Source organism: Aquamicrobium sp. NLF2-7 (assembly GCF_022359935.1).
GTDB classification, from domain to species: domain Bacteria; phylum Pseudomonadota; class Alphaproteobacteria; order Rhizobiales; family Rhizobiaceae; genus Mesorhizobium; species Mesorhizobium lusatiense.
Genome location: NZ_JAKSED010000007.1, coordinates 1 through 114,366, shown reverse-complemented (window position 1 = coordinate 114,366; position 114,366 = coordinate 1). Strand labels below are relative to the sequence as shown.

At 61.9% G+C, this 114,366-nt stretch carries 107 protein-coding genes and 1 pseudogene (1 of these 108 only partly in view); 66 read left to right on the top strand and 42 right to left on the bottom strand.

What is annotated here, in order from left to right; translation table 11 throughout:
* Positions 1–830, top strand: partial view of an IS481 family transposase gene (locus tag MIC97_RS23325; RefSeq protein WP_239800623.1) — the 3' portion only. The gene continues 130 nt to the left of window position 1, outside the view; 830 of the gene's 960 nt are visible here — the last part of the coding sequence; its start codon lies beyond the left edge, outside the window; its stop codon occupies positions 828–830.
* A gap of 111 nt (positions 831–941) precedes the next feature.
* Here the strand turns inward: MIC97_RS23325 and leuA are convergent, their stop codons facing one another.
* Positions 942–2,612 carry a 2-isopropylmalate synthase gene (gene leuA, locus MIC97_RS23320; protein WP_239802288.1) on the bottom strand — a complete coding sequence of 557 codons (1,671 nt, stop codon included), beginning with the start codon at positions 2,610–2,612 and terminating at the stop codon, positions 942–944.
* A 318-nt stretch (positions 2,613–2,930) separates the two neighbouring features.
* Here leuA and MIC97_RS23315 point away from each other — a divergent pair, with 318 nt between their 5' ends.
* Positions 2,931–3,686 (top strand): helix-turn-helix transcriptional regulator, encoded by a 756-nt coding sequence (locus tag MIC97_RS23315; RefSeq protein WP_239802287.1) that lies wholly within the window; start codon positions 2,931–2,933, stop codon positions 3,684–3,686.
* An 87-nt stretch (positions 3,687–3,773) separates the two neighbouring features.
* On the opposite strand, the gene MIC97_RS23310 is transcribed toward MIC97_RS23315, so the two are convergent.
* From MIC97_RS23310 to MIC97_RS23295, 4 genes are all read right to left on the bottom strand, one after another.
* A complete protein-coding gene (locus MIC97_RS23310; protein WP_239802286.1) occupies positions 3,774–4,298 on the bottom strand; it encodes a flavin reductase family protein in 525 nt (174 codons plus the stop codon).
* Positions 4,299–4,331: 33 nt separating this feature from the next.
* Complete coding sequence (locus tag MIC97_RS23305; protein ID WP_239802285.1) at positions 4,332–4,739, bottom strand: cytochrome c family protein; 408 nt, start codon at positions 4,737–4,739, stop codon at positions 4,332–4,334.
* A gap of 308 nt (positions 4,740–5,047) precedes the next feature.
* The gene (ehuB, locus tag MIC97_RS23300) at positions 5,048–5,890 is read right to left on the bottom strand and encodes an ectoine/hydroxyectoine ABC transporter substrate-binding protein EhuB (protein WP_239802284.1); all 843 of its coding nucleotides are present in this window, start codon (positions 5,888–5,890) and stop codon (positions 5,048–5,050) included.
* Between the two features lie 66 nt (positions 5,891–5,956).
* Complete coding sequence (locus MIC97_RS23295; RefSeq protein ID WP_239802283.1) at positions 5,957–7,210, bottom strand: peptidase dimerization domain-containing protein; 1,254 nt, start codon at positions 7,208–7,210, stop codon at positions 5,957–5,959.
* Between the two features lie 187 nt (positions 7,211–7,397).
* Here MIC97_RS23295 and MIC97_RS23290 point away from each other — a divergent pair, with 187 nt between their 5' ends.
* From MIC97_RS23290 to MIC97_RS23170, 25 genes are all read left to right on the top strand, one after another.
* A complete protein-coding gene (locus MIC97_RS23290; RefSeq protein ID WP_239802282.1) occupies positions 7,398–7,775 on the top strand; it encodes a RidA family protein in 378 nt (125 codons plus the stop codon).
* A 9-nt stretch (positions 7,776–7,784) separates the two neighbouring features.
* Positions 7,785–8,657, top strand: a complete 873-nt coding sequence (ehuB, locus tag MIC97_RS23285) for an ectoine/hydroxyectoine ABC transporter substrate-binding protein EhuB (protein WP_239802281.1) — start codon at positions 7,785–7,787, stop codon at positions 8,655–8,657.
* An 18-nt stretch (positions 8,658–8,675) separates the two neighbouring features.
* Entirely contained in the window at positions 8,676–9,542 is an 867-nt protein-coding gene (gene ehuB, locus MIC97_RS23280; RefSeq protein WP_239802280.1) for an ectoine/hydroxyectoine ABC transporter substrate-binding protein EhuB, read from the top strand.
* A 26-nt stretch (positions 9,543–9,568) separates the two neighbouring features.
* Positions 9,569–10,222 (top strand): amino acid ABC transporter permease, encoded by a 654-nt coding sequence (locus MIC97_RS23275; protein WP_239802279.1) that lies wholly within the window; start codon positions 9,569–9,571, stop codon positions 10,220–10,222.
* Positions 10,219–10,866: an ectoine/hydroxyectoine ABC transporter permease subunit EhuD gene (gene ehuD, locus MIC97_RS23270; RefSeq protein ID WP_239802278.1), complete on the top strand. Its 648-nt coding sequence runs from the start codon at positions 10,219–10,221 to the stop codon at positions 10,864–10,866. The genes MIC97_RS23275 and ehuD overlap by 4 nt, the downstream gene beginning before the upstream one ends.
* A 17-nt stretch (positions 10,867–10,883) precedes the next feature.
* On the top strand, positions 10,884–11,651 hold the full coding sequence (gene ehuA, locus MIC97_RS23265; RefSeq protein WP_239802277.1) for an ectoine/hydroxyectoine ABC transporter ATP-binding protein EhuA: 768 nt from the start codon (positions 10,884–10,886) through the stop codon (positions 11,649–11,651).
* Positions 11,652–11,732: 81 nt separating this feature from the next.
* Entirely contained in the window at positions 11,733–12,401 is a 669-nt protein-coding gene (locus MIC97_RS23260; RefSeq protein ID WP_239802276.1) for a GntR family transcriptional regulator, read from the top strand.
* Between the two features lie 82 nt (positions 12,402–12,483).
* Positions 12,484–13,464, top strand: a complete 981-nt coding sequence (locus MIC97_RS23255) for an ornithine cyclodeaminase family protein (protein ID WP_239802275.1) — start codon at positions 12,484–12,486, stop codon at positions 13,462–13,464.
* A 648-nt stretch (positions 13,465–14,112) separates the two neighbouring features.
* Positions 14,113–14,994, top strand: a complete 882-nt coding sequence (locus tag MIC97_RS23250; RefSeq protein WP_239802274.1) for an LLM class flavin-dependent oxidoreductase — start codon at positions 14,113–14,115, stop codon at positions 14,992–14,994.
* A gap of 246 nt (positions 14,995–15,240) precedes the next feature.
* Positions 15,241–16,284 (top strand): ABC transporter substrate-binding protein, encoded by a 1,044-nt coding sequence (locus MIC97_RS23245; protein ID WP_239802273.1) that lies wholly within the window; start codon positions 15,241–15,243, stop codon positions 16,282–16,284.
* A 160-nt stretch (positions 16,285–16,444) separates the two neighbouring features.
* Complete coding sequence (locus tag MIC97_RS23240) at positions 16,445–18,097, top strand: hypothetical protein (RefSeq protein ID WP_239802272.1); 1,653 nt, start codon at positions 16,445–16,447, stop codon at positions 18,095–18,097.
* A gap of 163 nt (positions 18,098–18,260) precedes the next feature.
* A complete protein-coding gene (locus MIC97_RS23235; RefSeq protein WP_239802271.1) occupies positions 18,261–19,163 on the top strand; it encodes an AraC family transcriptional regulator in 903 nt (300 codons plus the stop codon).
* 185 nt (positions 19,164–19,348) lie between these two features.
* Positions 19,349–21,379, top strand: coding sequence for a TonB-dependent receptor (locus tag MIC97_RS23230; RefSeq protein WP_239802270.1), 2,031 nt, complete (start codon positions 19,349–19,351; stop codon positions 21,377–21,379).
* Positions 21,379–22,614, top strand: a complete 1,236-nt coding sequence (locus tag MIC97_RS23225) for an MFS transporter (RefSeq protein ID WP_239802269.1) — start codon at positions 21,379–21,381, stop codon at positions 22,612–22,614. Before MIC97_RS23230 ends, MIC97_RS23225 begins: the two co-directional genes overlap by 1 nt.
* A 17-nt stretch (positions 22,615–22,631) precedes the next feature.
* Positions 22,632–23,018, top strand: a complete 387-nt coding sequence (locus MIC97_RS23220; protein WP_239802268.1) for a nuclear transport factor 2 family protein — start codon at positions 22,632–22,634, stop codon at positions 23,016–23,018.
* Between the two features lie 331 nt (positions 23,019–23,349).
* Complete coding sequence (locus tag MIC97_RS23215) at positions 23,350–24,582, top strand: hypothetical protein (RefSeq protein WP_239802267.1); 1,233 nt, start codon at positions 23,350–23,352, stop codon at positions 24,580–24,582.
* Entirely contained in the window at positions 24,579–25,361 is a 783-nt protein-coding gene (locus MIC97_RS23210) for an RnfABCDGE type electron transport complex subunit D (RefSeq protein ID WP_239802266.1), read from the top strand. The genes MIC97_RS23215 and MIC97_RS23210 overlap by 4 nt, the downstream gene beginning before the upstream one ends.
* Positions 25,354–26,139: a Na+-translocating NADH-quinone reductase subunit C gene (locus MIC97_RS23205; protein WP_239802265.1), complete on the top strand. Its 786-nt coding sequence runs from the start codon at positions 25,354–25,356 to the stop codon at positions 26,137–26,139. The genes MIC97_RS23210 and MIC97_RS23205 overlap by 8 nt, the downstream gene beginning before the upstream one ends.
* A complete protein-coding gene (locus MIC97_RS23200; RefSeq protein ID WP_239802264.1) occupies positions 26,130–26,783 on the top strand; it encodes an NADH:ubiquinone reductase (Na(+)-transporting) subunit D in 654 nt (217 codons plus the stop codon). Before MIC97_RS23205 ends, MIC97_RS23200 begins: the two co-directional genes overlap by 10 nt.
* Positions 26,780–27,382 carry an NADH:ubiquinone reductase (Na(+)-transporting) subunit E gene (gene nqrE / locus MIC97_RS23195; RefSeq protein WP_239802263.1) on the top strand — a complete coding sequence of 201 codons (603 nt, stop codon included), beginning with the start codon at positions 26,780–26,782 and terminating at the stop codon, positions 27,380–27,382. Before MIC97_RS23200 ends, nqrE begins: the two co-directional genes overlap by 4 nt.
* Complete coding sequence (gene nqrF, locus MIC97_RS23190) at positions 27,379–28,599, top strand: NADH:ubiquinone reductase (Na(+)-transporting) subunit F (RefSeq protein WP_239802262.1); 1,221 nt, start codon at positions 27,379–27,381, stop codon at positions 28,597–28,599. Before nqrE ends, nqrF begins: the two co-directional genes overlap by 4 nt.
* Before the next feature lie 4 nt (positions 28,600–28,603).
* The gene (locus MIC97_RS23185; protein WP_239802261.1) at positions 28,604–29,545 is read left to right on the top strand and encodes an FAD:protein FMN transferase; all 942 of its coding nucleotides are present in this window, start codon (positions 28,604–28,606) and stop codon (positions 29,543–29,545) included.
* 11 nt (positions 29,546–29,556) lie between these two features.
* The gene (locus MIC97_RS23180; RefSeq protein ID WP_239802260.1) at positions 29,557–29,724 is read left to right on the top strand and encodes a (Na+)-NQR maturation NqrM; all 168 of its coding nucleotides are present in this window, start codon (positions 29,557–29,559) and stop codon (positions 29,722–29,724) included.
* Positions 29,721–30,122, top strand: a complete 402-nt coding sequence (locus tag MIC97_RS23175; protein WP_239802259.1) for a CBS domain-containing protein — start codon at positions 29,721–29,723, stop codon at positions 30,120–30,122. The genes MIC97_RS23180 and MIC97_RS23175 overlap by 4 nt, the downstream gene beginning before the upstream one ends.
* 28 nt (positions 30,123–30,150) lie before the next feature.
* Complete coding sequence (locus MIC97_RS23170; protein WP_239802258.1) at positions 30,151–30,792, top strand: nitroreductase family protein; 642 nt, start codon at positions 30,151–30,153, stop codon at positions 30,790–30,792.
* A 476-nt stretch (positions 30,793–31,268) separates the two neighbouring features.
* Here the strand turns inward: MIC97_RS23170 and metC are convergent, their stop codons facing one another.
* The 4 genes from metC to MIC97_RS23150 are packed head-to-tail and all read right to left on the bottom strand — an operon-like array spanning position 31,269 to position 35,570.
* The gene (metC, locus tag MIC97_RS23165; RefSeq protein WP_239802257.1) at positions 31,269–32,435 is read right to left on the bottom strand and encodes a cystathionine beta-lyase; all 1,167 of its coding nucleotides are present in this window, start codon (positions 32,433–32,435) and stop codon (positions 31,269–31,271) included.
* Positions 32,436–32,481: 46 nt separating this feature from the next.
* Positions 32,482–33,261, bottom strand: a complete 780-nt coding sequence (locus MIC97_RS23160; protein ID WP_239802256.1) for an enoyl-CoA hydratase/isomerase family protein — start codon at positions 33,259–33,261, stop codon at positions 32,482–32,484.
* 22 nt (positions 33,262–33,283) lie between these two features.
* Entirely contained in the window at positions 33,284–34,003 is a 720-nt protein-coding gene (locus tag MIC97_RS23155) for a GntR family transcriptional regulator (RefSeq protein WP_239802255.1), read from the bottom strand.
* Between the two features lie 43 nt (positions 34,004–34,046).
* Positions 34,047–35,570, bottom strand: coding sequence for an AMP-binding protein (locus MIC97_RS23150; RefSeq protein WP_239802254.1), 1,524 nt, complete (start codon positions 35,568–35,570; stop codon positions 34,047–34,049).
* A 303-nt stretch (positions 35,571–35,873) separates the two neighbouring features.
* Here MIC97_RS23150 and MIC97_RS23145 point away from each other — a divergent pair, with 303 nt between their 5' ends.
* The 6 genes from MIC97_RS23145 (at position 35,874) to pcaF (ending at position 42,297) form a co-directional block, all read left to right on the top strand.
* Entirely contained in the window at positions 35,874–36,707 is an 834-nt protein-coding gene (locus MIC97_RS23145; RefSeq protein ID WP_239802253.1) for a transporter substrate-binding domain-containing protein, read from the top strand.
* Between the two features lie 5 nt (positions 36,708–36,712).
* Positions 36,713–37,405 (top strand): amino acid ABC transporter permease, encoded by a 693-nt coding sequence (locus tag MIC97_RS23140; protein WP_239802252.1) that lies wholly within the window; start codon positions 36,713–36,715, stop codon positions 37,403–37,405.
* Between the two features lie 68 nt (positions 37,406–37,473).
* Positions 37,474–38,127 (top strand): amino acid ABC transporter permease, encoded by a 654-nt coding sequence (locus tag MIC97_RS23135; RefSeq protein ID WP_239802251.1) that lies wholly within the window; start codon positions 37,474–37,476, stop codon positions 38,125–38,127.
* The gene (locus MIC97_RS23130) at positions 38,124–38,873 is read left to right on the top strand and encodes an amino acid ABC transporter ATP-binding protein (protein ID WP_275592574.1); all 750 of its coding nucleotides are present in this window, start codon (positions 38,124–38,126) and stop codon (positions 38,871–38,873) included. Before MIC97_RS23135 ends, MIC97_RS23130 begins: the two co-directional genes overlap by 4 nt.
* Positions 38,874–39,001: 128 nt before the next feature.
* Positions 39,002–41,035, top strand: a complete 2,034-nt coding sequence (locus tag MIC97_RS23125; RefSeq protein WP_239802250.1) for a 3-hydroxyacyl-CoA dehydrogenase NAD-binding domain-containing protein — start codon at positions 39,002–39,004, stop codon at positions 41,033–41,035.
* Positions 41,036–41,088: 53 nt separating this feature from the next.
* On the top strand, positions 41,089–42,297 hold the full coding sequence (gene pcaF / locus MIC97_RS23120; RefSeq protein ID WP_239802249.1) for a 3-oxoadipyl-CoA thiolase: 1,209 nt from the start codon (positions 41,089–41,091) through the stop codon (positions 42,295–42,297).
* A 129-nt stretch (positions 42,298–42,426) separates the two neighbouring features.
* On the opposite strand, the gene MIC97_RS23115 is transcribed toward pcaF, so the two are convergent.
* The 5 genes from MIC97_RS23115 to MIC97_RS23095 all read right to left on the bottom strand — a co-directional run bounded on the left by MIC97_RS23115 (position 42,427) and on the right by MIC97_RS23095 (position 47,004).
* Entirely contained in the window at positions 42,427–43,632 is a 1,206-nt protein-coding gene (locus tag MIC97_RS23115; protein WP_239802248.1) for a M20/M25/M40 family metallo-hydrolase, read from the bottom strand.
* Positions 43,629–44,582 (bottom strand): arginase family protein, encoded by a 954-nt coding sequence (locus MIC97_RS23110; protein ID WP_239802247.1) that lies wholly within the window; start codon positions 44,580–44,582, stop codon positions 43,629–43,631. The genes MIC97_RS23115 and MIC97_RS23110 overlap by 4 nt, the downstream gene beginning before the upstream one ends.
* A gap of 89 nt (positions 44,583–44,671) precedes the next feature.
* Entirely contained in the window at positions 44,672–45,337 is a 666-nt protein-coding gene (locus MIC97_RS23105) for an amino acid ABC transporter permease (protein ID WP_239802246.1), read from the bottom strand.
* A gap of 53 nt (positions 45,338–45,390) precedes the next feature.
* Entirely contained in the window at positions 45,391–46,197 is an 807-nt protein-coding gene (locus tag MIC97_RS23100) for an ABC transporter substrate-binding protein (RefSeq protein WP_239802245.1), read from the bottom strand.
* Between the two features lie 24 nt (positions 46,198–46,221).
* Positions 46,222–47,004 carry an amino acid ABC transporter ATP-binding protein gene (locus MIC97_RS23095; RefSeq protein ID WP_239802244.1) on the bottom strand — a complete coding sequence of 261 codons (783 nt, stop codon included), beginning with the start codon at positions 47,002–47,004 and terminating at the stop codon, positions 46,222–46,224.
* Positions 47,005–47,116: 112 nt separating this feature from the next.
* Here MIC97_RS23095 and MIC97_RS23090 point away from each other — a divergent pair, with 112 nt between their 5' ends.
* Both MIC97_RS23090 and MIC97_RS23085 read left to right on the top strand, forming a co-directional pair.
* Complete coding sequence (locus tag MIC97_RS23090) at positions 47,117–48,028, top strand: LysR family transcriptional regulator (protein WP_239802243.1); 912 nt, start codon at positions 47,117–47,119, stop codon at positions 48,026–48,028.
* Complete coding sequence (locus MIC97_RS23085; RefSeq protein WP_239802242.1) at positions 48,028–49,269, top strand: M28 family peptidase; 1,242 nt, start codon at positions 48,028–48,030, stop codon at positions 49,267–49,269. Before MIC97_RS23090 ends, MIC97_RS23085 begins: the two co-directional genes overlap by 1 nt.
* A gap of 41 nt (positions 49,270–49,310) precedes the next feature.
* Here MIC97_RS23085 and MIC97_RS23080 read toward each other — a convergent pair whose 3' ends face one another.
* From MIC97_RS23080 to MIC97_RS23040, 9 genes are all read right to left on the bottom strand, one after another.
* Positions 49,311–49,922: a cupin domain-containing protein gene (locus MIC97_RS23080; RefSeq protein WP_239802241.1), complete on the bottom strand. Its 612-nt coding sequence runs from the start codon at positions 49,920–49,922 to the stop codon at positions 49,311–49,313.
* Positions 49,923–49,972: 50 nt separating this feature from the next.
* Positions 49,973–50,731, bottom strand: a complete 759-nt coding sequence (locus tag MIC97_RS23075; protein ID WP_239802240.1) for an SDR family NAD(P)-dependent oxidoreductase — start codon at positions 50,729–50,731, stop codon at positions 49,973–49,975.
* Positions 50,732–50,755: 24 nt separating this feature from the next.
* Positions 50,756–51,934, bottom strand: a complete 1,179-nt coding sequence (locus tag MIC97_RS23070; RefSeq protein ID WP_239802239.1) for an amidohydrolase — start codon at positions 51,932–51,934, stop codon at positions 50,756–50,758.
* The gene (locus tag MIC97_RS23065; protein ID WP_239802238.1) at positions 51,931–53,802 is read right to left on the bottom strand and encodes an ABC transporter ATP-binding protein; all 1,872 of its coding nucleotides are present in this window, start codon (positions 53,800–53,802) and stop codon (positions 51,931–51,933) included. Before MIC97_RS23065 ends, MIC97_RS23070 begins: the two co-directional genes overlap by 4 nt.
* Complete coding sequence (locus MIC97_RS23060; protein WP_239802237.1) at positions 53,799–54,713, bottom strand: ABC transporter permease; 915 nt, start codon at positions 54,711–54,713, stop codon at positions 53,799–53,801. The genes MIC97_RS23065 and MIC97_RS23060 overlap by 4 nt, the downstream gene beginning before the upstream one ends.
* 8 nt (positions 54,714–54,721) lie before the next feature.
* On the bottom strand, positions 54,722–55,711 hold the full coding sequence (locus tag MIC97_RS23055) for an ABC transporter permease (RefSeq protein WP_239802236.1): 990 nt from the start codon (positions 55,709–55,711) through the stop codon (positions 54,722–54,724).
* A gap of 67 nt (positions 55,712–55,778) precedes the next feature.
* Positions 55,779–57,338 (bottom strand): ABC transporter substrate-binding protein, encoded by a 1,560-nt coding sequence (locus MIC97_RS23050; protein ID WP_239802419.1) that lies wholly within the window; start codon positions 57,336–57,338, stop codon positions 55,779–55,781.
* Positions 57,339–57,981: 643 nt separating this feature from the next.
* A complete protein-coding gene (locus tag MIC97_RS23045) occupies positions 57,982–58,218 on the bottom strand; it encodes an iron chelate uptake ABC transporter family permease subunit (RefSeq protein ID WP_239802235.1) in 237 nt (78 codons plus the stop codon).
* Between the two features lie 78 nt (positions 58,219–58,296).
* A complete protein-coding gene (locus tag MIC97_RS23040; RefSeq protein WP_239802234.1) occupies positions 58,297–59,589 on the bottom strand; it encodes an amidase in 1,293 nt (430 codons plus the stop codon).
* Positions 59,590–59,856: 267 nt separating this feature from the next.
* On the opposite strand from MIC97_RS23040, the gene MIC97_RS23035 reads away from it, so the two are divergent.
* Genes MIC97_RS23035 through MIC97_RS23020 form a run of 4 tightly spaced genes read left to right on the top strand, consistent with a single transcriptional unit; the run spans position 59,857 to position 63,119 of the window.
* On the top strand, positions 59,857–60,759 hold the full coding sequence (locus MIC97_RS23035) for a branched-chain amino acid ABC transporter permease (RefSeq protein WP_239802233.1): 903 nt from the start codon (positions 59,857–59,859) through the stop codon (positions 60,757–60,759).
* On the top strand, positions 60,756–61,685 hold the full coding sequence (locus tag MIC97_RS23030) for a branched-chain amino acid ABC transporter permease (RefSeq protein WP_239802232.1): 930 nt from the start codon (positions 60,756–60,758) through the stop codon (positions 61,683–61,685). The genes MIC97_RS23035 and MIC97_RS23030 overlap by 4 nt, the downstream gene beginning before the upstream one ends.
* Entirely contained in the window at positions 61,685–62,413 is a 729-nt protein-coding gene (locus MIC97_RS23025; protein ID WP_239802231.1) for an ABC transporter ATP-binding protein, read from the top strand. Before MIC97_RS23030 ends, MIC97_RS23025 begins: the two co-directional genes overlap by 1 nt.
* The gene (locus MIC97_RS23020) at positions 62,403–63,119 is read left to right on the top strand and encodes an ATP-binding cassette domain-containing protein (RefSeq protein ID WP_239802230.1); all 717 of its coding nucleotides are present in this window, start codon (positions 62,403–62,405) and stop codon (positions 63,117–63,119) included. Before MIC97_RS23025 ends, MIC97_RS23020 begins: the two co-directional genes overlap by 11 nt.
* Positions 63,120–63,187: 68 nt before the next feature.
* Here MIC97_RS23020 and MIC97_RS23015 read toward each other — a convergent pair whose 3' ends face one another.
* Positions 63,188–64,027 carry a helix-turn-helix domain-containing protein gene (locus MIC97_RS23015; protein WP_239802229.1) on the bottom strand — a complete coding sequence of 280 codons (840 nt, stop codon included), beginning with the start codon at positions 64,025–64,027 and terminating at the stop codon, positions 63,188–63,190.
* 156 nt (positions 64,028–64,183) lie between these two features.
* Here MIC97_RS23015 and MIC97_RS23010 point away from each other — a divergent pair, with 156 nt between their 5' ends.
* Positions 64,184–65,392 (top strand): ABC transporter substrate-binding protein, encoded by a 1,209-nt coding sequence (locus MIC97_RS23010; RefSeq protein WP_239802228.1) that lies wholly within the window; start codon positions 64,184–64,186, stop codon positions 65,390–65,392.
* A 322-nt stretch (positions 65,393–65,714) separates the two neighbouring features.
* Here the strand turns inward: MIC97_RS23010 and MIC97_RS23005 are convergent, their stop codons facing one another.
* Positions 65,715–67,874: a TonB-dependent receptor gene (locus MIC97_RS23005; protein ID WP_239802227.1), complete on the bottom strand. Its 2,160-nt coding sequence runs from the start codon at positions 67,872–67,874 to the stop codon at positions 65,715–65,717.
* A gap of 355 nt (positions 67,875–68,229) precedes the next feature.
* On the opposite strand from MIC97_RS23005, the gene MIC97_RS23000 reads away from it, so the two are divergent.
* Positions 68,230–69,006 carry an IclR family transcriptional regulator gene (locus MIC97_RS23000; RefSeq protein ID WP_239802226.1) on the top strand — a complete coding sequence of 259 codons (777 nt, stop codon included), beginning with the start codon at positions 68,230–68,232 and terminating at the stop codon, positions 69,004–69,006.
* A gap of 72 nt (positions 69,007–69,078) precedes the next feature.
* Here MIC97_RS23000 and MIC97_RS22995 read toward each other — a convergent pair whose 3' ends face one another.
* Positions 69,079–70,374, bottom strand: a complete 1,296-nt coding sequence (locus tag MIC97_RS22995; protein ID WP_275592573.1) for an NtaA/DmoA family FMN-dependent monooxygenase — start codon at positions 70,372–70,374, stop codon at positions 69,079–69,081.
* Positions 70,374–71,180 carry an ABC transporter ATP-binding protein gene (locus tag MIC97_RS22990; RefSeq protein ID WP_239802225.1) on the bottom strand — a complete coding sequence of 269 codons (807 nt, stop codon included), beginning with the start codon at positions 71,178–71,180 and terminating at the stop codon, positions 70,374–70,376. The genes MIC97_RS22995 and MIC97_RS22990 overlap by 1 nt, the downstream gene beginning before the upstream one ends.
* 276 nt (positions 71,181–71,456) lie before the next feature.
* On the opposite strand from MIC97_RS22990, the gene MIC97_RS22985 reads away from it, so the two are divergent.
* The 4 genes from MIC97_RS22985 to MIC97_RS22970 are packed head-to-tail and all read left to right on the top strand — an operon-like array spanning position 71,457 to position 75,404.
* Positions 71,457–72,323: a siderophore-interacting protein gene (locus MIC97_RS22985; protein WP_239802224.1), complete on the top strand. Its 867-nt coding sequence runs from the start codon at positions 71,457–71,459 to the stop codon at positions 72,321–72,323.
* A 55-nt stretch (positions 72,324–72,378) separates the two neighbouring features.
* The gene (gene fepB / locus MIC97_RS22980; RefSeq protein ID WP_239802223.1) at positions 72,379–73,335 is read left to right on the top strand and encodes a Fe2+-enterobactin ABC transporter substrate-binding protein; all 957 of its coding nucleotides are present in this window, start codon (positions 72,379–72,381) and stop codon (positions 73,333–73,335) included.
* Positions 73,336–74,370, top strand: coding sequence for an iron ABC transporter permease (locus MIC97_RS22975; protein ID WP_239802222.1), 1,035 nt, complete (start codon positions 73,336–73,338; stop codon positions 74,368–74,370). It abuts the gene before it with no gap.
* Positions 74,367–75,404: an iron chelate uptake ABC transporter family permease subunit gene (locus MIC97_RS22970; protein WP_239802221.1), complete on the top strand. Its 1,038-nt coding sequence runs from the start codon at positions 74,367–74,369 to the stop codon at positions 75,402–75,404. Before MIC97_RS22975 ends, MIC97_RS22970 begins: the two co-directional genes overlap by 4 nt.
* A gap of 27 nt (positions 75,405–75,431) precedes the next feature.
* On the opposite strand, the gene MIC97_RS22965 is transcribed toward MIC97_RS22970, so the two are convergent.
* A complete protein-coding gene (locus MIC97_RS22965; protein ID WP_239802220.1) occupies positions 75,432–76,484 on the bottom strand; it encodes a linear amide C-N hydrolase in 1,053 nt (350 codons plus the stop codon).
* A 583-nt stretch (positions 76,485–77,067) separates the two neighbouring features.
* On the opposite strand from MIC97_RS22965, the gene MIC97_RS22960 reads away from it, so the two are divergent.
* Together MIC97_RS22960 and MIC97_RS22955 are read left to right on the top strand one after the other, a co-directional pair.
* Positions 77,068–78,111, top strand: coding sequence for a glycosyltransferase family 1 protein (locus MIC97_RS22960; RefSeq protein WP_239802219.1), 1,044 nt, complete (start codon positions 77,068–77,070; stop codon positions 78,109–78,111).
* Positions 78,112–78,186: 75 nt separating this feature from the next.
* On the top strand, positions 78,187–79,353 hold the full coding sequence (locus tag MIC97_RS22955; RefSeq protein ID WP_239802218.1) for a nucleotide sugar dehydrogenase: 1,167 nt from the start codon (positions 78,187–78,189) through the stop codon (positions 79,351–79,353).
* 32 nt (positions 79,354–79,385) lie between these two features.
* On the opposite strand, the gene MIC97_RS22950 is transcribed toward MIC97_RS22955, so the two are convergent.
* The 9 genes from MIC97_RS22950 to MIC97_RS22910 form a co-directional block, all read right to left on the bottom strand.
* On the bottom strand, positions 79,386–79,967 hold the full coding sequence (locus tag MIC97_RS22950) for an ATP-binding cassette domain-containing protein (RefSeq protein ID WP_239802217.1): 582 nt from the start codon (positions 79,965–79,967) through the stop codon (positions 79,386–79,388).
* Entirely contained in the window at positions 79,964–80,698 is a 735-nt protein-coding gene (locus MIC97_RS22945; protein ID WP_239802216.1) for an ABC transporter permease subunit, read from the bottom strand. The genes MIC97_RS22950 and MIC97_RS22945 overlap by 4 nt, the downstream gene beginning before the upstream one ends.
* Positions 80,695–81,597, bottom strand: coding sequence for a PhnD/SsuA/transferrin family substrate-binding protein (locus MIC97_RS22940; protein ID WP_239802215.1), 903 nt, complete (start codon positions 81,595–81,597; stop codon positions 80,695–80,697). Before MIC97_RS22940 ends, MIC97_RS22945 begins: the two co-directional genes overlap by 4 nt.
* Before the next feature lies 1 nt (position 81,598).
* On the bottom strand, positions 81,599–82,603 hold the full coding sequence (locus MIC97_RS22935) for a class I SAM-dependent methyltransferase (RefSeq protein ID WP_239802214.1): 1,005 nt from the start codon (positions 82,601–82,603) through the stop codon (positions 81,599–81,601).
* Entirely contained in the window at positions 82,597–84,675 is a 2,079-nt protein-coding gene (locus MIC97_RS22930) for a TonB-dependent receptor (RefSeq protein ID WP_239802213.1), read from the bottom strand. Before MIC97_RS22930 ends, MIC97_RS22935 begins: the two co-directional genes overlap by 7 nt.
* A gap of 139 nt (positions 84,676–84,814) precedes the next feature.
* Entirely contained in the window at positions 84,815–85,726 is a 912-nt protein-coding gene (locus MIC97_RS22925) for an AraC family transcriptional regulator (protein ID WP_239802212.1), read from the bottom strand.
* A 209-nt stretch (positions 85,727–85,935) separates the two neighbouring features.
* Positions 85,936–86,691 (bottom strand): enoyl-CoA hydratase/isomerase family protein, encoded by a 756-nt coding sequence (locus MIC97_RS22920; protein WP_239802211.1) that lies wholly within the window; start codon positions 86,689–86,691, stop codon positions 85,936–85,938.
* Positions 86,691–87,929: a CoA transferase gene (locus MIC97_RS22915; RefSeq protein ID WP_239802210.1), complete on the bottom strand. Its 1,239-nt coding sequence runs from the start codon at positions 87,927–87,929 to the stop codon at positions 86,691–86,693. Before MIC97_RS22915 ends, MIC97_RS22920 begins: the two co-directional genes overlap by 1 nt.
* A 92-nt stretch (positions 87,930–88,021) precedes the next feature.
* Positions 88,022–88,936 (bottom strand): hydroxymethylglutaryl-CoA lyase, encoded by a 915-nt coding sequence (locus MIC97_RS22910; protein ID WP_239802209.1) that lies wholly within the window; start codon positions 88,934–88,936, stop codon positions 88,022–88,024.
* A gap of 167 nt (positions 88,937–89,103) precedes the next feature.
* Here MIC97_RS22910 and MIC97_RS22905 point away from each other — a divergent pair, with 167 nt between their 5' ends.
* The 10 genes from MIC97_RS22905 to MIC97_RS22860 all read left to right on the top strand — a co-directional run bounded on the left by MIC97_RS22905 (position 89,104) and on the right by MIC97_RS22860 (position 103,711).
* Positions 89,104–91,053 (top strand): GAF domain-containing protein, encoded by a 1,950-nt coding sequence (locus MIC97_RS22905; protein ID WP_239802208.1) that lies wholly within the window; start codon positions 89,104–89,106, stop codon positions 91,051–91,053.
* A 113-nt stretch (positions 91,054–91,166) separates the two neighbouring features.
* Positions 91,167–92,441, top strand: coding sequence for a hydroxymethylglutaryl-CoA reductase, degradative (locus MIC97_RS22900; RefSeq protein WP_239802207.1), 1,275 nt, complete (start codon positions 91,167–91,169; stop codon positions 92,439–92,441).
* Positions 92,442–93,060: 619 nt separating this feature from the next.
* Positions 93,061–94,635 carry an ABC transporter substrate-binding protein gene (locus MIC97_RS22895; RefSeq protein ID WP_239802206.1) on the top strand — a complete coding sequence of 525 codons (1,575 nt, stop codon included), beginning with the start codon at positions 93,061–93,063 and terminating at the stop codon, positions 94,633–94,635.
* Positions 94,636–94,753: 118 nt separating this feature from the next.
* Complete coding sequence (locus MIC97_RS22890) at positions 94,754–95,935, top strand: amidohydrolase (RefSeq protein WP_239802205.1); 1,182 nt, start codon at positions 94,754–94,756, stop codon at positions 95,933–95,935.
* Between the two features lie 8 nt (positions 95,936–95,943).
* Positions 95,944–96,918 carry an ABC transporter permease gene (locus MIC97_RS22885; protein WP_239802204.1) on the top strand — a complete coding sequence of 325 codons (975 nt, stop codon included), beginning with the start codon at positions 95,944–95,946 and terminating at the stop codon, positions 96,916–96,918.
* 14 nt (positions 96,919–96,932) lie between these two features.
* Positions 96,933–97,763, top strand: a complete 831-nt coding sequence (locus tag MIC97_RS22880) for an ABC transporter permease (protein WP_239802203.1) — start codon at positions 96,933–96,935, stop codon at positions 97,761–97,763.
* Positions 97,760–99,391, top strand: a complete 1,632-nt coding sequence (locus tag MIC97_RS22875; protein WP_239802202.1) for an ABC transporter ATP-binding protein — start codon at positions 97,760–97,762, stop codon at positions 99,389–99,391. The genes MIC97_RS22880 and MIC97_RS22875 overlap by 4 nt, the downstream gene beginning before the upstream one ends.
* 18 nt (positions 99,392–99,409) lie before the next feature.
* Entirely contained in the window at positions 99,410–101,446 is a 2,037-nt protein-coding gene (locus tag MIC97_RS22870) for a pyridoxamine 5'-phosphate oxidase family protein (protein ID WP_345773576.1), read from the top strand.
* A 43-nt stretch (positions 101,447–101,489) separates the two neighbouring features.
* A complete protein-coding gene (argE, locus tag MIC97_RS22865) occupies positions 101,490–102,638 on the top strand; it encodes an acetylornithine deacetylase (protein WP_239802200.1) in 1,149 nt (382 codons plus the stop codon).
* A gap of 665 nt (positions 102,639–103,303) precedes the next feature.
* The gene (locus MIC97_RS22860) at positions 103,304–103,711 is read left to right on the top strand and encodes an ABATE domain-containing protein (RefSeq protein ID WP_239802417.1); all 408 of its coding nucleotides are present in this window, start codon (positions 103,304–103,306) and stop codon (positions 103,709–103,711) included.
* A 339-nt stretch (positions 103,712–104,050) separates the two neighbouring features.
* On the opposite strand, the pseudogene MIC97_RS22855 reads toward MIC97_RS22860, so the two are convergent.
* Positions 104,051–104,847: pseudogene (locus MIC97_RS22855) on the bottom strand (DDE-type integrase/transposase/recombinase); the annotation flags it as partial.
* Between the two features lie 17 nt (positions 104,848–104,864).
* On the opposite strand from MIC97_RS22855, the gene MIC97_RS22850 reads away from it, so the two are divergent.
* Entirely contained in the window at positions 104,865–105,686 is an 822-nt protein-coding gene (locus MIC97_RS22850; protein ID WP_239802199.1) for an ABC transporter substrate-binding protein, read from the top strand.
* A 114-nt stretch (positions 105,687–105,800) separates the two neighbouring features.
* On the opposite strand, the gene MIC97_RS22845 is transcribed toward MIC97_RS22850, so the two are convergent.
* The 3 genes from MIC97_RS22845 to MIC97_RS22835 all read right to left on the bottom strand — a co-directional run bounded on the left by MIC97_RS22845 (position 105,801) and on the right by MIC97_RS22835 (position 108,310).
* Positions 105,801–106,382, bottom strand: coding sequence for a hypothetical protein (locus MIC97_RS22845; protein WP_239802198.1), 582 nt, complete (start codon positions 106,380–106,382; stop codon positions 105,801–105,803).
* Positions 106,372–106,668 (bottom strand): hypothetical protein, encoded by a 297-nt coding sequence (locus MIC97_RS22840; RefSeq protein WP_239802197.1) that lies wholly within the window; start codon positions 106,666–106,668, stop codon positions 106,372–106,374. The genes MIC97_RS22845 and MIC97_RS22840 overlap by 11 nt, the downstream gene beginning before the upstream one ends.
* Before the next feature lie 367 nt (positions 106,669–107,035).
* Positions 107,036–108,310: an extracellular solute-binding protein gene (locus MIC97_RS22835; RefSeq protein WP_239802196.1), complete on the bottom strand. Its 1,275-nt coding sequence runs from the start codon at positions 108,308–108,310 to the stop codon at positions 107,036–107,038.
* A 240-nt stretch (positions 108,311–108,550) separates the two neighbouring features.
* On the opposite strand from MIC97_RS22835, the gene MIC97_RS22830 reads away from it, so the two are divergent.
* On the top strand, positions 108,551–109,228 hold the full coding sequence (locus tag MIC97_RS22830) for a GntR family transcriptional regulator (RefSeq protein WP_239802195.1): 678 nt from the start codon (positions 108,551–108,553) through the stop codon (positions 109,226–109,228).
* A 47-nt stretch (positions 109,229–109,275) separates the two neighbouring features.
* On the opposite strand, the gene MIC97_RS22825 is transcribed toward MIC97_RS22830, so the two are convergent.
* Entirely contained in the window at positions 109,276–110,667 is a 1,392-nt protein-coding gene (locus MIC97_RS22825) for an FAD-dependent oxidoreductase (RefSeq protein WP_239802194.1), read from the bottom strand.
* Between the two features lie 95 nt (positions 110,668–110,762).
* Here MIC97_RS22825 and MIC97_RS22820 point away from each other — a divergent pair, with 95 nt between their 5' ends.
* The 7 genes from MIC97_RS22820 to MIC97_RS22790 all read left to right on the top strand — a co-directional run bounded on the left by MIC97_RS22820 (position 110,763) and on the right by MIC97_RS22790 (position 114,269).
* On the top strand, positions 110,763–111,848 hold the full coding sequence (locus MIC97_RS22820; RefSeq protein WP_239802193.1) for an aldehyde dehydrogenase family protein: 1,086 nt from the start codon (positions 110,763–110,765) through the stop codon (positions 111,846–111,848).
* A complete protein-coding gene (locus tag MIC97_RS22815; RefSeq protein WP_239802192.1) occupies positions 111,769–112,191 on the top strand; it encodes an aldehyde dehydrogenase family protein in 423 nt (140 codons plus the stop codon). Before MIC97_RS22820 ends, MIC97_RS22815 begins: the two co-directional genes overlap by 80 nt.
* Positions 112,192–112,238: 47 nt before the next feature.
* Positions 112,239–113,039, top strand: a complete 801-nt coding sequence (locus MIC97_RS22810) for a sugar ABC transporter permease (protein ID WP_239802191.1) — start codon at positions 112,239–112,241, stop codon at positions 113,037–113,039.
* 70 nt (positions 113,040–113,109) lie between these two features.
* Positions 113,110–113,544 (top strand): hypothetical protein, encoded by a 435-nt coding sequence (locus MIC97_RS22805; protein ID WP_239802190.1) that lies wholly within the window; start codon positions 113,110–113,112, stop codon positions 113,542–113,544.
* Positions 113,538–113,690, top strand: a complete 153-nt coding sequence (locus MIC97_RS22800) for an ABC transporter permease subunit (RefSeq protein ID WP_239802189.1) — start codon at positions 113,538–113,540, stop codon at positions 113,688–113,690. Before MIC97_RS22805 ends, MIC97_RS22800 begins: the two co-directional genes overlap by 7 nt.
* An 11-nt stretch (positions 113,691–113,701) precedes the next feature.
* A complete protein-coding gene (locus MIC97_RS22795) occupies positions 113,702–113,863 on the top strand; it encodes a hypothetical protein (RefSeq protein ID WP_239802188.1) in 162 nt (53 codons plus the stop codon).
* 145 nt (positions 113,864–114,008) lie between these two features.
* The gene (locus MIC97_RS22790; protein ID WP_239802187.1) at positions 114,009–114,269 is read left to right on the top strand and encodes an NAD(P)-binding protein; all 261 of its coding nucleotides are present in this window, start codon (positions 114,009–114,011) and stop codon (positions 114,267–114,269) included.
* The last annotated feature ends 97 nt before the right edge of the window (positions 114,270–114,366 follow it).

Here is a 114,366-nt window from a genome sequence, read left to right as displayed (position 1 = left end):
GCAAGCGCGCGACGGTCGAGGATATGAAGACCGGGCCATCGGTGCCGCGTTCGACGATCCTGACGGAGGCCGAAGAGGCGGCCGTCGTCGCGTTTCGACGCCATACGTTGCTGCCGCTGGACGACTGCCTTTATGCCTTGCAGCCGTCCATCCCGCACCTGACACGCTCGGCGCTGCATCGGTGCCTTCAGCGCCACGGCATCTCTCGACTGCCCGACGTGGGCGGTGACAAACCGAAACGGTCGAAGTTCAAGCGCTATCCTATCGGCTTCTTCCACATCGATATTGCTGAGGTGCAGACCGCTGAAGGAAAGCTCTACCTATTCGTCGGCATCGACCGCACAAGCAAGTTCGCCGTAACCCAGCTCGTCGACAAAGCCGACAGGAAGACGGCCTGGGAGTTCCTTCAGCACATGCTCGAGGCCGTGCCTTATCAGGTCCACACCGTCCTCACGGACAACGGCATCCAGTTCGCAGAACAGCCTCGGAACCGGAACACCATCACCTCCCGTCCGATGCGCTTCGACATGATCTGCGAGGCAAACGGGATCGAGCACAGGCTGACCAAACCCAATCACCCTTGGACCAATGGCCAGGTCGAGCGGATGAACCGCACGATCAAGGAGGCCACCGTCAAACGCTTCCATTACGACAGCCACGACCAGCTACGAACGCACCTCGCCGACTTCATGGCGGCCTATAACTTTGCGCGCAGGCTCAAGACCCTCGGCGGCCTCACTCCCTATGAATACATCTGTAAAATCTGGACTTCAGAGCCAGATCGATTCATCCTAAACCCGATCCACCAGATGCCGGGACTGAACACTTAGAGCCACCGCTGGTGGCTCGGAATGGGGTGAAGCTGCACATGCGCTTGTCCCTGGGCCCGCATGTGCAGCACGTTTTCCTCGTCCCTTGCAGGCAAGAGGCGGGTGATGAAATCAGCTTGCGCTTGCAGCACTCAGCACAGCCTTTACGGCGGCTGTCGCGACATCATTATCAATGCCGACGCCGAAGACCTGGCTGCCATCAGAGCGAAGGCAGTGAAGATAGGCGGCAGCTTTGGCATCTGATCCACGCCGCATCGCGTGCTCATTGTAGTCGACAATTGTAAGCTCGGCGCCAAACGCCTCCGCCAGGCTCGCCAGCACTGCCGAAACCAGACCGTTGCCGTGACCCGCCACAGCGACTTCCCTGCCGTCATGGCGAATTCGGCCCTTGAACCACCTCTCGCCTGCCGCGCCGCGCCGGAAGCCGCTGTCATATTCGACGAGTGCGAAGGTTCGGGTGTCGTCGAGATGATAGGCGCTTACGAACTCGGCCCAGATGTCGTCGGCTGAGATTTCCCGGCTGCTGCTGTCGGCAAGTTGCTGTACGCGCCGGCTGAGGTCAATCTGCAGCGCGCGCGGCAGTTTCAGGCCCCGGTCCTGCTCGATCATCCACGCTATTCCGCCCTTGCCGGACTGGCTGTTGACGCGGATCACAGCCTCGTAGCTTTCGCCGATGTCGGCCGGGTCAATCGGCAGGTAAGGCATCTCCCACACGCCGTCATTGCGCCGCTCATGGGCGGCAAAGCCTTTCCGGATCGCATCCTGATGCGAACCCGAAAAGGCAGTGTGGACCAGTTCACCCGCATAGGGATGGCGCGGATGCACGCCAATGCCGTTGCAATATTCGACGATGTTCACAACCTCGCGGATGTGCGGAAAGCTGAGCCCGGGATCGATGCCCTGCGTGTAGAGGTTGAGCGCGAGCGTGACGAGATCGACATTGCCGGTGCGCTCGCCATTGCCGAACAGGCAGCCCTCGACACGGTCGGCGCCTGCCAGCAACGCCTGCTCGGCAGCAGCGACGGCAGTTCCCCTGTCATTATGCGGATGGACGCTGATGATCACCGAATCGCGGCGGGACACATGTCGGCAGAACCACTCGATCTGGTCGGCATAGACATTGGGCATTGCCACCTCGACCGTTGCCGGCAGATTGAGGATCACCGGGCGCTCCGGGGTGGGCTGCCATACGTCCAGTACACGCTCGCAGATTTCGAGAGCGAAATCCGGCTCGGTGAAGCAGAAGGTTTCCGGTGAATACTCGAACGTCCAGCGCGTCTGCGGTCGTTTCAGGCTTTCCTCCAGCATGGCCGTGACGCCGGCAATTGCGAGATCCACGATCTCATGCCGTTCCATGCCGAACACGACACGCCGGAAGAGAGGCGCTGTCGCATTGTAGAGATGGACGATGGCCCGCTCGCATCCGTCGAGGGAGTCAAACGTGCGGGTGATGAGGTCGGCGCGCGACTGGGTCAGCACCTGAATGGTCACATCATCGGGAATCCGCTCCTGCGTGATCAGGCTGCGCACGAAATCGAAATCTGTCTGCGAGGCGGAAGGAAACGCAACCTCGATCTCCCTGAAGCCGCAGCCGAGCAGCATGTCGTAGAAGCGCAGTTTGCGCTCGACATCCATGGGATTGGCAAGCGCCTGATTGCCGTCGCGCAGGTCGGTGGAAAGCCAGCGCGGTGCCGAGGTGAGCCGCTTCGAGGGCCAGCTGCGGTCAGGAATGTCGACGGGCGAAATGAAGGGGCGATACTTGATATCGGGATTGGTCAGCATGTCAGAATCCGTTGCGTCCGATGCACGAGAGGAAGAACGACGGCCATGTGCGGTCGGCGGGCCCGTCAGTCCCGGCGACCGCCACTAAGTCGACGTGCAACGGTCAGTGTTCCGTGGGCAGATGAAACGGCAGCCCTGAGCGCACAGGCAACGTCCCCGGTGGCTGCGGGAAGCAGCGGACGGGATGCGTTTACGAGCGGCGGCGGCAGGAACACGGGAGCAAGGTTTCCGGTTATCGGGAAGCCTATGCTAGCAATGATCGCTCTGATATTCTCACGCAGAAAGATCAAATGTCGTTGTAAAAGGATCATTATGCGGATGAAAAACGGTGTCCGTGTCACCGATGAAATCGCTGTCATGGCGCATGACGGGCATCGGTTCTCGGGACCAAAGCACAGCCATGCAGAGGGGCAGCTTCTATATGCGATTGCCGGTGTCGTGTCGGTCACGACGGATACCGGCACATGGGTCGTGCCGCCAAGCCGGGCTGTCTGGCTGCCGCCAATGGTGGAGCATGAAACGGCAAGCCGCGCCGGAGTCCAGTTCCGCTCGCTGCTGATCGATACGGCGGAAATGACAGGGCTGCCGGTCGCGTGCATGGTGGTGGAAGTGACGCCGCTTCTCAGGGAACTGATCCTGAAGCTTGCCGAACTTGCTGAGGGGCCGGCAAGCCCGGTCCTGGCGGAGGCTGTCAGCCGCCTGCTGATGCTGGAGCTTTCCTTTCAGCCGGTGCCGGCCCTCAGCCTGCCCATCCCGAAGCATGCCAGGCTGACGCAGCTGTGCAGGCAGATCCGCGCAGACATCGCCGGTGAATTTTCCATCGGGGAGGCCAGCGACCTTCTGCATATGAGCCGCGCCACATTCATGCGGCTGTTCCAGCGGGAAACCGGGATGAGTTTCGGGCGATGGCGTCAGCAGGCGCGCATGCTGCATGCGCTCTCATTGCTTGCGGAGGGAAACAGCATTCTTCAGGTGGCGCTTGAATGCGGCTACGACAGCCCGAGCGCCTTTTCCGCAGCATTTCGACGCTCGCTCGGCCAGCCCCCGAGCACCTATTTCCCATCTTCAGAATAGGATGTTCTCCCGAAAACAGTCAGGCGCAGGCTGGCGGGTTTTGCGGAAGATCTCCCGGAAATCCGGTGCGGGCCTGTGGCGGCCAAGTCAGCGTTGCAGCTTTCCATAGCCGCGCTGGTGCCACAGCAGCGGGGCGCGGAATGCAGCGATGTCGGCAGCAACGACCCGTCCGGCAAACAGCGTGTGATCGGCAATCGGCATGGCGCCTTCCAGCTCGCAATCGAGCGAAACGGCGGAGCCGAAGAGGCGCGGGCGGCCTGAAAGCCACCACTCCCACACACCCATGAGATAGCGCTTGTCCGGTGCCACCTTGCCGGCAAAGGCATCGGCGACCATCTCCTGTCCTTCCGCCAGCATGGCCAGCGAGAACCCCTTGCCGGCCATAATGGTATCGGCCAGCGCACAGCCTGTCTGGATGGAAACCAGTATCAGCGGCGGTTCCGCCGACAAGGACAGCATGGCGGTTACGGTTCGGCCGGGGCAAAAACCGGCGCATTCGGCGGTGACGACGCAGACCGTCGAGGCCATGTTGGCCATCGCCGAGGTGAACACCGGCTTTGCAACCTGGCGATATGGCTGGCCGTTCAGCGGCTCCAGCGTGGCGATGCCCATCAGTTGCCTCCTGTTGCCGGATGCGGGAGCGGCTCAGTCATGATGTTCACGCAGATAGGCGATGAGATCGAGCATGTCCCTGCGATTGCCGATGCCGGCAAAAGCCATCCATGTGCCCCTGACCATGGCCTGCGGCTTTTTCAGGAAGCGGGCAAGATGCTCTTCATCCCAGACCAGACCTTCTGCGCCTGCGGCGCGCATCGCGTCGGAGAAGGGATAGCCGGGTGCCGTTGCAGCGCGCCGGCCGACCACACCTTCCAGAAGAGGGCCGCGCCGGCTTTCGTCGGCATCCTCGCGGTGACAGACAGAACAGCGCTTGAAGATCTTTGCGCCAGCCACCGGATCGCCGGTCTCGCCGGCTTGTGCCGTACCGGAGCCGGAAAGGGCGGATGTGAGAAAAACAAGAACCGCAAGGGCAGGCGCGCGAAAGGAAAGAAACATGGCCGGGCTCCGATGGAAATTGGAAAGGCCACATTCCTATAATTCCTCAACCATAGTTGAGGTCAAGCGCATACGATGCTGTTTTTTGCTGTGCCGTCATTGCGAAAACCATCATGCATGACCAGCGGATTCCGCATGACAGGTGCCGCGATCAGATGCGTTCGGCCGGATCGTCGTGAAAACCAATGGCTTTCACATCCTGTCCGCTGGTTCCCGAACACCCTGCGTTCCGGAATCCTGATACAGGTTGCCTGTCCGCACTGCGGTACCGGAATTCTGGGCCTGTCCCGAATTTTCAGCGACCAGACCTACTGGCTGCACACGTCCTGCGCCGTCAGACCGGGCGGCGGGAGCGTTTCGGCATCGAAGCCGAAAGGTTCGATGAGTTCCGTAACCAGCCCGCTGGCCAGATTTCTGGCGAGCCATGCATTCCAGGCCTCGCGCAGTTCAGTGTCGTCCTGGCGAAACGCCATGGCTCCGTAACGCGTTGCCGGTTTTCCTGACTGCGTTTGCGGCTGCTCGGTCAGTGGCGCATACTCGATCGTCGGCGTAGCAGCGCGGGCGACGGCATTCCTGATCGTGATGGTGGAAGCCACGACTGCATCCACACGGCCAGCCTGCAATCCGGCCATCGCCGTCGTCAGATCCGGAAAAAGAACCTGACGCTCGGTGGGGATTTCGGCATGGGCGGCAAGGGCGATCTCGCCGGAGCCGGAAATCATACCAAGGCGCGCCGACGGAGATTCGGCGACCGAACGATAGCTCGTCAGCCCAAGCGGGTTGCCCTTGCCGACAGCAAAAGCATTGTCCGACCGATATTCGGGATTGCCGAACGCGACCACTTCGCACCGGTCGCGCTGGATCAGCATTCCCGTGCTGACGACGTCGAAATGGCCGGCCCGCAGGCCTCCGATCAGGGACCCGAACTCGGTGACGACAGGCACGACGTCGACATTCTGTTCCTTGAAGAACGCGCGCAGCAACTCCGCGGACTGGCCCGTTACGCGCCCTTCTCCATCGACATAGCCATATGGATTGATATTGGCGATCCCGACTTTGACGGTCCCGGCATTTCGGATCCGTTCAAGCGCCGTTTCAGAGGCAGCGGCCGCAGCCGTGCCGAGCCCCATCATCGTGACGAGCGGCAGCACCCAGAATAGGTTCCTCCCATGCTGCCTCCTGAAACACTCCCTCATTCGATTCCTCCCCGGTTATGTCTAGAGATCTTCGGAATGCATAGTTCTGTTGGCCTGCTCGTAAGCGGTCAATGCCAGCGCTTCAATCGTTGGCAACAGCAGATGCGTGTCGAACACATCATCTTCGGCCTCGACAACGACCTTGTGGTGGCCGATCGCGCCCGGATTGTAGGAGATGGCCTGGCATCCCCAGCTTTCCGTGAAATAGTGCAGGCCAAGATAGTGGGACCAGACGACGGCTTCGGGCTTCCTGTCGCCCGCCTCCTGAAGATTCCGCGAGAATGACTGGTAAAGCTCGCTGTCGGGGGCGGTATAGGAAGGCTCGACGGTGTGCGGGATCGAAAGCGAAACGTCAAAGCCGGTGTGCTTCCTGGCGTCTTCCACGAGCGTCTCAAGCTCCGCCCTGACCTGGGCGACGCTTTCTCCGGGATTGAGCCGCCGGTCGATGAAGAGGGCGCAGTCGGGTGCGACGAAGCTGCTGTCGAGATTGCCGGCTATGCGGCACATGGTGATCGACGGCGCGGAGGCTTCCGCGGGCCGGATGGGAACCGGGCTGAGGCGGGTGGCATAGTCCCGGCTCATCTCTAGGATGCGGTTCTGAACCCACATCATCGCTTCTATGGCGTTGCGGCCTTCATGCGCGCGCGCGCCATGTGCCGCCTTGCCCCGGATCGAGACCTTGGCCCACACCATGCCCTTATACCCGACGGTCACCAGATCGGGTCCGCTCAGCCCGCCCGCGATAACGCGGTCGGACCGGCCGATGCCCGCCGCCGCCACATAGCCGGCGCCCGACTCCCCGCCGATATAGGCGTCGGGCGTGGCAGAGAGAAACACCGATCTTTCGAGGCGGACGCCGCTCATGCGCAGCGCCTTCATGGCCATGATCTGGGCAACCGTGCCGGCGCGTTCCTTCCTGGGTCCCCAGTACAGATCATAATTGTTGGTGAAGTGTAGCCCTATGGAATCCGAATTGCCGTTCATCCGGGCGGCGACGATCCGCCGTGGGGCGAACGCCTCGACATCCAGATAATCCTTCGCATTTTCCAGATTCTCTCCCCAGCACTCGTGAAGATAGGAGGCGGGCACCGCCATCGTATCCACGGTGTCGGCAGTATCGGCGAGTGAGCTGGCAATATAGGCGACCGTCTGGTCGTAACCCTCTGCGTTCTGGGGGTTGGCCTGTATCTCGCTTAGCTCTGAATGGGTCCGGAGGACCTGTTCCTCCAGGCTCCTTACGGCTTTCAGAATGGCGGACTTTTCAGCTTGCGACATGTAATTTGCACCTCTTTTACATAAGACGTAACATATTACCTGTAAGACACAAGTTGGAGCCGACGATTTTTTTGATGCGAAGGCGATGCGCGCCGCCCGCTGAAAAAATCGAGGACGAAGAGAAAATTCGATTGACGCATAATGCGTAATATATTACATGTAACGCTCAACTAAGGGAGGTTACTGCATGCGTGAAACGCTCGTTCACAAAGACCATCCGGTCAAATTCTACTCCGACGTCGTGAAGGCAAAGGGTACGTTCCTGTTTCTTGCGGGGCAGGTGGCCCAGCATCCCGATGGCAGCTGGGCTCAGGGCTTCGAGGCGCAGACCGAACTTGCGCTGGCCAATCTGAAGCGGACGCTCGACCTTGCCGGAGCTACGATCAATGACGTCGTCAAGGTGACCGCGTTCCTGTCGGACACGCGCTATGGCGACGTGTTCAATGAGGTCTATGGCCGGGTGTTCCGCGAAGACCGGCCCGTCCGCACTCGCATCCAGTGCGGCCTGCTGGCGCCGGAGTGCCTTGTCGAGATCGACGTCATCGCCGTTGTCGGCGACGCGTGAGCCGGCGACATGGACAAGAGCATTCGCTGTGTCCTTGCGGCAGCAACCGCTTTGGCTGCCGTTCTCGCCCTGACGCCCGCGCAGGCTGATGCGCTCGATGATATCAGGGCTTCCGGGAAGGTGCGTATCGGCATTCCCAACATCAATCCCTACGGCTATGTCGACGGGGATGGAAAGGTAACGGGGCAGGCGCCTGAGCTCACCCGCGCGTTTTTTGCCGACATGGGCGTGGATCAGGTCGAGCCTGTGGTGACGGAATGGGGCGCGCTGATCGGCGGCCTGATGGCGGGACGCTTTGACATCATCGCCACCGGCATGCTGATCCAGCCCGAACGCTGCCGGCAGATTGCATTCGGCAATCCCGAATACCGCATCGTCAGCGCCTTCGCCGTCAGGAAAGGCAACCCGAAGGCGCTGACGAGCTATCAGGCCGTCGCGGCGAACGGCGAGGCGCGGATCGGCATGCTCACCGGAGCCGGCGATATCCGCTATGCCGAGCTGGCGGGCGTTCCGGCCGGGCGCCGGGTTCTGTTCCCGGACTTCACGGCTGCACTGGCCGGTTTGCAGGCCGGGCGCGTGGACGCGGTCGTGGCCTCCACCGTCACCATCCGCAACGCGCTGGCACGGCTGGGCGATCCGCAGCTTGAATATGCCGAGCTGACCGAGCAGCCGCGGGGCGAGGACGGGAATCCGGTCGTCAGCTATGGCGGCATGGGCTTCCGCAAGCAGGATGAGCCCTTGCGCGAGGCGTGGAACCAGTGGCTGGCTGCGCAACTGCAGTCCGGGCGGGCAACGCAGATAATGGAGCCTTTCGGCTTCGGCAGTGAATCGCTGCCGCCACCGGATGTGACGGCAGATCAGGTCTGCAAAGAAACAAAATAACAACGGGAGCGATCGCACATGACAAGAAGGTTCGCGCGTACCGGAATGATGGCGGTTCCGCTTCTTCTGGCTTTCCTGACCGGCAATGCCGGCGCCGATACCCTGAGCACGATAAAGGAGCAGGGTTTCGCACGGGTCGGCTTTTCCAATCTCACGCCATGGGGTTTCGTTGGCGAGAGCGGCGAGCTGGAAGGCGTCGAGGCGGCGCTGGTGGGCGCCTTCCTGGAATCGCAGGGCGTCAAATCGATGGACGGCGTTCTGACGCAATATGTCTCCCTGATCCCCGCGCTTCAGGCCGGTCGCTTCGATCTGATCGGCGCCGGCATGCAGATAAGGCCGGAGCGCTGCAAGCAGATCGCCTTCGGCGATCCGGAGTGGATCAGCCAGCAGGCCTTCGCAACGCTTGCGGGCAACCCAAAGCAGCTCTCCAGCCTTGACGACATCGTTGCGAAAAAAGCCCGTCTGGGGGTCGTCAGTGGCGGGGCCGAGCGCGAATATGCGGTCCTCAACGGGGTTCCGGACGATCAGATCGTGGTGTTTCCCGATCTGGCGACGGTCGCGTCCGGATTGCGGGCCGACCGCATCGACGCGGTCATGTTCGCGGCCATCTCGATCCGCGGCTTTGTAAAGACGCAGAGCCAGGGCGATCTGGACATGGTTTCGCTCACGAAACAGCCGGTCGGCAAAGATGGGAAGCCGGCCATCGGCTACGGGGCCATCGGTTTCCGAAAAGGGGACGATGCGCTGATCGCGGCATGGAATGGCTGGCTTCGCGAGGCCAGGAGCTCGGGCGAGCTGCTGCGTCTGCTTGAGCCCTACGGGCTGGAGGCCTCCGACATTCCGCCTGCGGACATCACCGCCGAAAGCCTGTGCGCTTCGAGATGAACGATTACAGCCTTGCAGAGTTTCTGATGCGGATCGCACCGGCCCTTGGCCGGGGCGCTCTGGTTTCGATCGAGGTTGCGCTCGTATCGGCGGTGGGTGCCCTGCTCATCGGCTTTGTTACCGGGCTCGCGCGCCTGTCGCCGCACTGGTATGTGCGCCTGCCTTTCGTCGCCTATGTCGAGCTGTTTCGCTCCACCTCTTCGCTGGTGCAGATCTTCTACTTTTTCTACGTGCTGCCTCTGGTCGGCATCAGGCTCGATGCGTTCCTGACCGGAACGCTGGTGCTGTCGCTGAATTTTGGCGCCTATGTCTCCGAGGTGGTGCGATCCGCCGTGCAGTCGGTCAGTCCGGGCCAGTGGCAGGCAGGCGTGGCCCTGAACATGCAGCGCGCGCAGATATTCCGCCGCATCATCCTGCCGCAGGCCTTTCCGGTGATGCTGCCGGCGCTCGGCAACTATGCGCTGGAACTTCTCAAGGCAACGTCGCTGGTGTCGCTCATCACCATCACCGAACTGACTTTCGCCGGATCGCAACTGGTGCAGTTCTATGGCCGGCCGACGACGATCTATCTGGCGGTGTTCATGATCTACCTTGTGATGGCGCTGCCGCTTGTGGCTCTCAACCACCACATCGAACGCCGTGCGGGCGGAGTCTGGCAGGGAAAGGTACGGGACAAGTGAATTTCGACCTGAACAGCATCAACGTCATTCTGCCGCTGCTGTTGCAGGGGCTGAAAGTCACCGTCATCGCCTCGACGGGCGCCGTGATCGTGGCGATCGCGCTCGGGCTGCTGATCGCCATCTTACGCCGCTCTGCGGGCCGGGTGCTTCGCCTCGCCATCGACAGCGTCGTGACGATCGTGCGCAGCACCCCGCTTCTGGTTCAGCTCTATCTGCTGTTTTACGTGCTGCCGCTCTATGGCCCGGCCATGTCGCCCATGACCACCGGCATCCTCGGGCTTGGAATTCACTATTGCGCCTATCTGTCGGAAGTGTTCCGCGCCGGCATAGACGCCGTTCCGAAAGGCCAGTGGGAGGCCGCCATCGCATTGCAGTTCAACCGGTTCCAGACCTGGCGGAGGCTGATCATTCCACAGGTGGTGAGGATCGTCCTGCCTCAGGTCGGGAATTATTTCATCTCAATCTACAAGCACAGCTCGCTGCTTGCGACGATCACCGTGGTGGAAATTCTCGGGACCACGCTGAACTACGCAGGCGAAACGTTCCGTTATTTCGAGGCCTTCACGCTCCTTGGCATAATCTACTTCATTGTCGGGTTCAGCCTGTCGCGAACGGTTGGCTATCTGGAACGGCGTCTGGCGTGAGCGAAGGAATTCTCAGCATGAACACCCAAACCACACCCGCCGCTGAATTCGTCGGCGTGACCAAGAGCTATGGCACGCTGGAGGTTCTGCAAAATCTCAGCTTCTCCATCGCTCCGGCCGAGCGCGTCTCGCTGATCGGACCGAGCGGATCGGGCAAGACGACCATCCTGAGAATGCTCATGACGCTGGAACAGCCCACGTCGGGCGATATCCGGGTGTTCGGCAAACCCCTCAGTTCCGGCACCGGCCCGCGCCTGCGGGAGCAGGATGTGCGCGCCGCCCGCGCCCATATCGGCATGGTGTTTCAGCAGTTCAACCTGTTCCCGCATATGTCTGCCATAGGCAATGTGATGGAGGCGCCGATGCAGGTGCTGGGCATGGCGAAGGAGGAGGCGCGTGCGATGGCGCAGGCCCTGCTGGACCGGGTCGGACTGGGGGCCAAGGCCGATTCCTACCCCTCCCAGCTTTCGGGTGGCCAGCAGCAACGCGTGGCCATCGCCCGCGCGCTGGCGATGAAGCCGCAGATCATGCTCCTCGATGAAATTACGTCAGCGCTGGATCCAGAGCTGATAGGGGAAGTGCTGGACGTCGTCCACTCGCTTGCCAGCGAGACGCGGATGGCCATGCTGGTGGTGACCCATGAGATGGGGTTCGCGCGCGACATTGCCGACCGTGTCATCTTCATGGAGAAGGGCAGAATCGTGGAGGAAGGCCTGCCCGATCAGGTCTTCGAAGACCCCGCGAGCGAGCGGACCCGGTCATTTTTGCGTTCCGTGCGGCGCTGACGCGGCAGCCCGGAGCAAACCTGTTGTGCAATGGTCTTCGCCAATACTCGGTGATAAGAGAAACAGGAATTTTTGAAAGTAATGACGGAACTGATGTTCAAGCCCGGTGCCATTCCCAAGCAGGTCACGCTGCGTGAATCTGCGGCTCAGATCCTTCTGGCGCAGATCATGTCGGGGGAACTGAAGGAGGGCGAGATCTATTCCGTGGCCATGGTCGCATCGAATCTCGGCATCTCGCCGACGCCGGTGCGCGAAGCGGTGCTGGAACTGGCCGATAAGGGACTGCTGACGGTTCACAAGAACCGGGGCTTTACGGTTCCGGTTCTGACCCGCTCCATGATGGAAGAGATCCACCATATCCGCTTTCTGCTTGAAGCGCCGTCGACGGTGCGGGCCGGGATGATGCTTGGCCACGCCGACGTCGCGGAGTTGCGCGAGATCGCGGAGATGACGGTCGAGGCGGCGAGAAGCGGCGAGCTGGTCAGCTATGTCGAGCTCGATCGCGAGTTCCATGGCCGCTTTCTCAGCGTTCTGGAAATGCCGATGCTCGTGCGCCTGATCATGGATTATCGCGACCGCGCGCGGCTGATCGGGCTGCGCGCCCGTCTCGGAAGCGACGAGATCATCGAAGCCGCCCGGGAGCACATCGCGCTTGTCGATGCCGCGGTGGCGCGGGATGAAGCAGCCTTGTCGCGCATCATCGCGAACCATCTGGAGATGACGCGCAGGCGGTCTCTGGAAGGTCTCTGACCTCTTTTCGGGCGCATCGCCACGATTGCTGCCGGGTGACGCCGTCATCCGGGCACCAACACGCACAGAACGGATAGCGGATATGTCTCTTTCGGGTTCACCCGTATCGATCGATACGGCTATGGCTGCACGTCTTCTTCCCATGAAGGAACTGATCGGCGCGCTGCGTGCTGCATTCGTCGACGGCTGTGTCGTGCCCGCCCGCCACCACCATACGATCACGGTGCCGGGCGAGGCGGACGCCACGCTTCTGCTGATGCCGTCCTGGCAGGAAAAGCGCGACGGAGAAAGTTTTCTCGGCGTCAAGCTGGTCAACGTGTTTCCGGGCAACGCCGCCAAAGGGCTTCCCGGCCTGACCTCCAGCTATCTGCTTTTCGACAGCGGCACCGGCGCGCATCTCGCCACCATCGACGGAAACGTCATCACCACCCGCCGCACCGCGGCCGTCTCCGCGCTGGCGGCCTCGTTCCTCTCCCGCGAGAATGCGACCAGGCTCTTCGTCGTGGGAGCGGGGCGGGTGGCTTCGCTGATACCCGATGCCTACCGCACGGTACGCGCCATCGCCGAGGTGCGGGTGTGGGACATCAACCCGGAAAATGCGGCAGGGCTTGCCACCCAACTTTGCCGCGAAGGCCTCGACGCCCGCCCCGAGACGGATCTCGAAGCCGGCACACGCTGGGCGGATATCGTATCCTGCGCGACGCTGGCGACAACGCCTCTGATCAGGGGCAGCTGGTTGCAGCCCGGCGTGCATGTTGACCTGATCGGCGCCTTCACGCCGGACATGCGCGAGTCGGATGGCGAGGCGATCGCCAGGTCCGATGTTTTCGTCGATGCGGACGAAGCGTTTCATGAGGCCGGCGACCTCGTGCAGCCCATCCGCTCCGGCGCCTTCAGGCAGGAAGACTGCAGGGCCAGGCTGCGCGATCTGTGCAGCGGAGCGGCGGCTGGAAGAACGGATCCGGCGCAGGTTACGCTCTTCAAGGCCGTTGGAACCGCACTGTCGGACCTCGCCGCAGGAACGCTGGCCTACAAGCTGTATCGCGACACATCTGCGCAATGATCAGGTAAGGACGCGACGGCAGGAGGCCGTCGCAAGTTCCCGGCTTTGATGGGCGCATGCAGGCAGATCCGGGGAGGGTGCCGGCCGTCTGTACGCCTTCAAGAGGCCAATCTTGAAGGACAGACAACGCATTGGCCAGCCGATTTGCGATCAAAGGCCCCACTTCGCGATCTGGCTGGTTGATCCACGCGCGCAGACAGCCTGTCATCCTTCCGGTGCCCCAGACCGTAATATTCCCGCTTTTCATCGAATCGCGGGACCTTTTCGGCTGCCTGTGTGATCCGCTTCCACGCATCAAATCGCTGCGGATTTTCGCCGGATTTGCTTTGCTGACTATTCGGGGAAACACCTGCAGGGACCGGGAATAAACTTCTCCGGGCGCCCTGAGCCGGGAAAATCCAGTGCCCCAAACCGGCTCGAAAACGCAATAGACAAAGTCTACCATATTTATAGACTATTCGGGTTGGAGGATGACATGAACCATCCATTGAACACTCGCAGGTCCGCAAGGCAGGTCACGCATGTGCTTGCCTATGCAAGTTTTGCACTTTCCTTCCTGTTCACATCCGCAGTCGTTCTCGGTCTTCTGGGCTGAGGGCTGAACATCGCGAAACGGGGGCTCAGCTTCCCGGCCAAGGAGGAGTTCAAATGTCGGTCGACTTTGTATTTGTTCCTCATTCCGACGCGCATTCGTCTTATGCCGTCAGTTCGTTGTTCTTCTTCGATCCTGTCTTTGCCCGGCGGCAACTGGCGGCTGCCGAGGAAGCAGGCTTCAGAACCGTTCTCATAGACGATGCGGCGGGTGCGCTCGCCAATCTCGACATCGTCGCCAGCGTGGCGCGGTGGAACAAGGTTCTCGACATCGCCGTCACACACTGGATCGATGTCACCAGCCCTCTGATCGCGGCATCCGATATTGCCGCTCTGGACCGTCATACGGGCGGACGGCTGGCGCTGCGCATCATCGGCTCCTCCGCAGAAGGGCCGGGCGCGCGGGGCTCTCTTGTGGCATGGCAGAAGACGGATGAATATCTTACGCTGCTGAAACGCCTGTGGTCGAATGATCTGCCGATCGATTACGAAGGCAGGTTCTATTCGCTGGCCGGCTCCGTCGTTCCGGACAAGGGGCCGCAGGGAGCATCCCTGCCGATCCGTATTGCGGGATATTCCGGCAAGGCGGTGGAGGTAGCCGGTCGCCACGCCAGCGTCTTCGAGCTTCCGGCGGTTCCATACAGCGACACGGTGGCGATCATCGACAGGGTTCGCAATGCGGCGAGCAAATTTGGCCGTGCGGAAAAAATCAGCTTTTCCCGCTGGGTTCATATGCAGGACGAATACCTCTCCAGCGACGCGGCGGCCCTGTCCCGGCTTGCCGAAGCGGGCGTGAGCGAATTCATGGTCTCGGGCCTTCATGATGCGGGCGCAATCGAGCGGTTCGGTGAGCGGATCATAAAGGCGCTCGGACCTGAGCAGATACAAACGCTACATCCGGCCTTTGCAGCGCTGATGGCACGAGGGGCACGGAATTGACCCCGCGCATTGGCCTCTACTCTTCTCTGTTCTGGCATTGGCCACGATCAGCGGTCAAAATATTCTGGGAGATAAATCGAACCGCGAGGAAATCAGCAGCTGAAAAATCTTCAGCCGCACAAGTGATTAAATAAATATTTGGAAAATATTTCCATCAATTATTGTAATTTAATCTATAATTTCTTTTGTTTTATGAGTTTTTACTTATGAATGATTCAATAAAATGTCTAGTTCTGAGGAAGTTAAATGAGCAGGTATAAGGTCCGGCCCGCAGCAGGCGAAACCGCAAAAGTGTCGCGCAGGGGAGCCTTGCGCACCTTTGGCGCCGTAGGCGCAGGAATTGCGGCGACCGCTGCCTTGATGAAGCCTGCCAGCTATGCCATCGCCGGTAACTCCACCAGACTGCGCCTTTCCTGGGACGAGATCGCGGCCTGCAATTCACCGGCTGCTTTCGCGGTCCAGACCGGTTTTTATGCCCGGCACAATCTCGATATCGAGCTTTTCTATCAGGGAGCGAGCGGGCAGACCCTCATCCAGTCCATCGCCACCGACAAGACGGATGCCGGCATCGGCCTGCTCTTCGACTGGGTGAAGCCGCTGGAACAGGGGCTTGATGTCAAGCTGTTCGTCGGTTCGCATGGTGGCTGCACCCGTCTGCTGGCCCCGAAGGATTCAGGCATCAAAACCCTTGCCGACCTGAAGGGCAAGTCGATCGCGTCATACGATGTCGCAAGTCCGCCCAAGCATTCCTTCCAGATTGCACTGGCGAAGGCAGGGCTTGATCCTGAAAACGACGTTGACTGGGTGAACCTGCCGTTTGACATCGTCGGCGAGGCGGTCTTGCGTGGTGACGCGGATGCCGTTGCACATCTCGACCCATGGGCTTTCGCGGCAAAGAAGAAGTTCGATTTCCACGAGGTCGCGAACACCCAGACCGGTTTCTTCGACGGCGCGGTCTGCTGTGTTCTTGGCGTGAATTCATCCTATCTCGCCGCCAACAAGCATGCGGTGCGCCGGCTCGCCGAAGCCAATATCGAGATCCACGAATATGCTGCCCGGCATCCGGGCGAGGTGGCGAAGTGGTTTATCGACAATCTCAACCCCGGAATCCCTGTTGCAGACCTTGAGGAACAGATCGCGTCGTGGACGCTTCATGTTCACCCAGTTGGCGCCGAACTGCGCGATCAGGTGAAATGGGCCGCCGATGATCTGGCGCTGATCAAGGTTCTCGATCCCACCACGGTCACCTCGGAATTCGCGGACAGGGTCACGGTCGATATCCTTGCCTGAAGGCGTATTGCCGGGTTTCATCAGGGCGGGATGGCCTCAGGCTGTCCCGCATCGTGCTGCTTTCAGCAAGCCCGTCTTCAAACTACCATGAGCATGCACCGCAGCAGCCACGGACCCGACAGGGCTGCTGGCCGGCTGCGCAACTGACCGGAGTGCCGTCATGACCTTTGGCTATTACGATCTCGGCCCTTATTCGCGGCCTGTCACCACGTCCTCCCCCGCAGCGCAGCTCTGGTTCGACAGGGGGCTGAACTGGTGTTACGGCTACCATCATGCCGAGGCCGAGACTTGCTTCAGGAATGCTCTTGCACATGATCCGGAATGTGCTCTGGCGTGGTGGGGCCTCGCCTATGTGAATGGCTGCAACTACAACAAGCCATGGGTAGCCTTCGATCCCGACGACGCCCGCAGATCGATCGAAGTCGCTTTCTCCGCCACCCGGTCCGCGCTGGCGCTCCAGGAGCGGGTCACACGCGAGGAAGCTCTTCTGATCGAGGCCCTGCCGCACCGCTACCAGCAAAGCGAACCGGCCGAAGATCTAGAGCGCTGGAACGACGATTTTGCCAGTGCGATGCGCACGGCCTACGAGGCTGCGCCGCACGACCTTGAAATCGCGGCCATCTTCGCCGAAGCGCTGATGAACCGCACGCCATGGCAATTGTGGGACATCGTTGCCGGGGCGCCGGCGCCGGGCGCCGACACCGGGGAGATTGTGGCGGTGCTGGAGGCAGGCCTCCGGTTGCCGGGCGGGCACGCCCATCCCGGTCTCCTGCATCTCTACATCCACGTACTGGAAATGTCGCCCTATCCCGAGCGGGCGCTCGCCGCAGCCAACGCATTGCGCGATCTCGTTCCCGATGCCGGCCACCTGCGCCACATGCCGACCCATATCGATGTCCTTGTTGGCGATTACGACGCCGTCATCCGCTCCAATTCGCGGGCCATCGAGGCTGACCGAAAGTTTCTGGAGCGCGCCGGACCGGCGAATTTCTATTCGCTTTACCGGTGCCATAATTATCACTTCAGGATTTATGGAGCGATGTTTGCCGGCCAGTACCAGACGGCCATCGAAACCGCCGACGAGATGGTGTCGACCTTGCCGGAAGAGGTGCTGCGCATCGAATCGCCCCCTCTGGCCAACTGGCTGGAGGGTTTCGTGTCCGTGCGCCAGCATGTTCTCGTGCGCTTCGGGAAATGGCATGACATCATCCGTCAGGAACTGCCTGCGAACCGAAAGCTCTTTGCCGTCACCACGGCGATGACCTGGTATGCGAAGGCAGTGGCCAATGGCGTGATCGGCGATGTTCGGGCGGCGCGGGAATGCGCCAGCCAGTTCGAGGCCGCCTATGCGGAGGTGCCGCCCAGCCGCTACATCTTCAACAATCGCTGTCTCGACATTCTCGACGTCGGCCGCCAGATGATGCTGGGCGAGATCGCCTATCGCGAGGCCGATTACGAGACTGCCTTCGCGCATCTGCGACGCTCGGTGGAGCTTGACGACAACCTGCCCTATGACGAGCCATGGGGCTGGATGCAGCCGGCGCGCCATGCACTCGGCGCGCTTCTGCTGGAACAGGGGCGCGTGGAAGAGGCTTTCGCCGTCTATCGGGCCGACCTTGGCCTCGATCCCGTGCTGCCGCGTCCGTGCCGGCATCCGGACAATATATGGAGCCTGAAGGGCTATCACGAGTGTCTTGCCCTTCTGGGCAGGCACGACGAGGCCAGCGGGATAGAGGAAAAGATCAAGCGGGTGGAAGGCCTTGCCGATGTCAGCGTCACGGTCTCCTGCTTCTGCCGGAAGTCGGTCGCCTGAATAAGGAGGTATGAGAAAACCTTCTCCTGTCCATCCGCACTGTCGGCGCCGATGCCGGCAAGCTGAATGTGATCGCCTTATAGCCTGTCGGAAACTGCAGACATTGATTGTCGCGCCTTAATATGAGAATATAACTCATGTTTTTGGGCGTTCCCTGATCTCGATGACCACATTCAACGCCTTTCATGTCCACTCGAACGAGCGTGGCGCTCTTCCCGAAGATGCGGATTGCGCGCATGAGATTCTGGCGTCCTCGACCGGAGTGACGTTGTCATCGAGCCTGATCTCCACCCGGGGAGCAGCAAGGTGGAGTGCGAGGGGAGAAGCAGGGCTTTCGATCGGCATTGTGCGCGGGCACATGCAATTTGCGCTCGACAGCCGGCAAGAGACCCGGATCAGCGGGGGCTTCGGCTTCTGTCTTTCGACAGCCGAGCCTCTGGTGACGAACCATATTATCGAGGCAGAAAGCCATTTGCGCGGCGTTTTCCTTCATGTGCCCGATGCCAGTTTCGAGAGGCTGGGAATCCCGGCCGAAGAAAGCGGTACAGGAGCTGCCCGCACGACGCGATTTGACAGCTGGTCTCCGGGCCGCTTTCTGGGCGCCATCGCGCAGCAGATTGCAGACTGCCCCTATGAGGGTGCATTGCGGAGTCTGTTTCTCGAAGCGAAATCACTGGAACTGCTCGTTGCAGTGCTGGCCTCACGCGCAGATGGCCGGCGCCCGTCGAGCCAGACCCGCCCCCTCACCAAAAGCGATACTGATCGTCTCGTGCATGGGCGCGAAATATTGCTGGCATCGCTTTCGTCACCGCCCTCCCTTGACGAGCTTGCCCGACGCATCGGCATGAGTACATCCCGGCTTACCGCCGGGTTTCGGCAATTGTTTTCCATGTCGGTCGTCGAGTTCATTCAGGAACAACGACTGGCTGTGGCAATGGCGGCCATCCGCGAGGGACACAGGTCCATCTCGCAGGCCGCTTTCGATGTCGGATACACGCCGGCGCACTTCTCCACCCTGTTCCGCAAACGATATGGCTATCCGCCGAGCCTGATCGCAAGGCGATAGCTGCGGCCGCTATCCGCACATAACCGGATGTCCGGCAGCGCGTTGCCGGCGCCAGCGAAACTTCTGGCGGATCGCTAAACAGTTCCGGCCGATCGCTAAACTCTGCGTCTGGCATAGCGCCTCCATGACCACTATTCGTCGATCAAAAGATGAATGAGGTATTCATGTTTCGACGGGGGCATTTCATGCGCCGGAAGGCGTTGCTTGCAGGCGGCACTGCCGTGCTGGGTCTGCTGGCGGGTGTGGCACAGGCGCAAACGCTGCTGGAGCCGATTATAGTCAGGGCCGAGAAGATCGATCAGGATGCACAGGAAGTTCCCGCCAGCCTGACGGCGATCCCTCGCAGGCAGATCGAAGACGCCGGCATCGACGACGTGCAGGACCTGTCGCGGTCCTCACCGAACATCGTCCTTTCGGATCAGGGATCGCAGCGTTTTTCGGTCAATGCGATCAGGGGCATCGGCAGCACCGTCCGTGACGACTATTTCAACAGTGCCATTGGCATCTATCTCGATGGTGTGCCCCTCACCAATGCCGAGTTCAACAGGCGCTTCGGCGACGTTGAGCAGATCGAGATCCTGCGCGGACCGCAAGGCACGCTCTATGGGCATAATACGCCTGCCGGCGTCATCAACCTCACCAGCCGGGCACCCACAGATGTGCTCAGGGCCGAGGCGACCGGAACGATTGGCGACAACGGGCGGCGGGAAGGCAGCCTGTGGCTGAGCGGCCCACTTGCCGGACCTGAACTGACGGGTCGTCTGTTCATCGACTACGCACATCGGAACGGGTTTACGGACTACCTCAGTTTCCCCGGCACGATAGACGGGCTGGAATCCCTGACTGCGTCCGGAGCGATCCGTTATGCGCCGGACGATCAGCTGACCGTAACGCTGAGCGGCGCGATCGAGCATGTCGATCAGGGAGCCTATGCCTATCAGCCCTTCGACACCTACAGGAACCGCGTCCTCGACATTGCGCCGCCGAATGAGGAGGTGCGCGACAGCCGCAGCCTTGGAGCAACGGTCACTTATGATTTCGGCGATGTCGAACTGACATCGATCTCCGGCTTCCGCAGCTACGATGTGAAGTCGGAACAGGATCTGAGCTACAATCCGTTCGTCGGCATGTATGGCGGCGGCCGGACGAATTCGGACGAGACCGGCCGCCAGCTCAGCCAGGAATTCCGCCTTGCAGGCAGGCATGGCAGCCTGACCTGGCTGGCCGGGGCGTTCGTGCAGGGCGACAAGGTCGATTTCGACTATGTATTCGATATGCCCGCATTCGGGCCTGCATCCCTGAGCGCGTCAAGCTATTCCCGCAGGGAAATTGCCGGCTTCGGCGAAGTGACATGGAACGTCGCCGAGGGACTGGACCTGACCGCGGGGCTGCGCCTTGCGCATGAGCGTCACGAACTGACCACCAACGCGCCCTTCGACGGGGTCGCCAGCTTCACGCTGCCCACACCGAAATTCCGGGCGGCATATCGTTTCGATGACGACAGGCTGATCTATGTCTCGGCAACGCGCGGAGCGAGGTCGGGAGGGTTCAACAGGCTCTCGGCAAACGATTCCTACAAGTCCGAATATCTGTGGAGCTACGAGGCAGGTTTCAAAAGCGAATGGCTGGACGATGCGCTGACCCTCAACGGCGCCGTCTTCTATATCGACTGGACCAGCCAGCAGATCAAATCGATGACCTCCCCCGGGGTCGTCGAGACGATCAATGCCGGCCGCTCCCACAGTCAGGGTATCGAACTGGAGGCCAGCTGGAGGCCTGTCGAAGGGCTCGACCTGTCGGGATATGTGGGCGCCATGCATGGTACCTATGACAGCTTCATCGGGCAGGAAGGCACCAGCCTTGCCGGAAACCGCCTCGTCAACATGCCGTCGATGACAGCCGGTCTTGCGGCTCAATACCGCTGGCAGCTGGAGGCCCTGCCGTACACCGCCTTCGTTCGCGGCGAATACCACTATGTCGGCGATCACTATTTCGATCCCGAGAACAGGCTGAAGCAGGCAGGTTACGGACTGGTCAATCTCAAGGCCGGGCTGGAGAACGAGAGGTTCTCAGCCACCGTCTTCGTGCGGAACCTGTTTGATCAGGACTATCGCGCCTATGGCTACCGCGACTTTCAGGGCAGCGCACTGGCAACCGACATCGCCGTCGCCGGTGAGCCGCGTATGATCGGGCTGACGCTCAAGGCGCGCTATTGATGGCACCTCCGCGCTCCGTCAGCCCGGCGCTGGCGTTCATCACGATCGGCGCGCTGTACATCACGCAGGGCCTGCCGATGGGCCTTGCTTTCATGGCACTGCCGGCCATGCTGCGCAGCCTCGGCTATTCGACCGAAGCCATCGGCATGGTGGGCGTGGTCATTCTGCCATGGGCGCTGAAGTTCCTATGGGCACCTCTGGTCGATCGGGCGCAAGGCGGGCGTCTCGGCAGGCGCCAGAGCTGGATCGTTCCGGCGCAGATCATCGTCGTGCTGCTCTATGCCCTGATTGCCTTGTCCGCCGCCGCGAACGCCTCCATCCTGATCGTCATCGGGCTTCTCCTGATCGCCAATACGGTGAGCGCGACGCAGGACATCGCGACCGACGGATGGGCGGTCGAACTCATGCGCGGCCCGGAGCTCGCATGGGCGAACGGCCTCCAGGTCGGTGGTTTCGCTCTCGGCATGCTCATCGGCGGTGCGGCAACACTGGCAGTGTTCGAGGAGGGCGGCTGGCTGAGCGCATTTGGCCTGCCGGGCCTTGTTACAGCCGCCAGCATCGTGCCGGTTCTCATGATCCCGCGCGAAGCGGGGCAGAAGGTCGTGGCACGGCCGCTCGCCAGACCGGGCCTGCTCAGAACAGTGCAGCGGCCCGGTGCGATGCTGATGCTGTCCGTCGCGGCCCTGTTTCATTTTGCCGAAAGCATGGCGGGATCGATGCTTGGCCCCTTTCTGATCGACAGTGGATTGTCACTTCGCGACGTCGGAATCGTCACAGGAACCGGCGTGACCTGCACCGCTGTGCTGGGCGCCGGCCTCGGCGGAGCGTTGACGCACAGGTTCGGCGCTGCCCGTACGGCGATCGTTTCGGGTACCCTGACCGCGCTCAGCCTGCTTTTCTGGGTCCTCCTGGCCATGGCGGGAAGCGTCTCGCTGGGCGGCGCCATTTCCGTCATGCTGGTCGGGGGGATTACGGGCGGCGTGGCCTATGTCGCCTTCTTCACGATCTTCATGCAATGGGCTTCGCCTGATCAGGCGGGAACCGACTTCACGGTGCTGCAATGCACGGAGAGCTGGACAAATATCGTGGCGGCCATGCTGGCCGGTCAGATGGCCGCGCTCATCGGCTTTCCGGGGCTGTTCCTTGCCGCATCGCTTGCCGGCATCATCGCCATGGCATGGATAGCCTTCGCGCTTGTGCGCCAGACCGGCACATCAGCCGCCAAACCGATCTGAACGCCACAGGAGAGTGCATGATGCCGGATCGCAAACGCGTCGAGAGCCTTGTTCATCACACGGTCGAGGGCCGGCTGGTCGAAGCGCTGGAGACCTTCTACCATGAAGACGTCGTGATGCAGGAGAACAATCTGCCCCCGCGCATTGGGCTTGCCGCCAGCATCGAGCGCCAGAAGATGGCGAAGGCCGCGGCGATGGAAATCCATGAGATCAAGGCGGCTTCGGTGCTGATTGATGGCGACCGCGCGGCGATCGAATGGCATGCGGAGTGGACGCTGCCCAACGGAACCCGCGTGCGCGTCGAAGAGGTTGCCCTACAGACGTGGAAGGGCGACCGCATCATTCACGAGCGCTTTTTCTACGACATGTCACCGCTCATCGGCGCAGGCATCGAACCGCAATAATGCGGTGACATTCCACACGCTCAACATCATCGGCGCGTTCACGCGGAACCGCCTCGTCGATCGGCATCGCCCGCAACCTTGACTCGGCTCACAGTGCTGATGCCCTGCCGCTATCCCTGCGCGTTGTGGGGTGGTTTCGGGTCCTGCGGCCTCGGCCCGAACGGCAAAAGACGCGGTGTTTGACTCAGATCAACACGTGTTGACCGTGGATGCCTTATCCATCCTGCATAGCGGATCGCCGATGCCTCGCGAAGGCGGCGTCCGCCTTTCGCAAGCATCGGAAACCCGATGTCCGGAAATGCCTGACAGGCGCTGCAGGGACGGAGTTGGCATGCGATTTCCGAAATGGCCGCGAGGCCTTTCGCTGATCTCAGGTCCGGTGGAGGCGACCGCGTCGCCGGGACCGCTCGGCTTTTTCGGAACCGATCTGTTGGCATTGAGGCCCGTGCTTTCGGTGGAGATCGGCCAGCGCGTGGCCGCCGGCAGTCCGCTGTTCCATGATCGCAAGCGGCCATGGATCGTCGCGGCATCCCCGGTTTCGGGCGTCGTTTCGCGGCTCGATCCCGGACCGCGCAGAAGCATCGCAGCACTTGAGATCACGCCGGAAGGTGAGGAGGCGGTCGGGTTCGATCTTGCCGGCGCCGGCACCCGCAAAGGCCTGATCGAACTCATGATTGGTTCCGGGCTCTGGCCCTTCATCCGGGCGCGGCCTTTCGGAAAAGTGGCAGACCCGGCAACGCATCCCGAGGCTCTCTTCATCACCGCGACCGAAGGTTTCAATGGGGCGCCCGATCCTGATGCGGTCATCGCCGACTGTGGCGACTGGTTCTGGCGCGGCGTGCGGGCATTGCCGGTTCTGACCGGCGGAGCCACGTATCTCTGTCATCGCCCCAGCCTCGACCTGCCGGCACTTCCCGATGTCACCGCCCGAGCCTTTGCCGGCGGGCTCGGGCTCGCGGGTGCGCATATTCATGAACTGCATCCGGTGGCTCATGGCGGCATGGTCTGGCAGATCGGCTGGCAGGAGGTGATCGCGCTCGGCCACCTGCTCGAAACCGGGCGGATATGGCAGCAGCGCGTCGTCGCCGTCTCCGGCCCGGCCGTCACGCGCCCCGGCCTCGTCGCCGTGACGCCAGGCAGCCGGCTGCACCACATTGCGGAGGGGCGGCTTGCCGATGTTCCCCTGCGGCTTCTCGCCGGAAGCCGGGAGACCGGGCTCGCCACGCCCTTTCTGGCTCCGGGCATGCGGCAGGTCACTGCACTTGCCCATCATGGCGCGTCCATGCGTGCGGGTAGGCTGCATCGGCTGCTTGCGCCTCTGGCAGCGCCCTTCATTCCGAATTTCTGGGACGAGCAGGCGAGCCCTCCCGGCGTCCTGCCGGTTCCGCTGCTGCGCGCACTGGGCTCCGGCGACACGGAGACGGCACGCGGCCTTGGCGTGCTGGGTCTGGTCGAGGAAGACATTGCGGGTTTGAACGCGCACCTCGGCAATGGCGAAAATGGCGGGCTCGATTACAGGACGCTGCTGCGCCAGACCCTCGATGAGCTGGAGGCCGTGGCATGAGACGCGGCATTCTGCGCGACGATCTGCCGGCGCTGGCCGGTTTGCTGGTGCCGGCGCTGTGGCTGGCGGGACAGGATTCGTGGTTTGCGCCCCGGCTGCTGTTCTGCGTGGGGCTTGTGCTGGCATGGCAGCTTGTCTTTGCCCTCGTGCGCGGACAGGGCATGGGGCTTCATGGCGTAGTATCGGGTGTTCTGATTGCCCTGTTCGTCCCGGCGGCCGCGCCTTTCTGGCAGCTGGCGATCGGCATCAGCTTCGGCCTCGTGCTGGGCGAGGCCGTGTTCGGCGGACGCGGGCGCAATTTCGTGCAGCCTGTGGTGCTGACGCTTGCCTTCCTTGCCTTTTCCTTTGCCGACCAGCCATGGCGCGACGGTGTCGAGCTGCCGCTGACAAGCGCTTTGCCGGCCCTCGGCTTGCTGGTGGTGACGGGGCAGGTGCGGCTGCCGGTTCTGCTCGGCCTTGCGGTTTCCATCGTGGCGCTGGCCCTGCCGATCGCACCCGACTTGCTGAAGCCCGGCCCTGCCAGCGGCGCGCTGCTGCTGGCGCTGCTGTTCCTCACCGCCGATCCGGTCACCTCCGGCGCCACGCCCGCCGGCCGCATTCTCTATGGCCTTCTCGCCGGCGCTCTGATGGTTCTGTTCTCCACCGGCGGACCGGCTTTCGGGGCGCTCGTCTTTGCAACGCTGCTGGCATCGATCTTCACGCCCCTCATCGATCACATGGTGACTGCCGTCCACACATGGCTGATGCAACGCCGCACGCGGAGGTTGCGCAATGTCTGACGCCAACCCGTTCCGCCGCTTCCTCGCCCGCCCTAACAGCGATCCGGTCAAGTCGATCGGCATGGCCGCGGCCGTCGCGGCGATCTGCGCGCTCATCGTCTCGGCCACCGCCGTCATGCTTCGCCCGACCATCGAGGAGAACCGCCTCGCCGCGCGCGCCGGCCAGATGAGCGCCATGCTGGAAAGCGTTCCGGGCATCGCCGAACTGCTCGACGGCGGCGGCATCGAGACCTTCGTGGTCGACCTCGTCACGGGCCGCATTTCCGATACCGACCCGGCGACGTTCGACCAGAATGCGGCGGCCGCCGACCCCGAGCGCAGCACGGCGCTTTCTCCCGCCGTCGACCTTGCCGCCATTTCGCGGCGCGAGAACGAATCGCTGGTGTGGATGGTGCGCGACGGAGCGGAGATAAAGCTCCTCGTGCTACCGGTGCGGGGCGCCGGCTATCAATCGACGATCCGCGCCTATCTGGCGCTCGAGGGCGACCTCAACACGGTCGCCGCCTTCACCGTCTACGAGCAGGGCGAGACACCCGGTCTTGGCTCGCGCGTGGCCGAGCGCGACTTTCTGAGCGGCTGGACCGGCAAGCAGATCGCGGATGAGGGCGACATCATGATCGATGCCGCAGCCGGCGCTTCCGGCCCGCATGAGGTCGAGATGATCTCGGGCGCCTCGGTCACCACCTACGGCACCATCGACATGGTGCATTTCTGGCTGGGCGAAAACGGCTTCGGGCCTTTCATCGAAAACCTGCGGGAGGGTACGGCATGGCCCTGAAACAGCTTTCCGATCCGCTGATCGACAAGAATCCGGTCGCGGTCCACATTCTCGGCATCTGCTCGGCGCTGGCGGTCACCACCTCCATGTCGACGGCGCTCACCATGTCGGTTGCCCTGACCGTGGTGGTGACGCTTGCCGCCGGGATCATCTCGGCGATCCGCGCCCACATCCCGAACCAGATCCGCATCATCCTGCAGCTCACCATCATTGCCACGCTGGTGATCGTGGCTGACCAGCTTCTGCAAGCCTTCGCCTTCGGCATGAGCCAGCGCCTGACCGTTTTCGTCTCGCTGATCGCGACGAACTGCATCGTGCTCGGCCGCACCGAGGCCTATGCCATGCACAATCCGCCATTGCCGGCCATGCTCGACGCCATGGGCAATGGTCTGGGCTACAGCCTCGTGCTGATGGTTGTCGCAGCCATCCGCGAGCTGTTCGGGGCGGGAACGCTGTTCGGATTTCAGGTGCTGGCCACCCAGGCGGAGGGGGGATGGTTCGTGCCGCTGCGCCTGATGTTGCTGGCGCCTTCGGCCTTCATCATCCTCGGCCTGCTGATCTGGGCGCTGCGCGCCTGGCGGCCCTGGCTGGCGGAAGCGCGCGAGTTCGCGCTGCGCGAAAGCAAGCCGGAGGCACGCCTATGATGGACCTGTTCCAGCGCTCGATCTTCGAGGAAAACCTCGCGCTGTCCTTCTTCCTCGGCATGTGCACCTTCCTTGCCGTTTCGCGGCAGGTGAAGACGGCCGTCGGCGTCGGCCTCTCGCTGATCGTCGTGCAGGGCATCAGCGTACCGATGAACCATCTGCTCTATGCATATATCCTCGGCCCCGGTGCGCTGGCATGGGCCGGCCTCGGCGATGTCGATCTCAACTTCCTGCGCCTCATCACCTTTCTCGGCATCGTCGCCGCCCTGGTGCAGGTGCTGGAAATGGTGCTGGAGCGCTATGCTCCGGCGCTGCATGCCGCCATGGGCATCTACCTGCCGCTTCTGGCCATCAACTGTGCCATCATCGGCGGCAGCCTGTTCATGGTCGAGCGCGACTATGACCTTGCGCAAAGCGCGGTCTACGGGCTCGGCACCGGCATCGGCTGGGCGCTCGCCATCACCGCCTTCGCCGCCATCCGCGAGCGCCTGCGCTATGCCGACATGCCCAGGGGGCTGGAAGGGCTGGGGGCCGCCTTCATCGTCGCCGGCATCATGTCGATGGGCTTTTCCGCCTTCGCGGGAGTGAGCCTGCCATGACCGAGATCGTCTTCGCACTGCTGTTCCTGACCGGGCTGACAGTCCTGCTGGCCCTGCTTTTGCAAAGCGTGCGCACACGGCTTTTGCCCTCCATGCCTGTCAGCCTGATCATCAACGGCCATCGCAGGATCGAGGGATGCAGCAACGAAAAACTTCTCGATGTGCTGAATGGCGCCGGCATTCCGGTGCCATCGGGATGCGCCGGGCAGGGCACATGCGGTCTCTGCCGCGTCTCCGACGTAACCGGCACGCAGGGGCCGCTGGCCACTGAGGCGGCGCGCCTCTCCGGCGCCGATCTGCGTGCCGGCGTGCGGCTGGCCTGTCAGGTCACGGTGCGCGGCGACATGGAGCTGAGCGTGCCCGAGGATGTGCTGGGCTCGGCCACCCATCCCTGCACCGTCGCCTCGATCAGCAGCGTAACACCGCTGATCCGCGAAATCGTGCTGGCGCTTCCGGATGGGGCGGAGTTCAATTTCCGCGCCGGGAATTTCGTGCAGGTCACGGCTCCCGCCTATCGCCGCGCCTATCGCGACATCGACCAGCCGGACGCCTTTCGTGCGGAGTGGCAGCGGCTCGGCATCCTCGATCTGGTCGCGGAAAGCCCGGAGCCGGTGTCGCGCGCCTATTCGGTGGCCAGCCGGCCGCAGGACAAGGGCCATGTGGTGCTCAATATCCGCCTCGCCACGCCACCGCCCGGCGTTCCCGATGCGCCGCCCGGCGTCGTGTCGTCGTGGCTGTTCGGCCTGAAGCCCGGCGAGACGGTCGAGATCGCCGGCCCCTATGGCGAGTTCAGGGTGCAGGATACGGACAAGGAAATGATCTTCATCGGCGGCGGGGTCGGCATGGCGCCGCTCAGGGCCATGATCCACGAGCAACTGGAACAGGCCGGTACCTCCCGCCGGATGAGCTTCTGGTATGGCGCGCGCTCGAAGGCCGAGCTGTTCTATTCGGACGAGTTCGAGGCGCTGGCCGCCCGCCATCCGAATTTCCGCTGGACCCCGGCGCTTTCGCAGCCGGCGAAGGCTGACGACTGGCAGGGCGCCACCGGCTTCATTCATGACGTGGTGTTCCGCAACTACCTCGCCGGTCATCAGGCGCCGGAAAACTGCGAATACTACCTGTGCGGCCCACCGCTCATGATCCAGGCCGTCTATGCCATGCTCGACGATTGCGGTGTCGATCCGCAGGACATCCACAATGACGACTTCGGAATCTAGCGCCATGAGGATCACCAGACGCGCTGCGCTGTTCGGTCTTGCTGCCATCGCCGGCCTTGGTCCGGTGCAAGCCTTCGCCGGGGATCGTGTGCGCCTTTCCGGGCGGGCTTTCGGGACGACGTGGAGCGTGATCGTCAGCGATCCCGGCGATCCGCAGGTGCTGGCCGAAAAGATCCGCGCCATGCTGGGCGGGATCGATGCCGAGATGAGCCCGTTTCGGCCCGACAGCGCGCTGACCCGTTTCAACACCGATACGCTCGAACTGCGTGTTTCCGGCGATTTCACCACGGTTGCCCGCGCTGCGCTGGATATGGCGCTCATATCGGACGGTGCCTTCGACCCGACGGTCGGGCCTGCTGTCGCCCGCTACGGCTTTGGTCCGATCCGGGGCCGGGCAGGGGAAGGAAGAGGAGACTGGCGGCGGATCGCCTGCGGAGATGGGCGTCTGTCGCGGCAGGGCAGCGTCACGCTCGACCTGTGCGGCATCGCCAAGGGCTTCGCCGTCGACCGGCTGGCGGAACTGGTCGGCGCGGCATCGGCGGATTTCATCGTCGAGATCGGCGGTGAGATCAAGGCGCAAGGCGACTGGCCGGTCGGCATCGCCGATCCCGACAAGGGCGGCGTCCACAGCCGCATCCGGCTCGGCTCCGCTGCCGTGGCCACGTCCGGCGATGCGGTGAACCGCTACGACATCGGCGGGCGCCGCTACTCCCACACCATCGATCCCGCCACCGGCGAGCCTGTGCCGGGCGATATCGCCTCGGTCTCGGTGATCGCCGAAAGCGCCATGCGCGCGGATGCTTTGGCGACCGCGCTTCTGGTCATGGGCGAGGAACGCGGACTTGCCTTCGCCGACAGCCAGAGTGTCGGCGTGCTCTACCTGATCCGCGACAACGGCGCCTTGCGGCCAGGCTTCAACGCCGGCTTTGCCGCGCGCCTGATCTGAAAGGCAGCCCCATGCAAACCATGATCCTGACCTTTACCGTGTTTGCCCTTGCCATGCTCGGCCTCGGCCTCGGCCTGCTCTTCCGGCGCGCGCCGCTGGAGGGATCATGCGGCGGAATCGCCTGCCAGAAAGCCTGTCATGCCTGCCCGCGCAAACACCAGGAGGAGCGCCGCGCATGACTGACGCCATCGCTACGGTCGCCGACTACATGCAGACCGATCTGGTCACGCTGACGGCCGACATGGAGATCATCCGCGCCGTCACCGTGTTGCTCGACGCGGGTGTATCGGGGGCCTGCGTGCTCGACGACGAAGGCAATCTCGTCGGCGTGCTGTCAAAGCGCGATTGCCTCAGGGCGGCTCTCAATGCCGCCTACTACAAGGAATGGGGAGGCTCGGTCGCCGACCTCATGTCGACGGAACTGGAAACGCTGGAAGCGGATCTCGATCTCGTATCCGCCGCGCAGCGCTTCGTGGACAGTTCCTTCCGCCGTTTCCCCGTTCTCAACGAAGGCAGGCTGGTCGGTCAGATCAGCCGCACCGACGTCCTGCGCGCCCTGTCGAAACAGTGGCGCTGAACCGTTCCGAAAGCAAAGGAGAAGCCCCATGAAAGACCTCAACCGACGCCTGTTCCTCACCGCTTCCGCCGCGGCTCCGGTTGCTCTGGCAGCCGCTCGTCCGGCTTCCGCGGCCCTCGGCGACATCAGCCTGAAGGCAGCCCTTGAGGGTCGCAAGTCGTCGCGCCGCTTCGCCACCACGCCGGTGCCGGAAGACGCACTTCTGCGCCTGCTGTGGGCCGCAAACGGCGGCAATCGTCCCGAAAGCGGCGGGCTTACCTCGCCCTCGTGGCGCTCTGCCAACGACACGGTGATCTATGTCGCCACCGCCGATGGCCTGTTTCGCCATGCCAACGACAAGAATACGCTTGAGAAGATCAGCGACACCGACATCCGCGCCGCATCGAGCGACAGCGCCTTTGTCGCGCGGGCGCCGGCGCTGCTGATCTTCGTTTCCGACGGCGAGGCGCTGCGCAAGGCAGCCGAAGGCGCTGATGAGCAGGCTCTGACAGTTGGCGCGCACGTCAATGCGGCCATCGCGGCGCAGAACGTCTATCTTGCCTGTGTCGCCGAAGGGCTCGGCACCTGCCTGATCGGCGGGGCCGCCAATCGCGAGGCCATCGCCACGGAGCTGAAGCTCCCCGAAGGCTCGATCGTGACCTACATCCAGCCCGTCGGCACGGCGCGCTGAGGCCGCCTGTCCTTCGCAAGACAATGATCGGCACGTTACAGGGGAGCAGCCGGGGAAGGCAGGCTCCCCCAAGAAGATGTCCGGTCACCGCTCCGGCGATATCGCTGAAGCGACGCCTTGTGGTGCGGCCGACATTACAAAGCGCGGCAAATGCAAATTGACCTTGCTTGCAGCCGGGCGGCTCGACTGTCTCCCGCGGGCGCCGGGTGCGACGGGATTCTTGCCGAACCCGACGCCGTTGCGCGGGATGACGGGGCTATAATGTACCCCGCCACAGGGGCGTCGTGCCCGGTGTTCGTCTATAGCCCGTGAGCATAAACGTGGTTACTGAAGGGGCTGCCACACGCGGCCGCTCCCTGTTTCTTGTCTGCGGCATCCGCCACAGCGACGCTTCAGGACGTCGTAGGCTCCGCTCAGGCAGATCAGCACATGGCAGCTTCAGGCGAACAGCAGCTGCCCAACGGTCCACAGAGCTTCTATTTCTGCCGCAAGCCGGCAAGTCCCATTTCCAGATCCGCAATGATGTCGGCGGTTTCCTCAAGGCCGATATGAAGGCGGAAGAATGGCCCCCGTCCGGTCCAATGCTTGCGGATTTTTTGCGGGGAGGACGGCATGATCAGGCTTTCAAAACCGCCCCAGGAAGCACCGATGCCAAACAGCCTGAGTGCTTCAGCAAGCGCTTCAACATCCTTTTCCGAATAATCATCCGTCAGTTCGACACTGAGCAGACCATTCGTGCCCGCGCAATCCCGCTTCCAGAGCTGATGGTTGGGATCATCAGGCAGAGCGGGGCAGTACACTCTGGAAACCTCCGGGCGCGCGCCGAGCCATTCGGCGACAGCGAGCGCGCTTTCGCCATGAGCCCTGAGGCGCAGCGGCAGAGAACGAATTCCCCGGGCCACCAGAAAAGCATCGTCTGCACTTGTGGTCTGGCCAAAGTTGACTGTTGCAGCATGCAGACGCGGCCACGCCGCTTCATTGGCCACGGCCACGCCCATGACGACATCGGCATGACCGCCGAGATACTTTGTGGCAGCTGTGATCGAGATATCCGCGCCGAGATCAAGCGGCCTGTAAAGAATGCCGGATCCCCAAGTGTTGTCGGCGACAACGACGATGCCCAGTTCATGCGCAAGCGCCGCAACAGCCGGCAAGTCGACGATGTCGTAGGTCATCGACCCCGGGCTCTCGACATAGATAAGTCTGGTATTGTCCCTGACTTTCTCGGCTATGTCGCTGCCGTCAGGGCTGTAGATCGTGTGTCCGATTCCCAGCCGGGTCAGTTCCTGCGTCACAAATCTTCTGACCGGTTCGTACACGGCATCGCTCAGCAGGATGTGATCGCCCGCGCTCAGGAAACCAGCCAGCACCACGGCGATGGCTGCCTGTCCGGTGGGGAACAGGTGACTGCGAAAACCGCCCTCCAGTGTCTCGACCAGCTCCTCAAGCGCCATGGTGCTGTCGGTGCCGCGGGCGCCATATGAAGCAACACGCTCGCTGTCGCGTCGCGCGCGGGCATCGTGCAGGTCTTCCATCGTTTCGAAGATGTAGGTGCTGGCGCGGCTGACAGGCGTGTTGACCCATCCCGTCTTCGGGCGTCCGGCATGGAGAAGGCTAGTCTGGCTGGGGCCGGATCTGGGCATGTCGATCATTCCATGTGTCAGCGGGATGGTGAGAGGGCTGTGCCGGTCAGCGCGTCAGAAAACGCTCGCGCGCCTGCTGGCCTTCAACGCTGTCGCGGCAGACGATCGCCTGATCCGCGTCCATGTAGATGCCCATATGGTGAAGAGGAGTGGCGCAGGCATTGATCGCCTCCTTGCTCATGCGCAACAGGGCGGGCGGTGAAACTTCGGCGCGGCTGAGCAGCGCCCTTGCCACGTCCGTAGCCTGTCCGGTTTCGGCGATCTCCTCGATGAGGCCCAGCGAAAGGGCAGCTTCCGGGGAAAGCTTTTCGGCAAGCAGGATAAGTTTCTTCGCCTGAGGCGCACCGACAAGCGAGACGATCCGTGGAATAGCGCCCCACCCCATGTTGAGCCCGACCTTGGTCTCCGGAAGATACAGGAAGGAGGAGCGGTCCATGATGCGCCAGTCGCAGGCAAGGGCCAGCGCCACGGAGCCTCCCACCGCCGGGCCGTTGACAGCGGCCACCGTCAATTGTGGCAGGTCCTGCCACATGCGGCAAAGTTTAGCCCCGCGCTGGGCGACCTCACGTCTGGCAAGCAGAGATGTGTCCGTTTCCTGCCATTTGGCGGGATCCTTGAGGTCGATGCCCGCTGAAAATATGTCCTTCGCGCCTGTGAGGATCACCAGATGGATGTCGAGCGCGCCGGAAAGATCCCGGGCCGCTTCCGTCAGCGCCAGAATGGTGTCCTGATCGATAGCGTTGCGGTTGCGCCCGCGATCAAAACGCACGATTGCGGCTGCGCCATCGCGGGTAATCGTTACGCTGCTGCCGTAATTGTCTTTCATGCACATGCCTCTGATGTTCTTTTCACAGAACGATGCGGGTTGAATACTGGAACTCGTATGGCGGGTAATAAGAGACGGAGACTTCCAGAAGCTTGTTCGCGCTGTTGTAGAACCTGCGAATTACAAGAAGTGCCGGATCCTTGCTGTCGTACTTGAGTGTTTTGGCAATCGGTTCAGGGAAAGTGGAGGCGGATACTTCGACATCGACATATTTGACCGCCTCACCATACAGCTGGGTGATGAGCGCATAGGTGCCGCCCTGAACCTTTCCGACCATCTCAACGATGCCGCTATATTCCTTTCGGATATAGATGTAGGACCAGGAAATGGCCCGGTTTACACCCGGCACGCTGCGATATGTATTCAGCAGCATCCAGTTTTGAAGGTTTTCGTCCAGCGTCAGTTCAGGAGGCTGCGCGCGCAGATCTGCTTCAACGGAGACGAGTGACAGGTCAGTGTTGCGAAGGTAGCGGCCAAGACTGTCCGCAGCTTCGAAGTCGAGACCGTATCGGCCGCGTGAAAAGCGATTGATGACTTTGGTGCCGGCGCGCTTGCGGCGCTCCACCAGACCGCGCTCCTGAAGCAGCCTGATAGCTTCGCGCATCGTATAACGGCTGACATTGAACTCTTCGCACAATTCCAACTCGTTCGGAATCTTGTTACCGACCAGATACACACCGTCTTCAATTCTCGAAGACAGAATATCAACGATATTCCCGACCGTGTTTTTAATTCTCTCCAAGATTTTCTGTCCAGCTTATCAAGAGGAAAATTTGTTTTGCATGCTATTGGCTGAGAAGTGAGGAAATCTTTTCCTTCAGCATGAATTTCTGGATTTTTCCTGAAGAGGAATGAGGCAGGCTGTCAATGACGAATATGCGTTTCGGGACCTTGAATCCGGCGAGGTGCTGTCGGCAGAAAGCCTGCAATTCCCCTGCATCGAGCGCGCCGCCGGTAGCGGGAACCACAGCCGCGACAAGCTCTTCGCCCCAGTACTCATGCGGAAGGCCAAGCACCGCAGCTTCCATGACGCTTTCGTGGCGGGCAAGGCAATTCTCAACTTCAAGCGCCGCGACGTTCTCTCCGCCAGTCTTGATCATATCCTTGCTTCGCCCAAGGAAATAGGCGAACCCATCTTCGTCGATCCTGATGGTGTCGCCGGTATGGAGCCATCCGTCGGGTGTCAGGGTCTCGCGGGTAAGCTCCGGCTGGCGCCAGTAGCCGCGGAAAACCGTCGGCCCTTTGATTTCCAGGATTCCCGGACCTTTCTGATCTGGCAGAAGGCGACGGTCTTCATCGACAAACCGATATGAAAAATGCCGCCAGAAATACCCCGTGGAGCCGGGATGGGACATGATTTCATGAGTGTAGCGGTTCTTGATCGTGGTCACGCAGCTTTCCGTCTGGCCAAAGCCCCAGCTGAACTCGGCGTTATGAAAGACCTGACGGATCTGATCCTGCCGCCATTCGCCCAGCGGTGCGGCCGCCGTCTGCACGAAGCTCACCGATGGAATGCGATGGGTGGCGAAATCCTCCATGTCGGTCAGACCTACCCACATGGTTGACAGCAGAAACAGATGCGTCGGCTGAATCTCGGTCAGCGTGGCCATGGTCGACACGGGATCGAACCGGGGCAGGATATGCAGCGATCCGCCTGCATAAAGCACCGGGCCGTTGACGACACCAAATCCTCCGACATGGAACAGCGGCGTGGCGAGAATGGCGCGGGCTTTCTCGTTGATCCCCAGTTCCACCATATAGTTGATGGCATTCCACACAAGGTTGCCATGGGTGAGCATGGCGCCTTTGGGGCGCGATGTGGTGCCGGATGTGTACAGTATCAGCGATACGTCATCGTCCTCGACGTTACCAAAACGTGCCGTCAGGGCCGGAAGATCCGGCTCCGGGAGGCTCTCCGGCAGCGAATGCAGAACCGTGACCCGGCCAGACAGCTTGCATGCAACCGACTCCGAAATCTTCGACAGAGAAGCATCTATCAGCAGCACCTTCGGTTCACAGTCATCGATCAGGTAAAGCAGCTCATCGGCGCTGTAGCGTATATTGACCGGCACGAGGATGAAGCCGGTTATGGCTGTGGCATGCATCAGCGCCAGATAGTCGATGCTGTTGTCGCCCATGATTGCGACCCGCTCTCCTCTGGAAGCGCCAAGCCCTTCCAGATATTTCGCAAGGGCCCTGGCACGCTGGCAGAACTGGCTGAAATCAAGCCGGGCAGCCGCATCCGATACGGCGATCTTTCCCGGAAAGCGCTCGGCATTGAACATGGCTGACTGATAAATGTTCGGCATTGGCGGGCCTGCGTTCCAACTGTGCGAGAGGGGAGCTCTTGTTGGTCGCCGGTATAATATGTTCGACATATTATGTCTATCTTCTTCATATGTCAGTCCGGGGCTGCTGATCTGATAAGCGTGACGAAATTGGAAAAATTCAATAAAATCATTATAATTTGTTTCTGACCCGAGCTGTTTTACCGCTTCCCGGAAGCGGAGCCGGATCAGCTTGACGAGATTGTGTCATATATGTATGACATATTAATCGGGCCGGCAGAGCCATACTGTTCTGTCGACGGTGCGCAAAAAGGAGGATGCAGGGTGCGCTGGAATCTAAGAATTATTTCCGTGGTCGGGGGCCTTCTGGCGGCGAGCAGCGCCGTTACCATGTCGCATGCGGCCACGCTTGAGGAGATCAGGCAGAAGGGTGAACTTGTGTGCGCAACCCAGGATGCCGCGCCGCCCTACGGCTTCCGCGACACTCAGACCAATCGCTATGCCGGCTATGATGTGGAGATGTGCAAGGCGATTGCTGAACATATCGGCGTTAAGCTGGTTCACAAGCCGGTTTCCACCGAGGCGCGGATCGGCGAGCTGAAGATGGGGCGGGTCGACGTTCTGGCCGGCGCGGTGACATGGCTGCCGGAGCGCGCGGAGCAGTTTGACTTCTCCCACCAGTATCTTCAGGCTGCCGTGCGCATTCTGGTTCGCGACAATTCCGATGTCAGGACGCCGGCCGATATCGACGGGCGCAAGATCTGCGCGGCCAAGGGATCCAGCGGCGCTGCCATCGCGACGAAGACGTTCCGGAATTCCCAGCTCATCACGCTTCAGGGTCTCGGGCCTTGCTACCTCGCCCTGCAGGGCGAGAAGGTCGACGGCGTCATCGGCGGCGAGTTGACGACCAAGCGTTTCGAGATCGATTCCAGGGAGAGCGGCAAGGAACCCGTGCGGCTTCTCGATGAGGCTGTTGCACAGGAGCATATCGGCATCATCGTTCAGAAGGGCAACAGCGATCTGCTCGCTGCCGTGAACGAGACGCTGCTCGAACTGGACAAGTCCGGTCGTCTGGACGAGCTCTACGACGAGTGGTTCGGATCGAAGTCGATCTACAAGTTCGTCCGTAACTTCGCTGTCGAACCCATCGGGCAGTAAACCTGATGGGCATGGATTTCAGCTTCCTGGCGCAAGAAGAGTTTCTTCTTGCGCTGGTGGACGGACTTCTTGTCACCTGCAAGCTGTTCCTCGCCTCCTGGGTCTGCGGTTTCGCGATCGCATTGGTGATGGCGAACCTGCGCGACGTCAGGTTCGCGGCGGTACGCTTCGTGGTCTCTGCCTTTCTTGAGTACCATCGTAATGTTCCCACCGTCGTCCAGATGCTTGTGTGGTACTTTGCCATGCCCGAGCTTCTGCCGGACTCGCTGCGTTTGTGGATCAACCGCGGCAATACCGAATTCCTATTCGCGTGGGTCGCCCTGTCGCTGAACGTCAGCGCCTATTTTGCGGAGGATATCCGCTCCGGCATTCGCGCCATTCCCGCAACACAGTTCGAGGCGGCTCGTGCTATCGGGCTGAGCGCGCTGGGAGGGGTCATCTATGTCATTCTTCCGCAGGCGGTGCGGCTGACCATACCGACCATCCTCAATCGCACGCTGATCCTGTTCAAGGACACCAGCCTGGCGATGGCGATCGGCGTGTCGGAGCTGACCTATCAGGTCAGGAACATCGAGAACATCACCTTCCGCGCCTTTGAAGCCTACTTCATCGCAACGGTCATCTATCTCACCATATCGTTGCTCATCATGTTTGCCGGTGCCTGGTTCTCCAGACGGTTCACCGTGGCGTACAGGTGACGCACATGTTCGAATTCATCCAGAAATACGGGCTGTTCTATCTGCTTGGCGGCTGGCCCGAGACGGAAATGGGCGGCTTTGCCGGAACGCTCATACTTGCCGGCGTCGGCCTTGGTGTTTCGTTTCCTCTGGCGATCCTGATCGGCTTTGCGCGCACATCGCAGAACCCGGTGTTCTTTATTCCTGCCAGCATCTGGGTCTACACGCTGCGCGGCATCCCTCTGCTGATGATCCTGTTCTGGGCTTACTTTTTGATTCCGGAGCTTACCGGGCGCGCAATGACGCCGTTCTCAACCGCTCTGGCGGCGATCATCATCTATGAATCCGCTTTCATGGCGGAGATCGTCCGGGCAGGCATCATGGGGCTTCCCGCAGGTCAGACCGAAGCAGCGCGTTCGATCGGGCTGGGGTACTGGCAATCCATGCGCTACGTCGTCCTGCCTCAGGCGCTGGTCAATATGATTCCGTCCTTCGTGAACCAGTTCGTGTCCACGGTGAAGGCAACCTCGATCGTTTATATCATCGGGGTTTCGGAGCTCACTTTTGTAGCCCAGCAGGTGAATGCGATCGAGGTTACCAACCCTGTCCGTACATTCATCGTGCTTGCCTTCTTCTATTTCATTCCCTGTTGGGGACTGTCTGTCCTGTCGCGGAAAATTGAGCGTGACATCGGCGCCAGACGAAAAGCAGCAAACGTGCCAGGTAAGGAAATCCGCATATGACGGACACCATACGAGACACCATGGTGGAAATCCGTGAGCTGGAAAAATACTACTCCAGTTTCAAAGTGCTGGACGGCATTTCCGGCACCGTGAACAGGGGGGAGGTCATTGTGATCTGCGGGCCATCCGGGTCCGGCAAGTCCACGATGATTCGCACCATCAATCGTCTTGAGGAAATCAGCAGCGGCAAGATCATAGTCGACGGCCGCGATATCCATGACCGCGACTATGATATCAACGAGCTTCGCTCGAAGATCGGCTTTGTCTTCCAGCAGTTCAATCTCTTTCCGCATCTCTCGGTGAAAGACAATGTCACTCTGTCTCCCACAAAAGTGGCTGGCATGCCGGCCAGGGAGGCGTCGGAACTGGCTGAGCACCTTCTGGAGAAAGTGGGACTTTCCGAAAAGCTGAACGCCATGCCCGCGAGCCTCTCAGGTGGTCAGCAGCAGCGCGTGGCGATTGCCCGGGCGCTGGCGCAGAAAGCACCCCTGATGCTGTTTGACGAGCCTACCAGCGCGCTTGATCCGGAAATGGTCGGTGAGGTGCTGACGGTCATCCAGCAACTGGCCGAAGAAGGCCAGACCATGATGATAGTGACCCACGAAATGGGATTTGCGGGCAAGGTCGCAGATCGTATCTGGTTCATGGATCGGGGCTCCATTCTCACGCAGTCGCCACCGGATGAATTCTTCAACAATCCCGAGCATCCGCGTGTTCAGAAGTTTCTTTCTGATATGCTGCATTAGGTTTTTCCCGCTTTCGGGGGAGGGAAGCTTTCATTCGATGCTGTACCGGCCCGTACCGTTTTGAAGACGAGGTGCCCGGTCGGTCTCCGGCTGAACGCGTTATCAATTTTGAGGAAACGGGGAGAAGAATGTCCGTTATTGTGATCGAGCAGCTTTCCGACATTCTTGTGCTGAAGCTGGACAATTCCCCTGTTAACGCGCTTTCGCATGGTGTGCGTGTTGGACTTGAGGAGGCGTTTGGACGGGCTGAGGCGGATGCTGCGATCCGGGCCGTTGTGCTGGCGACGGCGGGCAAGGTGTTTTGTGCGGGCGCCGACATCACCGAGTTCGGTCAGCCGCCCCAGGCGCCGCTGCTGCCCAACCTGCTGTCCTTCATGGATAGGCTGTCGAAGCCGGTCGTGGCCGCCGTCGCTGGTGCGGCACTGGGCGGCGGCTGCGAACTGGCGCTGGCCTGCGATGCCCGCATCGCCACCCCCGCCGCCAGCTTCGGCCTGCCCGAAGTCAAACTCGGCCTGATGCCGGGGGCCGGCGGCACCCAGAGAATGCCGCGCCTGATCGGCCCGGTGGCCGCGCTGGAGATGATCGCCGGCGGTGAGCCCCGCAAGGCCGAAGCGGCCCTTGCGTCCGGCATCGCCGACCGCATTGTCGGAGATGAGGAACTGCTGAGCCAGGCCGCCGCCATGGCGCGGAACCTTGCCGCCGAAGGCAGGCGTCGCCTCAGTGACAAAGCCGTGCCTGTCACCGAACAGGCAGCCTTTGAGGAAGCTGCCGCTGCTCTTCTGAAGAAGCACGGACTGGCCGACGAGATCGCGGCCATCGTCGCCAGCATCCGCAACAGCTTTGACGCTGATTTTGCCTCTGCCTGCCGCGCGGAACAGGCGGCCTTCCAGAAGCTGCGGCAGGGCGCGCGCTCGGCGGCTCTGCGCCATGCCTTCCTCGCCGAGCGTCGCAGCGCCCATGTCGGCGGCATTCCCGCCAAACCGCAGAAGCCTGTCAGAACAGTGGCCGTCATCGGCGGCGGCACCATGGGCAGCGGCATCGCCATGTCGTTTGCCAATGCAGGCTTTCCCGTCACCCTGATCGAGACCGATGAGGACGGTGCCGCACGGGCTGAACAGCGCGTCGGCTCCACCTACGACATCTCCGTCAAACGCGGTAGCCTGAGCGCAGAAGACAAGACAAGGCGTATGGCGAACATCGCCTTCCGGGCCGGCCTTGCTCACGCTGCCGACGCCGACCTCATCATTGAAGCCGCTTTCGAGGACATGGGCGTCAAGCGCGATATTTTCGGGCAGCTCGACGCCATTGCGAAGCCGGACGCGGTGCTGGCCACCAACACCTCCTATCTGGATGTGGGCGAGATCGCCGGCTTCACCTCACGCCCTGAGCAGGTGGTGGGCATGCACTTCTTCAGCCCGGCCAATGTCATGAAGCTGGTCGAGGTGGTGCGCACCGGCGAGACCGCCGCCGAAGTGCTGGCGCAGACGCTGGCTGCTGCGCGGTCCATCGGCAAGCTGCCGGTGGTGGTGGGCGTGTGCCACGGCTTTGTCGGCAACCGCATGCTGGCAAGGCGCTCGCAACAGGTCGACCGCATGCTGCTCGAAGGTGCCACGCCCGCGCAGATCGATGCCGTGCTGATCCGCTTCGGCTTCCGCATGGGACCCTGCGCCATGGGCGACATGGCGGGCCTCGACATCAGCTGGCGCATGCGCAAGGCCACCGGCCGCCGTGCCCCGATAGCCGATGCGCTGTGCGAAGCCGGCCGCTTCGGGCAGAAGACCGGGGCCGGCTACTACGCCTATCCGCAGGGCGCACGTCAGGGCGAGGAAGATCCCGCAACGCTACGTCTGATGGAAGAGGTTTCCGCGCGCGAAGGGGTGGTGCGGCGTGTGCTGGACGATCAGGAGGTTCTGGAGCGCCTGATCTATCCGATGATCGACGAGGGTGCGCGCATTCTGGCCGAGGGCATCGCGGAACGCGCCTCCGACATCGACGTCATCTGGCTGCACGGCTATGGCTGGCCGCGCGGACTGGGCGGCCCCATGCACCACGGCACACAGATCGGCGCCGCAACCATCGCACAGCGGCTGGAGGATTACGCCAGACAGACCGGCGATGCCGCGCTCCAGCCGTTCGAACAGTTGCCGGAGATGATCGGATAAGCCGACAGTTCCGCCAGCCGCAGCAGCATCTTTGACCGTTCCGGAGCTCTGACATGCCTGAAGCCTATATCTGCGATTATATCCGCACGCCGATCGGGCGTTTTGGCGGTTCGCTTTCGTCGGTGCGCGCCGACGATCTTGGCGCGGTGCCGCTGAAGGCGCTGATGGAGCGCAATGCCTCCGTCGACTGGGAGGCGGTCGATGACGTGCTCTATGGCTGCGCCAATCAGGCCGGCGAGGACAACCGCAACGTGGCCCGCATGTCGCTTCTGCTGGCAGGCCTGCCCGATGTGGTGCCCGGCGCCACCATCAACCGCCTGTGCGGCTCGGGCATGGATGCGGTGATGAGTGCCGCCCGCGCCATCAGGGCCGGCGAGGCCGAACTGATGATCGCCGGCGGCGTGGAATCGATGAGCCGCGCGCCCTTCGTCATGCCCAAGGCTGAGACGGCATTCTCGCGCGCTGCCGAAATCCACGACACCACCATTGGCTGGCGCTTCATCAACCCGCTGATGAAGAAGCAGTATGGGGTGGATTCCATGCCGGAGACGGCCGAGAACGTGGCCGCCGATTTCGGCATCAGCCGCGCCGATCAGGACGCCTTTGCCGTGCGCAGTCAGGACAAGGCGGTTGCCGCACAGGAGAACGGGCGCCTCGCGCAGGAAATCGTGCCGGTGACGATCCCGCAGCGCAAGGGCGATGCAGTGGTGGTCTCGAAGGACGAGCATCCGCGCGCCGGCACCACGGTGGACACGCTGGCCAGGCTGGCGACACCGTTCAGGAAGGAAGGCGGCACGGTGACCGCAGGCAATGCCTCCGGCGTCAATGACGGTGCTGCCGCCCTCATCATCGCCTCGGAAGCGGCGGTGAAGAAATATGGCCTGACCCCCATCGCCCGGGTTCTGGGCGGGGCGAGCGCCGGCGTTGCACCACGCATCATGGGCATTGGCCCGGCACCTGCCACGCAGAAGCTGTGCGCACGCCTCGGCCTAGCACCCTCTGCCTTCGATGTGATCGAGCTCAACGAGGCGTTTGCGGCTCAGGGGCTTGCGGTTCTGCGCGAACTGGGCATCGCCGACGATGCCGCTCAGGTGAACCCCAATGGCGGGGCGATCGCGCTTGGCCATCCGCTTGGCATGTCTGGCGCGCGCATCACCGGCACGGCGGCACTTGAACTGAAGCTGCGCGGCGGCAAACGGGCACTCGCCACCATGTGCATTGGCGTCGGGCAGGGCATCGCCATCGCCGTCGAGGCCGTGTGAGGCGGAAGAAGAGCAGCGCTGTTTATGTCCGGTCCGCCGTGTTCAGTTGCGTGACCCGAATTCCGGTTCAGCTTCGTGAAATCAATGACTCGGCGCGGCCGTGAACAGCATGGAGGCGTCGCATCATCTTCATCCGTGAATCTCACGGATGATTGCGTCATAGACAGCGTGGAGTTGCGTCAGTTCACGGATTTCACACGCCTCGTCCGGCGCTCCGAGATTTTTCGGGGTAAGCCCAACGACCGCGCAGGGATAGCCGGCACGTCTCCACAGTCGCGCATCCGAGCCTCCGATCCGGTTGTCGACAAGGGCTGCCTCGCCAAAGATTTTTTCTGCACCGGCGAGGCACGCCATTGCAAGCGGGTTGTCTGAATCCGTCCAGCTTGGTTCGTATCGGCGCGTGATCGTCCAGCTTATCCCCGCACGCCCACCCAGTTGGCTCTCCACGGCTCTTGCGACGTCTGCCGTGGACAGTCCGAGGGGAATGCGAATATCGACGGCGGCGGAGGCATGGGCCGGCACGAGGTTCGGCGACGACCCTGCCGTCATCGTACCGACATTCACGGTGATACGCTGCAAGGTGTCCCGCAGGACTTTGGGCTCGCCGCTCCTGAGGGCAGCGGAGGCCATCACTCTGCCCGCATCCGCCGGCGGTTGTGGCGTCAGCTTCTCCACTTGGCGCAGAGCGACAAGGGCATCGACGAGACGGTCGGCAGCATTCGTCCCGGCATAGGTATGGGCGCTGTGAGCCTGCTTCCCTTCGGCTTCAATCTCCAGCCAGAGCATTCCCTTTTCACCGAGCCTGACCGTGAGAGGGCCACCCGCGTCGGCCACGAGAACTCCGTCGCCGCAGATTTCCGGGGCATGATCGATCAGCCACTGCGTACCTAATTCGCCCATCCTCTCCTCGTCACCGGCGAGCGCGAGAACCAGGCTTCCTGCAAACGGGCGTCGTCGGGCCCAGTCGGCCACCACTTCCATCAGCACCGCAACGCCGCCCTTCATGTCGGCCGCGCCGCGTCCATAGATGAACCCATCGTCGATTTCTCCCCCGAGCGGCTCAAAGGTCCAGCTCGAAACATCACCGACAGGATATGTGTCGACATGACCGCTCAGGATCGTCCGGGGGCCAAGCAGCCCCCCGTCGAGCACGGCGACCAGGTTTTCAACCGGCGCCTCGCTGACATATCTCTTCAGGGTCAGGCCCGGTATGGCCTCAAGGAAGCTCCGGACCGTTTGCAGGACGGCTCCGGTGTCGCTGGGCGGGGTTTGGCTGTCTTTTTGCACGAGCGCCCTGGTCATCGCCGTCAGGCGGGTTGCCAGATCCTCAGTCATGCGTCTGCACCCATCCAGCCGCGCCAGATCAGCAGCAAGATTTCATAAGTTACCGCTGCCGCCAGAAAGGCAGTCATTCCGTTGACATCATGCGGCGGGCTTACCGTGTTCACATCCGCGCCCACAATGTTCAGCCCTTCCAGCATGCGCAGAAGATCGATGCCTTCGCGCGAGGACAGGCCGCCCCATACCGGCGTGCACACTCCCGGTGCGCAGGAGGGATCGAAGACATCCATGTCAACCGACAGATAGACAGGGCGGCCTGCCAGCGTTTCCCTGAGGGCGTTCACGCAATCCTGCAGGCCACGGCTCTGCAATTCGCTCATCGACATGATGTTGTAGCCGAGCGATCGGGTATGGTCATACACGCCGGGCCGCATCGTGGAGCCGCGCAGGCCCACATGCCACGATGCACTGGCCAGAACCCGCTGCTCGAGCGCGGCATGGGTAAACTGCGATGCTGCGTCGTAGCGGTGGACCGGGTCTACAGGATAGGCATCCGTGTGGCTGTCGACATGCAGAACGGCAAGCCCGGGATGCACTTTCGCGGCAGCCCGGACAAGCGGCAGAGATACGCTGCCGTCCCCGCCGAAACCCACCGGAACCGCGCCGGCGGCAGCAATACGGTAAGCAGCTTCTTCAATCAGCGGGAAGGCTTCTTCAGCACGGGAAGGAACCATCTGTACGTCGCCGGCGTCGATGACGCCAAGTTCGGCCAGAGCATCGCAATCAGCGATTTCCGACTGGTAACGCCGCACGAGGCCGGACTGCGCCCGGATGGCGTGCGGGCCCTGTCGGGCACCAATCCGGAATTTATGCGTACCGCAGTCAAAGGGACATCCCAGTATGGCAGCGCCGGCACCACTGGCGTCGGTGCGGAAAGGAACGCCCATGAAAGTGGGAGGGGCTTCGTATAGTTCTTCGGATGAAAGCGTACTGAGCATTGACATGACCGGAATATCACTCGCTGGACGACAGAGGGCGGGCCGGGCTGATCCCGGGCCGCGGCGGTAAGTGGCGGGACAGGTAATTTCTCGTCTCAGCGTGACGAAAGTCTGCGCTCCCAAAGGCGGATGCCCATGGCCAGCGGCCAGCAGATCAGGAAGTAGACGATGGCGATGAAGGTGAAGATCTCAAGCGGGCGGAAGATCGACGATGACAACTCCATGCCGCGGCGGGTAATTTCGCTGACGGAGATCACAGCGCCCAGAGAGGAATATTTGATAAGCTGCACGAAATTTGCGGCGAGGGGCGGCAAAGTGAGCCGGATGGCCTGGGGCAGTATGATACGGGTGAATGTCTGGATCGGTGAAAGTCCCAGAACCTGAGCCGCTTCCCTGTGGCCTTTTGGAACGGCCTGAATGCCGGCCCGGTAGGCCTCAGCAATGAAGGCCGAGGAATAGATGCTGAGCCCCACGATGAGCGCTGTCCAGGAATCGAGATTGATCCCCATCGCGACCGGCAGCACGTAGTAAATCCACAGCAGCTGCACGAGGATTGGGGTGTTGCGGATGATTTCCCCGACTGCCAGAGCAAGAAAGCGCAGGGCAGCGAAACGGGACATGTCCATGACCGCAATCAGCAATCCGCCAAGCATTGCAAGGCACAAGGTGATTGCGGAGATAATGAGCGTCTGCTGAAGCCCGCTCAGAAGAAAATCCATGTTCTGGGGGATCACATCCCAGCGAAACTGATAACCACCCATCGGAATTTCCTTTCTCCAGGCTTCAGCAGGCCGTCAGGCAATAGTGAACAGAATTAAGGTGCGATGATCGGGCCGAGCTTGTTCTTTTCGGCATAGAACGCGAGACGGCCGTCACGCTTGATGGTGTCGATGAAAAGATTGATGTGGTTCAGCCAGATCTGATCGCCGTGCGGGACGACATATGCATATGGCGTGAGCAACAGCTTTTCTTCCGGTTCAACGGCGCGTGCCCAGTCGAATTCATCCGTCACTTTCACCGCCGTGGGAAAGTCCGTCATGATGACGTCGACACGGTTGGCGACAAGCTCGGCTTCGCGCGTCGCCGGGGGTGCCACAACGACCAGTTCGGCCTGCTTCAGATAATCGCGCATGAAGGGCTCGATATAGCTGCCCAGAGATACGGCTACGCGGCGCCCCGGCTGATCAATGTCATTCCAGTTGTTAACGGGGCCGCCCTCGCGCATGACCGCGTAAAGGCCTGAGATCAGGTATGGCTGGGTGAAGGCGACGGCTTCGCCACGCTTCATGGTCGCCCCGATTCCGAACATACCGATATCGCATTTGTCGGCCTGGAGATCTGCAATGAAGGTGCCGAAACTCGATTCCACGATCTGCAGTTCCGCACCGAGATCCTTCGCCAGTTCCTTGGCGAGGTCGGCATCGATGCCTTCGATCTCGCCGGATGCCGGGTTGCGGAATGAGATGGAGTAATAGAGCGGATACTGACACACCCGCAGCTTGCCGGTTCTGGTCACTTCGTAGAGGCGGGAGTTCACCTGCTGCGCTGACACGGGTGCCATCGCGGCTGCCATGGCGATGGCGGAAACAGCCAGCGCGGTGATGGATCTGACGATACTCATAGATGGGTTCCCTTCTGTGATGGATCAGTCTTGCATCTGGCGCAGGAACCGCTGCGCTCGGTCGGTTTTCGCATTGGCGAAGAAGGCAGCCGGCTCGGCGTCTTCCACCACCTTGCCCTGGTCCATGAAGACGACGCGCGAGCCGACATTGCGCGCAAACCCCATTTCATGGGTGACGACCAGCATGGTCATTCCCTCTTCGGCGAGGCTGCGCATCACGAGGAGGACCTCGTGCTTCAACTCGGGATCAAGGGCGGACGTTGCCTCGTCGAACAGCATTACGCTCGGCTTCATAGCCAGCGCACGTGCAATGGCCACACGCTGCTGCTGCCCGCCGGAAAGCCGGGAGGGATACTGGTCGCGCTTGTCGGCGAGGCCCACCTTTTCCAGCAGGCGCATGGCGTTCGTTTCGGCGGCCGCCCTCGCTTCGCCCTTCACCCGTACGGGCGCTTCGATGATGTTCTGCAACACTGTGAAATGCGGCCAGAGGTTGAAGTGCTGGAACACCATTCCGATGTCGCCGCGCGCCGCTTTCGCGTTCGTCCCGGTGGCGGCGGTCTCCTGCGGGGATGCGATGACCTGGTCGCGCAACGTTACCGCGCCCCCTGTCGGTTGCTCCAACAGCGCGAAGCACCGGAGCAGGGTGGTCTTGCCTGAACCGGAAGGCCCGATCACGCAAACGACCTCGCCTTCCTTCACCGTCAGATCGACGTTGCCGAGAACCTGAACCGCACCGAAACTCTTGCTCAGATCCCTCGCAGCGATCAGGCCGCTTGCGGGCTGCGTGCGAACACCCTTTGTATCCATTCCGGAATTCCTCCTAGGTATAACGGAAATTTATGAAGTCCGTATTTTCCCCTTGTTTTGGGAAAAAACTGGTTTAAACATTGCATAATGTCAATAAAGAAAATTTATGATAATGGACATCAAGCTTCTTGAGACGTTCCGCGCGGTGATAGAAACCCAGTCGATGACGGGTGCCGCGAAGCTGCTTGGGCTTACCCAGCCGGCCATCAGCACGCAGATTGCGCGGCTGGAAACCCAGATCGGTTTTCCGTTGTTCGAGCGCGTGAACGGACGCCTGAAAGCCAGCCGTCAAGGGCGGCTTTTTTACACCGAAGTCCGGCATGCTCTTGGAATGATCGAGCGCCTTGCACGGGATGCTGAAGGCATTCGTAAGGGCGTTACGGAAACCGTGACCATTGCCAGCCACCCGAGTGCCTCGATCTCTTTTCTGCCGGCTGTCGTGGCTGAGCTGCGCCGCCAAAGGCCGCTTGCCCGCGTGCGCATGATCAACCGCAGCTCGGAAGAGGTCAGAGCCATTTTCGAGGCCGGCGGAGCGGATGTCGCAATCGCCGAATGGCCAATACACATACCCGATATAGACCTGCGGCGGTACAAGGTTCCCTGTGTCGCGGTGTTGCCGATGGAACATCCGCTTACCCGTCTGTCGGAAATCTCCCCCACCGATCTTGCCGGTGAGAATATGATCGGAATGCAGGTTTCAAGACTGATCGGTCATCAGGTGCAGAACGCCTTTATCGAGCATGACGTGGAGTTCGATCCTGGGATCATCAACGAGTATTTCAGCTCAATCTGCGCGCTTGTCACCACCGGATGCGGGATCGGTATCGTCGATCAGTGGTCGGCGCAGATGTTCGAGCCTCTCGGTCTCGCCATAAGGCCTTTCAAGCCGACCATCATGTACGAGATCGGCGTTTTTGCCCGCCTGCATAGTTCGCTCATGCCGATCGTCGATGACGTGGTCGCCCTGATCGACCAGCGGCTTGCTTCGATTGAATCAATTAGCATTCGTGATGGAGACGCATAATGCTGGATGCCTCAGAAATATGGGCCAGTCTGGAAGCCATCTGCGACACGGGAGGCCGGCAGACCGGCACCGCCTCGGAGCAGCAGGCGACGGCGCTTCTGGCTCGTCTGGGCGAGGAAGCGACGGGTGTGCAACCGCTGCGTGAAGAATTTCCCTATGATGGCTGGGACGGTGGCGATGCTTCGGTGACGATCGACAGCGGGGAGCGCTTGCCGGCCAATCCATTGCTTCGTTCGGTTGCAACGCCCGCCGCCGGGCTCGAAGCAGAAGTCATCGATGTCGGGCGCGGCACTCCGGATGAATTTCTTGCTCATCGTGATGAGATTGCCGGTCGGATCGTCCTTGTCCGCCATGAGCTGATGTTTGCGGCGGGCACCGTCCATCGGCGTATGAAATACAATGCTGCGGTGGCGCATGGAGCGGTCGGGTTTCTGATTGCCGGGCCGGCTTCCGCAAAGCTTGTGGCAGGCTCTTCCGGGCGAGGCAGTGAGGCGGGCATTCCGGCTGCGGGGATTTCCCCGGAGACCGCCGCCAGATTGGCGCGTACGAGTGCGGGCTACGTCAGAATCAGGCTGGAAATCGATGGTGCTGACCGGCAGGGGACGGCGACAAATCTGATTTTCGATCTGAACGGGCAGACACCGCAACAGGTAGTGCTATCGGCACATATTGACGGTCACGGCCTAGGCGAAAGCGCTCTCGATAATGCTTCCGGCCTAGCGGTCGCGCTTGCAGTTGCCCGGGAATTGCGCCCGGAAATGACGGCGCGGAAACGAAAGCTTCGCCTTGCTTTCTTCAATGCCGAGGAATGGGCGTTGACCGGGTCGGAAATCCATCTCCAGCGCCTGAGTGAGAAGGCGCGGAGTGACATGCTCCTCAACGTCAATCTTGACACCGTGGCCGGCGGCAACCGCCTGACCGCCCTGACATCCGGCTACAGGGGCATAGAGCCATTTCTTCTGGAAAGCTCCGAGGCGGCGGGTGTTCCGCTTGGCCTGTACCGCCCACTTCAGGTGAACTCCGATCACGGCAATTTCGCGCAGGCCGGAATTCCTGCGTTCAGGCTGGTTTCCGGGTTCAACGATCACATGGCCAACACCCGTCACCTGCTGACGCCACTTGACCGGCGTGATCTTGCCACCCCCGAGGAACTGCTGCTTGCTGCAAGACTAACACTGGAAATCGTGCGGCGCGCGCTGGATGTCAGCGATGAAGACGCTGCGACATGGCGGCGGGCGTAACTTGCCCGCTCTCAGGCAACAGCATGAACAAGAATGACAAGTCAAAAGGTTGGCGGGGTGCAGACCCACAATATGCTGGCCGGGTCTTCGCCAAGATTGCGGTAGGAATGCGGGATATTGGAACGGAAGCAAAAACCGTCCCCCGTTTCCAGCCTGAATGAATCGCCATTCAGCGTGAGCTCGACCGTGCCGGTGAGCACATATCCGACTTCTTCGCCTTCATGCGTGATGGTTTCGCCGCTCTTGCCGCCCACTTCGAGATGATGAATGTTGCATTGAAGCAGGTGCCCGTCCTTGTAGGGGATTATGCGCTCAAGCATCAGGCCGCGCGACGTTCCCTTATGCTTGTCGAGCGTGATGAAAGGGCGTGCGCCCTTGCGGAAGATCACGCCTTCATTGTCGGCAGGCTCGTCGAACAGCCAGCTGATATTGGTTTCCAGAACCTGCACGATCCGGTGGATCATCGGCAGTGAGGGCAGCACCTTGCCATTTTCCACCTTCGATAGCAGGCTCTCCGAGCATCCGCTGCTTTCGGCGAGTTCTTTCAGCGTGAGGCCCTTCATCTGGCGGGCAAGCCGCAGCCGCAGCCCAAGGCTTTTTTTTGTGTCGCTGAGGCTGTCCTGCTGAGGGCTGCGGATCTTATCCGGCTTCATTCCGGTTCCTTCTCGGCAATCAGTTGTGCCGGACTGCTTATCGTTCAGGCTCAGTGGGCCATGCCACCGTCGACCATCATTTGCTTCGCGGTGATATAGCGGGATTCCTCCGAGGCCAGAAACACATAAATCGGCGCGACTTCCTCAGGCGTTCCCTGCCGACCAAGCGGCACGATCCGCCTGACGACCTCGCCATGCGCCTCGGCTCCTCCCATCAGAGCTATTGCGGGATTGTTGAACGGGGTATCGATCCAGCCAGGCAGAACGGAGTTCACGCGAATATTGTCCGGCGCCAGTTCCTGAGCCAGCGCGACGGTATAGGCGATAACCGCGCCCTTGGCGGCAGCATAGCCAGTCATGCCCGGCGCGCCACGCAGGCCCGCCAGCGAGGACGTGGTGATGATGCTGCCGCCCCCGGCCTTGCGGATCACAGGCACGACATGTTTCGTGGCAAGGAACGTGCCCCGCGCATTGACCTCGAAAACGGCATCCCAGTCATCACCGGAAAACTGTTCCGCATGACCGAGCCTCTGCAGCCCGGCAAAGAATACCAGCGTGTCGATGCCGCCCATCCGCCGCTCTGCCTGCGAGACTGCCTCCTGCACGTTCGCTTCATCGCGCACATCGCAGACAAGGGCCGACGCATGCTGGTCCGGTTTTGCCATGCTTTTCACGGCCTCTTCGGCGGCAGGCAGATTGATGTCTGCGATGACGAGGCTGGCGCCATTGTCGGCGAACTGCATTGCGGCGGCCCGCCCGATGCCCGTGGCGGCGCCGATCATCAGGGCTCTTTTTCCGGCAAGTCTCATCTTTCTTCTCCTCTGGACGGGTTCTTATTTGATGTGGGACTGACAGACCTGCGCGAGCGCGACCCAGTAATGCGCGCCAAGCGGCAGAATCTCGTCGTTGAAGTCAAATTCGGGGCTGTGCAGCGCGGTCGGGCAGCCGTTGCCGATCCACGCGTAGGCCCCCTTGCGGGCCGCCAGCATGAAAGCAAAATCCTCCGAGGCCATGCTCGGTGAGAACTGCGTGACCGCATCTCCACCGCAGGATGACAGGGAGGCGGCCTGCAGCATGATGGTCGCAGCCTCGGGATTGTTGGTGGTCACCGGGTATTGTGTACGGATATCGAGTTCTATCCGGACACCATGCGCTGTAGCGATGCCTTCGGCGATTTCCCGCATGCGCCGATGCGCGACCGATACGGTTGCGTCATCGAAATAGCGCAGGGTTCCGCGCAGCTCCACCTTGTCCGGAAGCGCGTTCAGAGAGTGGCCACCATGTATCTGGGTGATCGACAGGACCAACTGCCGGTGCGGATCGATGGCGCGGCTGACCACGGCCTGCAGCGCCTGCGTGAGAGCACCCGCCGCGACGATCGTATCGCTGCCGAGATGTGGCAAGGCGGCATGCACGCCTTCTCCGTTGATGGTGATCGTAAAAAGATCCATTGCGGCCATCATCGGCCCCGGCTGGACCGCTATCCTGCCTTTTTCAAGCGCCGGCCAGTTGTGAAGACCGAAAACCAGATCGCATGGCGCGTGGTCGAAAAGCCCGTCCTCGACCATCGCCTTGCCTCCGCCTGCGGCCTCTTCCGCAGGCTGGAAGATGAAATGCAGCGTACCTGCAAGATCATCCTGCCGGGAAAGATAGTCGGCGGCGGCAAGCAGCATGGTCATGTGCCCGTCATGGCCGCAGGCATGGGTGGCGCCCGGCCGGATGGAGCAGTAAGGGACAGAAGACTGCTCGGTAAGCGGCAATGCATCCATATCCGAGCGGAAACCGATGTCGGGGCCGGCCTTGTTTCCCTTAAGGCTCGCAACCAGACCCGTCCCGGCAAATCCCTCTTTCACGGGCAGGCCCATTTCCCTCAGGCGCGCCGCCAGAAAGGCGGCGGTGTCGCGCTCCTCGAAGGCGATCTCGGGGTTCTGATGCAGATGGCGGCGCCAGTCGCGATAGACAGGCGCGCGCCCGCCAAAGAATGCGGAAGCCTGTGCAAGAAGGGATGTCATAAGGTCTGTGTCCGTTGCAGGCGGTTAGCATCCTGTGCCCGGGCGCGGGTTGATGGCATGGGAAGATGCTCGATGCCGACGTGACACGCCGCCATGTTGCCGCCAGCTCTGATCGAAAGCGCAGGATCGATGCTGCGGCAGACCTCCTGCACGAAGGGGCAGCGGCTTTGGAACGAACACCCCTGCGGAATATGGATTGGGTCCGGTGGCTCGCCTTCAAGCAGGTAGTCTGCCGGCAGAAAGGGTTTTGCCTCTACCGTGCTCACCGAACTGAGCAATGCGCGGGTGTAAGGATGGGCAGGTGCATCGAAAATCGTCTCATTGTCTCCGATCTCGACGATCTTGCCGAGATACATGACCGCGATGCGCGCGCATGCGCGCCGCACCATGGCCAGATCATGGGAGATGTAGAGATAGGTGATACAATGCTTGCGCTGCAGGCTGTCGAACAGGTCGAGAAGTTTTGCCTGCTCCACCTGATCAAGCGCAGACAGCGTTTCATCGAGGATCAGGACATCCGGTTCGAGAACCATGGCGCGGGCAATGTTGACACGCTGGCGCTGGCCGGCACTCAGGCCGACCGGCAGGGCATCATAGAGATCCGGCAACAGGCCGACTTCCTGCATTACTGCACAGACCTTATTTCGTAGCTTCTTTCCCGAAGCGAGCCCATGAATGCGCAGCGGTTCGGCAATGGTTGAGCCGATGGCCACATGCGAGGGGATGGAATTATACGGGTCCTGCAAAAGAAGCTGGAAACGGCGGCGCATGGAAAGCAGAGCTGCTCCGCGCAGGGTGGAGACATCGATGCCATCTATGCCGATCACACCGCGATCCGGTGCCTCCAGCGACGAGAGCAGGCGTGACAGCGTGGATTTTCCACAGCCGGATTCGCCGATCAGTCCGAGGCTCTCGCCTCTGCGGACCTCGAAAGACACGCCCCGCACCGCCTGCACATGGTTCTTCCGGAACAGGGAGGTGCGGTCCTTCACCTCATATGTTTTGGCGACATCGCGCACGCTGAGAACGACAGGCTCCGCGTTGACCGCAGGAACGCCACTGACGTCGTGCCACAGACGCGGCACCTTGGCGAGCAACTCCCGGGTATAGGGATGAGCGGGGGCCTTCTGTATGGCGCCGGTATCCTGCGCCTCCACGATGGTTCCCTTGTCGAGCACGACGACTTCATCGGCGATGTCGACAATGGTGCCGAAAGAGGAAGACACGAAGACGATCGCCGTTCCGAAATCGCGTTGCAGGTCGCGCAGCAACCGCAGGATCTGCGCGGCGACGGTCACGTCCAGCGGTTGGGTGATGTTGTCGGCGACAAGCAGTTTCGGCCTGGAAATCAGCGCATCCACAATCATGGCGCGCTGCATCATTCCGCCCGAGAACTGGAATGGATACTCATTGAAGCGGCTGCGTGCCGAAGGAATGCGCACGGCGTCCAGCAGGTCTATCACACGCTGGCGCGCGGCCTGACGGGAGAGGCCCGGCTCAACCGCACGCAGCTTTTCCTCGATCTGATGGCCTACGGGCACGGTCGGATCAAGGGCCGTCGTGGGGTTGGCTCCGATATAGGCGATCTCGCGGCCACGCAGGCGCGCCATTTCCGTTTCGGGCAGGGCAAGAAGGTTGCGCCCCTGATAGGTAACCGTGCCGGACACGATATGAAGCGGCGGGCGCACCCAGTTGACCAGAGCGCGCGACAAAAGCGTCTTGCCCGAGCCGCTCTCGCCGATGATGCCCAGCACGGATTTTGGTTCCACCCTGAAGGCGATGTCGGACAGGAGCAGGCGCGCAGAGGCGCCGGAACCGAGAGAAATGCGGAGGTTCTCGACGCTGAGAAGGGGTTCCGTCGCCATCATGCCGCTCCCTGCAGAATAAGGTTCCGGCTTCTTTCCAGAACACCGCCCATGAGATTGAGACTGCCCAGCGCAAGGGCCAGCAGGCAGCCGGGCACGATAGTGATCCACCAGGCATTCAGAAGGTATTGGGTGCCCCCTGAAATGATGGTGCCGAAGGTGGGCGTGGGCGGCTGGATTCCGATTCCGATGAAACCGAAAATCGCCTCGAAAATCATCATGCGCGCGACATCGAGCACCGCGACGAAAGCAATGGGAGGCAGAATGGATGGCGCGATGTGGCGCAGCATGATGCGCAGGTCCGACGCGCCGATGATGCGCGCGGCGCGCACATATTCCTTCTGCCGCTCGGCAAGGGTTACGCTGCGGGCAACGCGGGCATAGATGGGCCAGCCCGAAAGCACGAGCACCGCAATGATGGTTACCGGGTTCGGCCGCGACATGCCCAGAATGGTGATGGCCAGAATGATGACCGGAATGGACATCTGGATGTCGGTGATGCGCATCAGAACGACATCGGTCCAGCCACCGCGATAGCCGGAAAAAATGCCGATAGCGCAACCCAGCACAAACATCAGCACCACGCTGATGATGCCTATGAGAAAGGCATTGCGCAGGCCGATAAGCGACCGCAGCAGGAGATCGCGACCAAGCTGATCGGTACCGAGAAAATGCGGAAGCCGGCCACCTTCCATGAACACCGGCGGCAGGAACTTGTCGGCGACGGAGATTTTCGTCGCCGAGGCATCGATGATGAAAGGCCCGAACAGGGTCAGCAGGCAGAGCACTGCGAAGAGGGTGGTCGCCACCTTCATTTCGGGCGAGCGCCAGGCAAGGCGCAGGATGCGGACGTTGACGCTCTGCCCGCGGGCAGGCGTTGCGAAGGACCCGGCAGCAGAGGATGCAATGGCCATGATACCCCTCAGAACTTCAGGCGCCGGTCGATCGTTGTGGACGCAAAGTCCACGGCGATGTTGATGAAGACGAGCACGGTGCTCGCGAAAATCGCAACTGTCTGGATCACGGGAAAATCTCGCTGGAAGACCGCATTGATGGTCAGAAGACCAATGCCGGGAAAGCTGAAGATATACTCCACGACGAACAGCCCGCCGAGCAGCATGCCGATCATCTGCGCGCCGAAGCTGTTGAGCAGGGGCACCGCGGCATTGCGCAACACATGACGAAACAGCATCGCTCTGGCGCTGAGCCCACGCACCTGCCCGATCTCGTAGAACGGTTCCTGCACATTGCCCGCCAGAGCCACAGAGATCGACCGGATCATCACCGGCGCAAGCTCCACCGCAACGACGATGGCGGGGATGATGACATAGCCGATATGCTGGTAGCCGATGGCGGGGAGCCAGCCTGTGCGTGCCGACAGCAGATAGATCAGAACGATGCCCACCCAGACGTTGGGCAGCGAAACGAAGAAGGATGAAAGATAGAGAGCGGTTTTCTGCGGCCATCCCCGGTTGCGTACGCCGGCCAGTATGCCGAGCGGTATCGAGACAAGGCATGCCAGCAGGAAGCCGCATGCGGCGAGCAGAAGGGTGTAAGGCAGCGCCCTTGCGATCAGTTCGATAACCGCTGCGCGTTCGACGGGCGCAGCACTTCCGGCGTCCTGCGATCCTCCGGTCGTGCCGCCCTGCTTGCCGCGGATGAAGGAGTTGCCGAAGTCGCCTTTGGCGATATCGCCCAGATAGCGCAGGAACTGCACCGGGATGGGATCACGCAGCCCGAGGCGCTGGGCCGTCTCTTCCATGGCGCTGGGGGTGGCCATCGGACCGAGAATGATGCGGGTCGGATCGCCCGGCGCAATGCGCAGCAGCGTGAAAATGACGAAGGCGACGGCCAGGACGATGAGAACACCCTGGCTGATGCGCCGCAGGAAGAATTCCAGGGCAAAAGCCATCTTGATTTTATCCGGCGATAGGAAAACGAGAGCCGGCGATGCGCTCGCGCGCATCGCCGACCTGCGGTCAGGACAAGGTTGCCTTCGACAGATCGATGGGGCCGTTGGGATAGAACTGGACGCCTTCCAGCTTTGCGCTCATCGCCCGCAGGAACACCGAGGAGAACAGCGAAATGCTGGGCGCCTTCTGGGCAATGAGCGGCAGCGTTTCTTCCTGCAGGATCTTCAGCCGGTCTTCCGTGGATGTCGCACTGCGTTCCTTGTCAAGCGACTCGTCGATCTGGGGATCGCTGATACCGTTCACCAGCGCGAACTGTGAGTGATAGTTCGGCCGCAGAACGAGATCGGGTTCAGGCGAGCCGGTGATCCAGCCGACATCGATGATATGGCCCGGCCCCTGACCGTCAGCGCGCCGATAGAGCTGTTCTTCCCACGCCGCTGGCTCCAGCGTCGTAAGCTTCACGGGGAAGCCCTGCTCCTGCAGCATGGCGGTGATGAGCTCCCCATATTCGCGGGTCTTCGGATAGAAGCCGACCGAGGTGATGTATTCGATCTCCGGCAGCCCCTGACCGTTCGGAAAGCCGGCCTCCGCCAGAAGCGCCTGCGCCTTTTCCGGATCGTATTCAGGATAGGTCTTTACGTCGGTAAAGCCGAATTTCACCGGGGACAGATGGCAATTCGAGGCCTGTCCGGCTTCGCCGACGATTTCGAGCACCTGAGAGCGGTCGATGGAGTGGCAGACCGCCAGACGGATGCGGGGATCATCGAAGGGTGGCTTGTTGCAGCGGAAGTGGAGATACTTGTTCTCACTGGACAGCGAACGATCGGTTTTCAGGCCCGCTTCCTTCTGCAGCGACAGATACTGTTCCGGCTCCAGCCGCTCGGTCAGGTGATACTGGCCATTGAGAAGACCGAGCACGCGGGTGTTCGCATCGGGAACGTAGGCCCAGATAACCTCTTCGATTGACGGTTTGCCTTCGTGGAACTTGTCGAAGGCAGCGAACCTGATCTGGTCGCCGGTCGTCTCGACATATCTGAACGGGCCGGTTCCGTTTGGCCGTTGCTTGAGCATGTCGGGACTGGCGATATCGGCGGCTGAAAGGATCGGCAGAAAGCTTGAAACATACCAGAAATTGAGCGCCGGATAGCCGTATTGCTTCGTATTCAGCCGCACCGTGTGATCGTCGACGATCTCCACGTCAACGCGTCCCGGATACCAGGCGGAGGCCGGACGATCAGGGTTTGACGCATATTCATACGTCGCCTTGACGTCTGCTGCGGTGAAAGGCTGCCCGTCGTGGAAAGTAACCCCCTGGCGCAGCTTGTACTCCAGCGTGTGCTCGTCGATGACCGACCATTCCGTTGCAAGGTCGGGCAGGATCTCACCTGGGTTGGCTTCGGTCATCGGGCATTTGGTGAGGTGGCCGAAGAGGAAGCCTTCGGCGGTGATCTGGGGCGCCACCGTATGCGAAGTCGGATCCCAGCTGCTGGTCACGGTACCGGCGGCAGCGAAAATCAGCGGACCGGATGCGGCAAATGCGCGGCTGGCGATAGCCGGAACGGAAAGCGCGGCGACACTGAGAGTGGTCGCCTTCATGAATTCACGTCGATTGATCGTCACGGTCAGGTTCCCTCTGGTTAGCAAAAAGCACACAAAAGGGGCGCCGGCAGTCAGCCGGAACATGCTCGTGAAATGTCACCCCTCAGGAAAGGCGAACTTCTGCGGGTTCGCTCGCTTCCACTTTTCATCATAAACACAGTCCCAATCGTATTCAAGTAACTTGAATGATGATGCCGTTATGTTTCTCAGTTCGTCTTGCAGGGAAAAGTGCGCCGTGACATGCCAGCGCTGATGGCGAGTGCCTGAGATGCACCGAGGCAGGCCCGCGATCTCATCGAACGGCGGAAAAGCTGATCATGGAAAGTAAACGGAGCTGAACCGCCCTGCGGAAGGTCAGGCCTTGCTGTAAACCGCGATCAGATCAGTGCTCTTGGCACGAACAACCGGGCTCCTGTTTGGCGGTCCTCCAGAAAATCTCCGCTGACGCCGAATGCGCGGGACGGCATCGTCGGTCGTGACTTCCGAGGGCGAGCCACGTTGGAGGATACTGCCGTCACAGATCACCACCATGTGATCGGAAAACACGGTCGCCAGCCGACAAAGCCGCTGCCGCCGACTGTGGTAACTGCTGTGCCTGCAACCCCACCATTATCACCAGAAGCAGCATGCGCGGTGGTCAAGCGGCAAACCAACGCTACGGGCAGTGTCATCACAACGTTCGGCCATCCCTTGACCAAGGCCTGCGTGAAATCACCTGTAACGTCGCGCCCGAGAGCGACAGGGCCAACCCGGCGAAAACAACCACGACGAGACGCGGAAGCCGGATGCCGAGCAGAACCAGTTCTTCCTGTGGAGTGCCGTGGTCCATTAGTACAGCAAGGATGGCAGAAGGACTGACCGGGTAGGAGCCCAGCTGCAGGCTGGCCACCATCGCGACGATCAGCATGCACAACGACAGCGTGGCCCCAACGATCGTCGGATCAAAGGAGAATATACAATAAAATCAAATATATATGCCTACATTTCAGCTGGCAGCAGGAGGAGCATAAAGATCTGCAAAGCCGGACTCAAGCTTCTCTGCGACTGCAAGCAGGCGGCTGTCCTGTCCCCATGGGGCGCAGAGTTGGATACCAAGCGGCGCTCCCTCGGCTGTTGCCCCGACTGGCATTGCGATGGCGCACAGGTCGAGCGTGTTGGCCATGCGAGTGTAGCGGGAGAGGGGAATTTCGTCCTGATCCACCGTTTCCAGCCCCGCAGCCGGGATCGGCGTTCCGGGCAGGAGGATTGCGTCGACGTCAGCCTGCGCCTGCGCGAAGGATTTCGTCATCTCCGCGATTTCCTCCAGCAATGCCCTGTATTTTGTCTCGTCGACATCACGGCCCGCGAGAACCCGTTTGCGAACATGGGGATCCATCGGGCTGGAGGGGTCGCTGGCTTGCTGATGGAAATGTTGCCATGCCTCGAATGCAACAATAGTGCCGTTAAGTTCCTGAAGCCTGAGCAGGCTGGCGGGCAGGGTGACGGGAACCACCCTGTGGCCAAGCGCCGACAGGCGCATCATCAGCCGTTCACGCATATCCAGAACTTCCGGCGCGCAGGGCGCAAGATCTTCCGCGCTGACAACCGCAATGGTGAGGTTCCGGGAGAGCGTCATATCGGGCGCGAATGATCGGCCCGCCATGACTTCGCAGGCGAGGCGCAGATCCGCGATCGAGTTTCCAAGCGGTCCGATTGTGTCGAATGTCGCGGCAAGCGGCGCGACGCCCTCTGTTGGAATGAGGCCACGGCTTGGCTTGAAGCCATGGACCCCGCAAATCGTTGCCGGAATGCGTATTGAGCCGCCTGTATCGGATCCGATGGCAAGGGGTACGAGGCCGGCCGCGACAGCGACGGCAGAGCCGCTGCTGGAGCCACCGGCATACCAGTCTTTCGTGCCGCCCCTTGGGTTGAGCGGGGTGCCGCGGGCTTCGTTGGTGCCCCAGCTGCCCATGGCAAATTCCACCATGTGCGTGGTGCCAAGTATGATGGCCCCGGCAGCCTCCAGACGCTGGACCAGCGGAGCACTGCGCACGGCAACCGATGCGCCATAGCAGCGCGAACCATGCAGCGTTTCCAGCCCGGCAATGTCGATCAGCTCCTTGATCAGCACGGGGATGCCGTGCAGGGGGCCATTTTTTCTTCCGTCGGCTCTTGCCGCGTCGGCGGCTTCAGCGCTGGCCAGCGCTTGCTCTTCCAGCAGCGTCTCCACAGCGTGAAGGCGCAGATTCCGTTCTTTTATGCGCGCCACGCAGAGGCGGGTCAGGTCAAGAGCGCTCAACTGTCCTGCGTCCATTTTCCGCGTGAGGGTCCCGACATCCATACCCAGTCCTCCAAGCAAACCAAGCCGGCAACCACCTTTTGTGCCGGCAGAAATCAGGCAGAGATTAATGGCATTCGGCGCGACAGGTGTAAGAATGAGCAGGCCGATCTGACGCTATCTGACGCTTCTATTGCTGCGAATAACATCAACGGGTGGCGAGTTGTGGCTGGCTCCGCCGGAAGATGGTCTTCATACTGAAACGCATTCGGGAGGACGGAGGACAGAATGACTTTTGCCGCCATCATTGAGCTGGCAGTGAACGGGCTGATTACCGGCATTCTTTACGCACTGGTCGCGCTTGGTATCGCGCTGATCTTCGGCGTGCTGAAGATCGTCAATTTCGCTCATGGTGAATTCTACATGCTCGGCGGGTATGCCGGATATGTTGCGGTTACCCTGCTCGGGCTGCATCCTGCCGCAGGTGTCGTGGCGGGCATGGCTGCCGTGTTCCTTGTGGGAGCTGCGGTGGAAAAGACGCTGATCAAGCCGATACATCTCGGCAAGGTTGAGCGCGCCGACGAATACGCCATCATGATCACCTTTGCCCTGTCCGTTCTGCTACTGAACCTGATGCTGTCGATCTTCGGCCCATGGCCGCAGCGGCCACAGGCGATCTTCTCAGGCGTGTTCGAGTTCGGTCCGGTTCTGCTTCCGGGCGACAGGCTGGCTGCAGCACTGGTGGGCGCGATCATTATCCTGGTGTTCATGGCTGTGTTGCGCTGGAGCTGGATTGGCATGGCCGTCCGCGCCGTCAGTCAGGATCGCGGTGCTGCTCAGGCGTTCGGGATCAACATCGACAGAGTATCGACATTCGCCTTTGCCATCGGCGCAGCCCTTGCTGGCGGGGCCGGGGCCCTGATTGGCCCGGTCTTCAACGTGGTGCCGCAGATGGGGCTTGTTCTGGTGATCAAGGCCTATGTGATCGTCGTTCTTGGCGGCATGGGCTCCATTCCCGGCGCTGTGCTGGGAGCCCTCATACTCGGGCAGGTCGAAAGCTTCGTTCCGATCCTCATCTCCGACCCCGCACGAGGCATGGCTTACCGCGACGCCTACGGCCTGGTGGTCCTTGTTCTGGTCCTGCTCGTCCGCCCGCAGGGTCTGTTCGGTCGCAAGGAGCGCCGCGCATGAAACTCACCGCTCCCTCAAGTTTCATCGCGGTCGCCTTTGTCGCGCTGTGCATGATGCTGCCATTCTTCGGCCTGCCGGAGTACTGGCTCTATGTCGTCAGCATCGGCTTCTACTACGCCCTTCTTGCTTCTTCCTGGTCGCTTCTGGTCGGCTATGTCGGACGCATCAGTTTCGCGCAGGCAGCCATGAGCGGTTTCGGTGCTTATGTGGCACTGCTGACCAGCGCCTATCTCGACCTGTCGCCACTGCCCGGCATCGTGATCGGAGCGCTGGCGGCGGGTGCCGTCGGCATCGTCGTCGGCGCACTGACCCTGCGGCTGCACGGCGCCTATCTCGGCCTCACCACCATTGCGCTGGCGGAAATCCTGCGTATCACCGCAACGGCCGAACACCAGCTCACGCGGGGCACGCGCGGCTATGCTGCACCACCCCTTTGGGAAGGCATCAGCCAGACGGAATATTACTATGTCTTCCTCGCCGTATTGCTGGTCTCGCTGGGACTGATGCTGTGGCTGCTGCACTCCCGTATCGGCCTGTTCTTTCAGGCTATCCGCGAGGATGAAGACGGCGCGGCAAGCCTCGGCGTGCGCGTGACGCTGTGGAAAGTTCTGGCTTTCGCGCTCTCTACAGCCTTCGCCGGGCTGGCTGGCGGGCTCTATGCCCATTTCATCCAACTGATTGCGCCTTCGATGATGTCGATGCAGGAGATGGGCTATGTCCTTTCCATGGCCGTGATTGGCGGATTTGCAAATGTCATTCATGCCGCGCTGGGAGGCGTGTTGCTGCAACTGCTTCTCGAATGGCTTCGTGAACTTGGAGAGTGGCGGCTGGTGTTCTTTGGCGCCGTGGCCATCCTCGTTCTGCGGTTCGCTCCGAACGGCATCTTCGGCACCCTCGACAACTGGGCTTCCAGGAGAGCACGGTAATGGCGTCACAGCTTGAAATCACCAAACTCACCAAGAATTTCGGCGGCCTGCGGGCACTGAAGGGTATCGACCTGTCTTTCGAAAAAGGCGAACTTGTGGGGCTGATCGGGCCGAACGGTTCAGGCAAGACCACTCTGCTGAACATAATCGGGGGCTATTATTCGGCCACCAGCGGACAGGTAAGCCTTGATGGCCAGCGTTGTGACGGCAAGAACCCGGTCGCGCTTTCGCGCATGGGCATCGGCCGATCCTTTCAGGTGACGAAGGTTTTCAAGCGCCTGACGGTGCTGGAAAACCTCATGGTCGGCGCGCTGGCCCATGCGGGAACCTCGCGCCGTGCTGCCGAAGCGCATGCCCGCGAGGTGCTTGAAAGGCTGAAGCTTTCGCGGCTGGCAAACGAGCCAGCGACAAATCTTTCAGGCGGCCAGGCAAAGTTGCTGGAGTTCGGCCGCATCATGATGCTGTCGTCGAAGGTGGTGCTTCTGGACGAGCCCTTCGGCGGTGTCCATCCGGACCTCAAGCGCTTCATGTACGACAAAATCCGCGAATGGAATGCGGGCGGCACGACGATCATCCTCGTCAGCCACGACATGGGTTCGATTTTCGGCCTTTGCCGTCGGGTCGTCACGCTCTCCTATGGCGAGATCATAGCCGACGGAAGCCCGGAAGCCGTGCGCAACGACCCTGCCGTTCTGGAAGCCTATCTGGGGGATCGCCATGCAGCTTGAGGTAAGCGGTGTCAGCGCCGGATATCAGAAGGATATCGATATTCTGCGCGATGTGTCGGTCACGGCGCGTGCGGGAAAACTCACAACGATCATCGGCGCCAACGGGGTTGGAAAATCCACGCTGCTGAAAACCATCATCGGGCAGGTGCGGCCGCATCAGGGCAGCATCCGGTTTGGCGAAACCGATCTGACGCGACTGGAGCCGCATGATCTGGTTGGTCTGGGCATTTCATATGTCGCCCAGCGCCACGCGCTTTTCCCGGACATGACCGTGGCGGAAAACATCGCCATGGCAACATGGTCGTTCCGCAAGGAACGCTCGCGGATGCAGGGGGCTTCTGAACGCGTTTATGAGCGCGCGCCTTTCCTTGCCGAGTTCTCCGGCAAGCGCGCCGGCCTCATGTCGGGGGGACAGCAGCGACTGCTGCAACTGGAACTGGCGTTGCTCGCCGATCCGAAGCTCATGCTGATCGATGAGCCCACCGTCGGCATCGACCCCAAGCGCGCAACCCAGATTTATGATCACCTGCGGCGCATCGTGGAAGAAGATGGACGCACCATTCTCATGGTCGACCAGAATGTGATCGCCGGCGTGGAGGTGGCGGATTACATCTATGTGCTGGAGCTGGGCAGCAACAAGATTGAAGGCGACCGCGCGAAATTTGACGCAGAGTATCGCGACAGCATCGCGGAATGGCTTTTCTGATCGGCCTTCATCATGCCGCCGGGCCACCGCGCTTCCGGCGGCGCGATCAGCTCGCTTCAGATCACGTGTTACAGGGGCGGCGCGTTGATGGGACGCGAGTCCGTGTCCGCACCCGAACGCGTGAGATAGTCACGCACGAACTTGCTGATCTCCCCGGAGTCGATTTCATAAAGGCCGCAGGCACGCAAGGCGCGTGAGCGCTGGACGCTGCGGCCCACATATTCAAGGCATACGCGCGTTGCCATCGGCTCGTGGCTGCTGGTTGCGGAGACGCCCATCGTCAGCCCCGCTAGCCGCGAGACACGGTTCGGATAGCTGATATAGAGCACGGTGTGCGTGAGTTCGCTGTTGGTGATGGTCTCGAAGTCGAGCAGATGCAGTCTGTCGCCGACAGGCATGATGAGCCCGTCATATTTGAACACCTCTGGAGGTCCCGATACGTTGTCCGGATCTTTCAGGCGCTCGATGCGCCGATAGAATGTATATCCGCGCCAGCCATAAATATGGGTGAATGAACGCAGCAGCCGCCCGGGCCGCGTGTAGGAATAGCGGTACTCGTAGTAATAACCGTGCAGGCGCCGCACCTCGGGCATAGATGACGCTGCCTGAGAAAGAAGCTCGCGTAGTCTCGGCGGAACGGCCAGATCCTCGAAAGCCGAATTGCGGCGAAGCGCGATAATGTTGCGGAACTGGTCCGGCGGCATCAGGACCTCGAACTCGTCGACGCCGATGAAATCGCAGATTCGCCGCATGGTGCCGGGCGTGGGGAACGTGGTGCCAGCAAGGTATTTGACGAATTGCTGCCGGTTGATGCCCAGCTTCCGGCACATCTGGGTCACGGAAGGATAATAGCTTGCCGCAAGCCGCAGATTGGTGGAGAGGTTGGCGGCGGCCTGACTATCCTGCATCTTTCTGACGCTTTCCCAGCTGCATGTTGCGTCAAACATAGCCGAGTAATTCATTGAAGGAAATGGGGCCGGTTGCGATGCTCTTGTCCATCCGAACCCTGACCCGAGCCACGCAAGGTCAGGGGTAAACACGGGACCGACAGAGGAGGAGAAAAGATGAGGAAGATCGGAACAATGGTGGCAGCCGCAATGCTGCTGACCGGCACGGCAGCAACGGCACAGGAAACGATCAAGATTGGCGGCCTCGCGCCACTGTCACCTCCGGGAGGCGTACAGACGGGCGAATCCCTGCGCGACGGCATGATACTTGCAGTTGAGCAACTCAATGCGGCGGGTGGACTTCTGGGCAAGAAAGTCGATCTGGTTGTCGAGGACACCTCAGGCGTTCCCGAAAAAGGCGTAGCCGCTTTTGAAAGACTGGCATCGAAGGAAAACGTCGTCGCCGTGACCGGTGAAGCGCATTCCGCCGTGTGCAGCGCGGTTGGGCCGGTGGCTGCGAAATACGACCTTACCTTCGTCGCCGGCGAATGCTGGTCGGATGAGGTGACTGCCGCGAAACGCCCGCAGGTGTTTCGACTGACAGTTGCCAACTCGCTGGTGTTCTCGGTGGCTTCGGACTGGGTCGAAGCAGCCGGCATGAAGAATGTGGTGGTGTTTGCAGAGAACTCCGACTGGGGTTTTGGCGTCATCGATATTTTCACGAAGAACCTTCAGGATAGCGGAATCAACGTCACTTCGTTCACCGGCGAGAACACGACGACCGATTTCACGCCGCAGCTTCTTCAGTTGCGTCGTGCGGATCCCAAGCCTGATCTTGTCGTTGCCGGCTTCACAGGTTCGGCCTTGCTTCTGCTGCTGAAACAGGCTGCCGATCTCGGCATTGCGCCATCTGCCGATACCGCGATCTTCTCAGCGGGTGCCGATGCTCTGGAACCGGAGTTCTGGCAGGTGATGGGTGACAAGGGCGTGCATGTGATCGCCAATCCGGCTGGCCTGCCGGGGCGCCCGGACACGGAAATTTCGCGCGCCTTCTCGGAAGCCTATCAGGCCCGTTTCAACCGTCCTGCCAATGCTGTGGCCATGGAAGGCTATGATGGCGTGATGGTTATCGCCGAAGCGATCCGTGCTAAGAATTCCACCTCTTCGCAGGATATTCAGGCCGGGCTTCGTGAACTGTCCTGGGAAGGTCCGCGCGGCACGATAACCTTCTCTGACAAAACCGATCCGGCGTGGGCCTACCAGCAGTGGATGGGCGTTCCGATCTATGTCATCCAGTACACTGAAGCCAATCAGACCCCAACCGCTGCCGCTGTACTGTGGCCAGAAGCCGAGCGCACGGCGGATGCTCTGTTGCTGAAGCCCTGATCTCATCAGGCCGGGCGGGAGGCGATTTGTGCATCACGCCCATCGTTCCGGAATGTGCCGGGTCAAATCCCGGCACATTCTTTTCTGTACTCCTGCGAGGGTCGCATGCCTGAGCTCTCTCAGCAGAAAGTTCTGAAGCTGGTGTCACCATAGTCTCAGGGGTTGCAGATGGCGGAGAAGGCCCGCCATCTGAATGCATGGGACGAAGACACGCCTGCTTCCTGCCTCGGCAACAGCCCCCCGAAAACAAGGAAGGTTCCGGCTGGACCGGAACCTTCAGAATTTCTAAAGCGCCGAAAACCGGCCTTTGGCACTGTGGACTTCAGAAGCTGCCACGAACGCCGACGCCGAACATGCGCGGCGGGGTCATGGCAGCTTCGAGGCCGCCAATGCCGCGGTTTTCCTTCAGATGGGTCGGCGCGCGTTCATCGAAGATGTTCTTGACGTATCCATAAACCTGAAACGCGTCGGTGAACTGGTAGCTTATACGCGCGTCGGCCAAGGTATACGATCCCACGACATTTATGGGCTTGTTCTCAATGTCGGAATAGTAACCGTCTGTGTGGCGGATTTGTCCGGAGATGGTGAGCTTCTCTGTGGCTTCCCAGCTAGCACCAAGGGTCAGCATGTAGCCGGGCGACTTGGGGAACTCGTTGCCTTTATAAGAAATTTGGGTATCGCCAGCCATTTCATCGATCTTGGTGCGCAGGATGCCCGCGCTTCCCTTGATGGTCAGATTATCGAGGAGAAGATAATCCGCGCCGATCTCGACGCCGTAGGAATGCGCCTTGTCCGCGTTGATCGTATAGGCTGAGTACACGTTCGGAGCTATCTCAGCCGATACGTTGTACTGCGCATTCTTGAAATCCATGTAGAAGAGATTTCCGCTCAGGGCGAGCCTGTTGTCCAGCAGGTTTGCACGCGTGAACAACTCATAATTCCAGATGGTTTCCTCGTTGAAATCGCGCCACTTTGGGACTCCGGGCGCCCGGGTTGCGAAATCCAGCGTCACGCCGCCGGGATTATATCCCCGGCTGATCAAGGCTCCGACGTTCCAGTCCGGCGTTGCAGCATAAGTCAAAGAAAGCTTGGGCAGAAACTCGGAAAACGTCTTGTCGTAGTCGACTGCATCCGCAGTATAGGTAGAAAGGCCAAGACGCTGCACACGATCCTGCTGAAAACGCAGGCCGCCGGTGACAGTCCACTGCTCCGCTAACTTCCAGTTGACTTCACTGAAGAGGCCGAGATTGTCCTTGGTATCGTCAAAGGTTGAGTAGCCGTTGCCCGCGCCCGGGAAAGCACCCGGCAGGTCGAGCTTTTCGTCGGTGCTCACATGCGCGTAATAGATGCCGGCGACGCCGCTGATGACGTCTTCCTGCTCGCCGAAGGTGACACGCGCTTCGTTGGAGAAGTTGGTCTGTTCCACATCGGCCGCGCCGATGCCAGCACGAGGCATCTTGCGGTGGACGGACGAGTCCGAATACTGGGTCTGGTTGTAGAACCTGTAGCCGTTGCCGAAATCATAGCTGATGTCGAGAATGCCGGTGTGTGTGTCCTGCTTCCAGGTCGGCATGGTCGCAGCATAGCTGTTGAGGTCTTCGAACGGCAGGTAGGCGGATTCCTGCGTCGGCCGGTTCGTCTTGTTGAGGGAGTAGGTGAGCTTGGCCTCGAAGCCGGGGATTTCCGACGGCTGCCACAAGAGCTTGCCGCGGGCGTTCAGGGCCTTGAATTCGAGGTCCGTGCCCTCGCCGCTGTAAGCGGAGCTGATGTAGTCGATGAAAGTGTCGCGCCCCGAATAGTCGATGGCGATGCGGCCGGCCAGTTCGTTCTCGACCAGCGGGCCGGAGAGCATGAAGGAGGCGCGCTTCTGGTTGTAGTTGCCGATCTCGGCCTGATAGGCGCCTTCGCGGGTGAAGGTCGGATCCTTGGTGTTGACGATGATGGCGCCGGCGATGGCGTTGGCGCCCTGCGAGGTGGTCTGCGGCCCGCGGAACACCTCGATCGAATCGAGATCCCACACCGAGGTCGCACCGAAATAGGACTCGTTGTAGTTCAGGTAGTGGCCATCGACATTGATGGTAGCGCGCGGCACGGTGCCGGCGAAGAACGCGCCCGCGCCCGTATTGGGGCCTTGCCCGTCCAGACCGCGGATCACCGGAATGCCGACCGTCTCGGTATAGATGACGTTCGGCACATCCGACACCACTTCGGTGACGGTCGCGTTGCCGGTCTTTTCCTTCTCGATTTCCCTGGCCGTCTTGATGGCGACGGAGGCGGCCGTGTCCTTCAGATCGCGCGTCACCTTTTCACCGGTGACGGTGACGGTATCGAGCACGATGACATTGCTGGAAGCCCCGGGGCCCGAAGCCACCGCGCCGGAAGCGGCAGCTTCCTGTGCGGCAGCCGACGAAACCGCGGCAAGAGACAAGATGGAAAGCGCGCTGGCGCCGTGCAGCAATTGTGCCACAAGCCTGGATGACATGAGACCCCCGATCCCGGAATGGAAATCGCTGGCTGGGCGTGAGGCGTGGCTGGCGATGATGTGAAGCGATGCGTTCCACAATGCATAGCGCATTCCGCCTGTCAACATAACGGGCCGGAGCGGATGGCTGCGCCGGCTCATTGCCAGCGCGGGTGTGGCACCCACGCCACGGATTGATTGCCGTGCGGAAGCGTCCTAACCTTGTCTGCGCCGCCGCCTCGGGAGGCCCTGTGGGGAGATGCCATGGGGAAGACGCCGAGGGCTGGACGCTGGCGCATTCGCATTCCTGAAACGGTTGACATGAACATCTTTTTTGCCGCCACCAAGCTTTCCAGGCCAGGCCGAGGCCCAATCCGTGAAGCCTGAAGACTTCGCGGACAGGGAGGAAGACAAGGCCCGCCGTTCGACCACGATCCAGTCCGTATCGATCGCCGCCCGCTTTCTCGACATTCTGGCGAAGGCCGAGGGCCCGATGCCGCTGGGCGAGATCGCGCGCTGCGCCGGCACCAGCACCTCCACCGCCCATCGCTATATGCAAAGCCTCGTTCTCGAAGGGCTGGCGGCGCAGGACAAGATCACGGCGCGCTACGATCTGGGGCCTTCGGCACTCCACATCGGCATCGGCGCGCTGCGCCGCATCCAGCCCGTGGACATCGCTTCGCGCCTGATGAAATCGCTGGCGGCGCGCATCGCGGCAAGCTGCGGCGTGGCGATCTGGACCGAGCGCGGCCCGACCATCGTGCGCTGGTATCGCAGCTCGGATTTCGCGGTGAGCACGGTTTCGCTGGGCGATGTGCTGCCGCTCGACAACACAGCAACAGGACTGGTCTTTCAGGCCTGGTTGCCGCCGGAGCGGATCGCGGCCGCACGCCGGATGCAGCCGCCTTCGTTTCGCGGCTCCCCGCCGGAGCCGGAGGTTCTGGAACAGGTACGCCGCGCGGCAGGCGCGGACCTGTCCGAACACCTGTTTTCGCTGCTTACCGGCAAGGCGGCTCCGGTCTTCGATGCCCAGAACGAGATCGCCTGCGTGGTGACCACCGTTTCCTTCATCGAAGCGGCGAAAGCCGAAGACCACCGCGCAGCCCTTTTCGATGCAGCGAAACAGGCTTCGCGCGAAGCTGGAGGCATCTGAGGAACCGGCTGGAACATCGGTAATTCAGATCGTTCTTTGTGCGTCCGGGCGGACGCAGGGCGATCTGACGCGCTACCGCATTCCCAGATGGTCGCGCAGCGTGGTGCCTTCATAGTCCGCGCGGAACAGGCCGCGCCTGACCAGCTCCGGCACCAGTTCGTCGAAGAACAGGTTCAGAGATCCGGTCGAGCCACCCGGCAGCGCGATGAAACCATCCATGGCGCCGGCCTCGAACCATTCCGCGATGTCGGCGACGACGTCTGCCACCGTGCCGACCGACACCCAGTGCGCGGAGCCGACCACTTCCGGGCGCGCCAGCACCTCTTCCAGGGTCGGGTCGTTCTCCTCGATGAAGCGCCGCAGGAGGTCGGCATGGGTGCGGCTGCGCACCGGCGCCTGCCGCTCGGGCAGCATGTCGGGCGTGATCCTGTCGGCGGGAGCGAGATGGGAGGCGTCGAGCCCGATCACCGTCCTGAGCTGTTCCAGACGCCGTTCCCTGGTGAGATAGGCATGGGCGCGCGCATGCAGCTCCCACGCTTCCTCGCGGGTCGGCGCAAGGAAGAAATAGAGCCCGGGCAGCACCCGCACGTCGTCGGTGCGGCGGCCGAGGCGTTCAGCGCGAATGCGCAGATCGGCGCGCAACTCGATGCTTGCGGCCATGTCGGGCGCCGCGGCAAAGGTGGCATCGGCCACCGAGGCCGAAAATTCCCGCCCGATCTCGGAGGCGCCGGCCTGAAACAGCGGCGGCGCTCCGGCCTCATGAGCGAGAACGTTGAGCGGACCCTTCACGCTGAAGAACTCGCCCTGATGGTCGATTGCCCGCGCGGCGGATTTGCCGCTGCCGTCGCCGGCCGGCGGATAGCTCTGCCAGAGCTGGCGCACCACATCGGTGAATTCGGCGGCCTTGCGGTAGCGCACTTCCGGCGACGGCATCGGCGCATCGCCGAAATTCTCCGCACCCTCGATGGAGGTGACGATGTTCAGCCCCGCGCGCCCCTGGCTCAGCCAGTGCAGCGACTGGAGCTGGCGGGCCACGACATAGGGCGGGTTGAAGGTGGTGGAAGCGGTGGTGACGAGGCCGATGCGGCTGGTTTCGCGCGCCATGGCGGCAAGCAGGATGTTCGGCTCGAAGCCGACGCTACCCGGAGAACCGCTGGCGAGAGCCGGGTTGAGATAGAGATAGTCGACCTTGAAGACGAAATCGAGTTTGGCCGCTTCGGCCCTCTTGGCGAGGTCGATATAGAAGGCGGCGGGGTCCTGCGCCGACGGCGCCTCGCCGGGTTCCGGGCGACGGCCCTTCAGCCATGTCGGTGCAACGCTGAAGCCGATGTGAAGCTTTTTTCCGCCGCTCAAGCTCGCTTCACTCATCAAGAAGCCTCCCGGGGCTGGTTGCCGTGCCGGCCCTTCGGCACGATCAGCGGCGTTTGCGACACCGGATCCGCGATGATGACGCAATCGAGACCGAACACGTCCCTGACGAGCTTCTCGCTGACGATCGCCGATGGCGCGCCTTCCGCCACGATGGCACCGTCCCGGACGGCGACGAGATGAGAGGCATAGCGGCAGGCATGGTTGAGATCGTGCAGCACCGCCACAACCGTGCGCCCCCTGCCGTTGAGATCGGCCAGAAGGTCGAGAAGCTCGATCTGATGGGCGATGTCGAGGAAGGTCGTCGGCTCGTCGAGCAGCAGGATCGGCGTTTCCTGCGCCAGCACCATGGCGATCCACACGCGCTGGCGCTGGCCGCCGGAAAGCTCGTCGACCAGCCGGTCGGCAAGGCCGTCAACCCGCGTCGCCTCCATGGCGCCGGCGACGGCCGCCTCGTCCGCCTTCGACCATTGCCTCAGGAACGACTGGTGCGGATAGCGTCCGCGCGCCACCAGATCGGAGACCGTGATGCCGTCGGGCGCGATTGAGCTTTGCGGCAGAAGGCCGAGCCGGCGGGCAACTTCCCTGGCCGGTAGATCGCCGATGCTCCTGCCGTCGAGAATCACCTGCCCGTGCGCCGGGGCCAGCAGGCGCGACAGGGCACGCAGCAGCGTCGACTTTCCACAGGCATTGGGGCCGACGATGACGGTGAACGATCCGTCGGGGATGGCGACGGTCAGCCCGGTCGAGATGGTGCGCTGATCATAGCGCAAGGTGACGTCTTCGGCATGGAGGCGGTGCGTCATGTTGGGAACCAACGGATTTTCAACTTTCCTGTACGCAGCGGAATAGCTGTATGCATGGGCTCTGTCACTGCCATTGCCGACACTGGCCTTCCAAACAGTATTGCATTGCGGAATGCAATCCGTAATGTGGAACAGGAAGCTCAACTTTGCTGGAGGCGTCCGGGCACCACCCGCCCGCATCGGCTGGTCCGGCATCCGGAAACAGCACATCCGGTCGTGACGCGGTCTCTCGCCGCCGCGCCGGCTTTACCTGCAGGACCGTCAGGAAAACATGCCATGAACGCCACATCGAAGGAAGTCGTCGAGGATCCGAATGCGCGCCTCGAACAGGACGATCACATGCGCGGCATGGAACATGCGAAGATGACGGTGGAAGGCATCACACGGCCCTTTGCCTCCGTTGCCCGCGTGGTTGCCCGCATCGATCCTTCCGATCCCGCACCATGGCGCCTGCCCAATCTCGCCCTGCGGCTTCAGGTGGAAACGCCTGCCGGCCAGCGTCCGGTGACACGCATCTACACGGTGCGCTCCTATGACGAGGCGAGCGGCCTGATCGAGATCGATTTCGTCATCCATGAGGATAAAAGCCCGGCCATGGACTGGCTGGCGAGGGCGCAGCCCGGCACCGTCATCGGCTACACCGGGCCGCGGCCGCATTTCGTGCCGGCCTGGGAAAGCGGGCGCAAGGTCGCCATCTTCGCCGACGAGACGGCGATACCGGCGGTCTATTCCATTTTGCAGAGCTGGCAGGCGGGCATCGAAGGCGTGGCCTATATCGAGACGGCCGACCGCGCCGCCTTCGACGAGCTGCCGGCGGTGGAAGGCGTTTCGCTCAACCTGCTGCTGCGCGGCGCCGACGAGGCGCCGGGAACCACCGGACGGCTGGTGGCGGCGGCGAAAGCAATCCCCGATCCGGCCGGCTGGACGGTGTGGGTCTCCGGCGAACGGCAGGAGACGCGCGCCATCCGTCGTCATTTCTCCGAAACCTGCGAACTGCCGAGGGAAGATGTGCGCGCCACCGGCTACTGGAGACGCGGCGTCAGCAGCTCGGAAGTGGACCGGATGCGCCTCAGGCACTATGAGGAGGTCATCTCGCAGGGTGGGGGCCTGCGCGAATTCGAGGATCTGGACGTCCAGATCTGAACGAAAAGCGGAAACGCTCTGGAAAACACCTGTGCCGCAGACCGAGAGAGTGCCGATGAACGCCGAGAAGATAGTCGCCGCCGCCGCTTTCGCGGGTTCCCTTTTGCTGTCCATGCCTTTCGTGCAGGCGCAGGAAGAAGGCTGGCCGCGCACGGTCAAACATGTGTCGGGAGAGCTGACGCTTGCGGCAAAACCTGTGCGCATCGTGTCGACCGCACCCAGCCTCACCGGCATATTGCTGGCCATGGATGCGCCGCTGATCGCCAGCGCCGCGACGACGCCGAGCTCCATGACCGACGACAAGGGCTTCTTCCTGCAATGGTCCGGCGTGGCGGACGAGCGTGGCGTCGACATTCTCTACCGGAACCTGAATTTCGACATCGAAGCGGTGATCGGCTGGGAGCCGGACCTGCTGATCGCCTCGTCCTCCGGCGCCGACAGCGTGATCCAGCACTATGGGGAGCTTGAGGCGCAGGGCATACCCACCTTCGTGATCAACTATTCCAACCAGAGCTGGCAGGACATGGCCATCCAGATCGGCGAAATCGCCGGACTGGAAAAGGAGGCAGCGGCGGCAATCGAGCGCTTCGACACCCATGTGGCGGAGGTGGCGGCTTCACTCACGAAGGAGAAGGGCACGGCCAGCATCGTGGGCTACAATATTGGCGCGACCTTTTCGATCGGCCGCCCGGAGAGCCCGCAGGCGCGGCTTCTGTCCTCGCTCGGCTTCGAGGTCGAGGGCATGCCGCAGGCCAACAGCGGCGACGTCACGCGCCGCTCCGATTTCGATTTCATCTCGCGCGAAAACCTGTCCGCCGCCATCACCGGCAATACGGTCTTCCTGCTGCGCGGCACCGATGCCGACGTCGAGGCATTTCTGGCCGACCCGGTTCTCGCCAACCTGCCGGCAGTCAGGAACAAGCGGGTTTACCCGCTGGGCCCGACCTCGTTCCGCATCGACTATTATTCGGGGCGGGAGATGGTCGACGCGGTTGCCCGGCACTTCAGGTAAATGACGTCTCCCACCCTGTCCCCGGCAGCGCGCAGGCGAAGAAGCCGCAGGCTCGGCCTTGTCGTCGGCTGCGCGCTGTTGATGTTTGTCATAGCGGCAAGCCTTGCCATCGGCTCGCGGCCGGTGCCGCTGGGGGTGGCGCTGGATGCACTGCGTTCGTTCGATCCGACGAACGACCTGCATCTGGTGGTGCGGGAACTGAGGATACCGCGCACCATCGTGGCGCTGCTGGCGGGAACCGCACTCGGCGTTGCAGGCGCCATCATGCAGGCGGTGACGCGCAACCCACTCGCCGAACCCGGCCTGCTCGGCATCAACGCCGGTGCAGCCGTTGCCGTGGCGGTGGGCGTTCTGGTGCTCGGCCTCACCTCCATGTCGCAATATGTTTGGCTTTCCTTCCTCGGCGCGGGACTTGCCGGCACGGCTGTCTTCATACTGGGGCAGGCGCATGAGACGGGCACCAATCCGGTGCGCCTCGTGCTTGCCGGGGCCGGCCTGTCGGTGATGCTGGCCTCCATCACCAGCATGATCATCCTCAACGCCCCGGTCACGGTTCTCGACGATTTCCGCAACTGGGCCGCCGGATCGGTCGCAGGGCGCGGCTATGATGTCGCCGCCATTCTGGCGCTGTCAGTGGGCGTCGGTCTGGTGACAGGTTTTTCCATTGCCGGCAATCTGAACGCCATGGCGCTGGGCGAAGATCTTGGCCGCTCTTTGGGCGTCAGCCGTCACCGCACATGGATCCTCGCCTGTATCTCGGTGATGCTGCTGGCCGGATCGGCAACGGCGGGCGCCGGCCCAATCGGCTTCGTCGGCCTCGTTGCGCCGCAGGTTGCGCGCGCCGTAACCGGACCCGACTATCGCCTCATATTGCCCTATTCTGCACTGTTCGCAGCCATTCTTCTGCTCGGCGCCGATGTCATCGGGCGCATGATCGTGCCGCCGGCGGAGATTGCCGCCGGCATCGTCGCCGCGCTGATCGGCGGGCCATTCTTCGTGCTCATCGTGCGCCGTTTCAGGCTGGCGCGGCTATGAGCGCCGCATCGTCCTCCGCGCTGCGTGTCGGGCCCCTGTCGGTGCTGCTGCGCCCGCGCGCCGTCGTGGTCTGCATCGTGCTTTTGCTTGTCGCGCTGGCGCTTGGCATCGTGCTGCTCGGCACGGGGACATTGCCATTCAGCGCCAGCGAGGTGATCGCCGGTCTCTTCGGCACCGGTGATAACGCAACCGCCGAACGCGTCATTCTGCGCGTGCGCCTGCCGCGCCTTGTCACTGCCATCTTCGTCGGCGCATCGCTCGGCATGGCCGGATCGATCTTCCAGTCCATCTCGCGCAATGCGCTGGGTTCGCCCGACGTCATCGGTTTCACCACGGGTGCGGCGACCGGAGCCATCGTGCAGATCATCCTGTTCAATGCCGGCCCGCTGCAGACCTCGCTGGCGGCGGTGGCGGCAGGGCTTGCGACGGCAGTCGTGGTCTTCCTTCTGTCGATGAAGTCTCGCGCCACGGGCGGCTACCGGCTGGTGCTGGTTGGCATCGGCGTCGGCGCCATCCTGTCCGGCTTCAATACCGTTCTGCTGGTGATGGGCGATCTCGAACAGGCGATGTCGGCGCAGATGTGGCTTGCCGGATCGCTCAACACCCGCACCTGGGCTCACGCCATACCGGCGGCACTCGGCTTCCTGATCGTCCTGCCTGTGGCCATCCTGCATGCCCGCCGCATCGACCTGCTGGAAATGGGCGACGATACCGCAAAACAGCTCGGCGTGCGGGTCGAGCCGACACGCCTTGCCATGGTCATGGCGGCCGTGGCGCTGACGGCGATTGCCACCGCCGCGGCCGGCCCCATCGCCTTCGTGGCACTGGCAGCCCCGCAGCTTGCGAGGCGGCTCACCGCCTCACCGCAGGTTCCGCTCCTGTCCGGGGCGATCATGGGCGTGGTGCTGTTGCTGGCCGCCGATCTTCTCAGCCAGCGCCTGCCGCTCAACGCGAACATGCCGATCGGCCTGACGACAGGCCTGCTCGGCGGGCTCTATCTGCTGTGGCTGCTTTCCCGCAGCCGCAGGATCTGATCTTTCGACCGATCCTGGGCGGAGGATTTATTCCGCGGGCTCGAAGGCGAAAGGCTTCGAATTCTCGAATTTCGCGGAAACCTCGCCGCTGAAAATATGGCTCTGGTTCTGGCCGAGATCGAGCTTGCGCACTTCAGCCCCTTCCGAGAAGTCCAGCTTTTTCAGGTCGACCCAGAACACGTTCGGCGAATAGACCGACTCGAAATAGTAGAGCATGTCCTTGTGGTCGGCCACGGTGCGCCAGCGCGTGGTGGACAGGTTCGGCTGGTCATCGATCGAAATGCCCCATGGTGCGGATGCATTGCGGATGACGCTGAACACCGCCGCTGCGGCCTCGCGCATGTCGCTTGTCTTCGGAATGGCGTTGATGAGGAAGGAAGCGCGGGCGAAGCGGTCCTCGGCGCGGCTGGTGCCGGGCATGAACACGTTGCCGGGCACCTTGCCCCAGTAGCGGGTGACGGCCAGCTGATCCTCGAAGCGCGGCTCGTTGGTCATCACCTGATAGTCGCGGCTGTGGTGGATATCGAGCTTGCCGTCGATCCATTCGAAGATGGCGCTGTCGCCACTGGCGTCGGAGAGCGACAGATGCAGCGTCGTCAGCTTGCCCGGACGGCCGGGGACTTCGCCGGTGGCGGGATAGAGTGGCGTGGTGCGGGCATGCTCGACCGCTTCGGCGACGGTGGCGAACTGATCGAGAAAATACTGCGCCCAGATCGACAGCGAGATGCGTGGCGTTTCGCCATCGTCCTTCGGATAATCCGCATTCACCAGCCAAAGCACATTGGCGACCAGCCCGGCCTCGTTCATGCCGTCCGTGGTGGAAATCTCATAGCCGGAAACGATGACGCTGCCATAGCGCGAGGTCCATTCGGCGGAGCGCGGACCGGCAACGCCATTGCGCTGCATGCCGCGCGGAAACACCCACAGGTTGGAAACGATCTGGTCGCGCCAGTCCATCGAGCGCGCGGTGAGATTGCGCCCGTCGAGCCCATGATAGACAATGCGCGTGCAGGCTTCGGCAAGATTTGCTGCCACAAGCGTGGCGGCGAGGAACGTGGTGGTGAAAAGCCTTGTCTTCACGATAGGAACTCCTGTCTGGAACCAGATCTTCAGGTTGAGAATCTGTTGCCAATACTGCCTGAAACCCGCCGGGCCGCAAGCGAGAGTGCTTGCCGCTCATCCGGGTTCATGATCGCAAGGTTAATCGCTGGCATAGGCCTCGTAGTGCGGGTCCGCAAGCTGAGGGGTAGCGCACCTTCACCGATCACCGCAATGAGGACCGTGTACTTTCTCGGGCCCTGCAGGATCATGATAGCCTCATTCGTTATCCGTTCAGCGGTTTCGGAAGCCGCGGTCTGGCTGCCATCATGGCCCGGCCTCTGATCACACTATACGCCCGCTTCCGTCTCCGCACGCCGATCCCGCAAGGGCAGCGGGCTGGAAGGCTCGGATTGGTTCAGAAATCAGCCATACCCCTGTCATCAACCTGTCACCCGAACGTGATGAACAGCGATGTGATGACAAGCACACAGGCAGGTGATCAGGTGGTGAGGTACACTGCATTGGCAGGATACGGCTATGGTCGCACGGAACGAACCTCCATAATCTGCCATCAGCATGTTCATTGCCGCCATGTTCCAGTGTTTGGTTACTGGAGTGTGCCATGATCCGGAGCGGACGGGTTCTGATTGTCACCGACGCATGGCATCCCCAGGTCAACGGGGTGGTGCGCACCCTTTCCAAGCTGGCCGAAGAACTTTCCGTGCTGGGCGTGGAAACCTGTTTTCTCACGCCCGAGCGCTTTCGTTCGTTTCCGATGCCCTTCTATCCGGACATCAGGCTGGCGCTGGCGACGCCTGGCCGGATCGCCCGGGAGATCGCCGAGACCGCGCCCGATTTCATTCACATCGCCACCGAGGGACCCCTCGGCCAGTTCGCGCGGCGCGCCTGCCGCAAGCAGGGACGTGTTTTCACGACCAGCTATCATACCAAGTTCCCCGAATATCTCAGCGCCCGGCTGCCGATTCCGGAAAGCTGGACCTACCGCAAGCTGCGCGAATTTCACAATTCCGGGCAGGGCTGTATGGTTGCGACGGCCTCGCTGGGCCGCGATCTCGAAGAGCGGGGATTCAACAATATCCGGTTGTGGACCCGCGGTATCGATGCCGAATTGTTCCATCCGGCACAACGTCGTGAGCCTGACCTGCCGCGTCCGGTTTTTCTGTATGTGGGCCGAGTCGCCGTAGAGAAGAACATTCCCGCTTTCCTCGATCTCGATCTTCCCGGCAGCAAAGTTGTGGTCGGCGACGGGCCGGAACGCGCTGCGCTGAAGAAGCGCTACCCGGACGTGCATTTTGCCGGGGTGCTGTCGGGCACGGAGCTTGCCGCCGCTTATGCCTCGGCAGATGTTTTCGTCTTTCCCAGCCGCACCGATACGTTCGGCAATGTGCTTCTGGAAGCGATGGCAAGCGGTTGCCCGGTCGCGGCTTATCCGGTCACTGGTCCTGTCGATATCGTCACGCAGGGAGGCGTTCTCGACGAAGATCTGCGTGTGGCGGCGATGCAGGCGCTGGATATTTCGCGAGAAGCGGCGCGCGCCAATGCCCTGACCTACAGCTGGCCTGCCTGCACCCGCCAGTTCCTCAGCCATCTCAGCCCGGTCACAGGTGACTGCGCGGCCACGCAGATGGTTGCAGCGGCGACCTGACCATTTCCGTGCCTTGCGGGAATGTTGTCCGATGCCGGGCGCGAAGACCAGAGCCAATAACAATGAGGGCGCCCGATGAACATCGCTGTCGTCGGATTGGGATATGTCGGTCTTTCAAATGCGGTGCTGCTTGCGCAAAAGCACTCCGTTGTCGCGCTGGATATCTCGGCTGAACGCGTGGCGCTTCTGAATTCCGGCATATGTCCGGTCAAAGATCCCCTGATAGACCAGTATCTGGAGGAGATGGCGCTTGATCTTCATGCGACTACCGACAGCCAGCGCGCCTATGCGAATGCCGGGATCGTGATCGTGGCCACCCCGACCAACTACGACCCCGTGACAAACCAGTTCGACACTTCGACCGTCGAGGCGGTGATCGATGACGTGAACAGGACCAACCCTGCGGCACTGATCGTTATCAAGTCGACCATACCGATCGGCTTCATGGAGCGCCTGCGCGCCAATACCGGTTTCGGCAATGTGATATTTTCACCGGAGTTTCTGCGCGAGGGACATGCGCTTTTCGACAATCTGCACCCGTCGCGCATCGTGGTGGGGGAGCGGTCGCAACGAGCTCAGGGTTTTGCCGATCTGCTGCGCGACTGCGCGCTAGACAATGAGGTGCCGGTTCTGCTGACAGGACCGGGCGAGGCCGAGGCGATCAAGCTTTTCGCAAACACCTATCTCGCCATGCGGGTGTCGTTCTTCAACGAGCTGGACAGCTTCGCTCTGGCTTCCGGTCTCGATTCCCGCCAGATCATCCATGGCGTGGGCCTCGATCCCCGCATCGGCAACCACTACAACAACCCTTCCTTCGGTTATGGCGGCTATTGTCTGCCCAAGGATACGCGGCAATTGCTGGCTAATTATTGCAACATACCCCAGAACCTTATCGGAGCGGTCGTCGACGCCAACACGACGCGCATGGATTACATGGCGCGTTGCATTCTGGATCGCCGCCCCCGCAGCGTCGGCATCTATCGGCTCGTCATGAAGACCAGCTCCGACAATTTCCGCAGCAGTTCCATTCACGGAATCATGGAGCGGCTTGAGGCAAGAGGTGTTGCCCTTACGGTCTACGAGCCCCTGCTGCCGGAAGGAAAGTTCTCCGGCTCAGTCGTCACGCACGATCTGGCAAGCTTCAAGAGTGACGTTGATCTGATCGTTGCCAATCGTCTTACGCAGGATCTGTCGGACGTTGCAGCGCGGGTGTTCAGCCGCGATCTTTTCGGGGCCGACTGAAAAGTTTCGGCGCGGGCTCCCTTGCCCTGTGTTCACACGAGGGAAAATGTGTCTGCGCCTGGCTCGATCAGGCGCGCCGGATCGTGGCTGATCTCTACCAGCGCGAACCCGTCTTCGCGCCGCCGCCGCAGGATCAGATCGCGCGCGAATTGCCAGCAGCGTGGATCGAGGCCGCTCAGCGCCTCATCCAGCAACAGGATTTCGGGGCGCACGATCAGGGCGCGGATCAGGGCGGCGCGCTGGGCCTGTCCCTTGGAGAGGCTGCCGGCGGGACTGTCGCCAAGGCTGCCCATGTCGAGCGCTTCAAGCATGGACCTTGATTCCTCTATTGCTTGCGGTGCGACGAACAGGAGGTTTTCCATCACCGAAAGGCGGGGCAGCAGGCGTGATTCCGCGAACGCCATGCCGATCCGGCCGGGCAGCACGGTGACACGCCCCAAGGTGGGCTGTTGCAGTCCGGCGATCACGCGCAGCAGGCTGGTCTTGCCCGCACCGCTCGGGCCGGTCAGGCGCAGGGCTTCACCCTTGCGGACCGTCAGCGACAGATCGCTGAAGGTCGGGGTCGGACGTCCGGGGTAATGCAGCCCGGCCTTTTCGGCGGCAAACAGGATCACGGCCGGCTCCTTTGCCGCAAAAGAAGGGTCAGCATCGCCTCGACCAGTCCGATGAGGACCAGAATGACGATGACCAGCGCGAAGAGGCGATCGGTCTGCAACCAGCTCTGCGCCCTCTGTACCGCGGCGCCGAGACCCTCGGCTCCGGAGAGGAGCTCGGTCAGCAGAACCACCCGAAGGGCATTGGCCGCCGCGATGCGCAGGGCCGGGCCGAGCGCTGTCCATACGGCAGGCAGGACGATGTGGTGCAGGCGCCGGCGCAGAGGCACGCGGAACACACGCGCCATCTCGGCCAGTTGCGGCTCGATGGCGCCCATGCCCTCGGTGATGGCGATCTGGAAGACCGGCAGCAGCAATATCGCCACGGTCAGCACCACGGTGACGCTGCCGCCATCGAACCAGAGAATGCACATGATGGCGAGGATCGGCGCCGGGATACCCATCATGATCAGCCGCATCGGCGCCAGCAGCGCCGAGACGACCGGCCAGTGCCAGCCGGCCAGACCCAGCGGCGCGCCAAGGGCGAAGGCCAGCGCCAGGCCGGCCACGGCACGGCCAAGGCTGGGTAGCAGCATGTCGGTCCAGAAGTCGCGGTCGCAAACCAGCAGCCAGAGCGCATCCGCAACCGCCACCGGGCCGGGAAGGATCGCCGGCAGGCTTCCTCTGGCCGCCAGCGCCCACAGCACGATCATGCCGGCAAGACCTGCCAGAAAAGCAAGCTGGCGGGTCATTGCCCGTAGAAATCCGGGCCCGGCATCTTGCCGCCGATCGCCGCCGGTTCGATAGCTAGGATTTCGGCATAGAAGGCGGCCAGTTCGGCTGCGTGATCCGGCATGGGCAGGTCCTGCGCTTCGATCCGGGCAAAGCCATCGCCGGCTTTGTCCATGCCGGGGAAATGCAGGGCAAGCAGGGCGGAAGCCTTGCCGGGATCGGCAGCGAGTGCTGCGAATGCGGCGCGGTAAGCCTCGCGGATTTCCGGCCGGTCCTGAAAAGCGGGATTTGCGATGACGACACCCGCCGGCGGGCAGACGGCAAGCTGCGTCGCCTTGCGCCAGAGCACGCACAGGTTGGCACGACGGCGCAGGTCGGGATCCTGCGCCAGCGCCAGCGTCGCCATCGGCTCCGCCAGCATGGCGGCATCGACACGGCCCGCCAGCAGAAGCTGCATGCCGGCAATGTGATCGCCGGTGTAATGCGGCTGCCAGCTTTCGGGGCCCGGCGCGCCGATGCGGCGCATCATGAGGTCCGGCAGATAGCCCTTGAAGGGAAGCGCCAGCTTTCCACCATGCAGATCGGCCAGCTGTGCAAGCGGTTCGCCCCGGCCGACGATCGCGATGCTGTTGCCGGTGGCGGTGGCCGACAGCACCCGCAGTCCGATGCCGTTCGCCGCGAAGATCGCCGCGCTGGGGGAGGGGGCCACCGCCATCAGGGGCTCGTCCGCCATGAGCGTCTTGCGCAATTCCTCGGGGCTCGCCCAGGGGCGGAAGGTGAAGGTCACCCCCTCGACCGGCTGGCTTTGCGCCAACGCGATCAGCGGCGCGCTCTCCCAGATCGGCGGCCCGGACAACAGGATGTCTTCGGCCAGCGCCGGCAATGGCAGGAGGGCGAACAGCAGGACAAGAAAGCGCATGTCAGGTCTCTTTGCGGGCGGCATCCAGCCGGAAGCGCCCGAAGGGAGTGGAAAGAGATTCATGTGTTGCGCCGCCGAGGCCGGCGGCAGCCATGGCAGTGGCGATCTCGCCTTCGGTGAAGGACACGTCGCCCTGACGCAGGGCTGGCAGAAGCCGACCGAGCACATGTTCGGGCTGGCCTGTGCGATCCGGCGTCAGCGCTTCATGGAAGCTGACCAGAACGCCGCCGGGAGCCAGCCTGTCGGCCAGCCGGGCCATCAGCGCCGCCAGCCCTTTGTCATGGAAATAGAGCGACATCGAACACCAGATGATGTCGAAAGGCCCGGCGGGCAGGCTGTCATTGTAGGTGCCCGGCACAACGGTGAGCGGCAGATCGTATGCTTCGTGTGCGATGCGCGAGGCCACCGGCGGCAGGTCGAACAGGGTGATCTCCAGATCGGGGCGAAGGGCAGTGAGCCGCCGCGCCAGAACCGCCGATCCGGGACCGACCTCAAGCAGGGTTCGGGCGTGCGGCCATTCGGGCAGGCCGGTCAGGCAGGGTTCCATCGTGTCGGCGGCGATGGCCCGGTGAAAGGCAGCCAGCGAACGGTGGCTCGCATCCCAGTGCGCATCGTCGAAAAGACGCTTTCCCGATATGGGCGCCTTGCCGGCGACAAGATCGGCGAATTGGTTCAGACCGGCGTGGCGCGTCCCGGCCATCGAACGCAGGGTCTCGTTCATGTTGCGCGCGCTGCCGCTCGCAACGAAAGGCAGGATGTCCGCAGCCGTGCGAAAGGCTGTGCCTTCGGCCTCCATGAAACCCGCCGCGACCAGCGCGCGCAACGCAAGCGCAAGCGTATCAGCGGGCAAGTTCATGCGTTCGCTCAGATGTTCCGGCGTCGCGGGATTTTGGCAGAGATCGAACACGCCGCTGTCGAGCGCCCACTTCAGCAACTCATAACGGATCGGGCCTTCCAGAGTTTCCAGAAGGCGGCCGACACCCGTCAGCCTTTGTGCGCTCACCATGTCTTGCGCCAGTTCAGGCCGATGGTGCGGGGGCTGCCGTCCTCGACCACCACGCCGCGCATCGTGCTTGCAGCCGCGCTGTAATATTCCTGATCCAGCAGGTTTCTTGCCCAGAGCGTCAGCTCTCCGAAGCCGAATTTGCGGGATATTTCGGCATCGACCGTAACAAACCCCTTTTGCTTCACGCTGTTGCCGGGATCGAACCAGTAGCTGCCCGAGCCATGCACACCGACACGACCGCGCCAGACCTCGCCCTGATGCGACAGCGCCAGACCCCAGGTGAATTCCGGCGCCATCGGCAGGGCATTGCCCGACCAGTCGACCGGAACCAGCGAGCCGGTACCGAGATTCATCGAGGTCGTCTGGAAGGAAGTCGCCCGCGCCCGCTGCCAGCCGGCATTGGCGGCGAATTCCCAGCCCTGTCCCAGCGGCGTGGTCAGCTCGGCTTCGATCCCGTAGCTCTTCGCCTTGCCCGCATTGGAAATGTATTGCGCGGCACCCGGAATGGTTTCGGTGATCTGCTTGTCCTTCACCGTGGTATGGAAGGCCGCGAGGCTGAAGAGCGCGCCGTTGGCGAATTCGTGCTTCAGCCCGATCTCCCCGTTCCAGCTGTATTCGGCCTCATAGGACAGGCTGTCGGCACTGTTGGCGAAGCCATAATTGTAGCCGGCCGGCATGTAGCCCCGCGCATAGCTCGCATGGAGCGTGGTTGTGTCGAACAGATCATAGGCAAAGGTCAGCTTCGGCAGCAGCGTCGTGGAGGAATCGTCACCCCCATAGCGAAGATTGGCCATTGGCGAACTGAACTGCTGCCACGCATCCGACGAGATGTGATCGACACGCATTCCCGCGCCGATGCGGGCCCGGTCGCTGAAGGCATATTCGGTGAACCCGTAGAGGGCCGCACCCTTCTGGTCGATTTCGGTATGCCGGTCGGTCGACATCGCCCCGAGATTGAAATCGGCTTTCGTGCTCTGGCTGAAGACATTGACGCCGAGCGTCCATTTCAGCGGGCTTTCGCCGGTCGATGTCAGGCGCACTTCCTGCGAAATAGTGCGGTCCCGGACATCCATCTCGGTGACGCCGAGCGGAAGCGGCGAGCCATCGAAGTCCAGCACGAATTCGCGGTCGAATGTGGTGAAGCCGGTGATCGTAGTCAGGTCGAACCCGTCGAAGCTGGTTCCATACTGAAGCGCGTTGATGGAGCTGCGACGGGTTTCCCATGACGGATCGGAATAAACGCTTTCATAGCGGCCGGTGGCGAGGGGGCCGGAAATGTAGCGGAACTGTTCCTTGTTGAATTTCTGGTCCTCGGCTACCGTCGTCAGCCTCAGATAGCCGCCGTCCGCCAGGTCCCATTCCACACCGCCAAAGCCCGTCACCCGGCGGTTCCTGCCGCCGTCATCCGCTCCGGTGACCGGATTGTGGATCACCCCGGGATCGCGGGCGAAGTCCACGCCGAGGGAGATTGCCGGGCCGCCCGGCACACGTCCCGACCACAGCACCGAGCCATTGCCGCCGAGCGGCGAGGCGCCGGCATCCGAACCGGACAGGCCGATGTTCACCTCGCCGCCCTCGCGGCTGCCGGGGGTAATGGTGTCGAAGCGCAGCAAACCCGCCTCCGAATTGCGGCCGAAGGTCGTGCCTTGCGGGCCTTTCAGCAGCGTCACCGATTCCGCGCCGAAGAAGTGCGGAAGCTGGATCGTGCCCATCGGCAGCGGCACACCGTTCACCAGATAGCCAACCGGATCGGACAGCGCATTGTCGAAGGCCGACATGCCGCGCACCACAAGGCGCTTCTGGGAGTTGGCGCGCTGGAATACGGTATTGGCCGAACGCGCTGCAACGGCATCGAGATCAGGGGAAGCGGGCTGCGCCAGCACTTCGGCGGGCAGGACGGTTGCCGTCGCCGTCGCCTTGCGAACCAGCTCTTCCCAGTAGGTTGCGAAAATCGTGATTTCACCAAGCTGGATGGGGTCTTCCTCGGCCGAAGCCTGAAACGGAAGCAGGGTCATTGCCAGAGCGGTGGTCAGGCTGAAGATTGCGACGCGGGAAAGATGATTGCAGGGCATGATGGGGGCTCCTTCTGCCGCAAGCCCTGCCATGAAGCGCCTCGGAAAACTTGTAACCGGCGAAAACCTTCTTGAATTCTTTGAAGAGATCAGAAGCGTTCTAAAATCAGCGGCGGAAAACGAAATCAGCTTGGGTAATTCAGCCTTCCCGGCGTCGCCACTCGCTTGCAGTGACGCCAAATCGCTTGCGAAACGCGTTGGACAGATGGCTCGCATCGGAAAACCCGCATTTCGCGGCGATCTCGGTAAAGCTGCGGTTGGTGTGCCTTATCATCCGCTCGGCAGCTTCGAGCCTCAGCATCCGCAGGCGCTCGAAAACCGTCATGCCGGTTTCGGCCCGAAAGATCAGGTTCAGCGTCACATGGCTCATGGCGGCGACGCGTTCCAGCTCGGCCATGGTGATGGTGGCGGACAGCCGCTCTGAAAGAAGGGCGGTGATCCGGGCCACCAGCAGGGAACGGTCGTCGGCCGACACGCCGGACATGGGATGGGTGGCGAGTTCCTCAAACGCATGGCCGACGAGGGCCAGACACAGGCCCTCCTTACGCAACAGCGCAGCCGCATCGCTGCGCCCGTCAAGCAGCGCATCCAGCTCCGCCCGGCCGGGAACCGGCAGGCGCAGGCGGCGCAGCGGAACCGGATCCGGCAGCGTCTGCTCCAGAAGTGCGGCAAGGGCCGGATCGAGGCGCGACATCGTCAGGGCGATGACGAGGTTCGAGCACCCGTCGCCCTTCTCCACGATCCTCTGCAAGCGCCGCCCGTCCGAGCGGATGATCCAGACCTGCCCGTCGCTGATCTTGTGAGATGACCCGTTGTGGTCGATGAGCAGCATCCTGCCCGAAAGATTGAACGCCAGGATCATCTGATCGTCCGGGCGACGGATGTCGTCGTCGTGGCGGATGGCCGCCGAAAAGTGGCTGTGCGCGAGAACAAGCCCCGGCGCGATCCGCAAGACGTCGACGCGATTGCTGCGAGGCAGCCCCGGCAATGTGACGGAAGCCGTTGCGCCGGCTTCAAACGGAGTAAACCGGTGCGGTTCGATGAGGTTCATGGGATCAGCCGTCAACGCAGTCACCGGATCGGAGCCTTCAGGAGCTCAACACTTCTGCGGCGAAATCCGGTGCATTCGGAAAGGAGGCTGGCTGTCAGGCTGGCCCTGGCAGTCTGGAGAATTTTCCCGCGCGTTGCAAGGGGAGGCCGCGAGCATCCCGCAACCTCTGCCGGCGCAGGGGCCCGGCTTCTACTTGTCTGGCAGCCCGGTCAGCTGCGAACGCGGGCGGCGAAGGCAGAAAGGCCTTTCCTTGCATCTTCGCTGGTGAAGGTTCGCTGACCTATGACGGCCTCGGCCGCGAAGGCCTCATCGAGAGGCAGGTCCTGCAGCGTCAGCACCGCCTCCTTGATCGTCTGCACCGCTGAAGAACTGAGGCGGGCAATTTCTTCCGCGACGGCAAAGGCGGTCTTTTCAACCTCCGCGGCGGGGACGATCTGGTTGATGACGCCGGCGGCTTTCATCTGCACGGCGGAAAAGCGGCGGGCGGTCAGCAATATCTCCATCGCCGGCGCATAGCCGATCTGCCGCACCAGCCGCACCAGCGTGCCGCCGGCGGGCACGAAACCCATTGAAGGTTCCGGCAGCTGGAATTGCGCGCCTTCCGCGGCGATGCGGATGTCGGTGGCGAGCATGATCTCGAAACCGGCACCGATGCACAGACCGTTTATCGCGCAGACGATCGGCTTGTAGAAAGCCACGCCCTTGAGATGGGCAGGATCCCATGCGCTGATGTCGAAGCGGTCGCTTGCCAGCGCCGGAATGGATTCCGTGAGATCCGCGCCTGCGCAGAAGGAGCGCTCGCCGGCCCCGGTCAGGACGACGACCCGGATTTCGGGATCATCGCGCAGTTCCACGAATGCCTGCCCGAGCGCATCGTACATTGCCAGCGTCATGGCGTTCAGCTTTTCCGGGCGGGCAATACGGATCGTTCCGATCGCCTTCTCGCGTGTGACCTCTATCGACATCAGATCACTCCTTTTTCCTTCAGGGCCGCCAGTTCTTCGGCTGTCAGCCCGGCTACACGCCCGTAAATGAAATCATTGTGCTCGCCCACGCGCGGCGGCCGCCCGGTCGCATCCCCCGGCGTGCGCGAAAGCTTGACCGGCAGGCCGAACATGCGCACCAGCTGGTTGCCGAGCGGCACGCTCACGATCATGTCGCGGGCGACGATGTGCGGATCGTGCACCACCTCGTCGATGGTCTTGATGGCGCTGAGAGGAACGATATCGCCGGCCATCGCCTCCAGTTCGGCCTTGGTGTGGCGCGCGAACCAGCGCTCCAGCAGGGGGGTGACGTGTTCGCGCGCAACCTGCGGATCGAACCTTTTTTCCATGGTGTCGATTGCCGGATGACGCGCCATTTCCGGTTCGCCGAAAAGCTCACAGGTGATGGCCCAGAACTTGTCGGTATAGCCTCCGAAGAAGACATAGCCGTCCTTGCACGGGAACTGGCCATAGGGCCGAACGAAAGGATGGTCATTGCCAAGTGGTGTCGGCACTTCATTGTTGACCGTGTAGCGCACGACCGCATTTTCGGTGAGGGAAAGCACCGAATCCTGCTGGGAGATATCGACCACCTGTCCAAGCCCGGTGCGGCTTACCTCATGCAGGGAGGCGAGAATCCCGATCACGGCATAAAGCGAGGCGGCAATGTCGCCGATGATGGTGCCAACCCGTACCGGCGGCAGATCGGGATAGCCATTCATGGCCCATAGTCCGCCTGTTGCCTGCCCGGTGTTGTCATAGGCCGGGCGTGCGGAATTCGGCCCGCTGCGCCCAAAGCCGCTGATACCGGCATAGACCAGACGTGGATTGATCTGAGAAAGCTCATCATAACCAAGACCGAGCTTTTCCATCGTTCCGGGGCGGAAATTTTCGACGAGAACATCGGCCCGTTCCACCAGCCTGCGCAGCAGCGCGCGACCCTCATCGTCCTTGAGGTTCAGGGTGATGCCGAGTTTGTTGCGATTATACTGCGCAAAGAAAGCGCTCAGGTCTTCCCCGTCACTGTGAACGAAGGGCGGAAAGGTTCTGGTGTAATCCGGGTCGCCGGGGTTCTCCACCTTGATGACCGTGGCACCCAGATCAGCCAGCAGCATCGAGCAGAAAGGTCCGGCCACGACACGCGTGATGTCCAGCACCGTTACGCCCCGCAAAGGCCCCGAGCCGGTCGTGTGGCTGCTGCCTTGCGAATTGTTTGTCATGACTGGAAACCTCCCACCTTTACTGTCCGGTTCAGGCCGCTGGCCGGCGATGCGGGCCTACTACATTCCGTTGAATCGCGGCTGCGTTTTCTTCAGGCGGCGCGGGCCGCGCGCCTGACACCATGAAGAGCCTTACCCACGCGTGAACCCGTCGGGCGTCCCAGTGCGCCGGAGATGAAATCACCGGCATCCGCCAGAAGATCGAGGTTTATGCCCGTCTCCATGCCAAGACCATCAAGCATATATACGAGATCCTCGCTGGCCAGATTGCCGGAAGCGCCCGGCGCATAGGGACAGCCGCCAAGCCCTGCCACCGAGCTGTCGAAGCTCCTTATTCCCATATCCAGACAAGCCAGAACATTTGCCAGCGCCTGCCCGCGGGTGTCATGGAAATGCCCCGCCACAAGATCATGGCCGAGCTCATCGCAGACGGCGCCGAAAATTCGCCGCGTCGATCCCGCAGTTCCGATCCCGATCGTGTCGCCAAGCGATATTTCATAGCAGCCCATGGCAGCCAGACGCTGCGAGGTGCCGACCACGCTGCCCAGCGCTATCTCACCCTCATAAGGACACCCCAGAACACAGGAGACATAGCCTCGCACGGCAATGCCATTGTCCCGCGCAATCGCCATGACCGGCTCGAAACGCGCAAAGCTTTCTTCAATGCTGCAGCCGATATTGCGCTGGGAGAAAGTCTCAGAAGCCGATGCAAAGACAGCCACTTCCCGGATGCCGGCGCTGACGGCGCTCTCCATTCCCCGGATGTTGGGAACAAGCACGGACAGGCTCACGCCGGGCAAGGGGCGCAGAGCGCGCAGCACCTCCGCGGTGCCAGCCATCTGCGGCACGGCTTTCGGCGACACGAAACTGCCCGCTTCGAGGCGGCGGATCCCGGCACCTGTCAGCCGCTCAATCAGGTCGACACGGGTTTGCGTGCCGACCGGCACGCTCTCGTTCTGAAGGCCGTCGCGTGGTCCGACCTCGAAGACCCGTACAATGTCCGACATGTCACCTGCCTTTTCAGGCAAACTGCCCAATTGGTCGCTTGATCGAAATATGGTCTTGCTACATCCGCTCTGGAGTTTTGTGGCATAAATATACATAACCTCTTGGCGGCAGGGCGCGTACCCTGCACACGGGACTTGTCGGAGGCCGTTCACAGGGAGGAACGAGGATGACGAATGGCATGGTTGCGCACGGTTCGCAGCCTCTTGCGGAAGATCCGGGCATCTTTCCGTCCCGGTTGCTTGAGCTTCTTTCGCGCGATGCGCCTCTCCAGCGCTATGAGGAAATGATCTCCGAAATCCGCGCCCGGAACTATCCGGCAGAAATCGAGGCCATGCTGATGAACGACGTCGGCACGGCGATCCGGGTGCGCGAGGAATTTGACAACAAACGCAAGCGTGAACGCGAACTTTCGGCCCTTTACGAGACGGCGCGCGATCTGTCCTCATTGCGCGATACGGATCATGTTCTCAGGGCCATCGTACGGCGCGCACGGCAACTGGTCGGGACCGACATCGCTTATCTTTCAGCCGCGGACGATGAGCGCGGCGATTTCTATGTGCGCGCAACCGAAGGCGTGGTTTCGCAGGATTTCGGGCAGATCCGCGTGGCGCGCAACATCGGAATCTGCGGCAATGTCGCGGCCACCCGCACGCCTTTCTACTCCAGCAATTATTCCAGAGACCTCACCTTCGACCACGAAGCCGACATCGACGTCTCCATCAGGGGCGAGGGCATCGTTTCCATTCTCGGCATTCCGCTGGAGGTGGAATCGAAGGTGATCGGGGTCCTGTTCGTGGGAGATCGCTACGAGCGCGCTTACGCCCCGCAGGAAATGGCCGTGCTCTCTTCGCTTGGCACCTTTGCGGCACTGGCTATTGAGAACGCGCGGCTGCTGGAGGAAGCGCGCCGTTCGCTGAGCCGCGCCCGCATCGCCAATGACGAGCTGCGCGCCAAGGCCCAGTCGATAGAGGATGCAGCCCTCGTCCATGAACAGCTGACGGAACTCATCGCCCGGGGCGGGTCCCTGGAAAGCCTGTCGGAGCGCGTCTCGAAATTTCTCGGGGGCGAGGTGTGCGTCGTCGACGAAACACGCAATTCGGTATGCGGCGCCTTGCCTGAGGGGTTCGGCGACGAGCAGTTGATAAAAGCCATGTGGGAGAGCGATCGTCTGGGCCGAAGCGTGCCGGTGATGCATGAGGACGGCAGCATTTCACAGGTGGCGGCAATCATCGGGGGGTCCATGCGGCTGGGCGCACTGATATTGCATCGCCATCAGGAATTGTCGGCGGCCGAAATGCGCACGCTGGAGCGCAGCGCCATCGTCACCGGAATCGTGCTTCTGACGACCGAGCGCATCGCGCAGGCTGCCTATCGCAACGTCGCCGATACTTTCGCTGCCTTGCTGCGCGGCAGCAGCGACCCTTTCGGTCCGGAAGGCGCAAGGCAGCTGCCTCCCAACATTTCCATGCAGTGGCCCCTCAGGATGCTTCTGGTCGAACTGGGCAGCGACCGGCCCAGCGCCGCCATTGCGGCCGTGCGCTCCCTCCTTGGCCGGCGTGATACGATGTATTCCGAGTACAATGGCGATCTGGTGATCGCCACCAATGCGCAGGATGTCGATGGCCTTGCGCGGCACGTGGGCGACAGGCTGGAACAGGTGCTCCACGAACGCCCGAGCGTCGCGGTGTCGCCCGCCATCGCCGGGGTGGCAGAGGTTCCCAAGCAATATCAGGCCCTTCGCCGTTGCCTGAAGCTGCTGCATGCGCTGGGCCAGTCCGGACGTCTGGTTCACGAGCGCTCGATGGCCACCTATGCGATCCTGTTTCGCGAGCAGGATGACGACGCACTGGCCGAATTCATCGGACACACCATCGGTGCGGTCATAAGTTACGATGAAAAACGCAAGACCCAGCTGGCGCCGACGATGCTGGCTTATCTGGACCACGGCCGCAGTCTCCAGAAGACAGCCGATGTGCTTGGCGTCCATGTGAACACGATCAGGCAGAGGCTTGAAACCATAGTGCAGATGAACCCGGATCTTGCCGATCCGGCGCTCGCGCTGGAACTGCATCTGGCACTTCGCCTGCGCAGCCTCGCCGGAACAAGCCTGACGTGAAGCTGTCGGAAACATACCTTCACACAGGCATCGGATGTGTTGCGGGCACATTGTGGATGCGGTGCCTGCAAATCTAGTCTCCGCTCATAAATGCAAGCGGAGTACCTGCACACATGACGGTCAACAGCCGGATTCCCGGATTTTACAAGCTCTCGCCTGCCACTCGCTTCGACAGGGTCGTCAGCCTTACGGGTGTCGGGCGGCAGGGGCTGGAAAGCCTGCTGCCGGCAGATGCCGATTTCCTCCCCATGGCCGACCGCATGATCGAAAACGTGGTGGGAGCGCTGACTTTGCCGGTCGGCGTGGCTGCGAACTTCACCATCAACGGTCGCGATTACCTCATTCCCATGGCGACAGAGGAGCCGTCGGTCGTAGCCGCCGCCAGCCATATGGCCGCGGTTGCGCGCGAGCATGGCGGTTTTCACACGTCCAGCAGCGATCCCATCATGGTGGCGCAGGTGCAGGTGGTTGGAGCCTGCGATCCGAACGGCGCCCGGTTCCGGCTGTTCGAGCGCCGTCAGGAACTGCTCGACCTCGCCAATGAGCAGGACCCCTTCCTCGTTTCGCTGGGCGGCGGGGCGAAGGACATCGAGGTGCGCCTCGTGGAAGGCGACAGCGAGACCTTCGTTGTGCTGCATCTCGTGGTGGATGTGCGCGATGCCATGGGCGCCAATGCCGTCAACACCATGGCCGAAGCTCTCGCACCGATGGTGGAAAGCATTACCGGGGGCAGGGTGCGCCTGCGCATCCTGTCCAACAAGGCTGACCGGAGACTGGCGCGCGTGCGCGCGACCTTCGGTGCCGATGCCCTTGGCGGCGCGGACGTGGCCGCGGGCATCATTCAGGCCTATGAGTTCGCGGCAGCGGACCCTTATCGCGCCGCAACGCACAACAAGGGCATCATGAACGGCATTACCGCCGTGGTGATGGCTACGGGCAACGACACCAGAGCCGTCGAGGCCGGCGCGCATTCGCATGCCGTCCGCAATGGCCGTTACACTTCGCTCTCCCACTTCGAGCAGGACGCACAGGGCAATGTCGTTGGCACACTGGAGCTGCCGATGGCGGTCGGCCTTGTCGGCGGCGCAACCAAAACCCATCCCGCGGCGCAGGCGGCGGTTCGGATGCTTGGCGTGTCATCGGCGCAGGAACTTGCCGAAATCATCGTCTCGGTCGGACTGTCCCAGAACATCGGGGCGCTGAGAGCGCTGGCGGCGGAAGGCATTCAGAAAGGCCACATGGGTCTTCATGCGCGCAATGTCGCCGTTGCTGCCGGCGCTGAAGGCGACGAGATCGATCGCGTCGCCAGCCAGCTCAAGGCAGAAGGTAAAGTGCGCAGCGACAGGGCCAAAGCCATTCTGGACGGCATTCGCGCGAGCTGTTCCTGACCGCACCTCTTAGGGGCCTCCGGTTTCATGACGGGAACATGGCAACCGGACGCCATGGATATCCGCATGGTCCGGCGACAGATCGACAGGCAGTGGTGTTCAGCTTCCATTCCAACGATAAGCCTGTCGATCATCGACATTACCGGCCCCTTCAAATGTATCTTTGAGACATTGATTGGAACCATTCATCGTACCTAAGGTGTAGCTGCATAACAGGGCATCGCATGCAGATTTCAGTGCGGGGCGCGCCACATAAAGACATGAGGGAGAACGAAGATGACCGTTTGCGCTCAGGAGATCGTTGCCGGAGCAGATTGCCCCAAGATCCCAACTGGTCCTGAAACGGCAGCGCCCGCGACGCAGCAACCGAAAAGCCAGGCTGAGGGGTGATGGCGCAGTTCGCGCGATAACGAAAAAGTCACGGCGCTCGGCCACGGATCGCCCGATCGAGAAGCTCAAGGGCTTCGGGAATTGTCCCGGTCCACACTGAAGCGCGGGCCTGCGCCCTGTCTGCCCGGCCAATATCGGTCTCTTCAATTTTTCAGGCCTGTGGCGGCAACAGGAAAACGCCGCCCTTGTCCCTACTTCCGGAACTTTTCATCGACAGAGGATAGATGACATGAATCGGCGCGAATTCAATCTTTTGATGGCGGCAACCCTCGGCAGTGCCGCTTCCGGCGGTCTGGCTTTTGCTCAGGAGAACGGTGGGACCCTGACGTCGGTCGTATATCCCGAGCCCCCGATCCTCAATCTTGGCCTGAACCAGCAGACGCCCACCGGCGTCGTGGCCGGAAAGCTTTATGAAGGCCTGCTTTCCTATGCGAGGGACCTCTCGCCCCAGCCGCTGCTTGCCGATTCCTGGGAGGTCTCGCCGGATGGCCTCACCTACACTTTTCATCTGGTGAAGAATGCCAGATGGCATGACGGCCAGCCTTTCACCGCCGCGGATGTGGTTTTTTCCTGCAAGACTTTTTTGCCCGAAGTTCATCCGCGTGCGCGGGATGTCTTCAGCCGCTGCGAGAGCATCGAGGCGCCCGACGATTACACCGTTGTCTTCACCCTGAAGCAGCCGTTTCCGGCGTTTCTCATGGCGTTCGAGACGGCATCCGCGCCGATGCTGCCACGCCACCTTCTCGAAGGGGCGGACTACCAGAAGGTTGGCGCGGAACAGCCGCCGATCGGCACCGGCCCCTTCCACTTCTCCGAATGGGTTCGCGGATCGCATATCCACCTCACTGCGAACGAGGATTACTACCGCGAGGGCCAGCCGAAGCTGCGTGAGATTTACTATCGCGTGATCCCTGATGCCGCTTCGCGCAGCGTCTCGCTGGAGCAAGGCGATGCCCAGCTCACCCAGTGGCAGGATATCGAGCCTTTCGACGTCGCGCGCCTTGCGGCCCTGCCTCACCTCGAAATGACCACCGAAGGCTACGAATATTTTTCGCCCATGCTGTGGATCGAGCTGAACTGCCGTCGTCCGCCGATGAACGACAAGCGTTTCCGTCAGGCGCTTATGCATCTGATCGACCGCAATTTCGTACGCGACCGCATTCTGTTCGGACTTGCAAAGGCGGCGACCGGGCCGATCGCATCCTCGATGCGTTTCTACACGTCAGACGTGCGCACTTATGAGCAGTCGGTGGAAAAGGCTGTCGCTTTGCTCGACGAGATGGGCCTGAAGCCGGATGCAGGTGGTGTGCGCGCGACGCTGAAATTCTCCATGGTGCCGGCCGGAGATACATGGACGCGCATTGCCGAGTATGTTCGCCAGGCCCTTGCAGCGGCAGGCATCAATGTCGAATTGCAAAGCAACGACCTTGCCGGCTGGGTCGAAAGCGTGAGCAATGGCGACTTCGATATCAGCGGCAATCAGCTGTATCAGAACGGCGACCCCGCGCTCGGCGTGGCACGCACCTATATCTCCTCCAACATCCGCAAGGGGGTCATGTTCTCCAATACCTCCGGCTATTCGAACCCGAAAGTCGATGAGCTTTTCGAGGCGGCAGCAGGCGAAATCGATGTAGAAAAGCGGCAGGCGCTCTATACGGAAGTTCAGCAGCTTCTCGTGGAGGAAGTGCCGGTGTTGTGGCTGGCTGAGCAGCAATATCCGACGATCCATGACAACCGGCTGAAGGAGATCACGACCTCCGCCACTGGCGTCAACTCCAACTTCGGCACGGTCCACTTCGCTTAAGGTCTGGTGGTGCGCGGCGCAGCAGCAGTGGTTACCTCCCTGCTGGTCACAAGTCCGCGCACCGCACCCCCTCAATATTACGTGGCTTCCGGTCACACCATAGAAGGCTGTTGGCAACATGATTGCATATATCAACGATCAGGAAGTCGCGGTTCTGCGGGACTGGCGACACAAGCTGCACCAGTTTCCCGAGATTTCAGGCGAAGAGGCCGAAACGGCGCGCGAGGTCGTTTCCTTCCTGTCGGACACGAGGCCCGATCAGGTCGTCACCGAACTGGGCGGACATGGCGTTTCCCTGATCTACGAAGGCGGGGAAGCCGGACCGAGCGTCATGCTGCGCTGCGAGCTGGACGCATTGCAGATACAGGAGATCTCCGATCTTCCCTACCGCTCCCGCACGGATGGGAAGGCGCATATGTGCGGCCATGATGGCCACATGGCGATGATGGCCGGCGTGGCGCGGCATCTGGGCCAGAGGCGTCCCGCACGCGGCAGGGCGATCCTGCTATTCCAGCCGGCGGAAGAGACGGCGCATGGCGCGGAAGCCGTCATCGCCGACCCGAAGTTTGCGTCGATCCGGCCGGATTATGCTTTCGCCATCCACAACATGCCGGGTCTTCCGCTTGCTCATGTAGCTATTGCCGAAGGGCAGATCACCTGCGCATCCATGGGCCTGTGCATCAGGCTGGAAGGCAAGACCGCCCACGCCTCCATGCCGGAGACCGGCATCTCGCCGGCCATGGCGGTATCACGCATCATCGCCACATTGAAGACGCTGGAGGCCGGCGATGCCGTCGGCCCCGGCTTCCGCCGTCTGACGGTAACGGGCGTCCATATGGGAAAGAAAGTGTTCGGCATCACGCCGGGCGACGCTGAAATCCGCATGACGCTGCGCACCCCGGAAAGCGACGCCATCGAAGTTCTGGCCGACACGGTGATGGAGATGGTTCGCGCCATCGCGGCCGAAGAAGGGCTGATGGTCGGGCATTCCACCCATAATTTCTTCCGCGCCTGCATCAACCATCCGGAATCCGCTGCCATCTTCGGCAATGCAGCCGATGAAATGGGCCTGTCGCGGGTAGCCGGCTACGTGCCGATCAGAGGAGCAGAGGATTTCGGTCTGTTCGGCTCGTGCTCGAAAGCCGCACTGCTTTTCATCGGCTCGGGCATGGACCGTCCCATGGTTCACAATCCCGACTATGACTTTCCCGACGAGCTGATCCCGAAGGGCGCGCAGTTGTTCCTGAACGTTCTCGACCAGTTGCTGGGTGTGACCCCGCAGAACCAGCCGCAATCCTGAAAACGCTGATGTCCGTAATCTCCCGCCTGTTCGCAAAGCTTGCGGGGATCGTTTTCACGATCCTCGTCATCGCGACGATCAACTTCATCATCATCCACTCCGCACCAGGTGACCCGGCTATGGTCATTGCCGGCCAGTCGGGGGCGGCAGACGCCAAGTTCATCGCACAGATCCGCGCGGAGTATGGTCTCGATCAGCCATTCCTCACGCAGCTCGGCACTTATATCGGCAAGGTGCTGCAATTCGACCTCGGCTATTCGTACCGGCAACGTGCCAGCGTCTGGCAGCTCATTCTCGAACGGCTTGGACCAACGCTGCTTCTGACCCTTTCCGCCTTCTTCCTGTCACTTATCGGCGGTGTGCTTCTGGGAGCTTTTGCCGGCCGGAGACAGGGAAGCTGGGGCGATTTCGCCATCATGCTGGTGTCGCTTTTGCTCTACGCCACGCCGGTTTTCTGGCTCGGCCTGATGCTGGTGCTTGTGTTCTCGATCCAGCTCGAATGGCTGCCGGCCTTCGGCTATGCTGACATGCGCGCGTCAAGCTTCGGCGCACTCGAATATGCGCTGGACGTGGCGCGCCATCTGGTCCTGCCGGTTGTCACGCTGGCGGCCATATATATGGCCGTCTACACACGGCTGATGCGCTCCTCATTGATCGAAGTGTCGCATGAGGATCATGTTCGCACGGCCCGCGCCAAGGGGCTGACCGAGAATCAGATCCTGTACCGCCACATGCTGCGCAATGCCGCCGTCCCGGTGGTGACTTTCGCCGGCCTGCAGGCGGGCGCCCTGATCGGCGGATCGGTCGTGGTGGAAACGGTGTTCTCGTGGCCCGGCCTCGGCAGGCTCACCTACGATTCCGTGACCGCGCGGGACTATCCCGTTCTGCTCGGCCTGTTTCTGATCATGTCGCTCCTTGTCATCGCAACCAACCTGCTGACCGACTTCCTGCACCGGGTTGTCGATCCCCGCGTCACGACCTGATAGGAGAAGCAAAAATGCGGGAGTTCACGCGCGCATTCCTGAGCCGGCCTGCCGGCGTGGTCGGCCTGGTGCTGATCGGCCTCATCTGCCTTCTCGCCATCGTGGCGCCGCTGCTCTATCCGGCGTCGCCATGGGACATGGCGGGCATTCCCTTCAGCGCGCCGGGTGAGAACGGCATGCTTCTCGGTTCAGACACGCTGGGGCGCGACATAGCAGCGGGCATCGTTCATGGTGCCCGTGTCTCGATCCTGATCGGTCTGGCATCGACGCTGACGGCTTTGTGCATCGGCGTGCTGCTTGGCTGCATCGCGGGCTATGCGGGTGGCGTGACCGACACGATCATCGTGCGCTTCACCGAAGTGTTCCAGACCATTCCGAGCTTTGTGCTGGCCATCCTGTTTGTCGCGATCCTCACGCCCTCGATCTATACCATCATCCTGGCGATCGGGCTCGTCAGCTGGCCTCCGCTTTCGAGATTGACGAGAGCACAGGTCAAGACGATCTCCCAGCGCGAATTCGTGCAGGCTGCACGCTGTCAGGGCCAGTCCACGCTTTCCGTGGTGGTGCGCCATGTGCTGCCCAATGCCGTATCACCCATCATCGTGGCCGGATCCCTGACGGTTGCAGCTGCGATCCTCATCGAGGCGGCTCTGTCCTTCATGGGCCTCGGGGATCCCAATCTGATGAGCTGGGGCTACATGATCGGGGCCGGCCGCACCGTCATCCGTCAGGCCTGGTGGATGAGCGTTTTCCCCGGCATCGCCATTCTGCTGACGGTCGTCGCGATTAATCTCGCCGGAGAAGCGCTGAATGATACCCTGAACCCAAGGATATCCAGAGCATGACCGAACCACTACTTGCTATCAGGAATCTTGTGGTTGGCCTGCCTGTGGGCGGCGACCGCAACCGCGCCGTCGACGGCGTCAGCATCGAGGTCAACTCCAACGAGATCGTCTGTCTGGTTGGTGAAAGCGGCTCGGGAAAGTCGATGACCGCGCATGCCATCCTCGGTCTTCTTCCTTCCAAGGTTGCCGCGCTCGATGGAGAGATCAGGTTCGGCGGGCGCAACCTTCTGGACATGCCGCCACGCGAAATGCGCGCCCTGCGTGGCCGCGACATCGCCATGGTCTTTCAGGAGCCGCTGACGGCGCTCAACCCGCTGGCGCGCGTAGGCAGGCAGGTTGCCGAGGCCATCCGCACCCATGCCGGCATTCCCGACAAGCATGTCGATGCGCGCGTGCAGGAGTTGTTCGAGCAGGTGGGGCTGCCGGATCCGGCCTCTCTGGCTTCAGCCTATCCGTTCCAGCTTTCCGGCGGACAGCGACAGCGCGTGATGATTGCCATGGCGCTCGCCAATGATCCCAGGCTGCTGATAGCAGATGAGCCGACCACAGCGCTGGACGTGACAACGCAGCGGCAGATTCTCGATCTGATCGCCAGCCTGCAGAAAAAACGCGACATGGGCGTGCTGTTCATCACCCACGACATCGGTGTCGTCGCCGACATTGCCGATCGTGTCGTGGTGCTGCGGCAGGGCAAGGTTGTCGAACAGGGCGCGGCCGCCAGTGTCCTCAACAATCCGGCCGACGATTACACCCGCAATCTTCTCGAAGCCGTGCCGGGGCGCGGATCGGTCCGGGCCGACGAAAGCAAGAACGCGCCCCTGCTTGAAATCCGGAACCTGAACAAGGTTTTTACCACCAGGCAGCGGTTCTTCTCGCCTCGCCGGCGTGTCGTCGCAGCGGAAAACCTCGATCTGGTGCTGAACCGCGGCGATACGCTGGCTGTTGTCGGTGAAAGCGGTTCGGGCAAGTCCACGCTTGCGCGCATGGTCTTGCGGCTGATCGAGCCCGACAGCGGACAGATCATGTTTGACGGAACCCCTGTTCATGCCCTGAAAGGGGAGGCCCTTCGTCAGTTCAGACGCAAGGTGCAGATCGTCTTCCAGGACCCCTATGCGTCTCTCGACCCGCGGCTCAAGGTCGGGGAAAGCATCGTGCGCGGGCCGATGGCATTCGGCGCATCACGGGCCGAGGCGGTTGCGACCGCCAGCCGCTGGCTGGAAAAGGTCGGGCTGGGCGCGCAGGCACTGGATCGCTTTCCGCATGAGTTTTCCGGAGGCCAGCGCCAGCGGATCTGCATTGCACGCGCACTCGCCCTTGATCCGGTCTGCCTGATCGCCGACGAGGCCGTCTCCGCGCTTGACGTTTCCGTACAGGCACAGGTGTTGAAGCTGCTGTCTGAACTGAAGGCCGAAATGGGACTGAGCATGCTGTTCATCACCCACGATCTCCGGGTGGCGCGAGAGATCGCCGACCGGATCGTGGTGATGCAGAAGGGCCATATCGTCGAGGAGGCACGATCAGCCGACCTGTTCGGGAATCCGGGCGCCGACTATACGCGCCGGCTTCTGGAGGCCGTGCCCGGTCGCGCTTTCTTCGAACGACGCGCCGTGGCTGCCGCGACCTCCTAGCCGGGGAAAACACGCTGCATGGAAACAGATGCAGCCGAACAGCGAATGTGGGCGAAGATCATGGATGACCTTACGCGTTTCTTTATCGAACGGACCACACTGCTCTTTATCGCCTCCCGCAGTGCAGAGGGAGGGATGGACGTTTCGCCTCGCGGCGGCCAGCCGTCGGTGGTGCGGCTGGGTGCCGATGGCAGCCTGCTGCTGCCCGACTATGTCGGCAACAAGCGGCTGGATACGATCGGCAACATACTGAGCAATCCGGACGTGGCGCTTCTTCTTCTGAACCGTCACGCCGATACTTATCTGCGCATCGCAGCGCGGGCGACAGTCTCGCAGAACGAGCAGGATATCGCCGCCTTTCCGGCAGACGACAACCGCCCTCTCTCCGTGATGGTACTGACCCCGACGAAGATGGAATTCGTGAAGAGCGAGGCATTTCGCAAGAGCGGATTCTGGATCGACCCTTCCGAAAGAAAGCCGCCGCTGGATGTTCTGGACATCTATGCGAAAGACATCGCCTGGCAGTCCGAAACCGGCAACCAGCCCGTCTATCGGGATGCGCCTTCCGAAGCCCGGCTGGTGCGGGCGGGTCTGCGCGAATTCTACGGCACCCCGAGCCCCCTCGTGCAGGCCAAGGCTTACAACGTGGCCGGCCCCGGCTTCATGGGTTTCATCGATCAGGCCCGGTTCATCGTCTTTGCCCGTGAGACGAAAGCCGGCGAAATCGCTATCGGGCTCGTGGGCGGCGAGCCGCTGCGGCCCGATCCCGGCACCAACCAGCAATCCTTCCTGCTGGATCTCGGGCCCCATAGTGAGAACACCCACGATTTCCCGCATGCGGCCGAATGCGCCTTGCTGGCTGCCGAACCCGGCTGCTGCGACATCATCAGGCTGAACGGGCTCTATCGTGAGGTCGGCCGCGATGACGGCTGGCCGCACCAGATCAGCATGCGTCCCGAGGAGATTTATTTTCACTGTTCGGCGGCGTTCAACCGCTCGCGCATATGGGCGGACAAGCGGCCCGCCGCCTGGATCGGGCGGCGCAGTTTTTCCTGCACCGAGCGCAGGCGGGAGAGCCCGGACGTGATGTCCTTTGTGCTCAGACCGCGCGACGATGCGCCTGTCGGTGAAGCGCTGCCGGGGCAGTTCGTCACGGTCTCGCTTCCCGGTGACAATCGTCAGGTGCCACGGCACCGCTGCTACTCCATTTCGGGAACGCCGGACCGATATTCTCTGCGCATCACCGTGCGCAGGATCGGCAATGAGGGCGTCTCCGATCTGCTGCACGATCATATCGGGGTTGGCGATGAGGTGATGCTGGGGCCCCCTGCAGGCCACTTCGTTCTGGACAGCGCACCGGGGCGCCCTGTGGTTCTCATCAGCGCGGGGGTGGGCATAACCCCGCTGCTGCCGATGGCACAACATCTGGCACGCGAGAAACCCGGACGGGAAGTGTGGTTCATGCATGCCGCACGTGACGCCAGGCATCACCTGTTCGGAGAGGAACTCGGGCGTCTGGCGGCAGCCTGTCCCTCAATCCGCTTGTTTACCGCCTATTCGCAACCGCAGTACGATGATGTGTGCCATCATCGCGGGCGGCTGAATGCCACTGTCATCGCCGGTCAGACCCCGGTTGACGAGGCAGATTTCTACATCTGCGGGCCGGCCGACTTCATGTCATCGCTGAAAGAAGGGCTGATCGCTCTCGGTGCAGCTCCTGAAAGTGTGCGGATGGAAGCATTCGAACAGAGCAGTGGCGGATCCGGCCCGGCTGCATCAGGCCTGGTTGCGGGGAGGGCGCCACGCAAGGTTACATTCGCCCAGACCGGCAGGCATGTGACATGGACCTCTGAAAGCGGCACCCTGCTTGACCTCGCGCTCGCCCATGACGTGGAGGTTGCCTATTCCTGCCGCAACGGGGAGTGCCAGTCCTGCGTGCAGCGCATCATCAGCGGAAAGGTCGACTATCCCACTGGCGAGGAACCGCTTCTGGCGCGTGGAAGGGTCATGCTGTGCCAGGCATTTCCTCTCGAAGACATCGTCATAGATTGCTGATGCAGACATCGGGGCAGGTAAGGGGGGACCCGGCTTGGCGCACATGCTGACGACACATGAGATGCTGGAACGGCTGATTGCGTTTCCGACCGTATCGTCGCAGACCAATCTGCCGCTGATCGGGTTCGTTCGCGAATATCTGGCCAGCTTCGGTATCGAGTCCACGTTGATCTGTGACCGGGACCAGCTGAAAGCGAACCTGTTTGCGACGATCGGGCCATCAACTGCGGGCGGGATCGTCCTGTCCGGCCATACCGATGTCGTTCCCGCCCTTGAAGAAGGGTGGATCAGCAGCCCATGGACCCTGACCGGGCGCGGTGGCCGCCTTTTCGGGCGCGGAACCTGCGACATGAAGGGATTCGTGGCTATCGTTCTCGCCGCTGTTCCGCAGATGCTGGCGGCGAAACTGAAGACTCCCATTCACATCGCCCTTTCATATGATGAGGAAGTGGGATGCATGGGTGCCATCTCTCTCGTCGATGCGATGAAGGAGGCGGTGCCGCCTCCACGTGCGGTGTTTGTGGGCGAACCGACACGGATGCAGGTCGTCAACGGCCATAAAAGCCTGCTGGCATTCAGGACCCGTGTGAGAGGGCATGCGGTTCATTCCAGCCGCATGGATCTCGGCGTCAGCGCGGTCATGAAGGCTGCCCGGCTGGTGACATGGCTGGATGAAACCATGGCCTGCAATCGCGAGGGCCCGTCAGCCACGGGTTTCCTGCCCCCTTACACCACGCTCCACTGTGGTGTCATCGAAGGTGGCTCCGCCGGCAATATCGTGGCCGAAGCGTGCAGCTTCATCACCGACATAAGGGCTGTACCGCAGGAAGACGCGCGCGAGTTTCGCGCCCGCTTCGAGCGCTATATCCGCAGCGAAATCGAGCCGGCGATGCAGGCGGTCCATGCTTCATCCGGTGTCGATATCGAAGACCTTTCATTCATACCCGCACTTGCACCAGAACCTTCAAGCGTGGCGGAAGATCTCGCATGCCTGCTGACCGGAAACACGGAAACCGCTGTCGTAGCTTTTGGAACGGAAGCCGGAATTTTCCAGAAAGCGGGCTGGTCGACGGTGGTCGTCGGACCAGGAGATATCGCGCAGGCGCATAGGGTAAACGAGTTCATCGAACAGGAACAGATCGCCGCCGGCGAAGCCTTCATCCGCCGACTGATAGCCCACCTGTCAGCGTAATGGCCGACCGCCGGGGCGATCCCCTGTGCGGCACCCATCTGCCCGGCAAGCATCATCGGCTGAACCCAGGAACACTGCGTCTCGTTCCCATCGTGAGCACGCCGGCTATGACAATCCGGTGCTCAAGACAGGGCAGGTCGGAGATGCATCCCTTTGCATGATTGTCCCGCCTTCATTACCTGCACCGGCGCATTCACGGGGATCCCCAACCGGGATGATCGCATTGGCATCATGGACGACGATTTCCACAATACAGGCGTGGCAGTGGCAATGGTCAGCCGTCGCCATGCCCGCACCGCAGACGACCATCTAGGCGACATTCCTACGTCACGGAATCAAGACATCTTCCCTTCTCGACAATGGATGAAAGTCGCAGAATCTATCTTATGGAACTCTTATCCACATTTGAGATTTTGCGGCTTTCCTTGAGCGTGACCGGCAGCTCATCGAAGCACGTTGTAAAGCGTGGAGATTGCGGTTCAAACTCTGCCAAGGCGTTCCGGCAGATAGGTAATTTTTACCTCCTGCCGTTTTGCACTCAGCAGAAGCGCATTGGTTGAGGCTGCACTGGCCGATGCAGGTGATCTGACGTCCATCTATCTGTCGCCGTATGCAACCAAGAATATCAAAAATCATAGCGCCGTAAGAAGGGCAAGTGGCGTTTTCTGTTTCGTTCGGACAGCGTCGCCCTCAATTTCGCCGCGACTGTCGCTGGCTCCAAGGACCGCGGAAAGGAAAACGACAGATTGTCGGAGCCGGAATTGCTGGAACGCTGGTTCTGCGAGGCGGAATTGCCGCCTCTTGCCGGTCACGTCGATGAATTGGATCTGGAGCGAGCGAAGTCCCTGCGTGAAGCGATTTTCAAGCTGGTCGACAATCGTCTGACCGGGCGTGAAATCGCCCCATCGGACATAGCCCTTCTCAAAAGCCATGCTCGTGCCGTCATGCCCAGTACACGCATTGCATGTGACGGATGCAACACCGAGCCGCCCGACGCAGCAGAGGTGAACGAATTGCTCGGCATCATTTCGCGCGATGCCATCGATGTCTCACCGGCCCATACCGTAACATAATTCGCCAATGCGCCTCGCCGCGCTGCGCTGTCATCTTCGTGGACCGCTCCCGGGCGGGAAATCGGCGATTGTGCGCAATGTCCCCTGTGGCGACCAGGCCAGCGCACGCGCCTATCGCCAACGCAAAAAGACCGCGCTTTGACGCTTTCTTCCCGGAGAATTTTGTGACCAACGGTTAGCTGCGCATTCCTCCCGGCGTCGCAGCGAGCTGCTTCTGCGTGTAGGCATGCTGTGGTTTGGAGAAGATGTCCCGCGTCGTCACGCGTGTCCGTCGTCAGGTATTTTGAGACGATTGACGGTCTGAGCTAACGGAGGCTCTGGCCCATCAGGGTTATCATTTTAGGCCGCCGCTTCTTTGTGAAGCAAGTGGCGCTGTCTGATGATTTCGCGTTTGGTGCTGTTCCTTTCCAGCATGATGATGTCGCCGCGCCCAAAGTAGACGTCGGCGGGTGTGAGGTTGCCGAAGCTCTCATGGTAGCGGCGGTGGTTGTCATGATCGGCGAAGCCGGCAATCTGCGGCTCGAGATCACCTGGCAGGAAGTAGTTTTCGAGCAGGATGCGGTTCTTCAACGTCTGGTGCCATCGCTCGATCTTACGCTGGGTCTGGGGATGGCAGGGCGCTCCGCGGGTGTGGTCCATGCCCTTGTTGGATAGCCAGGCGGCGAGATCTGACGACACGTATGACGGGCCGTTGTCGGACAGGAGCCGCGGCCGGTGGGCGACCCTGGCGCTGTCGCAGCCGGACGCTTGCAGCGCCATGGTCAGCGTGTCAGCGACATCCCCGGCCTTCATCGTGGTGCTCAGCTTCCAGGCGATGATGTAGCGCGAGAAGTCATCGAGCACGGTCGACAGATAAAACCATCCCCAGCCGATGACCTTCAGACAGGTGAAGTCGGTTTGCCAGAGCTGTTAGGCGCTGTGGTCTTGTGGTGGAACTCGTCAGCGGCCTTGATGATGATGAAGGCCGGGCTGGTGATCAGGTCGTGGGCCTTGAGCAGGCGGTAGACCGAGGATTCCGAGACGAAGTAGCCCTTCGTGTCGGTGAAGGTGACTGCCAATTCCCGCGGCGACAGCTCCGGTTCGTTCAGCGCCAGCTCGATGATCTGGTCGCGGACCTCATCGCGGATGCGGTTCCATCGAGCAGATTCCATCCGTGGGTGCGGCCACCGATCTCAGCTTCTCCGTCGAAAAGGCCATCAGCCTTGAACCCGATCTCGTGGTGTTCAGCCTGTTCACCCGGGAAGCGACGAGCGCCGGGATGCTTCAGGGCATAACCTCCAGCTTCGAGAAGGCAGGCATTCCGGTGGTGTTCGTGGATTTCTTCGTCAAGCCGATGCAGAATACCCTGCCCAGCATGGACATCCTTGGAAAGCTCATCGGCCGCGAGGAACAGGCCGCCGCGTTTTCCGAGTTCTATTCAGCCCGCCTCAGGCACATCACGGAGCGGATCGGACCTGAAACGAAAAGGCCGAAGGTGTTCATGCAGGTTCACGCCGCACCCGGCGATTGCTGCAATTCTCCCGGGCGCGGCATCTTCGACGATTTCATCGTCGCGGCCGGAGGCCATAACATAGGCGCCGACATCATTCCGGGTCTGGCCGGCCGGGTCAGCGTCGAGCATATTATCAACGTCGATCCCGACATCTACCTCGCCACCGGCGGGCCGCATATGGCGGCGCTGAGAGGTCTGGTGCTCGGCACCGGCGTCGACGAGGAAGCGGCCCGCGAAAGCCTCGACCGCCTCGTCAACTCCAGCCCGATATCGAACCTCTCGGCAATCGCGAACCATCGCGCCTATGGCGTGTGGCACCTGTTCAACGACTCGCCCACCCATATCCTGCTGATCGAGGCGATGGCCAGGTGGTTCCACCCGGACCTGTTTGCCGATGTCGATCCCGACGCGACGCTGCGCGAACTGAACAGCCGCTTTCTGGCTCTTCCACTGCAAGGCACGTACTGGATCACCCCGCAATAGGCAGGTTCATCCCATCGTCGCACCGACTGTAATCTCGTTTGCGCTCACTGTCGGGCCGGAACCCGGTTCACAAAGGATACCGGCAGGAGGACCGACCGTTACGCTTGAGAGGGATCACGATCGCGCTGGAGTTCGATAGAGGATGATTCTCCCGGCCGGCAGAACCTGGGTGAGGAAATCGAAGTCACGGACATTTCCGGTCAGAACGCTCGCGCCCAGCTGAAGTGCCTGCAGGAACACGAGGGCGTCATTGACGAAGCGGCGTTCGTGCCCTTCCCCTCTGGGCAGATTGCTTAGTCGAAACAGCAGGCCCGCCAACACACCGGCCTGCCCCCAGATAGCAGCATCCGGTGCATGAAGGCGGTGCTGCGGGATGTCTTCTATCGTCGCCTTGAGCGTTTCGAGGACTGTCTTCGTCGAGCCATGCTTTGGGTCGAGCCGACCAAAGGCATGAGTCAGTTCGGACAGGCAGACAGAGGAATGATGGCACAGCCGATAGGTAAGAAGCCTGTCGACCTCAGCGGGCGATCGCCCTTGCAGCACATCCAGATAGACGCTGGTATCCAGAAACAGCGCCCTTCCGATCGCGGGCTCGTCGGCAACCCACGGAAGATCCTCATCGTCACGGCGCTCAAGTGTGCCCGTATGCTTTTGGGGCTTCAGCGATCGCAGCGCCCCGGAAAGATCAAATCCCAAGATCGATATCCGTCGGGATGCTGCCCTTCCTGCCGACCAGGCGGACGCCGAAGTCATCTTCGATAGCCAGACGCGACAGCGCCAGTTCCAGCAGCTCCGTGTCGGAGGTGACATGGGCACGCTTCTTGGCCGCCTCGATCAACTCCGAGGGCACCCGCCCTGAAAGACGAGTGTTCTTCGCAGCGCCGAGGAGCCCCGCAGCCTTCGCCTGCTCAAGCACGAGTTTGTTGCGCGCCGATGCGACCTTTGCTTCGCTTTCCGCGGCAGTCCTTGTTTGCACAGCCATCATAATCTCCTGTGTTGAACAGAATATAGATTGCGTTGAACGCGCGGGCAAGGCCTTGCTGGCCGCCAACCTGCTTAAGTCAGCGCGGCCGATGCCGGTTTATCATGGTGATCGCTTGCGGCGATTTATGGTTTCGATGCGAACCGAGATCGCACGCCTCGTTGCGGGAAACAATTATCGCTTCCCGGTTCGTCTGGCCGACGCCGATGCGATGGGCGTCTATCCACCACGACGTTCATCTCTTCATGGAAGATGACGCCGGTGGACCCAAGGCGGGAAGATATGGTGGCGATTACCGGAAACGGTCGATACGCAATTCTGCAGTGGTTCCGGGCAGCGATGTCGGCTGCCCGGAACCCCAGCTGCCTCAATCCACAAGTCGTTCGATGCGTGCCTGCATCGCGGCTGCGGCGTCTTCGGCGGATTTCAGGCCCAGCACCGCGGCCTGCGATTCTTCACGGAAGATCGCGGCCGCCTCGATCGAGCGGTCGAAAGAGGACGGAATGACCTGCGCGATCCTGAGCGCCCTGGCTTCGGCCTCCGTGTAGGGCAGCTTCTCCTGCAGGCGGGCATCCGAATAGGCGGTCGGATCCACCGGCCCGTTGGCATTGAGCGCGATGCGGATCGTCGCCTCCCTGCCGGAAAGCGCCCGCATCAGCGAATAGGCAAGATCCTTGTTCTTCGCGTTGCGCGGGATTGCCATCGACCAGATTTCGGTGATCGCCGTTCCCTCCGGGTTAACCGTCGAGGGTGTCACCACGACATCGATCTGACCCGGAAACTTGGAGCTTTCCGGATTATTGTAGACCGCATAGCGGGCAAACGGATCGATCGCCATCGCAGCCTGCCCATTCTGGACGGCGGTAATGACGTCGTCGATGGTCATGGTCGCATAATTCTGCGCCAGTACGCCTTCCTTATAGAGTTCGGCCATCGTCGACAGGCCCCTGATCATCTCAGGTGTGTTGGCGACGACTTTGCCTTCGTCGTCGAACAGGCGCGCGCCGAAAGCTGAAAGCAGCGTCAGGACAGCGACATGCTCGTCGCCCGAATTCATGATGAGACCGGCAACCCGTGTTCCGTCTGAGCGCGTGTAGCTCATCTTGCGGGCATATTCGAGCAGTTCGTCCAGCGTCCGCGGCGCATGGTCGAGGCCCTGCTCGGCGAAAAGCGTCTTGTTCCAGTGCAGCCCGGTCGTGGCATGGCGGAACGGAATCGCCGTCAGCTTGCCGTCATGCATCAGCGCCTTCTTCAGCGGCTCCGGGATCGAATCGAGGATCTCGATCGGCTCGGCAGCGATTCGTTCGTCCAGCGGCTCCAGCAGCGCCGCTATGCGCGGCGTGTGAAACTTGTTGATGACGAAGGCAAGATCGACCGAACTTTCGGACAGCGACAGTTCACGGCCCAGCCGGTCGTGGATCGGATCGATGTTGCCAGTGACCCAGTTCAGCGTGACGTTGTTGGCCTTGGCCCATTCACCCGCCACATCGCCGCCGGTGGTCCCTGCAACAAGGCCGCGCGCCACGTTCTCGTGCACCTTGTGCGACAGCACCGTTACGGTCGTCTGCGCATTCGCGGGCAAAGCCGCGCCGAGAGATAACGCGACCCCGGCAGCCAGCAGTCCCTGTTTTATGAATTTCATGGTCTTTCCTCCCTGGAAACATCTCTGCAATAAAATTGGATCCATTGGATTGGATCCAAACAGGAAACCGGAGTGCGGTCAACTGGCAAGCATGACAACCACCTCATTTCGAAGAATTTCCGCGCCAGCGTCTGGACGGACACGAGCCGGCTGTTCTGGACAAGAGCGGCCGGCCGGCCTAGCATTATTGGATCCATAATGGCGGGTGACTGGCGTCCGCGCAGAAACGGGAGAACCCTGGTGGCACGGACAGTTCGGTTCAAAAGCACGGCGGATTACGCCACTTCCGAGATCCAGCGCATGATTCTGGCCGGCGAACTGCCTGCGGGCGAACGGCTCGATCAGGTCCGGCTCGCCGAGCAGCTCGACGTCAGCCGCCATCCCGTCCGGCAGGCGATCGAGCGGCTGGCCGAGCGCGGCTTCGTCCTCCTCAGCCCGCATCGCAGCGCGGTCGTCACCGCCCATTCGATCAGCGATCTCGTCGAGCTTTATTCGCTGCGCGAAAGCCTGGAGGATATGGCGCTGCGCGCAAGCTGGCCGAGCCTTTCTAGCGGCGGCATTGCGGAAATGGAGGCGATCCACGCCCGCCTCGCAGCGCAGGATTCGGAAGCCGACATTGAGGGCTACATGCGGGAGAACCGCGCCTTTCACCTCGCCTTCTACGGTGATTGCGGCAACCGGCATTTGCTGCGCACCATCACGACACTGTTCGACTTGTCGGAACGCTACCAGCGCACGGCGCTGAATTCGGCGCAGCGCCAGTCCAGATCGCGCGACGAGCATACCGCGATGATGGAAGCGTTGCGCGCGCGCGATCTGGAGCTTCTGAGCCAGCGGCTCAAGGCGCATAACCGCGGCACGCAGGAACAGGTATGCGCCATTCTCTCCGCCCCGGAAATGGCAGCCTCCGAGGCCTGACCCCCTCCCCCGGCGGATATCGGGATGCCGGGCCCAATGCCCGTGCATCACCGTGTCCCTTCGAGAACCGCGCCCTGATCCTTCAGGGTCTGGCGGAGCCGGGCAACGGGAACATCGCGCAGACTGGCGTGGTTGCTCTGGGTCGCGGCCATCGCCGTAAGGCTTCCGGCCGCCTGGCCCATCGCCATGCAACTGCCCATGACGCGCGCCGAGCCCTGCGCCTCGCGGCTCGCCGACAGGCAGCGGCCCGCGATCACCACGTTTTCCAGCCCCTTGGGCAGCAGGCTGCCAAGCGGGATGTCGTATGATCCGCCATCGGCGACCGGAATGCGGATCTGCCCGGTTCCATCCTGATGGATATCGACGTGATGACAGCCCTTCGCCACGCCGTCATCACGCTTCCTTGCCTCAAGCACATCTTCCCCGGTGAGGATGTAATCGCCGACCACACGACGGGTTTCGCGGATGCCGATTCGCGGCGACATGCCGGAAATGCTCGCCTCGCCGAAACCCGGCACGGATTTGCGCAGAAATTCGGCGCACTGAAACACCTGCGCGGTGAGAACGCGCAGTGCGGTTGCCACGTTGTCGGGCCTTGTCGGCTCGTCGACGGTGATCCGCGTCGCGTTGATGCAGACCTCCCGGCGGACATCGGACGTAGGCTGGATCATCACCAGCGCCGTGGGGAACATCTCGCTGCGCGCGATCGCGCTGCCGAGCAGCGGGCCATCGCCCTTGAAGAAGACGCAAGGCTCGCCCTGCCGATAAATCTCCTCGGTAATCTCGCGGTCGGTCCGGCCACCGCGGATCGCGTCGCTCTCGCCGACCGCGACACATTCGGGATGCTCGCGCACATAAGAGAGAAGGCCGGCCGAATCGACATTCGCCATGCGGAACATCATCGACATGGGCTGGGGCTTTTCATCGCCGCCCACGCTCAGCATCTCCGCCCCGGCCATGGCGCACAGGTCGCCATCCCCTGAAGCATCGACGAAAGCGCGCGCCGTCAGCAATTGCCGGCCGCCCTTGTTGCGCACCACAAGACCCGAAATCCTGCCGCCGTCCTGAGCCACCTCCTCCGCGAAAGTCTGGAGATAAACAGTGACGCCGGCCCCGAACACGAATTGCGGGATCGCGATCTTCATGATCTCCGGATCGTAGGCGACATACCGGATCAGCCGCCAGTCGTTCAGCTTGGCGACGAAGCCGCCCATGTCGCGGCAAAGCTGGAGAAGATCGTTCAGCACGCCGCCGACCGTATCCTCTCCGCGTCCGTTGATGGCGCCATCGACGGTCATGCCCGTCAGCAGCTCTCCACCCAGCATCGGACCTGCCTCCACCAGAGCGGTGCGAGCGCCGTTTCTGGCCGCAGCGACCGCCGCCGCGATGCCCGCACTGCCACCTCCCAGTACGACCACGTCGTAATCCTGACTGTTCACAATCGATCTCCCTGTCTCGTGTTTTCGAAAGTGGTTATTGCAATATTGGATCCATGATGCAATATGCAGTTGGAAATATGCAGAGGAGGAGCGGGATGGAGTGGGGCAAGCTCACCCTTGCCGGCGCGGCAGCGACGCAGGGAGATGGCGGATGGGCGCCGGTTGACGATCCGGCCAATGGCAAGACCGTCGGCTATGTGCGCATGTGTTCGGCACAGGATGCAGGGGAGGCCGTTGCAGCGGCCCATGCAGCGTTTGCGGACTGGTCCGGTCAGGCGCCACAGGCGCGCGGCGCGATCCTGCGCCGGCTGGCAGGGCTCATTTCAGAGAACTCCGAAGATCTGGCCACGCTGCTGACGGCGGAACAGGGCAAGCCGCTTGCAGAAGCGCGCGCCGAGGTCGCCTCGGCGGCCGGCTATTTCGACTTCTTTGCCGAAGAGGCGCGCCGGGTGAACGGCGAGATCATCGCCTCGCCACGCACCGACAGCCGCATCCTTGTGATGCACAAGCCTGTCGGCGTGGTGGCGGCGATCACGCCCTGGAATTTTCCCATCTCCATGGTGGCACGGAAGCTGGCCCCCGCCCTTGCGGCCGGCTGCACAGTGGTGCTGAAACCCGCGCCGCAGACGCCGCTCAGCGCGCTTGGCCTCGCAGCGTTGTGCCGCATGGCCGGCGTGCCGGACGGCGTTCTCCATGTCGTCACGGGAGATGCGGCAACGATCGGCCCGGTGCTCACGCAGGATCCCCGCGTCGCCTTCCTCAGCTTCACCGGCTCGACCGCAACCGGGAGGCTCCTCTATGGCCAGTGCGCGTCCACCATCAAGAAACTGGGTCTGGAACTGGGCGGCCACGCGCCGTTCATCGTCCTGCCCGACGCGGATCTCGACAAGGCCGCCACGCTGGCGGTTGCCGCAAAGTTCCGCAACGCCGGGCAGACCTGCGTGTGTCCCAACCGCTTCTTCGTCCATGAAGCCGTCTACGACGACTTCCTCACCCGCTTTCTTCGCGAGGTTGACCGCCTTGTTCCCGGCGACGGTCGCGATGCGGCGAGCACGCTCGCGCCGCTGATCGACGAGCCGGCGCTCGCCAAGGTCGAGCGCCATGTCGCCGACGCCGTCGCCCCGGGGTGCGAAACTCACGCGCGGTGGTCGGCGGGCCGCCGCCGGGCGTACATGGTATGAGGCGACGGTTCTGGAAAATGTCGGCCCGGACATGCTCGTATCCTGCGAGGAAACGTTCGGCCCCGTCGCGGCGCTGACGAAGTTCACCGAGGTGGACGACGTCAGGGGATCGGTGAATGCCTCGCAATACGGGCTTGCCGGCTATGTTTTCGGACGCGACATTTCAACCGTACTGAAAACCGCCGAATCTCTCGATCTGGGCATGGTCGGCATCAACGCCATCCATCTCGGGCTGGAAATGGCTCCTATCGGTGGCGTCAAGCAGTCCGGCCTCGGACGTGAGGGCGGGCATGCCGGCATCCTCGATTATTGCGAGCCGCAATATCTGCTTGTCGGCCTTTGAGAGCAAACGAAGTCCGCCCGTCCGAAAAACGACGAACTGGAAATGACATGCGCAGTCGGCTTCGCCTGACCACCTGGCTCTACCTTTCTCCCCTGCACCTTTTGCTGCTGACCATGCTGACGGTGCCGTCCCTTTATGTCTTCTGGCTGAGCCTGAACGAATCCAGCTATGGCACCGGCCTCACATGGGTGGGTCTGGAAAACTACCGGGCCGTCTTCGACGATCCCTATTTCTGGCGGGCAGCACTCAACACCTTTCTGGTCGTCAACGGCGTCGTCTATGTCGAGCTGCTGTTCGGACTGGCGCTCGCCGCGCTGTTCATGTCCGGCGTGCCGTTTCGCGGGCTGATGTTCGCCTGCATCCTGATGCCCTATGCGATCTCCGAGGTCGTGGCGGTTCTTGTCTGGAAGATGATGATGGACCCGAATATCGGCGCGATCGCCCGCACCATCGAGGAGATGGGCCTTGGCCGCGTCAACTGGAGCGCGTCTCCCACCACCGGCCTCGTGCTGGTCGGCGTCATCAACATATGGACGCACCTGCCCTTCACCTTCCTGATGATCTATGCCGGGCTGCTCGCCATCGACGGCTCGCTCTACGAGGCAGCGCGCATCGACGGCGCATCACGCTGGCAGCGTTTCCTGCGCACCCACCCTGCCGCTTCTCATCCCGACGCTTCTGATCACGCTGATATTCCGGCTGATCTTCGCCTTCCGCATGTTCTCCGAGGTCTGGCTCTGACCAAGGGCGGGCCAGCGCGCCTGTCTGAGGTGCTTGCGGTCTATCTCTATACCAGCACGGCTTCCGCTACGGCGATTTCGGCATGGCCGCAGCGACAGGCTGGCTGATGGTGCTGGGCTCGCTGCTGCTTGCGTCGGTGTTCCTGTTCGCCATGCAGCGCAGCATGAAAGGGGGAGAATGATGAACGACGCCTTTTCCCCGCTCGAACGCCTTGCACGCGGACTGCTGCTGGTCTTCATCCTGATCTGGTCGGTGGCGCCGATCCTGTTCATCGTCTCGTCGTCATTCAAGCGGCAGGTCGACATCTTCGTCTATCCGCCGCGTGTCGTCTTTGCCCCTACCTTCGACAACTACATCAAGCTCGTAAGCCAGTGGCAGGACTTCTTCACTTCCATGGGCAACAGCCTCATCGTGGCGATCGGCGCGACCGTGCTTGCCGGCCTCGTCAGTTTCTTCGGCGGGCTATGCCTATTCGCGTTACCGCAACCGCTTCACCGCGTGGAGCGCGGTCTACATGATCGCGGTGCGCGTCCTGCCGCCGATCGTTCGTCACGCTGCCGCTGTTCCCGGTCGCGAACCGGCTCGGGCTCGGCGATACGCATCTGTTGCTGATCCTGCTCTACGCAACCTTCTGGGTGTCGCTCAACACCATGATCATGAAGAACTTCTTCGACCAGATCCCCTATGAACTCGACGAGGCCGCCTATGTCGACGGCGCTCGGAGTGGCAGCTCGTCTCGAAGATCCTGGCCCGGCTGACGTTGCAAGGCATGGCCGCCGGCTCGATCTTCGTCTTCGTCTTCGCATGGAACGAATATCCCTTCGCCATGATCTTCACCACCAACCGGGCCAAGACAGCACCGCTGATCCTGAGCGAACTGATGGGCCGCCGGTGGACGGCACCGAATGGGGCGTCCTTTTTGCCGGCGTAACCCTGCCGCTCGTGCCGGGGTGTTGCTGGTCACGCTGGCGCGCCGCTACCTGATCTCCGGGCTGACGGCGGGCGCGGTGAAAGGATGAGCCGCGCGGCACGGATCATGACACGCATGAAAGAAACCAGAGACATACGACTACGTCGTGGTCGGCGGCGGCTCCGCCGGTTGCGTGCTGGCCGCCCGGCTCAGCGAGGATCCGCGGCTTTCCGTGCTGCTGGTCGAGGCGGGACGGCGGGACCGCAACCCGTGGCTGCACATTCCGTCCGGCTTCTTCAGGACGATCAACAATCAGCGCTTCGACTGGGCGCTACGAGACGGAGCCGGAAACCTGCCCTCAACGGCCGCCGCATCGCTTGGCCCGCGCGCCGGGTGCTCGGCGGTTCGAGCGCCATCAACGGGCTGATCTATATTGCGGACAGGCGGACGATTTCAACGACGGGCGCAGCGCGGCAATCCCGGCTGGAGCTGGGCGGACGTGCTTCCGGCCTTCAAGGCCGTCG

Excerpts from the sequence above, each read along its gene's own strand:
- leuA (WP_239802288.1), bottom strand. The coding sequence starts at position 2,612 with ATGCTGACCAATCCCGATATCAAGTATCGCCCCTTCATTTCGCCCGTC.
- MIC97_RS23315 (WP_239802287.1), top strand. The coding sequence starts at position 2,931 with ATGAAAAACGGTGTCCGTGTCACCGATGAAATCGCTGTCATGGCGCAT.
- MIC97_RS23310 (WP_239802286.1), bottom strand. The coding sequence starts at position 4,298 with ATGGGCATCGCCACGCTGGAGCCGCTGAACGGCCAGCCATATCGCCAG.
- MIC97_RS23305 (WP_239802285.1), bottom strand. The coding sequence starts at position 4,739 with ATGTTTCTTTCCTTTCGCGCGCCTGCCCTTGCGGTTCTTGTTTTTCTC.
- MIC97_RS23295 (WP_239802283.1), bottom strand. The coding sequence starts at position 7,210 with ATGTCGCAAGCTGAAAAGTCCGCCATTCTGAAAGCCGTAAGGAGCCTG.
- MIC97_RS23290 (WP_239802282.1), top strand. The coding sequence starts at position 7,398 with ATGCGTGAAACGCTCGTTCACAAAGACCATCCGGTCAAATTCTACTCC.
- ehuB (WP_239802281.1), top strand. The coding sequence starts at position 7,785 with ATGGACAAGAGCATTCGCTGTGTCCTTGCGGCAGCAACCGCTTTGGCT.
- ehuB (WP_239802280.1), top strand. The coding sequence starts at position 8,676 with ATGACAAGAAGGTTCGCGCGTACCGGAATGATGGCGGTTCCGCTTCTT.
- MIC97_RS23275 (WP_239802279.1), top strand. The coding sequence starts at position 9,569 with ATGCGGATCGCACCGGCCCTTGGCCGGGGCGCTCTGGTTTCGATCGAG.
- ehuA (WP_239802277.1), top strand. The coding sequence starts at position 10,884 with ATGAACACCCAAACCACACCCGCCGCTGAATTCGTCGGCGTGACCAAG.
- MIC97_RS23260 (WP_239802276.1), top strand. The coding sequence starts at position 11,733 with ATGACGGAACTGATGTTCAAGCCCGGTGCCATTCCCAAGCAGGTCACG.
- MIC97_RS23255 (WP_239802275.1), top strand. The coding sequence starts at position 12,484 with ATGTCTCTTTCGGGTTCACCCGTATCGATCGATACGGCTATGGCTGCA.
- MIC97_RS23250 (WP_239802274.1), top strand. The coding sequence starts at position 14,113 with ATGTCGGTCGACTTTGTATTTGTTCCTCATTCCGACGCGCATTCGTCT.
- MIC97_RS23245 (WP_239802273.1), top strand. The coding sequence starts at position 15,241 with ATGAGCAGGTATAAGGTCCGGCCCGCAGCAGGCGAAACCGCAAAAGTG.
- MIC97_RS23240 (WP_239802272.1), top strand. The coding sequence starts at position 16,445 with ATGACCTTTGGCTATTACGATCTCGGCCCTTATTCGCGGCCTGTCACC.
- MIC97_RS23235 (WP_239802271.1), top strand. The coding sequence starts at position 18,261 with ATGACCACATTCAACGCCTTTCATGTCCACTCGAACGAGCGTGGCGCT.
- MIC97_RS23230 (WP_239802270.1), top strand. The coding sequence starts at position 19,349 with ATGCGCCGGAAGGCGTTGCTTGCAGGCGGCACTGCCGTGCTGGGTCTG.
- MIC97_RS23225 (WP_239802269.1), top strand. The coding sequence starts at position 21,379 with ATGGCACCTCCGCGCTCCGTCAGCCCGGCGCTGGCGTTCATCACGATC.
- MIC97_RS23220 (WP_239802268.1), top strand. The coding sequence starts at position 22,632 with ATGATGCCGGATCGCAAACGCGTCGAGAGCCTTGTTCATCACACGGTC.
- MIC97_RS23215 (WP_239802267.1), top strand. The coding sequence starts at position 23,350 with ATGCGATTTCCGAAATGGCCGCGAGGCCTTTCGCTGATCTCAGGTCCG.
- MIC97_RS23210 (WP_239802266.1), top strand. The coding sequence starts at position 24,579 with ATGAGACGCGGCATTCTGCGCGACGATCTGCCGGCGCTGGCCGGTTTG.
- MIC97_RS23205 (WP_239802265.1), top strand. The coding sequence starts at position 25,354 with ATGTCTGACGCCAACCCGTTCCGCCGCTTCCTCGCCCGCCCTAACAGC.
- MIC97_RS23200 (WP_239802264.1), top strand. The coding sequence starts at position 26,130 with ATGGCCCTGAAACAGCTTTCCGATCCGCTGATCGACAAGAATCCGGTC.
- nqrE (WP_239802263.1), top strand. The coding sequence starts at position 26,780 with ATGATGGACCTGTTCCAGCGCTCGATCTTCGAGGAAAACCTCGCGCTG.
- nqrF (WP_239802262.1), top strand. The coding sequence starts at position 27,379 with ATGACCGAGATCGTCTTCGCACTGCTGTTCCTGACCGGGCTGACAGTC.
- MIC97_RS23185 (WP_239802261.1), top strand. The coding sequence starts at position 28,604 with ATGAGGATCACCAGACGCGCTGCGCTGTTCGGTCTTGCTGCCATCGCC.
- MIC97_RS23180 (WP_239802260.1), top strand. The coding sequence starts at position 29,557 with ATGCAAACCATGATCCTGACCTTTACCGTGTTTGCCCTTGCCATGCTC.
- MIC97_RS23175 (WP_239802259.1), top strand. The coding sequence starts at position 29,721 with ATGACTGACGCCATCGCTACGGTCGCCGACTACATGCAGACCGATCTG.
- MIC97_RS23170 (WP_239802258.1), top strand. The coding sequence starts at position 30,151 with ATGAAAGACCTCAACCGACGCCTGTTCCTCACCGCTTCCGCCGCGGCT.
- metC (WP_239802257.1), bottom strand. The coding sequence starts at position 32,435 with ATGCCCAGATCCGGCCCCAGCCAGACTAGCCTTCTCCATGCCGGACGC.
- MIC97_RS23160 (WP_239802256.1), bottom strand. The coding sequence starts at position 33,261 with ATGAAAGACAATTACGGCAGCAGCGTAACGATTACCCGCGATGGCGCA.
- MIC97_RS23150 (WP_239802254.1), bottom strand. The coding sequence starts at position 35,570 with ATGCCGAACATTTATCAGTCAGCCATGTTCAATGCCGAGCGCTTTCCG.
- MIC97_RS23140 (WP_239802252.1), top strand. The coding sequence starts at position 36,713 with ATGGGCATGGATTTCAGCTTCCTGGCGCAAGAAGAGTTTCTTCTTGCG.
- MIC97_RS23135 (WP_239802251.1), top strand. The coding sequence starts at position 37,474 with ATGGGCGGCTTTGCCGGAACGCTCATACTTGCCGGCGTCGGCCTTGGT.
- MIC97_RS23130 (WP_275592574.1), top strand. The coding sequence starts at position 38,124 with ATGACGGACACCATACGAGACACCATGGTGGAAATCCGTGAGCTGGAA.
- MIC97_RS23125 (WP_239802250.1), top strand. The coding sequence starts at position 39,002 with ATGTCCGTTATTGTGATCGAGCAGCTTTCCGACATTCTTGTGCTGAAG.
- pcaF (WP_239802249.1), top strand. The coding sequence starts at position 41,089 with ATGCCTGAAGCCTATATCTGCGATTATATCCGCACGCCGATCGGGCGT.
- MIC97_RS23115 (WP_239802248.1), bottom strand. The coding sequence starts at position 43,632 with ATGACTGAGGATCTGGCAACCCGCCTGACGGCGATGACCAGGGCGCTC.
- MIC97_RS23110 (WP_239802247.1), bottom strand. The coding sequence starts at position 44,582 with ATGTCAATGCTCAGTACGCTTTCATCCGAAGAACTATACGAAGCCCCT.
- MIC97_RS23105 (WP_239802246.1), bottom strand. The coding sequence starts at position 45,337 with ATGGGTGGTTATCAGTTTCGCTGGGATGTGATCCCCCAGAACATGGAT.
- MIC97_RS23100 (WP_239802245.1), bottom strand. The coding sequence starts at position 46,197 with ATGAGTATCGTCAGATCCATCACCGCGCTGGCTGTTTCCGCCATCGCC.
- MIC97_RS23095 (WP_239802244.1), bottom strand. The coding sequence starts at position 47,004 with ATGGATACAAAGGGTGTTCGCACGCAGCCCGCAAGCGGCCTGATCGCT.
- MIC97_RS23090 (WP_239802243.1), top strand. The coding sequence starts at position 47,117 with ATGGACATCAAGCTTCTTGAGACGTTCCGCGCGGTGATAGAAACCCAG.
- MIC97_RS23085 (WP_239802242.1), top strand. The coding sequence starts at position 48,028 with ATGCTGGATGCCTCAGAAATATGGGCCAGTCTGGAAGCCATCTGCGAC.
- MIC97_RS23080 (WP_239802241.1), bottom strand. The coding sequence starts at position 49,922 with ATGAAGCCGGATAAGATCCGCAGCCCTCAGCAGGACAGCCTCAGCGAC.
- MIC97_RS23075 (WP_239802240.1), bottom strand. The coding sequence starts at position 50,731 with ATGAGACTTGCCGGAAAAAGAGCCCTGATGATCGGCGCCGCCACGGGC.
- MIC97_RS23070 (WP_239802239.1), bottom strand. The coding sequence starts at position 51,934 with ATGACATCCCTTCTTGCACAGGCTTCCGCATTCTTTGGCGGGCGCGCG.
- MIC97_RS23065 (WP_239802238.1), bottom strand. The coding sequence starts at position 53,802 with ATGATGGCGACGGAACCCCTTCTCAGCGTCGAGAACCTCCGCATTTCT.
- MIC97_RS23060 (WP_239802237.1), bottom strand. The coding sequence starts at position 54,713 with ATGGCCATTGCATCCTCTGCTGCCGGGTCCTTCGCAACGCCTGCCCGC.
- MIC97_RS23055 (WP_239802236.1), bottom strand. The coding sequence starts at position 55,711 with ATGGCTTTTGCCCTGGAATTCTTCCTGCGGCGCATCAGCCAGGGTGTT.
- MIC97_RS23045 (WP_239802235.1), bottom strand. The coding sequence starts at position 58,218 with ATGCTGATCGTCGCGATGGTGGCCAGCCTGCAGCTGGGCTCCTACCCG.
- MIC97_RS23035 (WP_239802233.1), top strand. The coding sequence starts at position 59,857 with ATGACTTTTGCCGCCATCATTGAGCTGGCAGTGAACGGGCTGATTACC.
- MIC97_RS23030 (WP_239802232.1), top strand. The coding sequence starts at position 60,756 with ATGAAACTCACCGCTCCCTCAAGTTTCATCGCGGTCGCCTTTGTCGCG.
- MIC97_RS23025 (WP_239802231.1), top strand. The coding sequence starts at position 61,685 with ATGGCGTCACAGCTTGAAATCACCAAACTCACCAAGAATTTCGGCGGC.
- MIC97_RS23020 (WP_239802230.1), top strand. The coding sequence starts at position 62,403 with ATGCAGCTTGAGGTAAGCGGTGTCAGCGCCGGATATCAGAAGGATATC.
- MIC97_RS23015 (WP_239802229.1), bottom strand. The coding sequence starts at position 64,027 with ATGCAGGATAGTCAGGCCGCCGCCAACCTCTCCACCAATCTGCGGCTT.
- MIC97_RS23010 (WP_239802228.1), top strand. The coding sequence starts at position 64,184 with ATGAGGAAGATCGGAACAATGGTGGCAGCCGCAATGCTGCTGACCGGC.
- MIC97_RS23005 (WP_239802227.1), bottom strand. The coding sequence starts at position 67,874 with ATGTCATCCAGGCTTGTGGCACAATTGCTGCACGGCGCCAGCGCGCTT.
- MIC97_RS22995 (WP_275592573.1), bottom strand. The coding sequence starts at position 70,374 with ATGAGTGAAGCGAGCTTGAGCGGCGGAAAAAAGCTTCACATCGGCTTC.
- MIC97_RS22990 (WP_239802225.1), bottom strand. The coding sequence starts at position 71,180 with ATGACGCACCGCCTCCATGCCGAAGACGTCACCTTGCGCTATGATCAG.
- MIC97_RS22985 (WP_239802224.1), top strand. The coding sequence starts at position 71,457 with ATGAACGCCACATCGAAGGAAGTCGTCGAGGATCCGAATGCGCGCCTC.
- fepB (WP_239802223.1), top strand. The coding sequence starts at position 72,379 with ATGAACGCCGAGAAGATAGTCGCCGCCGCCGCTTTCGCGGGTTCCCTT.
- MIC97_RS22975 (WP_239802222.1), top strand. The coding sequence starts at position 73,336 with ATGACGTCTCCCACCCTGTCCCCGGCAGCGCGCAGGCGAAGAAGCCGC.
- MIC97_RS22970 (WP_239802221.1), top strand. The coding sequence starts at position 74,367 with ATGAGCGCCGCATCGTCCTCCGCGCTGCGTGTCGGGCCCCTGTCGGTG.
- MIC97_RS22960 (WP_239802219.1), top strand. The coding sequence starts at position 77,068 with ATGATCCGGAGCGGACGGGTTCTGATTGTCACCGACGCATGGCATCCC.
- MIC97_RS22955 (WP_239802218.1), top strand. The coding sequence starts at position 78,187 with ATGAACATCGCTGTCGTCGGATTGGGATATGTCGGTCTTTCAAATGCG.
- MIC97_RS22945 (WP_239802216.1), bottom strand. The coding sequence starts at position 80,698 with ATGACCCGCCAGCTTGCTTTTCTGGCAGGTCTTGCCGGCATGATCGTG.
- MIC97_RS22940 (WP_239802215.1), bottom strand. The coding sequence starts at position 81,597 with ATGCGCTTTCTTGTCCTGCTGTTCGCCCTCCTGCCATTGCCGGCGCTG.
- MIC97_RS22935 (WP_239802214.1), bottom strand. The coding sequence starts at position 82,603 with ATGGTGAGCGCACAAAGGCTGACGGGTGTCGGCCGCCTTCTGGAAACT.
- MIC97_RS22930 (WP_239802213.1), bottom strand. The coding sequence starts at position 84,675 with ATGCCCTGCAATCATCTTTCCCGCGTCGCAATCTTCAGCCTGACCACC.
- MIC97_RS22925 (WP_239802212.1), bottom strand. The coding sequence starts at position 85,726 with ATGAACCTCATCGAACCGCACCGGTTTACTCCGTTTGAAGCCGGCGCA.
- MIC97_RS22920 (WP_239802211.1), bottom strand. The coding sequence starts at position 86,691 with ATGTCGATAGAGGTCACACGCGAGAAGGCGATCGGAACGATCCGTATT.
- MIC97_RS22915 (WP_239802210.1), bottom strand. The coding sequence starts at position 87,929 with ATGACAAACAATTCGCAAGGCAGCAGCCACACGACCGGCTCGGGGCCT.
- MIC97_RS22910 (WP_239802209.1), bottom strand. The coding sequence starts at position 88,936 with ATGTCGGACATTGTACGGGTCTTCGAGGTCGGACCACGCGACGGCCTT.
- MIC97_RS22905 (WP_239802208.1), top strand. The coding sequence starts at position 89,104 with ATGACGAATGGCATGGTTGCGCACGGTTCGCAGCCTCTTGCGGAAGAT.
- MIC97_RS22900 (WP_239802207.1), top strand. The coding sequence starts at position 91,167 with ATGACGGTCAACAGCCGGATTCCCGGATTTTACAAGCTCTCGCCTGCC.
- MIC97_RS22895 (WP_239802206.1), top strand. The coding sequence starts at position 93,061 with ATGAATCGGCGCGAATTCAATCTTTTGATGGCGGCAACCCTCGGCAGT.
- MIC97_RS22890 (WP_239802205.1), top strand. The coding sequence starts at position 94,754 with ATGATTGCATATATCAACGATCAGGAAGTCGCGGTTCTGCGGGACTGG.
- MIC97_RS22885 (WP_239802204.1), top strand. The coding sequence starts at position 95,944 with ATGTCCGTAATCTCCCGCCTGTTCGCAAAGCTTGCGGGGATCGTTTTC.
- MIC97_RS22880 (WP_239802203.1), top strand. The coding sequence starts at position 96,933 with ATGCGGGAGTTCACGCGCGCATTCCTGAGCCGGCCTGCCGGCGTGGTC.
- MIC97_RS22875 (WP_239802202.1), top strand. The coding sequence starts at position 97,760 with ATGACCGAACCACTACTTGCTATCAGGAATCTTGTGGTTGGCCTGCCT.
- MIC97_RS22870 (WP_345773576.1), top strand. The coding sequence starts at position 99,410 with ATGGAAACAGATGCAGCCGAACAGCGAATGTGGGCGAAGATCATGGAT.
- argE (WP_239802200.1), top strand. The coding sequence starts at position 101,490 with ATGCTGACGACACATGAGATGCTGGAACGGCTGATTGCGTTTCCGACC.
- MIC97_RS22840 (WP_239802197.1), bottom strand. The coding sequence starts at position 106,668 with ATGGCTGTGCAAACAAGGACTGCCGCGGAAAGCGAAGCAAAGGTCGCA.
- MIC97_RS22835 (WP_239802196.1), bottom strand. The coding sequence starts at position 108,310 with ATGAAATTCATAAAACAGGGACTGCTGGCTGCCGGGGTCGCGTTATCT.
- MIC97_RS22820 (WP_239802193.1), top strand. The coding sequence starts at position 110,763 with ATGGAGTGGGGCAAGCTCACCCTTGCCGGCGCGGCAGCGACGCAGGGA.
- MIC97_RS22815 (WP_239802192.1), top strand. The coding sequence starts at position 111,769 with ATGTCGCCGACGCCGTCGCCCCGGGGTGCGAAACTCACGCGCGGTGGT.
- MIC97_RS22810 (WP_239802191.1), top strand. The coding sequence starts at position 112,239 with ATGCGCAGTCGGCTTCGCCTGACCACCTGGCTCTACCTTTCTCCCCTG.
- MIC97_RS22805 (WP_239802190.1), top strand. The coding sequence starts at position 113,110 with ATGATGAACGACGCCTTTTCCCCGCTCGAACGCCTTGCACGCGGACTG.
- MIC97_RS22795 (WP_239802188.1), top strand. The coding sequence starts at position 113,702 with ATGGCCGCCGGCTCGATCTTCGTCTTCGTCTTCGCATGGAACGAATAT.